Consider the following 115,343-nt stretch of genomic DNA (forward strand, 5'->3'; position numbering starts at 1 on the left):
AGTCCGCAAGGCGGGGTGATAAGCCCCCTCATAGCGAACATCTATCTGGATGCGTTCGATGAGGAAATGAAACAACGTGGGCACCGCATAGTGCGCTATGCTGATGACATCCTTATCTTGTGTTGCAGTCGAGCAGCGGCAGAGAATGCCAAAGCGCAAGCTACACAAATCTTAGAAGAAAAGCTAAAGCTAAGCGTAAATACGGAGAAAACACACATCACACACAGTGATGATGGTGTGAAGTTCCTCGGCGTTGAAATCGGGACGAAATATACCCGTATACAGCCCAAGAAACTCACCGCGTTTAAGGCGAAGCTCAAGCAGATGACGAAACGCAATGGCGGAATACCGCTGCAATCGGTCATCAAGGCATTAAACCCACTGTTAAGAGGGTTTAGTCACTACTTCAAGATAGCCAATGCGAGCAGGGTATTTAAGCAAATAGCGAGCTGGCTAAGACGTCGCTTACGCAGTATCCAACTTAAGTTATGGAAGAAGGCGAGCCGCCTCCATCGCTGGCTACGCCAGCATGGCTATAAAGGTCAGTTCGCTCACATCAACATGACGAGTTGGTGCAGTGCACGCAGCCCCTTAGCAAGCTATGCGATGCCAAACAGTTGGTTCGATGAACTCGGGCTAATGAACGTGGAGAATGTTGCAACGGGATATGTGTTTAGCAACTACGCTAAATGATTATGTGCATGAGCCGTATACGAGGCCCGTATGTACGGTTCTGTGAGAGGGATGAGGCGGTGACGCCTCACCCTACTCGATATTTGCGGCTTTTATCACATTCTTTATTGTTTCTTTTTTGAAACGAGGAAATGTTAAATGAAGACAATTGAGGTGCATTTGGTCAATGCGTTTACCGCTTTTGATGAGGGCGGAAACCCTGCGGGGGTGGTGTTAAATGCAGATAGCTTGTGTATTGAAGAAAAACTTAAGGTAGCTCAGGCCGTGGGCTATTCTGAAACTGCCTTTGTATCTAAAGACGAATACGCCGACGTAGCACTGTCATTTTTCACCGTTACTGGCGAAGTTGATTTTTGCGGCCATGCCACTCTCGCCGCATTTTCACTGATGTTTAAAAAAGGAATATTACCAGCAGGGGACTATACACAGCGCACGAAGGCAGGAATGCTGGGGGTGAGCATCACGGGCGAAGGTAATGTGGTTATGGGGCAAAAGTCGCCAGAATTCACCCAACGCCTTACTTATGAAGAGGTATCTGAACTCATTGGAATTGCACCTGATATTTTGGCATCTACTCATCTTCCCATTGAAGTTGTGTCTACCGGGCTGCCGGATATTATTGTGGCGTTGCCAACAGGTTATTTAAGTAAAATTAGCCTAAACAAAGATAAAACCACTGAGTTTTGCCGACAGCATAATGCAGTAGGGATACACGCCTTCGAGCTAAGTGAATCCTCGTCTAACCTCACCGCGAGTTGTCGAAACTTCGCCCCTCTGCTTGGGATCGCAGAAGAGTCGGCTACGGGAAGTGCCAGTGGTGCCTTGGCCTGCTATTTAGCTAAGTATTGTATTGGAGATATTGGTATCAAGAAGAATGGTTCTACAGCAAGCAGCAGTGAAAATTGCAGCAAACACCGGCGTACGCTCACTAAGAAGAATTCAACTTTCAACTTCGTCTTTGAGCAGGGGCGGGCAATGGGATGTGTTTCACGTATTTTGGCTACTGTTGCCATTAAAGACAGCAAAAACACGCAATGGGAAGTATCAGTGGCAGGCTTAGCCAGCACTATTGGCAAAAAAGCTATCGTGCTCAGATCCCCGAGTATCTAAAGCTCTCTTGCTCTTGTTCCGCTTAAGGTAAAAGCGTAGAGGGGTGTAGGAAGCAGAACGTGTTCAGATACTCAATGTGCCCAGGTGATATCGTAGAGGCGTGTGTATTAAAAGCCCTAGTCTTGGGCTAGTTTTACCCGTATTTTATTATTTGCCAACGTAGTGTGATGAAGACTTTTCAGGGCATTGTTAGCCTCGTCAGCATCAGCCATTTCAACAAAGGCAAAACCTTTTGATTGGCCGGTCTCTTTGTCAAGTACAAGGCTGCAGTCATTTACAGTGCCGTGGGCTGAAAAAAGAGTAAGAATTTCTTGTTCTGTGGTCGTTCTCGCAAGATTGCGAACTAGAAGTTTCATAGGATCGTCGCTTTAAAAAATGAATCTTTATTGTCTCAGGTATAAACAAGCAAACCAAGCAAAGAATACATTTATTCATCACGCCCTAGTTGTTGTGAAATCCTTTGCTCGGTGACATTCATTTAACAATGAATGTCAGGTCTGAGTTTTTACATCTAAAATTCAACCCTCAATACGTAATAAAAGGAAAAGAAGAATGATTACGCACAAACGATATATACCGTTGGTATTGATTGCACTAGTGAGCGGGGGGCTCTATAAAAATGCCTTTGGCCAAACCAACAGCGACGAAAAGCTGTTATCTGAAAAGGTCTATGCAACGGAGCCGAATGCTATCAATATGATCCCCTCTTCTGAGGAAGTAGAAGGATACATTGCGTATTTCAATTCGCCATCTCCATGGCTTAAAATACGAAGAAAGCGCATTAGCACGCTATTGCCCGGCGCAATGGCTGCAGCAGACTTGAACCACTGGTTAATTATATGTCGTGAGAATAACAACGACCCCCTAGCTAAACATGTAGGTTGTGAAAATGCAGGTGGCACGGCGGTGGTTCTCTTTAGTAAAGATAATGAATCCGACGAAGTGACTTCACGAATATTTTCTCCATTGAGTGAGTCAACGGCGCTAAAAGAATTAGGTACGTTTGACTTTGTAATCGACGTAGATAAATCACAAAGCGCGATAGAGGCGGCATCATCGTTTCTCACTCAGCAGAATACGAAAGGCCAAATTGGGATCAATAGTTTTACCGTTAATCCACTTGCTGATGGACTAAGCCATTCACAATATATTGCCCTAACCGACGCTTTTACAGGTACTGATATATCATTTAAAAGCGCTGAAGACGCCATTTACTATTGGCTTGCCAGAAAGTTACCGGAAGAAGTAGAGATAATGGCGAAAGCCGCCGCTATCACCTCAAGATGGGAATATGAAGCTTATCAAACTGTCATTCCGGGAAAGACCACTGACTTAGACATTGCGCAATTCTTAAAGCGTAAAATGTCGTACGCGGGAGTAGGCGATGGTTGGGCTCCTAGCCAGAATCCAGCGGTTAATTCCGGTCCAGACAGAGGGCATTCGCACCCTACTGACCGAGTGATTCAGCGAGGGGATGTCATTCAAATAGATTTCGGTATACGCGTTTTTAAGCAGTGGGTGACTGACATTCAACGTTTTGCCTATGTGTTGCAAGAGGGTGAAGCACAACCACCGGAGCAACTTCAGTATGCTTGGATAAGTGCAGTCCATGGTCGCAATGCAGCATTTAACGCCATGATCCCAGGCGCTACGGGCAATGCCGTTCACAAAGCGCAGCAAAACGTTATGCAGCAATCAGGCTCTCTACCTGTTATGTGGAGCACAGGTCACCCAGTGGGTTATGTGGCGCACGATGTCGGACCCAATTTGGGAGTGAGACCCGCATCCGATAAACTACTGGACAGACAAATGACCTTTGCTTTTGATGGTTTTTTTAGTTGGTATTATTCTGAACATAATGACGATTCATCAACCGTTTTACATGAGGGAAAAAGACAGACAACTAAGACTATTTCAGTAGAAGATATGGTGGTTATAAAAGAGGGTGGTGCTAGATTTCTAACACAACCGCAAACTTCTCTTATTCTAATAAATTAGGTGTATCTAGAGCGCGTGTTATCCATCAGATAGCACGCTATTACTCTGGCTGCTTAGATATTGTTTACAGGTAGGTATCGGGATGAATCTTATTAATCTTCCAGTCACCGTCTTCTTTAATAAGGTCTAAGCTGCGTAATTTCTCGATTTTATCATCGCCATACATACCGCTTAAAAAGACGGTAATGGTAGATTTCTCCGCAAACTCGGTTCTGCCTAAGCTGCCAGATGTTTGAGGTGTTACGGTTACTGTGTCGTATTTTAAATTGAGAAGATGTCGCTGAACGTTTCTATTGGTGTGGTAACGTTTAAGTATGCGAGTCATCTTTTCACTAGATAATGAAATGGCTTTATCTAGATTGTCATCTTCATACACGCTATTCAAAAAGGCAACGGCTGTGTATTCAGGTGTACTTTCATCAAGCATGCCATAGCGCCCAATTCCCTTTTCTTTCTCACCACATGCACTAAGCACTAGCAAAGCGGTTAGCCAGAACACGATATACAACTTATGAGCGTTCATTCTTTCATACTCCTGGGCGTTTTTCTTAACGGGCAGAGCGCGCTATTTTGCGCGTGTTTTAATCTTCCCACTATCTCTGTCTGCAAGAATACCAAAAATGTTGCTGCTAAACGAAATGCAAAGACAAAAAAAAGCGAGAAACTGGAATAAGTTTCTCGCTCTTGTTTTCAATGATAGAGACTGCTCTATCTTTCTTCATGCCGCATGTTTTTTATACTCAAACATGTTAATCGCTAAAATCCGTTGGCCTTAGCGATACTCTGCGTTGTTAAGTAGCAGAAGCTTTGTCTTTTATTGCACTTCTTCTTGCTCGTCGAAGGCACCGGCAAACATTGGGCTACTTAAGTAACGCTCAGTTGCGCTGGCTAAAAGCACAACAACAATCTTGTCTTTATTTTCTGGGCGTTCAGCAAAACGCTTTGCTGCTACCACCGCAGCACCAGAAGAAATACCCGCTAATATGCCTTCGTCGGTCATTAGCTTGCGCGCCATTTCCATACATTCTTCGTTAGAGACTTGCTCTACTTCGTCGATAAGATCTAGGTCAAGGTTGCCCGGGATGAATCCTGCACCAATACCCTGAATTTTATGTGGGCCTGGCGTTAACTCTTCACCCGCAAGTGCTTGGGTGATAACAGGAGAGTCAGTTGGTTCAACCGCAACGGATGTAATGGCTTTGCCTTTAGTGTTTTTAAGGTAACGACTTACACCAGTGATTGTACCGCCTGTACCTACGCCAGCGACGAAAGCATCAACTTTACCATCGGTGTCTTCCCAAATTTCAGGCCCGGTGGTTTTTTCATGGATAGCTGGGTTTGCCGGGTTGTCGAACTGCTGCAATAACACGTATTTGTCAGGATCTGAGTTAACAATTTCTTGTGCAGCGGCAACAGCCCCTTTCATACCTTTTGGCGCTTCGGTAAGCACTAGGTTTGCGCCTAATGCTTTAAGCAACTTGCGTCGCTCTAAACTCATGCTGCTTGGCATGGTTAGCGTTATCTTATAGCCTCGTGAAGCCGCAACAAACGCTAGGGCAATACCTGTATTACCACTTGTAGGCTCTACGATCTCTTTTCCTTTGGTCAGTACACCGCGTTCTTCCGCATCCCAAACCATGTTTGCACCAATACGGCACTTAACGCTGAAGCTTGGGTTACGAGACTCTATTTTTGCGTACACGTTACCAGAGGTAACGCGATTTAATTTCACTAATGGCGTACGGCCAATCGCAAGAGAATTGTCGTCAAATACGTTCATTTCTAATCCTTAACTCGTTCTTGATTCGCAAGCAAATCCCAACAGTCGTGATCGGTACGACCTTTTTAATAGTTAATAATTCATAGCCTGAATTTGGGGATTTCTTTATACCCCTATATCATTGGTCCCAAACGTAAAAATGCAAAGTGTTTTTTAGCTATATGTTATTGTTAAATTACATGAAGACGAAGAATTAAACGGAGTATAAGAAGAATGGCTTTTAGTGGCACGTCTAATTACATCGCAACCAAAGACTTACAGCTCGCGGTAAACGCAGCTATTACTCTAGAGCGCCCCTTATTAATCAAGGGCGAGCCAGGTACCGGTAAAACGATGCTTGCTGAAGAGCTCGCTGAAAGTTTAGGCACTGAGCTTATCCAATGGCATATCAAATCGACGACTAAAGCTCAGCAAGGACTGTACGAATACGATGCGGTTTCCCGTCTTCGTGATTCACAGCTTGGCGACGATCGTGTTCACGATATTAAAAACTATATTGTTAAAGGAAAGCTTTGGGAAGCGTTTACCGCTGAAAAACGCCCAGTATTGCTCATTGATGAGATAGACAAAGCCGATATCGAGTTTCCAAACGACTTATTGCTCGAACTCGATAAAATGGAATTCTATGTGTACGAGACCCAAGAGCGCGTTGTCGCCGCTCAGCGTCCCATCGTTATTATTACGTCCAATAATGAGAAAGAATTACCCGACGCTTTCTTGCGTCGCTGTTTCTTCCACTATATTCAATTTCCAACACCTGAAGATATGGAAGAGATTGTTAATGTTCACTTCCCTGATCTTAAGAAGAATTTGCTGAGCGAGGCATTAGGTGCATTTTTCAATTTACGCGATGTGCCAGGGCTTAAGAAAAAGCCATCCACCTCTGAGTTAATTGACTGGCTTAAATTGCTGGTAGCTGAGGATATTCCACCAGAGGCCCTGCACAACAAAGATGGGAAAGCATCTATCCCACCACTTTATGGTGCACTGCTGAAAAATGAGCAAGATATCCACCTGTTTGAAAAACTGGCCTTTATGGCGAGACGCTAATGCTTATTCAGTTTTTTTTCACGCTACGAAAATATCAGGTTAAAACAACCCTTCGCGAGTTGCTTGATTTACTCAGAGCAATGGAAAAGCACGTGGTGTATGCCGATATTGAAGCGTTTTACAGTTTGTCGCGCACCATCATGGTAAAAGATGAAACTCAGTACGATAAGTTCGACCGAGCTTTTGCTAATTATTTTGAAGGTGTCGAGTCAATTGACTTATTCGGTAAAGAGATCCCTGAGGAATGGTTACGCAAAGAGCTTGAAAAGAACCTAAGTGCTGAAGAGCGCGAGGCCCTCAGGCAAGCTGGTGGTCTTGATGAGCTCATGGAAACCCTTAAAAAACGTTTAGAAGAGCAAGAGAAGCGTCACCAAGGTGGCAACAAATGGGTAGGCACGGGCGGTACGTCACCCTTTGGCGCGTATGGCGATAACCCTGAGGGTGTTCGCATTGGTCAAAAGGGCAATCGCAAGTTCTCTGCAGCTAAGGTATGGGACAAACGGGAATTCAAAAATCTGTCGTCCGATGTAGAGCTCGGCACGCGAAACATTAAGGTTGCCCTTCGAAAGCTGCGCAAATTTGCCCGCACGGGTGCGAGTGAAGAACTTGATGTAAGAACGACCATTGGTGAAACCGCGAGAAAGGGTGGCATGCTGGATATTCATATGGCACCTGAGAGACACAATGCAGTTAAAGTGTTGATGTTTTTCGATGTGGGAGGCTCTATGGACCCTCATGTGAAAACCACTCAAGAGCTGTTTTCAGCGGTGCAGTCTGAATTTAAGTACTTGGAATACTTTTATTTTCATAACTGTGTGTATGAAGAAGTGTGGAAGGATAATTTGCGCCGTAATAAAGAACGGATCTCAATATGGGATATTATTCATCGATACGGCAAAGACTATAAAGTGATATTTGTAGGGGATGCCACTATGGGGCCTTATGAAATCACCTATCCTGGCGGCAGTGTAGAGCACTGGAATGAAGAGCCAGGCAGTGCATGGATGCAAAGGCTGTTAAATCACTTCAGTAACGCGGTGTGGCTAAATCCTCAGGCTGAAAATTATTGGCCTTATTACTCGTCTATCAAAATTATGCGTGAAATTATGGAAGACAAAATGTATGGGTTGACGCTAGAAGGTCTGACTGACGCCATAAAAGGACTGAGTCGTGCTCGATAATCAGCAGATAGTTAATTTCGTGTTGGCTCGCGCATAGAAAGCGGTGGGAAAAACAGGAATGAGCCCTTTTACTGTTAAAAGTGAAAGGGCTCATTGCTAGCTGATTGGTTAAATTTTCTGAACCTTTGCTATGAATTTGTCTGCTATTGAAGCGTTAATCGCTTGTCCGCTGTTTACGCTTTAAGCACGTTAGTTGAACGCTGAATATAAAGTAGCCTAGCTCCCAGTAATACTGCGGCGGCACTTAATCCAACAATAAACCCAATCCAAAACCCAGCCGCTGCCATTGGCTCGTTAGTCAGCCATGAGGTTCTTCCCAAAATAATGCCGGTAGGAAGACCGATAAGCCAATATGACACAAAGGTGATGATAAACATTGCCGTGGTGTCTTTATATCCTCGCAGCGCATTGGCCGATATTACCTGTACAGCGTCTGAGAGCTGGAAAAGCGCTGCATAGATAAGTAGGGCATTGGCAATGGCGTAAACCTCGCCGTCGCTTGTGTATAAGCTGATAATGAAACCTTTAGCCACGAGGGTGAAGGTGGCGGTACATGCAGAAGTAATAAATCCAATTAAAATGGCACTTCGCGCTGCTATTTTTGCCTGTCGAGGGTTCTTTTGTCCAATACGATAGCCAATGCGAATGGCCACGGCCATACCTATACTCATTGGAAACATAAACATCAGTGCAGAAAAATTAAGCGCGACTTGATGTGCTGCCACTACGGTAGCGCCAAACGGCGCAAGAAGTAGGGCAACGGCAGAGAACAGTGTCACTTCAAACAGGATTGTCATTGCAATAGGAAGGCCTAAAGCAAAGGTTCTTCTAATGGACGTTATGTTTGGACGATACCATTGATTAAACAGATCGTATTTTCTAAGAGCAGGTGAAAAACGTACGTAGATAAAGGTGGCAATTAGCATGGTGTAAATAACCAGCGAAGTAGCAACCCCGCAGCCAGCACCACCCATGGCAGGTAATGGGCCAACACCATAAATGAATAAATAATTGCCTACAATGTTTGCCATCAAGCCAATGACGGTAATGATCATGGTGGGCTTTGTTTTACCTAGTCCTTCGCAATAATTTCTCAGCCATTGATAGATAGCAAAGCCAGGCATGGCAAGAAATACATAGATAACGTAGTCTACGGTTATGCTGTGAAGCTCTGGTGCCATAGGAAAGAGTGACACGATACTCTCGGTAAAGGGAATAAACGCGGCGATCATTAAGCCAACAAATAACACCAAATAACCAGCTTGCTGACTGGCATCAGCAATACCCGCAATGTTTTTGTTGCCGTGTAGTCTTGATATTATAGGCGGTAAGGCAAGCGCAATACCCTGAATAAAGCAAAGAAGGGGGATGGTAATACTAAAGCCTAAAGCCACAGCAGCCATGTCAGTCGCGCTATAGCGTCCTGCCATTATAGTATCACTGACACCCATCAGCATTTGCGTAATTTGGGCAATGAGCAACGGCCACGCTAACTTTAGTACGTCTCTAGCTTCGATAATAAAGCGTTTTCTATTCACAGATGTTTATTCTCACGGTAAAAAATTCAGACTAAAATGTTTTTTAAAAGATCATGTCTAAACAGTATTGTTTGAAAGATGAAAAGCAATAGGCATAGCTCAATAGGCATAGCGCAACAGGCAAGGCTTTAGCGCATTAGGTAAATGGCATCACCGGCACCGTATCGCCAATAGCTAACGTGCTTATATCTTCATGGATGATCATAAAGCAATTAGCGGATGTGATCGATGTCATCACACCTGAGCTTTGTGTTTTAAACGGCGTGACCACTAAGCTCCCATTGTCGTCGTAACTCATAGTGGCTCGCTGGTAATCTCGACGCCCAGCACGACGCTTAATGTCTTTTGTAAGCACAGCCGTTACAGTGAGCGCAGTGTGACCGTCTTGACGCCCCTGCATTTTACTGATAATGGGAAGTACAAGCAGCTTCGCGGTCACAAAAGAGGAGACGGGATTGCCCGGCAGTCCACAAAATACAGTATTGTTAAGTTTACCAAGAGCAAAAGGCTTTCCTGGCTTAACAGCAATTTTCCAAAACTCGATGTGGCCCATGGCCTCTATGACATCTTTTACATAATCAGCATCGCCAACGGATACACCGCCACTGCTCACCATAATATCCACATGGTTGCCTATCGCCTTGCTAGTAGGGTCTGCGGCTTGATTAAATAAACAGGTCAGTGATGCTTTATCATCTTCAACGATGCCGAAATCAATCACTTCTACATTTTCGTCACTTAAGATGGCGCTGATACCAACACGATTCGACTCATAAATTTGCGTATTGCTGCGCAACTCGCCAGGGGCCGCTAGTTCATTGCCAGTGGCAACAACACCAACCCGTAGTTTTCGATAAACCACCACCTCGTTAAGACCTTGAGAGGAAAGTAACATAAGATGCTCTGCCCGTAGCTGAGTTCCTTTTTTAATAAGTACTTGCCCTTTGGTGATATCGTTGGCTTGAGGGCGGATATTTTGACCCGGTGTAGGGTCCTCATTAATGATCACGTTGCCGTTCGCATCACTGCCACAGTTCTCAATCATTATCACTGCATTTGCGCCATCTGGAATAGGCGCGCCAGTCATAATTTTGTAAGCATGACCAACGGCTAGGGGGGTAGAGGCCTTTTCTCCAGCTGTAATAATACCTTGAACGATAAGGGTTTGGCCTTGATTGTATGAGCCTGCGTTAATAGCAAACCCATCCATTGCAGAGTTATCCCAGGGCGGTACATCTAGCGTAGCGACAACATCTTGTGCTACTACACGACGATGTGCACTGAATAGGCTCACTATTTCAACGTCAGAAACCGCGTGCGTAGCTGCTAGCGCTTTTGCGAGCGCCTCTTCCAATGAAAGCCAGCTAGATGACATTTTGATAACTCCCTGAGTGATTAAACCGTGGTATGAAATTGATTACGTTTAGCTTAATGAAAAAAAGACCATCACCGAAAATGGATGAAGACACCATTAACGATGATAAAAATAAACGAGGAATACTACAGAAAAATACGCTATCCACCAAAGGTTAATGCGTTAGTATTCAACCTTTATGGATAGTTTTAGCTGATGGTATACCGGCAGACGTGCTAGTTAGAAACATGGTATAGGCTAATTACTCTAAAGGGCGGCCATATAAGATTACGGGTACAAAGCTGGGGATATAGGTGATGGGCGTAACGTTAGGCGTCTAGTGCTACGAAATAATAGAAGCAATGCCACTGAAGTCATCAAATACCCAATTGGGATTGTGCGCACGAATATCTTCGCCATAGTTATATCCGTAGGTAAGCCCAACACTTCGTATGCTTGCAGCATGTGCCGCTAAAATATCGTTTTTCGAATCGCCTACCATAACGCATTCATTCGCTTTGACGTTCAGGGTTTTACAAACATGGTTCAAAGGCAAGGGTGAAGGTTTCTTTTCCTTTAAAGAATCACCACCAATAAAGAGAGAGAAAAAAGATTCAACCTTGAACGCTTCCACAATGGGGGCGATAAACTTTTTGGGCTTATTAGTTACTAGCGCTAGCGTATAGCCTTTACGTGAAAGGGAACTGAGTGTGTCATACACATGAGGGTAGAGAGTAGAAGCGCGACACACGTTTAAATCGTAATGATATAAAAAACGCTGAAAGGTATGGTCGATTAACTCGTTGCTTATAGACTTAGACTGCTGCGTGTTAGCATCGGTATTGCCAGATAGTCCTCGCTCAACCAGCACTTTTGCACCATTACCTACCCAATTTCTAATTGTGGATTCACCGAACGTTGCCATACCCACATCGTTAAGTGCATTGTTTAATGCGCTCGCAAGATCGGGGACTGAATCAACAAGTGTACCGTCTAAATCAAATATAAAAGTGGTTATAGGCTGCATAAAATACGGGTCGTTACTGGTGGTTAATGTAAATTTTGAGGCTGTGACTTAATTTATTGCGGCGATTTGAATGTGCTGAAACCAACGCTCAGCACATCATGTATCACCTCTTGCCACACACTATTCAAAGTCTTGGTTACTGATCCACAGTGTCTGGTAGGGCTTTAATTGAATAAAGCCGCTTGAAAGACAAATTTCATCACGTGTTACCAAGTCTATCCAGTTGTCAGTGCCGATTAGATTGATATCTGATAGCAAAATGGTTTTTTCTTCATCGCAAATATTATTCACGCAGAAAATACTTTGCTTTCTATCAAGACTTTGCCGCCAATACCCAAATACTTCCTTACCCAACTGCAGTGTGAACTGAGTTGCATTGGGGTGAAATGCTGGTTGCGCCTTTCTTATACGGATAAGCTGAGACACCCGGGTTAACACTTTGTGGTGTTGAGAGAAGGGCGAATCAAGCAGAACCTCTAATTCATCGATATTCCAGCGGCGACGGTTAATACTTCTATTTTGTCCTGTGTTTGCCACTTTCTCATAGTCGTTGGATGTGCCCAGTAAGCTGTGAATATACAGCCCGGGAATACCTTCCATTCCTAGCATAATCGAGTGAGCACAGATAAAGCGGTCTACTTGGAATCGGTCTGGCCCTTTGGTGGTGCCTTGTAATGCGTCAAACAGGGTAATATTAATTTCATAAGGTTTTTGTTTACCGTGTTCAGACGCTCGCCAAGAAATCTTACCGCCAAAGTTCTGCATGGTATGAACCAGATCTGATATTTCTTCATCGTCGAGCAGCCCTTCAGCTGGACGTAATCCAATACCATCATGTGACGCAATGAAATTAAAATAGGCCGTACCGTTTTGCGCCGGAGGCATGCTCATCATCCAGCTCTTTAAATAGGTACAATCGCCAGTGACAAGGGTGTTAACCAGAAGCGGTGGTAGAGAGAAGTTATAAATGGCATGCGCTTCGTTTGCATTGCCAAAATACGTTAGGTTTTCTCTATTTGGAATGTTGGTTTCTGTGATAATAATGATAGAAGGATCGACATGCTCAATCAGTGTTCTCAATAAACGCACAACTTCGTGAGTTTGAAACAGATTAATGCTATTTGAGCCGACTATTTTCCACAAAAATGCCACCGCATCTAGCCGGAAAAGCTTGGTGCCTTTATCAATATACAGTTTGATAATGTCCACAAAGGCCAGCAGCACCTTTGGATTTCTAAAATCAAAATCGACCTGATCATGACTGAAGGTACACCACACGTGCTTAGTCCCTTCGGCGGTTTCAGTTTCTCTCAGCAATGGAGAGACACGAGGCCTGGTTACCATAGAAAGATCGTCTTGTGGGTCAGCGGTAAAGAAAAAATCTGAGCCTGGTCCTTCACTTTTTATAAAGTTATCAAACCAAACGCTTCTCGCCGAGCAATGATTTATAACCAAATCTGTCATCAGCCCATAGTCTTTCGCTATGGCCTCTATGTCTTCCCACGAGCCTAACGACTCATTAACGGTTGAATAGTCAATGACTGAAAAGCCATCGTCGGAACTATAGGGGAAGAATGGCAATATATGCACATTGTTGATCGTGTTTTTGCAATATTGATGTAAGAAGTTATTCAAGGTTACCAATGGTTTTTCATTCTCACGGATAACGCTATCACCATAGGTGATCATAATAATATCTTCTTCATCCCAATAGTTATGGTGAGATTGAGGCGAAGCAATGTCTTCGCTCGATGCTATGCCGATAGCGGCTAGCAGCTGCTCCGTTAGCGTTTCATAGGACACGTCTAACGAAACATCGGCATAGATAGTCTCTAAATGGTGCTTTACTTTGTCATAGAGAGGTTCCCATGCCATATTATTTCTCCATATATTCGGCGGTGTCTGCTTCAACCGCTTCAAGTAGGCGTTCTAAAATGTCAGGTACCGCACTAGTTACTCGGTTCCAACTTGGAATAAACGGCGTTTCCATCGGGTTTTCTAAGAAGTTTTGACCCGCTTTCATGATATTACTGGCAAACATTTCTACCGCTTTTTCTTCGCTGTGAATGTCTAGAGTTAATCCGTTCATTACCGCGTCGTTGTGGTAGGTTTCGATAAAGTCGAGTGCAATCCTAAAATACGTCGCCTTAATTGAGCGGAACATCTCATTGCTAAATGTATAGCCCTGAGTCGCTAACTTTCTGAAAATGGCTTTAGTGATGTCGATAGACATCTTTGATAAGCCGCCTTCATCATTATTTAACGATAAGTCTTGATGCTTATGATCATAAATATCGCAGATGTCTGCCTGGCATAGACGGTTATGAGAATAGTTGCGATGCATTTCAGACAATACACCAATTTCTAGTCCCCAGTCGCTCGGAATGCGAATGTCGTTTAACACATCACGTCTGAATGAAAACTCTCCCGCTAGTGGATAACGAAAGCTATCCATAAACTCAAGGTATTCATTGTCACCCATAATGCGTTTGAGCGCTCTCAGTAAGGGCGTTACCAGCAGACGAGACACTCTGCCGTTAATTTTACCGTTGGCAACTCGGGCGTAAAACCCTTTACAGAACTCGTAGTTAAAGTTGGGATTCGCAACAGGGTAAATTAGCTTGGCAAGTAAGTCTTTTTCATAGGTCACAATATCGCAGTCGTGAAGCGCCACAGATTCAGCGCGGTTTGAAGCCAGTATGTAACCCATGCAGTACCATACGTTTCTACCTTTACCCATTTCTTTTGGGGCTAAACCCTGCGCTTGTAACTCTTCGTCTAAGGCCTTTAGGCGCGGCCCATCGTTCCATAACACCCGGTGGTGCTGTGGTAATTTACCGAAAAATTTAAGGGCGTGTTTATATTGATCTTCGTTGGCTCTGTCTAATCCAATAACAACTTCGGCCAAATAGGGAACCGATGTGAGCTCACCAATAATATGAGGTAATGCATCACCTTCAAGCTCTGAAAATAAAGAGGGTAAAATCAACGCCATGGGGCGTTTTTTAGAAAATTGAAGAAGTTCAGCCTCTAAGTCTTCTGTGGGTCTGCGCGATAAATTATGTAATGTAGTAATAACACCGTTTTGATAAAAATCAGCCATATGTGCTCCTAATTATAGCGATAGCAATTGAGTAAGCATTTCGGCCCAACCTTCTGGACCGTAAAGGGTGCTGGTATATACCTCTTCTTTTTTTACTGTTGGCGGAGGATTTACCGGTGATAAAATTCGTATTGAGATATCTGCCGCTTCTAGCATGGCAATATCGTTATTTCCGTCCCCAAGGGCAACGGTTTGTACAGCAACACCATTTTGTCTTTGGTATTCTTTTGCCAGCCACGTTAGCGCTTGGCCTTTATCGCAGTTGCCGGAAACGTGGATAAACCGCCCACCTTCTAGAGGATACGCGCCTCTGTGTGATACTGCTTTGAGAAATTTTTGTTTATCGTCATCGCTGCCTTGCCACAAAATGGGCTCGCCAAACTGACGCTTAGCGGCAAGGGAGGCGGAGTATTCATCTAATCCTGTACTGTCTTGGATTTCTTCAATGGACATTTTGGAAAATTGTTTGTAGCTGCCTTCAAAGTCACCACTTATTTTTTCCAACAGCTTAATCCAGTGGTTTTTGCTCGATATAAACGCCTTACACCAATATCCGTCCACCCATACTGTGCCGGCTGGCTTTTGTTTAAAAAAACCGTGTGGAATAAAAATAGCAGCGCCATTTTCAATGATGAAAGGGCCCGTTAAATCTATTTTCTCTCTAAGAGGCTGGAGCTCTGCATAGGTCTTGCTGGTGGTTGGAATAACGGGGATCTGCTTTTTGTCCAATGCGGTTAAAGCCGGTTTCGCCGCCTCAAAAGAGTAAGTATGATGGTCTAACAACGTGCCATCCATATCGGTGAAAACAAGCGTTTTTGTCATTACTTCAAATCCTGTTGAGTGATATTTCTGTGTTCGTCTAAATAGAATACGGTATCGCATTGCTGAGGAAGCGTACTGAGTGCATGCTCAGTAAGGCGCTGATAGTGTTGAATAAAACGAGCAACCTCATCATCGTTCATTACGCCAGTCTTTTCGCCTGTAGACGTTTTAGCAAGCTTGTGCTCTTGTTCTAAACGCCAATGTAAGACGCTGTCGAAGGAGGGGGCCGCTAGCATCACACTATAATCTATCTTGTTAAAAAGTGTTTGATATTCATTAGCGAGTTCACTGTTTACAAAAGAGCGCCAGGTACACAGTGAATCCTCTTCGCTTTCTAGCTCATTAACAGGGAGTGTTAACGCTGAGGATTCTTGTGGCGAGACGCCCACGCACCAGCCCTCTAAAATGATGACATCAGGGACAGCGTCCATTACTGGCCACTGAGATGTTGGGAAGGGGTTATCCGTGGATTTGTCAAACCGTGGAAGCTGCGTTCGTTCGCCCTTTTCAAGCATAGAAAACGTGTTGAGAGCCAATGGTATGTTGTGGGTTCCCGGTACGCCGCGCGTCTTTAATAGCGGGTGTACCTTTATGGCAAGAGCGTTTCGATGGGCTTTATCCAGATAAAAATCATCAATGGAAAGTGAGACCACACGCATTGCGTAATCAGATGTTAAATAGGACTCTATAAAACTGGTGAGTGTAGATTTTCCAGAGCCTTGGCAACCATTAATACCCACAATGAATGGTTGCTTTGCACTTTTTTGGTGCTTTAGTAACTGTTCACAGAGTGGGATGAACCACATTTGTGCAGTGTCTGCGTAGCTACTTGGCAGATGGTGGGCTGTTAAAAAGCCATGTATATCCATGTTGTCACCCTAATCAATACAGAATTAGCACTCCAATACTGCTTAGGGTTACAACATTTATGCCAACAAAGCGATTAATTTCAAGATGAGCTCAATTACTTCTTGTTAGCGACGATAACGGCTCTTTGTGGTGCAGGGTAGCCTTCAATGGTGCGCGTAATATCTTCTGGGTTGAGAAAATCTTTCAACGACTGGGTCTCCATCCATTCTGTTGCACGCTGCTCATCAAGGGTAGTGTGGTTAATATCAACCACGCGTATATTTTCAAATCCGAGACGCTCTAACCACACCATCAGCGCCTTTGCGCTGGGAAGAAACCAAACATTACGCATTTGTGCGTAACGCTCGCCAGCCATTAGCACAGTGGTTTCATCACCATCAACAACAAGGGTTTCAAGCACCAATTCGCCACCCTTGCGCAACTGGTCTTTCAACTGGGTAAGAAACTGCATAGGATCTTTGCGATGATAGAGCACTCCCATTGAGAACACGGTGTCGAATGCCTTAAGCGGCTGCATGTCTTCAATGCCAAGGGGTAAAAAATGAATATTTCGTTGTCCAATAAAGTGCTTAATGGCTTGAAACTGAATTAAAAACAGCTGTGTGGGGTCGATACCATAGACACCGGAGGCGTCTTCGCCCAGCATTCTCCACATGTGATAGCCACTGCCACAGCCTACGTCTAGCACTTGTCTGTTTTTAAGCGGCGCAATATGAGGCACTACGCGATCCCATTTCCAATCTGAGCGCCACTCTGTATCGATATGAATGTCGTGCAGATAGAAAGGGCCTTTACGCCATGGCATAAATTGCTTCATTAACCCGCTAATTTGTTTTTGAGTATATTCGTTTATGTCAGCAGCAGCGCCTACGGTTACGCTGGTGCTTAATTCAATAGTGCTAGGCGCTGTTTGCGGCAACTTGGCGAGAAGTCGACACCATTTATCGAACTCACCATGCTTATTGTGTTGCTGCCATGTGTTGAGCTGTGAAGGAAGTGTTTGAAGCCACGCTGAAAGAGGGCTATCTAACAGAGATTTATAGCAGTCGTTAAACCAAGTCTGCGCTAATTTGCTCATTGTGTTCTCGTTGTGCTCTTAGTATATAAAGCGTCAATAACGCCATGTGTAGCTAAAAGAAATGATGGGTGCCGATAAAGTGATAAAAGTAACTCGAGGTGCTAAACCTATCGCTTAAGGGCAACAATAGAGGTGAAGTTGTAGCACTTAAACCACATCACTACCTCATCAAAGCCAGCATTGCTTAGCCTTTGCTCATGCTCTGCATACGTATCGGTCAACATGACCTTTTCTAGCGAGGCACGTTTTTGGCTGACTTCTAACTCGCTGTAGCCATTATTGCGCTTGAATTGATGATGTAAGTCGATTAAAAGTTCATTTCCAGCCACTGAAGGGTGGCGAATTTTTTCAGATAAAACCAGTATGCCCCCAGGGTTCAAGCCGTCAAAAATTCGTTTAAGCAGACTCCCCCTATCCGCAGGGGGAATAAATTGCAAAGTGAAATTCATTATCACCATAGAAGCGTTTTCTATTTGGATATCCTGCGCCATTCCTTGTTCAACCCTAATAGGGTTTGGCAGTGAAAAGGTTTGTACAATCCGCTTGCAGCGGTCAACCATTGCCTCAGAGCTATCAATACCGATAATCTCACACACTTTATTTTCTGTTGCTCTCGCCACCGATAAACTAGCAGCGCCAAGAGAGCAGCCCAAGTCATAAACACGGCTACCATTGGTCACCTTCATTGCAGCAAGTTCACCGATAGCGTGAATTATAGATTCATAGCCGGGCACCGAGCGTTGGATCATATCTGGAAACACATCAACCACTGACTCATCAAATTTAAAGTCGGTGACTTTGTTCAGCGGGGCGGCAAAAATGTTGTCGTGTTTCTTCACGTATTTCTCTTGGTTACGAATCTGGACATACAATTTTACCGTTTGAAACGGAAATGCCAAACCAAAACGTAAAATATATACTGAATTTACAGGTTTTTTACGGATTAGGGGTTTTAGTCACTAGTCTAAAGTATTAATCTATACTCATATTATAAAAAGGACGTAGTACGTTAATGACTAGAATCTTAATTGCAGACGATCATCCGTTGTTTCGAGAAGCATTGAGTGGTGCGCTTACCCCTTATTTCGAAAATGCTCAAATCGTCGAAGCGGAAAGTCTTGAGACTGCTCAAGACAGACTTAGCGAGTATGATGATATTGAGCTGGTACTGCTCGATTTGAATATGCCAGGTGGCGAGTATTTCAATGGCTTAATTACCTTGAGAGAGCAATACCCGAATATCCCGGTAGGTGTTATCTCTGGTAGCGACGGCGTCGAAGTTGTTGCTCAGGTAATGAGTCTGGGAGCCCAGGGGTTCATCCCTAAGGTATCTGCAACTCGAGAAATCGCTCAAGCTATTGTCGATATGATTGCGGGTAAAAAATGGCTTCCTAGTGGTATCGCAGAGCAGCTTGAGAAAGTGGATGATGAACTTAAAGTATTGCTACAAAGATTTAGAGAATTAACCCCAAAGCAAATCCAAGTACTCTCATACTTGCGTGCAGGTCTTATGAACAAGCAAATCGCGCATGAGATGAACGTAACAGAAGCTACTATTAAAGCGCACATCAGTGCAATACTTCGCAAGCTAGAAATTAATACACGCACCCAAGCAGTACTGTTAATGGATAAGCTTCAGCTTAGCTAATATAAGCGCTAACAAACGAGCTGAAAAGCGCGCGGCTAGTGTGTAAATTAAAATGAAAACAAAGCTAACTTAGCGTCAGCCCACTAGCGAAGCAATTTAAAAAAAACCGAACTTTACGTTCGGTTTTTTTATGCCTTTCACGTTTTGCCTAAAACTTTTTGTCTTAAGTAAGGACAGGCATTAAATCAAAGACACAAAAAGGCCGCTGTAGTAGCGGCCTTGTTCTTTCAACGAAATAGTTAAAGCAATAGACTATGCAGCCTTGCCACCTCGTTTCTTCGCGGCACTTGTCGAATTTATCTTAGCCACAAGTTCCTCGTGGTCAAAGTCGTCAACATTGATAGTGCGCAGCCTTCCTGCTTCCGTTTTGTGCAGTAACTCGGCCTCAGCTTTATCGATAATACCTTCAGCTAACGCTTCATCTGCTAAAACGTCTAAACGAGTAAATGGAAGTTTTGCTTTCTTGTGCTTACAAATGCGGTCAAACACTGGCTCGCTCAGCAATACATCATCAAGCGTTTGCTCAAGGTCGCCGAAAAGGCTACCGTCTTCACGGCTTAGATATTGACCATAACCTAGACGGCTACGTGCCGATGACGGCGTCTGAAGCATTTTAGCAATCGCATGTTCAGTTTTATCTGATGGCTTGCCAACACGACGTCCCACAGGAAGCACCATCACGCGTAACGCTACCGCAATAGCTCTGTTAGGGAAGTTAGCAAGGAAGTCTTCGATAGCCGTTTCTATATCGTGCAATGTGTTTTGCATTGCCCAATGTAGAAGAGGAAGGTCTTCTTTTAAACGACCGTCTTCATCGAAGCGCTTCAACGTTGTGCTACCCATGTAGATACCGCTTAGAATGTCGCCCAATCGAGCAGACAAACGTTCGCGACGTTTAAGATCGCCACCAAGTACACCCATCGACACATCGGTTAGTAGTGCTAAGTTTGCACTGTAACCTTGCATTAGCTTGTAATAGCGTGCTGTTTCGTCGGTAAACGGCGCACTGCTGAATGCTCCATTCGTTAGCGAGAACCAAATACTGCGAACAGTATTTGCTACCGCAAAACCAATGTGACCAAATACGGCTTTGTCGAAAGCAACAAGTGCGTCTTTCTTATCTTCAATTGCAGCAGCTTGTAGTTCTTTCAACACAAATGGATGACAGCGCATTGCGCCTTGGCCGAATATCATCATGTTGCGGGTAAGAATATTTGCGCCCTCAACCGTGATTGAAATGGGCACACCTTGGTACCCACGACCTAGGTAGTTATTGGGCCCAAGCATAACGCCTTTACCACCATGAACGTCCATGGAATCGTCCATGACTTGACGCATTTTTTCCGTCAAATGGTATTTACATATCGCTGAGATAACAGAAGGCTTCTCGCCAAGGTCTACACCTACCGTAGAAAAGCGGGTTACGCCGTCCATCAGGTAAGCATTACCGCCAATGCGAGCTAGCATCTCTTCAACACCTTCCATATGACCAACTGGCATACGGAACTGGCGACGAATTCGCGCATAGGCACCGGTAGCAAGAGACACTGACTTAGCACCACCTGCAGCAGAAGACGGTAGGGTAATACAACGACCAACGGACAAGCATTCCATTAGCATACGCCATCCGCGACCAGCCATTGAAGGCCCACCGATGATGTAGTCAATTGGTACGAAAATATCGTTGCCCTTTACAGGACCATTTTGAAATGGCGTATTAAGTGGGAAGTGACGACGACCAATTTCTAACCCCTTCGTATCGCGAGGAATAAGCGCACATGTAATGCCTGGATCGGCATTATCGCCAAGCAAACCGTCTGGATCTTTCAGTTTAAATGCAAGGCCGATGACCGTAGCAACTGGTGCAAGGGTGATATAACGCTTGCTGAACGTAAGGCGCATACCTAACACTTCTTCACCATTAAACTCGCCCTTACACACTATACCAACATCTGGGATAGCGCCTGCATCTGAGCCCGCCTCTGGACCCGTTAGCGCGAAACATGGAATTTCCTCACCCGCTGCAAGTCTCGGTAAATAGTGGTCTTGTTGCTCCTTAGTGCCATAGTGCTGTAGCAACTCACCTGGACCTAATGAATTGGGCACACCTACCGTACTTGAAAGGACAGCACTAACACCTGCCAGTTTCTGTAAAACGCGAGACTGAGCAAATGCTGAAAAATCTAAGCCGCCATATTCTTTCTTGATGATCATAGCGAAGAATTTATGATCTTTAAGGAACTGCCAAATTTCAGGAGGAAGATCGGCATCTTTATGGTTGATTTGCCATTCGTCCACCATTGAGCATACTTCTTCGCAGGGGCCATCTAAGAACGCCTGTTCTTCTGCGGTTAAACGGCCTTTAGGGATACGGTGTAGTTTTTCCCAATCTGGCTTGCCACTGAAAATATCGCCATCCCACCAGACCGTTCCGGCGTCAATGGCTTCTTGTTCAGTACTCGACATTTCAGGCATTACCTTGCGGTAGAACGCCAATAATTTTTTCGAAATGTGCTGTTGTCTAATATTCGACAGCGTGAAAGGGAGTGTGAGTGCTAAATACACTACCCAGCCTAGAAGACCTATGTCACCAAAAAAGGTGCCTAAAAGCATAACGCCTGCACCCATGGCAACTGCTGTTACCAAGCTGGTGCGCTGATAGCTAGCGACTGCTAGTGTTACAACGACCAGTAAAAACCATATAAAATCTGCCATACATCACTCCTGAAAGGCCTTGAACAATATGCTTGTCTGAAATTTTTAACGATGACGCTTAGCTTACTTGTGAACAGTTGACTAAACCTACGTTCTTTTAACCACTTTTTGAGGTCAGACCAGCATGCCCTAAACCTATTATTTAATAGCCGAAAGATCAAGATTTTTACATGAATAATCTTTCAATCACCGCGTAAATAATAGGAGGCTATGTTAAGTATAGCGGTTGCGAGAAAAATCAGATCAAAAGCCAGAGTGACATTAAAGTAATGATAGAGGGAATCTGTAGAAAAAGGCCGTAAGTAACGGCCTTATAAATAGGAAAGGGGGGCGTTAGAATGCCATTTACAAAGCCTAGTCGCTGTTAATGCGCACAACTATAGTGTTTCAAATGCCTTCAATTTGATATCGCCTTGTTCTTCGCCTTCTTTAAATTGTTGTAACCTAACTAGTGCATAATTTAAAGATGGGGCAAACCAAGCAAAGGTTTCACGTTTCTTAGAATCGCGAATAAGTTTTACTTTTACTGTTTTCAAATCCCCATAGGGTAAGCTCAACATTTCTTCATCTAAAACCTCAACACCGTATTGCCTATGTTGTCCACGATAATTAATGAAGTCGTAAGTCAATGACGTTTCGCCTTTAGCCAGTTGTTTAGCTAAATCTAGACGGTAAATTTGATTATCAAACTCGCCGTCCCACTCAAAGACATCGCCATTATCAACAGTAATCTTGCCGTTTCCCTGCTGGCTAAACACTACTTCTAAAGACTTATCTGGCCCAGTACCCGAGCGACTGTAGTAGTACTCTGAAGGCACGATATTATCATCTTGAATTAAAAATATAGAATGTTCGCTACGTTTATCTGAAAGGAAAAACTTTGACACTTTGGAAGTATAAATAAGCGAATATTTTTCTTCGCCTAATTGGGAGAGTTCAATGGAAGCTTGACCTACATCATCTCCCCACTTATATGCTGTGTAGGTAGCTTTGTAAGGCTCGATAGGCAGCGATGTATCAGCGAAGGTGTTCGCTGATACTGCACTCAATGAGATTGATAACGTTGCTAATACGTTTTTCGCCAGCGTATTACTCGCTCGCATAACCTGTTTCTGGAAGCTCTTGCTCATCTAAGATAGCCTTATTGTCTCGCATCGATAACCTGCCTGCACTAAACCAGTTCAAAACAAGAGGGTAAATGCGCCTTTCTTGCTCCTGAACACGCTCAGCTAAGTCGCTTGCAACATCATCTTCAAACACTGGCACTCTGCTTTGTATAATAACAGGACCACCGTCGAGCTCAGGTGTTACAAAGTGAACACTAACGCCATGTTCTGCGTCACCGTTATCGATAGCACGCTGATGTGTGTGTAAACCTTTGTACTTAGGCAACAACGATGGATGAATGTTCACTAATTTTCCAGCGAACGCATGAACAAATTCTGGCGTAAGTATTCGCATAAAACCTGCAAGTACCACACAGTCTGCACCGAAGGCCTCAATCTGCGCTCTTAATGCATTATCGTACGAGGCTCTGTCATCAAATTCGGTATGGTCAAGACAAATGGCATCAATACCAGCATCTGTTGCCCGCTCTAACCCATAGGCATTTGGGCGGTTACTGATAACGCCGCTCACCACGGCATTAAGTCGGCCGGCAGCAATTGCATCGATAATCGCCTGCAAGTTACTACCATTACCTGAAATGAGTACGCAGAGTTTTGTCACAGTGCTGCTCACCCGTTTATCTCTACTTGTTCACCGTCGCTATCTTTTGCTTCGATAGTACCAATAAGCCATGCATTCTCACCCTGACTGTTTAGTATTTCTAGTGAGCTCTCAACATCGCCTTCGTCAACAACAATCACTAAACCAACGCCGCAGTTAAAGGTGCGATACATTTCATGGCGGGTGACATTACCTTGAGTTTGTAACCAAGAAAAAATCTCTGGCCATTCCCAAGTGCTTTCGTCAATAACCACTTTTGCATCGTCAGGAAGGACGCGAGGAATATTTTCCCAAAAGCCGCCACCGGTAATATGGGAGATTGCACTCACTTTAATTTGCTCTAACAGGGTAAGCACAGACTTAACATAGATGCGTGTGGGCTCAAGAAGGTGATCGATAATAGGCTTGCCGTTTAACTCGGCATCAACGTCGGCTTCACTCACTTCTATAATTTTACGCACTAACGAGTACCCGTTAGAGTGGGGGCCTGATGAGCCCAAGGCTATCAACTTTTGCCCTGGCTTAACGGTTGTTCCGTCAATGACGTTTTCTGCTTCAACAACACCCACACAGAATCCAGCAATATCGTAGTCGCCGCCGTGATACATTCCAGGCATTTCGGCGGTTTCACCACCAATAAGTGCACAGCCTGCTAGTTCACAGCCTGCGCCAATACCAGTCACTACCGACGCTGCAACATCTATATCTAATTTGCCTGTCGCGTAATAATCAAGGAAGAACAGCGGCTCTGCGCCTTGAACAATGAGGTCGTTAACACACATGGCTACTAGGTCGATACCTACGCCATCATGGCGATTCGCGTCCATAGCCACGCGAAGCTTTGTACCTACGCCATCGGTTCCAGAAACAAGCAGTGGTTTTTTGTATTTAGTAGGTAACTCACATAACGCGCCAAAACCACCTAAATTACCTTTTACTTCAGGTCGGTGGGTTTTTTTAGTGACTGATTTGATGCGCTCTACAAGTTGATTTCCCGCGTCAATGTCTACGCCTGCGTCTTTGTAGCTTAAAGAGGTTTTATTTTCGCTCACGGTTGGGCCCTGGAACTAAGAGGTAGAAAACCGCGGATTCTACCAGTTAGTTGACACAAGTCCAATTTGTAGCGGTGATTTTATCGCCTTTTTTCAGATTATCCTCTTCACGCTCTAGCAGGCGATTAAAATATTTGTTGGTTTAAGGATGAAATAAAACCCAATATAAAAGAGAATGGACGTACCGCTGGCATGTTATCGCTATTTTTTTATGGATATTGGCATGTATTCAGTCATTAGTATCAACGCTTGTTTATAACACAACGTGTTAATACACACTTGAACATCAGGGCGTTGGCAGCAACGTTTTTTGAAAACGGAATTGTGAGCAGGGAATTGTGAGCAATAATTTGATAGCAAGCTGCTGATAGCAAACTGTTAAGACAAAAATACAGCAAAGATGGAGCATTAACATTGATAATGAGTAGGGCATTCTCACTCGCCGGAACAAATAATTTGATGAAACCGTACCATTCTTTATTACTAATGTGTGCAGTCGCTTTTACTCTCGTCTGCGCTTCGTTCGTTGCAAGCGCTACCCAGCGAATAGTGGTGAATGAAGCGAAGATCCTTGTCGAAGATCAAAGCTCTCGCGCTCAACAAAAAGCAGCCAAACAGGCATTGCGAGAGGTGTTTTTAAAGATGTCTGGGTCTACTGAATCCCTCAGCAACCCAGGCGTAAAAGCCGCACTATCTTCACCTCAGTCTTTGCTTCGGTCTTATCGCTATTCCTATGAAGGTAGCAAAACCTATTATGTTGCTGAATTTGATAGCACTAAAGTAGGTGAGATTCTACAGCGGGAAATGCTGCCACTGTGGGGAGATAGAAGACCTGAAACGTTAATATGGCTAGCGGTGCAAGATGAAAAAGAGAATAAGGTCATTATTGACGAGTCTGTAGATTTTCCAATCGCAGAGGCACTTAGAACCACGGCTCAAGAAAGAGGTCTACCGTTGAGCCTTCCTCTCATGGATTTAACTGATAATGTCAATATTACCACTTACGATGTGTGGGCTCGCTTCGTTGAGCCAGTTCGTGAGGCTTCTCGAAGATATAGCGTAGATAACATTATTGCCGCGCGTTTATACAAAAACGATTCCACATTTGTTCCAGATTTACCTAATGCTGAGTCTAAGAAGGATCCCAATGCCAGCGTTAGTGCAAACAGTCATGCCGACAGCATTTCCGGTAGCCATTTGGACAGTAGCGCTAGCTCACTGGAGAATAGTGGCGATATAAGTAATAGTCAGAGTGAGCAGGTTGATGAAATTCAAAACGGCGCTGCTCAGGGTGTCAATGTAACTAGTGAGGGAGAATTTAAACCAACGATTAAGCCCTTCTCGATGGACGAGTTTGAAGCACACGCCAAACGTTCAGAAGAAGGAGACTTCGGGCTTGATTGGGTTTTCATCAGCAAAGACAGCGTGAGCTACGGCAGTATCTATGCAGATTCTCCAACGTTACTTGGAAGCGCATTGATGGAGGCTTACGCGGACTACTTATCGTCGCAGTACGCCGTCGTTGGTATTGATAAAGCTAACCGTGAGGTGCTTGAAATATCGGTGGCAAATGTTGGAACCATTGAAAGTTATGCTGATGTATCTCGCTATCTTACTACACTGAGTGTGATTGAAAGTGCATCTCTTAAGGCTCAGCGAGGTACAGTCGCAACGTTTTCCATTACGCTTATTGGTACGACAGAAGACCTTATGAATACGGTTGGCCTCGAAGCAAAACTCAGACCTGTAACTGATGCCTACGGCCAGCCTGTAGAAGGTTTCAGTTTCTATTGGAATAATTAATTATTTATGCAATTACCTTTGCCCGTGACGCTACCCATTGATAAGAACTTCGATAGTTTCGTGGGTGATGGTAATGAAGAAATAGTCACCCTGTTAACTGATATTGTCGATGCTTTGCCTAGCTGGCGCACCTCATCGTCATTGGGGCAGTTAGTCTCTCTTAAACTTCCCCTTGTTACCTTATTGGGCGCGAGCAGTACCGGTAAGAGCCATTTGCTATTTGCGGCATGCCACCAGCTGGCAAATAAACAAGTGAGTCATTTGTACCTAAACCTGAATGATTATCGCGCTTGGTCTCGTGATATTTTTGATGGGCTTGAAGGCCTATCTCTCATTGCACTAGACAATGTTCATGCGATTGCGGGCGATGCTGAATGGGAAGAAGCGTTATTTGATCTACTCAACAGAGTTGTTGAAACACAAGACACACTCGTACTGTGTACCAGTCATTTAGGCCCCTCAAACCCGTCCTACTTATTGCCTGATTTACGCTCCCGTTTAGCGTGGGGCGTTATCTATCATATCAACTCGCTTGATGATGGCGGACGAGAGCAAGCGGTTCGCTTGAGAGCGATAGAAAGAGGTTTAAAGTTATCCGACCAAGCTTTGAGCTTTCTTCTTCATCACAGCCAGCGTGATTTAAACAGCTTGATGACGCTACTTGGACGTCTTGATACACGTTCACTGCAGGAACAAAAGCGACTATCTGTCGCTATGGTTAAGCGAGAACTAGGAATTCAATAGCAATCGTTAACACTTATTGTGATGTGTCAGTCGCGCAGTAGGGCCCGTGATGGTGCGGCGCCCCCATTAATAAGTAGGCAAGTAAAGTATGCTACTTCTGTTGCTCGAAATACTCTTTTTCTTCCTGCATTTCTTCTTTTAGTTTCTTTATACCTAATCCTAGTTCGCGACCTCGTTTTCTTGCAAATGCTGCACAGCCAATAAACATTGTGGTGCACAGCACCAATTCAACGACGCCGTACCAACGCTCTGCCGGCACAGCATAAACTACTGTACAGGCGTGAATAAGATAAAAAAGCACAACGAAGTTAGCCCACGCATGGGTATAAGGTTTGCCCTTCAATACCCCGCGATACGGCAGTAGCAAAGGAAGTAGGTAAACTAGTACAATAAATGTAGGTGAGTATGTATGTACCTTGGTAAATGTGAACTGCCACAATGTGAGCCACACAATGAGTAAGGTGTGGCTAACGAGCGCTAAATAGCGAAAAAATCGCGTATCAGAGGCCATTATTATTCTCCGATTCTGTTGATGAGTTTAGTTTTTGGGCGAATGAAGCTAGGCGTTTTCCCTGCGCTATACACAACGACTTTTCATCATCGCTCAATTGATTTGAATCTTTTAGGTTGGAATGCGCCACGTGCGTAACGCCGTAAGGACTGCCACCGGTTGTGGTGGTATGAAGCTCAGGCTCACTGTAGGGCAAACCACATAGCACCATGCCATGGTGTAAAAGCGGGATCATCATGGAAAGCAGCGTAGACTCCTGACCACCATGCATGGAAGAGGATGAGGTAAATACACAGGCCGGTTTGTCAATGAGCGAGCCTTTGAGCCACAAATTACTGGTTGTGTCTAAAAAGTGTTTCATCGGCGCTGCCATATTGCCAAAACGGGTAGGGCTTCCCAGTGCAAGGGCGCTGCAATTTTCTAACTCTTTTAATGACACCATAGGCACATCCAGTTCAGATTCACCGGTCGCAATTACAGCGCTACCCTCCTCGACTTGCTCCTCAACTTTTAGGCCAGGCACAGTACGGACAATAACGGGAACATCGGTGGAGGTTATGCCTTGTGCAATGGCGTCAGCCAGGCGCTTAGTGCTTCCATGGCGACTGTAATAAAGAACAAGAACGGGTTTCACTATACTATTTCCAATACATTTTCAGGAGGGCGGCCAATGCGAGCACGCTCGCCATTTATCACAATAGGACGCTCAATTAACTTAGGTGTTGTGACCATGGCCTGCAGTAAGGTGTGGTCATCGTCAGCGTTGATTAAGTTTGCATCTTTGTATTCCGGCTCTTTTATACGCATCATCTGGCGAACCGATTCAACGTTAAGTTTTTTAAATACTGACGTTATTTCTTCTATGCTCATCGGTGTTTTTAAATATTCAATCACAGTGGGCGTAATGCCATTTTCTTCTAGCAATGCCAATGTTTGTCTGCTTTTAGAGCAACGCGGATTATGAATAATAGTGACTTGAGTCATGGATAGAACCTCACTTTAATATTTTGCGCAGACTATTGCGCTTTTGATTTTTGTTTTCAAGCAATATTCAGTGAGAAGGCGAAAAATGTTGAACGCCATTCAGGTTTCGTACTACTTTAACCATAATACGGTGCCTATAGAATGAATACAAAGCGCATCAAGGAATGTTGAACAGACCTTTTTAACTGAACAATATAACTCGCTATAAACCTGAAGAAGAATTTATGCAAAATAATGTTAAGCCAATTCATACAATAAAAACCGATAAGGCAAAGGCATATGCGCTAAAAAAATTAGGCTTGATCGTGATAACGATACTCGCGCTAGGCGCTGGTATATTCACCTATCAGTCGCAGCAGTTTGACTTTGAAACAGTCAATGGCGAAAGCTATCGGTGGGATGAATTAAAAGGGCAGTGGACCATAATTAACTATTTTGCGCCCTGGTGTGCACCCTGTTTACGGGAAATGCCAGAGTTAAATGCATTTAGTCAAAACTTACCTGAGGATACCTTACTTTTTGCCATAAACTACGACAGACAAACAAGCACTCAAATTACTGAGATGGCGGATAAATACACCATTGAAGTGCCTATAATTTTTGCATCTGAAAACACTGCACTTCCCATGGAAAAACCTCCCTATTTACCAGCTACATTTATCGTAGGCCCAAAAGGAACGGTGGTAGATACGATTATGGGTGAAGTATCAGAGCAAGAATTGAAAGAGCGGATCCACGCGCTAAAATTAGTGGCTAAGAAAAATATTTAAAGCCGCTCTAATCTGTCTTCCTGATCTCTAAACTGCTTTATGCGAGCGCGGATACGCTGCTTTTGCAAATGGTCATCGGCCGCAAAATTATAGGCATATTGCAGTTCGTCTACCGCTCTGTTGTATGCCCCGTAAAGCGCATAAACTTCCGCCTTACTTTGATGCATCTGAGAGAAGCGTTTGGCTTTTTGATATGCCTCACTCATCATTTGATAGGCCACTTGATAATCTTTCTTCACTAGCAAAAAATCTTTTAACAGTATAATAGCGTCATCGTATTGCTGAGCGCTGATGAGGGCATTCGCCTGATTAAGGGCCAACACTTGATTTCGTGGGTTATGCGTAACGTGTGGCTTGAGCATTTCTACAGCCTTTAGCGGCTCGCCAAGAGCAATATGTATATCTGTTGCCGCGTCTAGGTAGAAAAGGTTGGTAGGGTCTTTCTCTAACAGCTCGTCAACTATCTTTTTAGCTTTCACGTTTTCTTCATTCCGCATATAGGCAAGGGTAAGCCCATATAAAGAGGCTTCTCTGCTGCGCTGGGCTTGTTGGTCCACCGCTGCCTGATAATATTCAATTGCGTAATCTTTATCGAAAGAATAACGGGACTTTATTCGCGCCTTTGCTAATTCAAACTGCTTATTAATAGGTAAATAACGTCTTGGATAATCATTGGCGCGGCTTCGAGCGTCAGCAATACGGGTTTCAGTTAAGGGGTGAGTTAATAACCTAGCTGGAGGTCGTGAAACCATTCTGTATTCTTCTGCCATGGTCGAGAAGAAGCTGGCGGCCCCTTTAGGGTCAAAGCCAGCTCTAGCGAGCATTGCGATACCAATTCGGTCGGCTTCTTGCTCGTTAGACCTTGTGTAATCTATTTGCAACTGAGCTGACGCTGCCGAGCCTGCCTGCATTGCAGCCATACCAGCTTGAGGGTTGGCTATGGCAATAAGTACACCACCTATTAATGAGGCAAGGGCCAACGGTGAGGCTCGTTTTTGTGCCTGCATTCTGCGCGCGATGTGGCGTTGTGTAACGTGGGAAATTTCATGAGCAAGTACCGAGGCAAGTTCACTCTCGTTGTCGGCTCGACGCATTAAACCTGCATGAACTCCGATATGACCACCAAAGAATGCAAACGCATTGATGGCATCGTTGTTAACCCAGAAAAATTGAAAGGGGAATTTGGCATTATCCGCATGTACAACAAGGCGATTACCCAAATCTTGTAAATATTCATCTAATACCGGATCGGCTATAATTGGACTTTGGCCGCGCATTTGACGCATTACCGCGTCACCAATGATCATCTCTTTATCAAGGGAAATGGCGTCTGACGCAACCACTCCTATCTCGGGTAACGTATTTTTATTGCTGTATTTCATATCTTGGGCAACAGCAGATAAGCTGAGGATAAGAGCGCAAGAAAGAATAATAAACGGCGCAGATAATTTTTTTCTCATGAACCTACAAGTGTACCAATGTTGTTTTCTGTCCAGTTAGAACCACAAGTGTTTAAACAGTTTCATTTTTCTTCGAATATTTCACTAATAGTTGCCACTGTCATTGTGCACCATGTGCTACGTTATTGCCACATATGCACATGGTGCATAATTAGGTATGTGTAGTAGTTCGCCATCCCCTTTGACTGGAAAAGCACTGCTGAATAGAACTTGCACCAGGGGTGCGAGCGTCAAAGGGCCTGCGTCAAAGAAATTTTCAGCAATAACGGTGTCATTCACAACGAACTGCGGAATAAGTATTCGACTAAAACATTTTTTTCGGCGCAAAGTAGTAACATCCACCTTTCATACGTGAGAAATGTCATACCAGTTTGATTTAAAAAGATTCTTATCTACTACTTATTGCTAATTTGCTATCCGATAAACTATGATGCGTGTCCTATTCTATGTATTTTCTGGATATTGATATGATTAGCGTGTTTGGTCGATGGTACCGACGCAAATTTTCCGATCCTGATGCAGCAATGCTGCTCATTTTAATTTTACTTAGCACTGCGGTTCTTTTGCTGTGGGGCGAATTGATAATGCCTGTTTTGGTAGCGGCGGTTATAGCATATCTTCTCGACTGGCCTGTTACTCGATTAATAAAGTTGGGAGTAGGAAGGGGGATTGCGTGCGGCGTTGTTCTTCTGGGGTTTATTACTATCACTATTCTTACGCTTATTGGTCTTGTACCTATTATTTCCAAGCAAAGCGTTAATCTGATTCAAGAGACACCACTCATTTGGCAAAAAGCGCAGGAGTGGATCCTTACCTTGCCTGATAAATATCCAGATTATGTGCAGGTTTACCAAATTCACCAAATGATGGAAGGGCTCAACGACAAGCTCGTAGAAGTTGGAGAAACGCTGATTTCCGTATCGTTTAGTAATATCGCCAATGTAGCTGCACTTTTGGTATATATGGTACTTGTACCCTTAATGATATTTTTCATGTTAAAAGACAAGATGTTTTTTTTAGACAGTATTTCTAGGCTGCTTCCTAAGGAGAGACGACTAATTACCCAAGTGGGTCACGAAATGAATTCACAAATCGCTAATTATATTCGTGGCAAGGTCATTGAAATTGTCATTGTAGGTGTTATTAGTTGCGTCACGTTTGTTTTAATGGACTTGCGCTATGCCATCTTGTTGGGTGTGCTTGTTGGGCTTTCTGTGTTAATTCCTTACATCGGTGCTGCTGTCGTTACTATACCCGTAGCTATTGTTGCTATGTTTCAGTGGGGTATTAGTCCTGAGTTTTGGTATCTTATGCTTGCCTACGGAGTAATACAGGGACTAGATGGAAACCTGTTGGTACCGCTTTTATTCTCCGAAGCGGTAAGTCTTCACCCTCTCTATATTATCATTGCCGTTTTAGTATTTGGCGGACTGTGGGGGTTCTGGGGCGTGTTTTTTGCAATTCCACTTGCAACGCTTGTGAAGGCAGTTATTACGGCGTGGTCTAGCAACCCAGTGAAAGAAATGCCAGAAACTGCATAACCGTCATAATAGATCAGCATTGATACGAAAAAGCCCCGTTGTGTCCAGGGCTTTTTCAATTGGCGCTTTTTTACTGTCGTACAGCGTTGTTAGGCATTTAGCACTGTCTTTATGAGCAACTAGCCATTATTTAAATGCTCTAGCACGACAATATGATGCTCTTTTGTTTTGAATTTATTGAAGACGTGTTCAATTGTGCCTTCTTCATTAATTAAAAATGTTAGCCTGTGTATGCCGTCATATTCTTTTCCCATAAACTTCTTTAAACCCCAAACACCGAAATCGTCTGCCACAGCGTGATCCTCGTCTGATAATAAGGTGAAGTTCAGACTCTCTTTCTCAATAAACTTCGGCAAGCGTTTTACTGCATCAGGGCTAATACCTAATACCACAACGTTTTTCGCTTCAAGTTCATTTTGAATATCACGAAGGCCTTGAGCTTGTACCGTGCAGCCAGGCGTCATCGCTTTAGGGTAAAAATAAACTAGCACTTTTTTACCCGCAAAATCGGTTAAAGAAACCGTCTTGCCATGTTGATCTAAGAGAGAGAACTGGGGTGCTTTATCACCAGCTTGTAGTGTTTTCATTAGGATCCTTTTTCTGTTTGTCTACTACTTTGCCTGTAACATTTAACGAGGCGAATAGGGTCATTAGATCAGACTCTAATTGTTCAACGCTTTCAGATGTGGGAATAGATACCACGAATTTACACTGCATAACGTTATGGTCTAATTCTTTGAATGTACGTTGTCGAAAAGCACTTATTATCGCGTCTCGCGCGGCAAAAAAGCCGGTGACTGACTGAATTAATCCCGCTGCATCTTGGCCACTAAATTCAACATTGAGCAAATTTGCGAGATTTTGTTTTTCATGGTGACTTGTTCGCTTCATCATTGATAGCAAACCTAAACGCTGTATAACCGCAGGCAATGTACATTCTGCTTTTGTAATCGCGCTTTGGCTTCCCTCAATAATCATGGTGAGAGAAAACTCTCTTCCATAGACTGCTTGTCGACTATCGAGAATATTGCACTGGGCCTGCGAAACTGCGGTGGCTATTTCGCTTAGAATGCCGCTCTTATCTGTACCTAAAAGTGTAACGATTAGTTGGTGTTTAGACATCAAATTCACTTTAAACCTAGCAATGGCGGGATGTTAGCATAGAGTTTTTTGTTAAGTTAGTGCCTTTTTGGCGTCATTGCATAAGTTATTGTCAAATTCTTGTCTATTTACCCGCGCAACCGCTTGTGTTTGCGCACTGAGATAATTAACATGTGCGCTCACATTTTGCGGAGAGATTATGTTTACTGGTAGTTACGTCGCACTCGTCACACCCATGTTCGAAAATGGCGATATAGATTATAAGTCTTTAGAGAAACTGATTAAGTTTCATATAGAACAAGGAACCCACGGGATTGTTTCAGTAGGAACAACCGGTGAATCAGCGACACTTCCCTTTGACGAACACGTAAATGTGGTTAAAGAAACGGTAGCAATGGCGTCTGGTGCCATTCCTATTATCGCCGGTAGTGGAGCAAACTCCACAGCAGAGGCGATTTTCCTAACAGAACAGCTTGGCGCAGTCGGTGTAGACGGTTTTTTAAGTGTCGTCCCGTATTACAACAAGCCCCAGCAACGGGGTATGGTGGCGCACTTCAATGCGATTGCCGATGCCAGCGAACAGCCTGTTATTTTATACAATGTGCCAGGCAGAACCGTTGCCGATATGTTGCCTGAGACGGTTGCAGAGCTTGCCGTACACAAAAATATCGTTGGATTAAAAGATGCCACAGGTGATATATCTCGCTTAAAAGAAACTCTGCCGTTAGTACCTTCAGATTTTGTCATTTTAAGTGGTGATGATGGCACGAGCAGTCAATTTATGTGTGAAGGTGGGCACGGGGTCATTTCAGTAACCGCCAACATTACGCCCAAGGCTATTTCACAAATGTGTGAGGCGGCGCTTAATAAAGATTTCGATAAATGCCGTGACATTGATAAAACGATAGAACTGCTTCACAGCGAACTTTTTATTGAGCCAAACCCTGTAATGCCAAAGTGGGCATTATATAAAATGGGCATGATGGAAAGCGCTGTTATGCGCTTACCAATGGTATTACCGGAACTATCAAGCCAAAAACGTATCGAAGAACTATTACAAAAATACGCATTGATTTCTGGTTAATTAAGGAACACAGATGAATAAAACGCTGGCTATAGCAAGTTCAGTAGCAATTGTTGCACTTGCCGGTTGTACAAGCCAAATAGATAGAAAGACTGCGTCAGGCAGTTATAAATATCTAAAAACAGAAAAACAAGAAGAGCTCAAAATACCATCCGATTTAGACAAACCGGCTTTTTCTCGTGAGTTTGCACTTCCCGAACTTGGTGATGGGGTGAACGAAGAGCTGGTAGGGAAAACACTACCAGTACAATCACCTGCGTTGGTTTTACCTTTAGTCTCGGGCTCTCATATTGAAGAGGGAACGAACACAGCAACGATTTGGTTTGACCAAGTTGATGACAGTCAGCCTCTTAGCGAAGCGATTTGGAACTCGTTGCTTAGTTACCTTGATGAAAACGGTATCGGCGTTGATTCCTTCGACCCTGAAGCGCGCGTACTTATTACCGATTGGATGGTAGTGAAGCAAGATATAGATGGCCCATGGTATAGTATCCTTGACGAAGAAAGTGAAATCGGCCGACGATTCGAATTCAACCTAAACGTTAAGCCACACGGGCGAAGCGCTGCGCTTAGTGTAGACTTAAAAGACTATATGAAGTCTATCGGTAATGACGTTACTGCACAGGTGACTGAGTTAGATGAACGCCGTGAAGAAGTGAGTGTTCTAAACCAAGTTGTTGGGCATTACGAATATCAAATTCGCTTAGAGCAGACCCGTCGCATAGCGCGCATTCGTAAGGGTATTCAAACTGAGATGGGCTTTAACGCCGATGGCGAGCCGGCTTATGTGGTTGAATCTCAGTACGACATTGTGTGGCCTCGCATGTTACTAGTGCTGCGCAAACTTGGCTTCAACGTAAAAGATTTGGATAAATCTAACGGTTTATTATTTGTTACCTATAGCGGTCCACAAGGCGACTGGTGGAATGATTTATTTTCAAGCGATGAGAAGTTACTCGATAAGGGCGACTATCGTTTGAAAGTGGCAAAAGCAGGTGACTCGAGAACGTCTGTAACCTTTATGGATAATGAGAGCACCCCGTTTGAAGCCAATCAGGTTTCCGACCTTTACGAAGCATTTGCTGAGGTCATGTCAGAAGATAATCTTGATATATAACTGAGACTGAGAATGGAAAAACGCGAAGAGCTTTACCGTGGTAAAGCAAAAACGGTTTACTACACCGATGACAGCGAAAAGCTGATATTGCACTTTCGAAACGATACATCAGCGTTTGACGGTGAAAAAATTGAGCAGCTCGACCGCAAAGGCGAGGTGAATAACAAGTTTAATCATTTTATTATGAACAAGCTTGAAGATGCCGGAATTGCTACGCAAGTAGAGGCCCTTGTATCTGACACTGAATCGCTGGTGAAAAAGCTTGATATGATCCCGGTTGAATGCGTCGTGAGAAACCTCTCAGCGGGCTCTCTTGTGCGCCGACTTGGTGTTGAAGAAGGCCAAACGCTCAATCCACCGATTTTTGAGTTTTTCCTTAAAAATGATGCGCTCCACGATCCTATGGTGAATGATTTTCATATCATCTCATTTGGTTGGGCGACAGAGTCTCAGATTAGTGAAATGAAAGCGTTAACGTTTAAAGTAAACAATGTGCTTAAGGCATTGTTCGACGACGCTGGCATGTTGTTGGTTGATTACAAACTCGAGTTTGGTGTGGACAGCGACGGTAATATTGTTCTCGGTGATGAGTTCACTCCTGATGGTTGCCGTTTGTGGGACAAAGAGACTCGCAAGAAAATGGATAAAGACAGGTTTCGACAAGGGCTAGGCTCGGTAGTCGAAACCTACATCGAAGTAGCTGAACGCTTGGGTTTATCATTGTAGTAACTCATCGTTAAACGTTTTAGCAAAGAGGACCTGGCATGGTCCTCTTTTTGTTTTAAATGGCGAAAAGCTTAGTGTTTGTGGCGCTAGTAATGAATAGGCATTCACTGAGACTGCCTTAACGGAGAGTGTATTTTGTTTAAATCGGTGCTGCTCGTTATTACCGCGATGGTAGCTTTTGCTGCAAATTCATTGCTTTGCCGTATGGCGTTAGTTAATACCAATATCGACCCCAGCTCTTTTACCATTATCCGGCTGTTAAGTGGCGCTGTTAGTCTTCTTGTTCTTTCAATAGTGTTCTACGTTTCTCAATCAAGGTCACAAGCACCCAAAGGGCTCATTGCTTCGATAAAGCAAAACGCTAGTGTTGGTGGAGGCATTGCGTTATTCGCCTATGCACTGTGCTTTTCATTTGCCTATATTTCAATGGCAACAGGCACTGGTGCACTGCTCCTTTTTGGCACAGTGCAAGTAACCATGATCGCAGTGGGCCTTATAAAAGGGGAGAGGTTTACACCGTCACAGTGGCTTGGCTTCTCCTTTGCAATAATCGGGTTATTCATATTACTGCTACCAAGCAGCAGCGCGCCCTCAATGCTTTCCGCTATCTTAATGATACTAGCGGGCTTTGCATGGGGAGCCTATTCTTTGATTGGAAAAAGGGCAACGTCGCCCCTGTTTGCGAGTGCTGGGAATTTTGTTATTGCCTCTGCGCTCTGTGTACCACTTGCGGCAACTGTACTTCTAACAAATACGAATACTAATATAGACTCAACAGGCAGCATATATGCGCTTGCATCAGGCATGCTCGCATCTGGCGCCGGTTATGCTATTTGGTATGCGGCCTTACCCTTAATAAAGTCTACTACCGCCGCTACTGTTCAATTAAGTGTTCCTATCATTGCAACATTTATGGGGTGGGCCATTTTAAAAGAATCATTAAACATAACGATTATCGTTGCCTCATGTGCCACATTAGGCGGTATTCTATTGGTGATTAGACAGAGAAATTAACAATTTAAAGTCGGATCTCACTGTGCTTTCTGCAGTGAAAGCTTGTTAGTAACAAACAACAAGACCTGAGTTTTTGAGTGAAAAAACGATAAAATTTGAATAAACGAGAAACTTTCTCACCAATTTTCGTTTCTCTGTGTTACGTTCATATGCGAGTTCAGCTATATTTTCATTAGACGTTGTACAAGCTGAGGGGTAGATTGGCCTTTTTCAACCATGTTTCACAAACGGACGTTGGCCTATCAAGGCATCATCTTAGATACACAAAGTCGTACTATCTATTAGCGTTAGGAGAGATTTTGACCAGCTCAGTATTGCCGCCAAACGAACAAGCGCGAATAGAGGCCCTACGTAGCTTAGAGATATTGGACACCTCTCCAGAAGAACGGTTTGATAGAATTACGCGTCTGGCCGCGCAGTTATTTTCCTGTGAATTTGCATCCATTTCTCTAATAGACTCAACACGACAATGGTTTAAATCGAAAGTTAACTTTGATGTTGATGAAACATCACGGGATATCGCCTTTTGTGCCCATGCTATTTTAGAAACCGATGCGTTAGTTGTACAAGATACGCATGAAGACAAACGCTTCTCCTCAAACCCCTTTGTGGTGGAAGACCCTCACATACGCTTCTATGCGGGGATAAAACTTATGGTTGAGGGGCAGGCCGTTGGAACCGTTTGTGTTTTTGATACTACTCCGAGAACTTTTTCTTCGCAGCAGCTCAAGTTCCTTAAAGATTTAGGTAAATTGGTTGAACTAGAGCTAAAGCGAACCGATCTTTCCTTACTCTCTCAAGAGCTCGATATAAAGCAACAAGAGCTTATTGAATCGCAAAAACTATTGCGGGTGCGCAGTACAATCCTCGAAAAAGTGGTTAATACAGAGCCGCTCACTTTTATGCTTGAAAATATCGTCGCTGCCGTTGAAAAAGAATATATAGGGCAGATTTGTAGCATTCTTTTATTAAAGGGTAACCAATTAAGATTAGGCGCGGCGCCTTCATTGCCACAGTTTTATAACGATTTAATAGATGGTGTTGAAATTGGCCTTGGGCAGGGCGCCTGCGGCACAGCGGCTTTCATTAATGAAAGAGTCATTACAGAGGATTTACGTACCCACAGTTACTGGACATCTTGGCGTGACGCGGCTAAGCAGGCTGAATTAGGTGCTTGTTGGTCACAACCAATTTGTGGTTCAGATGGAAAGGTCCTAGGTACCTTTGCTATCTACCACAAAGAAGCGGGCGCCCCATCAGATGAGGACATTACGCGCATAGAGTATTTTGCCCATGTAGCGAGCATTGCTATAGAGCGAGATAGGGCCGATGAAATTATTTGGCGTCAGGCTAACTACGATAGTTTAACTGGGTTACCAAACCGTCATTTTATGGAAGACAACCTGTTACACGCTTTACGTTCGGCTGAACGCCTTTCTTCGAAGGTTGCAGTGATGTTTCTCGATTTAGATCATTTTAAAGACATTAACGACACCATGGGACATGGTGTTGGTGACGAGTTACTGGTTCATTGTGCTCGACGCATTGAGGGTTGTTTAAGGCAAAATGACAGTGTTGCTCGGTTAGGCGGCGATGAATTCGTCATCATCATCAACAATTTTGACGATGTTAAACATGTTGAGCGAGTGACCCAAGATTTACTGTCGTCACTGTCTAAACCACTGACTATCGAGAACGAGATTATTCACACCAGCGCCAGTATTGGTATAACACTCTATCCCGATGATGCGCAAGACGTAAGTAGTCTGCTTAAAAATGCCGACCAAGCCATGTTTCGCGTAAAGGCAAGTGGTAGAAATAGCTATGAGTTTTACACGGACAGTATGCGCGAGGCAGCTGTTAAAAGGTTGGGGCTGCTAAATGATTTGCGCTATGCCACGCAAAACGATGAGTTTTTTATTGAATATCAACCTATTGTGGCATTAGACAGTGGCGACATTCACAAAGGGGAAGCGCTAATTAGGTGGAATCATCCCAAACGAGGACTGATAAGGCCTGATGATTTTATTCCGCTAGCTGAAGAGTCAGGTTTAATTATTGAAATAAGCAACTGGGTTTTTTCTCAAGTATGCGACGACATAAATCGTTGGAGAAAGTCTTATTGCAGAGACTTACAGTTAAGCATTAATACATCAGCGAGCCATTATTTTAGTTCAGAGCCCAATATTATGGAGTGGATGACTGCACTATTGCAGACCAACACACCATCAAGTGCTTTGTTAATTGAAATTACCGAAAGCTTGTTAATGGACGCTGATGAAAGAGTCTCACAAAAGCTATTTCAGTTCCGCCAGGCTGGAGTAAGCATTGCGCTAGATGACTTTGGTACTGGGTACTCCTCCATTTCCTATCTTAAGAAATTTCCCACCGATTATATAAAAATAGACAGAAGCTTTGTTAATTCGATGACAGAAGTTAGCAACGACAAAATTCTTTGCGAGGCCATTATTGTTATGGCGAAAAAACTCGGTATTCAGGTGGTTGCAGAGGGCATTGAAACAAGTGAACAGCTCAACATATTAAAGGGTATGGGGTGTGAATACGGTCAAGGCTATTACTTTTCAAAACCAGTCAGTAAGTCGCAATTCGAATCTATACTCATGGATCAAAAGGAAGAACAAAAGTAAAAAAAGTCTCAGTGCTTAGCTAATCATAAAAGGGACAGGCTTTGAATTGACCTCGTTTAATTGTCATAGCTCATATTATACTGACAGCCTCGTTGAATAAATTCTGGCTTCAACTGAAGTGAACTATGATTTGTTCCTATGTCGCCTAGGCGATAGTCGTCATTTGACCTTGAGTTCAATCAAAGAGCAGAGCTTTGCGTTTTTAGTTAGACAATAGAAAGAACAAGAGCCGCAATTTTGCGGCTCTTGTCACTTAGTATTGAAACTAAATCCCCTCCGGAAAAAGTGATTCTTTTGTTACAACCTGTATACTTTCGATAACGTAGCGAACGTCGTCATCTAGTTTTTCATTTTTAAGGGCCAACGCTCGGTTACGCTCAAATAGTTCAGTGTGGCTTTTCAGCCGTTTACCCATTTTTCTCCATGCCTGAACTCTGGCTTCGTACGGCCATGCTTCAAGTTCAATGGGGTGAGAGTCTAACTGAGTTAAGAGCATTGTCGCAGCTGTAGCCATCGACATCCCACCTGGCCAATTTGGATTTTGGTTTTCCGGATCAAAGGATACAAAGGCCGTCATCATAGGGCCATACGTTTTAAGCCAGTCGTAGTATTTGTTGAAGGCTTTTTCATCGTATTCTTCAACATCAAAGTTGTAAGACTTGCGATCAGAAACCGTGACTCTAGACGGCGTGTTATCCACATAAACAGCTGTGGTTGTCGTTGAGGTAGTTATCGCAGGGGCATCGGTGGCGACTGGCATAGTATCATCTACCCCTCCTACAGTTAATCTTCCGCCTTTGCCTAGTCCTCCCTCTACTTCTTGGGCCTTGATTATTCCTCTTCACGATCAATTCCTCTGATAAAGATAAGATATAACCGAGACAGGCAGTTTTTGATGATTTAATACAACACCTGAATTCGGTGCTGAACAAAAGATTACGGAGATTGAAGACTCACCTTTGATGAGACTGGTAGGTCGAAATTACCTTTTGACTACTCAACAGTGTAAAAGTAGCACCTCGGAGGATAGGGAACAAGTAAATTGATCAAGTGATGATCAATTTGCATCTCTTAAAAAAGCTGAAATGAAGAGCGATTTTTAAAACGTTCGATCTCTACAGTATTGGCAGCTAAACTCGCTAGACAATCTAAGACGGACGTTCGCTACATTCAATTAATCGCGTATCGAACGAGTAGAGATTAATAGCGTTACTGCCAAGGCAGGCACTACCATTAAACTCACTCGGTCTTTTTGATTACGCTTTCGCTATCTAAATTAGATAGAAACATCGACTTTCTTTATGATAACGAGCCAAGCGATTTCCCTGAATACTGTTCTAACTCGTCTGTGCGACCTTCTTTAATTTTGTTCGCCCAACTTGGGTCTTGGAGCAAGGCTCTACCTACCGCCACTAAGTCAAATTCACCAGCGCCTAAGCGCTCTAATAGATCATCTACAGAGCGAGTGTTTGAGTCCTCCCCTTTAAACGCACCAAAAAAGTCATCGTTCAAACCCACAGAGCCTACGGTGATTGTGGATTTTCCGGTGATTTTTTTTGTCCATCCGGCCAAGTTTAATTCGCTGCCGTCAAACTCACTTTCCCAATAACGGCGCTGAGAGCAATGGAAAATATCAACGCCAGCTTCGCTTAAAGGATGTAAAAACTGCTCTAGTTCTTGAGGTGTCTGAGCAAGTCGAGCAGTGTAGTCTTGTTGTTTCCATTGAGAGTATCGAAGTACAATGGGAAAGTCTGGTGATGTTGCTGCTCGGATAGCTTTTATAATCTCAACGGCAAACCGACCGCGATTTTCCATATTGCCACCCCAACTATCCGTGCGTTGGTTAGTACCCTCCCAGAAAAACTGGTCAACTAAATATCCATGGGCACCATGGATTTCAACGCCGTCCATACCAATACGTTTTGCATCAGCCGCGGCTTTGGCAAACGCTTCAATCACAGACTCGATATGCGCTACGGTCATGGGCTCTGCACCTTGCTTACCAGGCTTAAACAAACCAGAAGGGCCAGCGCTGGGCAGCTCAGGGAAGGGAGCATTTTCAGCAACACGAGCCATACCAACATGCCATAATTGTGGCATTATTTTCCCGTCAGCATTGTGAACTTCGTCTACTACCTGTTGCCAACCAACCAGTGCATCGTCTCCGTGAAACCGTGGGATAGTAGCGCCCATTGTCGCCACTTTATCATTTACGGTTGTACCCTCGGTAATGATAAGTCCAGTGCCGCCCTCTGCACGTCGTCGATAATATCCAGCTACATCACTAGTTGGCACACCATTAGGTGAAAACTGTCTCGTCATTGGTGCCATTACAATACGGTTAGTGAGTGATAAACCTTTATTCTTAAAAGGAGTAAAAAGTGTGTTATTTGACATTAGGCTTTTCTTAAATTGGGTAATTAATATTGAAAAAAATAGTAACCTGAGAGGTGGCGAAGTCAATTTTCTATTGGTGATAGTAATTTATAAATCATCGCGGTGTATACCAATGTAAACTTTCAGCCTCATTTTTAAGTATTGAGTTACATGCATTTTATTAGTACCGCAAAAAATAATCACAGAGAGGAAGTTATGACACGAAAAAGGACAACGGCTTTAGTCGGGCTTTTATGTAGCAATGTATTTTTTAATGTAGCAACGGCGCAGGCGGTGAAAGTAGCAGAGCTAGAAGGAACACAGATTACGGGTGTGACAGTGAGTAGCAAAGGTCGCCTGTTCGTCAATGCCCCGAATTGGCGTGATGGTGTGGATTTTAGCGTTGCTGAAATTTCGATGAAGGGAGAAGTTAGTAAGTATCCGAATAGCTCAGCAAATCGCTGTACTAGCGATAGTCTTGTAAAAGATGACTGCTTTCTTGCTGTGCAGTCGGTAGTTGCGTATAAAAATAAACTGTATGTGCTTGATACTAGAAACCCAAAATTTAAAGGTGTAGTCGATGCCCCGCGCGTGTTTGTTGTTAATTTGGATACTGACGAAATAGAGCGAATATTGACGCTGTCAAAAAATGCTTACCATCCAGATTCTTATATTAATGATCTTCGCGTAGATGATAAAACGCATCGAATTTATATGACTGACTCGGGACATGCAGGGCTGGTTGTATACAATTTAAATGACGACTCGAGTTATAGAGTACTTGATAACCATCCATTTACCAAAGCAGAAGTGGAGACCTTATCGATAAAAGGGAAGCCGTTTAATATGCAGGTGCAATCAGATGGTATCGCCCTTGATAGGTTGAATGACACACTTTATTTTCACGCGTTATCGGGCTATTCACTGTATGCAATAGATACAGCGGATATCAGCAATGACGCTAGCGCTAATGTCGCTAGGAACGTGCGCACTGTAGCGCAAACCGGTGCGCCCGACGGTATGCTTTATCATAATGGCAATTTATATTTAGCTGATTTAGAGAGGCAACAAGTTCAGTATTTAACACCTAGCCAGTCGCTAGAGACATTGGTGGAAGGGAGCGCTGTTAATTGGGCTGATACTTTTAGTGTTTATGAAAACACGCTTTATTACACTAATAGCAAAATTCAAGACGCCGGTGATGATGTGAGTAATATGTCGTTTGAAGTTTACAAGGTACCTTTACCAGCACAATAACCAGTGTATAAATAGCAATTGCCGTCGCAACGGAAGGTTGCGATGGCGTTCTGGTTCAAAGATTTTAGATACAAGTAGAACAATGAGATTTACAGTTTTAAATTAACGTGGCGAATCTGAAGAGTGCTTAGAACAAACACATTCTTATTATAGAGGTACTTTTATTTTCAACGGTTGCTTTGCCACGCAGCAGCACGGCAGAATTTCATCATCATCAATAAAAGCAAGCGGGTCGGTGGTATATTCCACTTCACCTTCAAGGAGCTTGGTTCTGCACGCGCCACAAAAACCCTCTCTACAGTGGTAGTGAATATTGATACCAGCAGCTTCAATAGCGCTTAATAGGGTTTTATCGGCAGGGGCGTTGATCTGCCCCACATCGACAATGTCGATGCGGAGCATCTCGTTACTACTATTCATTAAACTGCGTAATTACAGTTCAAAGTCAGCGAAGTCTTCTTCACTTACCGCTGAGTCAATTTGACCAACAAGATAAGAACTAATCTCAGACTCTTGAGGAGCTACCTGTACGTTGTCTGAATTGAGGTAGTTATTCATCCAAGGCAGAGGATTGCTGCTAACATCAAACGGAGCATCGAAACCGATGGCTGTCATGCGCTGATTAGCAATGTACTCTACGTAAGAGCATAAGATTTCTTTATTCAGGCCAATCATTGAGCCGTTTTGGAATAAGTAATCCGCCCATTCTTTTTCTTGCTCAACGGCGTTCATAAAAATAGCACGAGCTTCGTCTTTACATTCTTCCGCAATCTGCGCCATTTCAGGGTCGTCTTTACCCTTTGCCCACAAATTCAACACGTGTTGAGTTGAAGACAAGTGAAGGTTTTCGTCGCGAGCGATAAGGCGAATAATTTTAGAATTACCCTCCATCAGCTTGCGTTCTGCAAATGCGAACGTACATGCAAAAGACACATAAAAACGAATGGCTTCTAGCGCATTCACTGAATTCATGCACAGGTATAGCTTTTTCTTAAGCTCGTACATACTGATAGTGTGGGCAATACCGTCAACCGTATGTACGCCTTCGCCTTGGGTTTGCCAAAGCTGGGTCGCAAAAATCAAATCGTCATAGTATTTAGAGATATCAGCAGCGCGACGCTTTATTTCATCGTTTACCACGATGTCGTCAAAGATCTCACTTGGATCAGAAAACAAATTACGCAATATGTGCGTGTAAGAGCGAGAGTGAATTGTCTCGTAAAAAGACCATGTCTCAACCCAGGTTTCTAATTCAGGCAGTGAAATGATAGGCAAGAACGCAATGTTAGGGCTTCTGCCTTGTACCGAATCAAGTAAGGTTTGGTACTTAAGGTTAGAAATGAAAATGTGCTTCTCTGGCTCGGTTAATTTCTGAAAATCAACACGATCCCGAGTGACATCAACTTCCTCAGGGCGCCAAAAGAAGCTTATTTGTTTTTCAATAAGCTTTTCGAAAATGGCATGCTTCTGCTGGTCGTAGCGTGCAACGTTCACGGGGTTGCCGAAAAACATTGGCTCTAACAACGGGTTTGTACTTTGTTGATTAAACGTAGTGTATTTCATGATGACCTAACTAAAAACTTAATGATAAACGCGTATTTTTATTTGTGTTCTTGCTGCTATCTAGTACCTTGCGGCGCACCGCAAAGGCGCATGCAGTATCTAAAAAGTTAGATTTTGCACGCACCGCCGGCACAATCATCATCTTCTTCTATCACAACTTCTTCTTGACGAGGAAGTGGCTCACTAGCTTTTGCATCTAGTGCTGAAGTGTCTGACGCGCCGTCGCGAGTATTATGGTAATACAATGTTTTCACACCAAGCTTGTAGGTGGTTAACAGGTCTTTGAGCAATAGCTTCATCGGAACCTTATTACCATCGAAACGACTTGGATCGTAGTTTGTATTCGCTGAAATTGTCTGGTCGATAAACTTCTGCATAATACCAACTAGTTGTAGATAGCCATCGTTAGATGGAATATCCCATAATAACTCGTATTGATTTCTTAAAGTCTCATACTCTGGAACAACTTGTTTTAAAACACCATCTTTACTGGATTTGATACTGATAAATCCACGAGGCGGCTCAATACCATTGGTGGCATTTGAGATTTGTGACGATGTTTCTGACGGCATCAACGCTGACAGTGTTGAGTTACGCAAACCATGGGTTTTTACCTCTTCACGCAGTGTGTCCCAATCGTAGTGCAGAGGCTCGTTACACACCTTATCCAAGTCTCGCTTGTAACTATCGATAGGCATTATACCTTGCGAATAGGTCGTTTCGTTGAACTTTGGACAAGCGCCTTTTTCTTTGGCTAGATTGTTTGATGCTTTAAGCAGGTAGTACTGCATTGCTTCGAACGTGCGATGCACAAGACCGTTCGCACTGCCATCAGAGTACTTAACGTTATTTTTCGCTAGATAATAAGCAAAGTTAATTACACCAACACCCAAGGTTCTGCGACCCATAGTGGCGTTAAACGCTGCTGGTACTGGATAATCTTGATAATCTAGCAAATTGTCGAGAGCTCGAACCGCTAAGTCTGCTAGCTCTTCAAATTCGTCTAATGACTTAATAGCACCTAAATTAAATGCAGACAGTGTACAAAGGGCAATTTCACCTTCTTCGTCATTAACATGCTGAAGTGGCTTAGTTGGAAGCGCGATTTCAAGACAAAGGTTACTTTGACGTACCGGTGCGACTTCAGGATTGAACGGACTGTGAGTATTGCAGTGGTCCACATTTTGAAGATAAATACGGCCAGTACTTGCTCGCTCTTGCATAAACAAGCTGAACAATTCCATTGCCTTTATTTGTTTCTTACGAATGCTATCGTCATTTTCATATTTAACGTAAAGCTCTTCAAACTTGTCTTGGTCGGCGAAGAATGCATCGTATAGGCCAGGTACATCAGAAGGGCTAAATAATGAAATGTAGCCGTCCTTCATCATGCGCTGATACATGAGCTTGTTAAACTGAACACCGTAGTCGAGGTGGCGAACGCGGTTTTCTTCAACACCACGGTTGTTTTTAAGTACTAAAAGAGACTCAACTTCCATGTGCCAAAGTGGGTAGAACAACGTCGCTGCACCACCGCGAACACCGCCTTGTGAACAGCTTTTAACTGCCGTTTGGAAGTACTTGTAGAAAGGGATACATCCAGTGTGAAATGCTTCACCACCGCGAATGGGGCTACCTAGAGCACGAATACGCCCAGCATTCACACCAATACCGGCACGTTGACTTACGTACTTAACAATAGCGCTAGCGGTTGCATTGATTGAATCTAAGCTATCACCCGCTTCAATAAGAACGCATGAGCTGAACTGACGGGTAGGGGTTCTAACGCCAGACATAATTGGCGTTGGTAATGAAAGTTTAAACGTAGATGCAGCATCGTAAAAGCGTCGGATGTAATCCATGCGAGTTGCTTTGTCATAATTGGCAAATAAACAGGCGGCAACTAAGATATAAAGAAACTGTGCGCTTTCATAGATTTCACCAGTAACACGGTTTTGAACGAGGTATTTCCCTTCGAGCTGTTTAACCGCGGCGTAGCTAAAGTTCATGTCGCGCCAATGGTCGATATACGTTTCCATTTCGGCGAACTCTTCTGCGGAATAGTCTTCAATCAAATGACTATCGTATTTGCCCATTTCAACCATTTGCTTAACGTGGTCGATAAGCGCTGGCGGTTCAAATTGTCCGTATGCTTTTTTGCGAAGATGGAAGATAGCTAGGCGTGCAGCAAGATACTGGTAATCTGGCGCGTCGGTAGAAATAAGATCCGCCGCCGATTTAATTAATGTTTCATGGATCTCACTAGTATTGATCCCATCAAAGAACTGTATTTGCGCTTTAATCTCAACCTGCGAAACAGAAACGTTGCTAAGTCCTTTTGCCGCCCACGTTACTACCTTATGGATTTTTTCTAAATCAATAGACTCTTTTTCACCATTTCGTTTGGTGACAAATAAATTATTATTCATGTTTCTTGGCCGTTTTCTGTTAGCGCATAAAGCGTGGGTTTAACACCCATTTTAGTTTTAATTCGTGTTGTGTTTCTAAGGTGTCTCGTTGTCATTTTTAGCGTGTCTACACACAGCGTTAACCGCTGCTAGTGTGATGCTGTTTTTGCACTTATGCTCACATCATTAAACACACTAAAGCCGTCTAAACTGAAATACACGAGTAGAGACTGCTTAAAATTTTCTGCTTTTGTTGTGTCCAGTGAAAGCGTCGCGTAGAACTTGTTACGTGACGTCTGAGCTTTGATCCTGAAAAATTACTGCCGGATCGCGCTGAGGACAGGACACAAGATAGTGAGGTTTTCGCTGTAATGCAACCCAATATCTGGTGGTATTTCCATCACTCAATCTGGCACAGATTTTACGTTAGTGGAGACTAACTTTTTAGCGTTCTACAAGCGTTAATCAAACCAAATGCAAGCACTTTTGAGAAAAATGATCGAACGCTAAATTAATTTAATATTAAAAACGTTTTTTTATAAAAACACGATATATGGTGTATGAATTATCATCATGCCCCTACATATAGTGTTAACTTAATCTGGTGCTACTGTATATAGTAGGTAATTAACATCCACATTATCAGCAGAAAGATAAAAGCCTTGTGTGATCGGATCCATATGAAGGCCTGTCATGTCTCGGGGAAGTAAACCCGCATTGTCAGTCATCGACATAAGCTCAGAAGGCTTCAAAAATTTACTGTGATCGTGAGTACCTTTAGGAACTAATCTGAGCACATATTCAGCTCCAACGATCCCCATCAAATACGATTTGATATTTCGATTAAGCGTAGAAAAGAACACATGTCCTCTTGGCTTAGCAAGTGCAGCACAAGCAGAGACAACTGATGCTGGATCGGGCACATGTTCAAGCATTTCCATGCAGGTGACGACATCAAACTTGCCAGCGTTATCAGCAGCAAAGTCCTCAGCAGTTGAGCAAACGTAGTCAACTTTGGCTCCTGATTCCAGGCCGTGAAGCTTTGCCACTTCTAGGGAAGCTTGGGCCATGTCCAATCCAGTTACCTCTGCACCGGCCTTGGCCATTGATTCGGCAAGGATACCTCCACCACAGCCGATGTCGATAACTGACTTACCGAATAGGCCTTGTGCATTTTGATTAATAAAGTCCAGACGAAGAGGGTTTATAAGATGAAGCGGCTTAAATTCTCCCTCTGGATCCCACCACCGAGAGGCGAGTTGGGAGAATTTATCAATTTCGTGTGGGTCGACATTTGTTACAGCTTTATTTGTCATAGACGAGTGAATCCTTCAATAGCATATAAATAACATAACGCAAAAAGGAGAGTAGGAGTTACAATTTTCCATACTATTTATTGATTATACAGGGTCAAAAACTGCTGCCTGCACGAAAAATAAACGCTTACCTTATATTGCTCTAATAAGCGTAATTAAGCGCTACATAAATCTGTCATCAAGTGGTACACTCGTGAGACGATTATGAACCCACATAATAACAATAGTGCGCACCATGACATTGTTTTTTGATTTCTAAAAAGCAGGTCAAAACGGATAACGCAGAACAAATTAAGAAAAAGGGATTAAGCAGTTTATGTCTGATAACGCTAAAGAAATTCTCCCCGTTAATATTGAGGAAGAGTTAAAAAACTCCTACCTCGATTACGCGATGAGCGTTATTGTCGGGCGAGCATTGCCTGATGTAAGAGATGGCTTGAAGCCAGTTCACCGCCGAGTATTGTTCGCGATGAACGAACTCAAAAACGACTTCAATAAGCCATATAAAAAATCTGCCCGTGTGGTAGGCGATGTCATTGGTAAATATCATCCCCACGGTGATTCTGCTGTGTACGACACTATTGTTCGTATGGCGCAGCCATTTTCATTGCGATATATGCTGGTTGACGGGCAGGGTAACTTTGGCTCTGTAGATGGCGATTCGGCAGCTGCAATGCGTTACACCGAAGTTCGCATGGCAAAAATTGCTCATGAGCTATTGGCCGACCTAGATAAAGAAACCGTCAATTTTGTTCCAAACTACGACGGTACCGAATTTATTCCTGAAGTGCTGCCGACTAAGGTACCTAACCTGCTAGTAAACGGCTCGTCAGGTATCGCCGTTGGTATGGCGACTAATATTCCGCCGCATAACCTAACTGAAGTGATTAACGGGTGTGTCGCGCTTATTGAAAACCCTGATTTGTCTATCGACGAATTGATGACTCATATCCCAGGTCCTGATTTCCCAACAGCTGCAACTATCAGCGGCCGTAAAGGAATCGAAGACGCTTACCGTACTGGCCGTGGTAAAATCTACCTGCGAGCAAAGGCTGACATTGAAACTGACAGCAACGGTAAAGAAACCATCATCGTTAACGAAATACCGTATCAAGTTAATAAAGCTCGCCTTATCGAAAAAATGGCCGAGTTAGTTAAAGAAAAGCGTATTGAAGGTATTTCAGCATTACGTGATGAGTCTGATAAAGACGGTATGCGTATTGTTATCGAGGTTAAACGCAACGAATCAGCCGAAGTATTGTTAAACCACCTATATGCTAATACGCAGTTACAAACTGTATTTGGTATAAATATGGTAGCGTTGGACAATACTCAGCCTAAGATATTTAACCTTAAAGAAACGCTAGAAGCATTTATTCTTCACCGCAGAGAAGTGGTTACACGTCGTACGGTGTTCGAATTACGCAAAGCACGAGATCGTGCGCATATTCTTGAAGGCTTGGCAATTGCGCTTGCTAATATCGACCCAATTATTGAGTTAATTAAAGCGTCAAATAGCCCAGCTGATGCGAAAAAAGCATTAGTTGCACAAGGTTGGCAGCTAGGCGACGTGTCGCAAATGCTAGAACGTGCCGGCGACGACGCTGCGCGCCCAGATTGGCTAATGCCGGAGTTTGGTATTCGCGAAGGAAAGTATTTCCTGACCGAGCAACAGGCTCAAGCTATTCTTGACCTTCGCTTACACAAGCTGACAGGCCTTGAACACGAAAAGATTTTAGAAGAATACAAGCAACTACTAGAGATCATTGCTGAATTGCTTCACATATTAAACAGCCCAGAGCGTTTGATGGAAGTGATTCAAGAAGAACTCGAAAAAATACGTGAAGAATACGGTGATGAACGCCGTACGGAAATCACAGCGGCAAGCCACGACATTGATATAGAAGATCTGATCGAGAGAGAAGAAGTGGTTGTTACGCTTTCTCGCGAAGGCTACGTGAAATACCAGAAGCTGACAGACTACGAGGCGCAACGACGTGGCGGCCGTGGTAAATCAGCAACGAAGATGAAAGACGAAGACATTATTGAAAAACTGCTTGTGGCAAATACCCACGACCATATTCTTTGTTTCTCAACTCGTGGAAGACTGTATTGGTTGAAGGTGTATCAACTGCCGTTTGCCAGTCGTAATGCCCGTGGTCGTCCAATTGTGAATATTTTACCGTTGGAAGAAAACGAACGTATTACTGCAATATTACCTATCAAAGAGTTTGTCGAAGGCAAATATGTCCTTATGGCGACAGCGAATGGTACGGTGAAGAAGACTGACTTAAGCCTTTATTCTCGTCCTCGTGCGAACGGTATTATTGCCGTTAATCTGAACGAAGGCGACGAATTGATTGGTGTTGATATTACTCACGGTGATGACGATATCATGTTGTTCTCTGACGCTGGAAAAGTGGTTCGCTTTAACGAAAAGCTACGCGATAGCGAAACCGGCGAAGTGAAACGCGACCCTGAGACTGGAGAAGAGCTTCTTGCACTTCGTCCAATGGGTAGAACCGCAACGGGTGTTCGCGGCATTCGACTACAAGATGATCAGAAAGTGGTCTCACTTATCGTGCCTAAAGGCGACGGTCCGATACTAACGGCCACCGTAAACGGTTTCGGTAAGCGTACACCGCTGGAAGATTACCCTGCGAAGAGTCGAGCAACACAGGGTGTTGTTTCAATCAAAGTTTCAGAGCGTAACGGAAAAGTTGTTGGCGCCGTGCAAGTGGACGAAACCAACGAAATGATGTTGATCAGCGACCAAGGTACACTTGTTCGTACGCGAGTAAGCGAAGTCTCAGTAGTGGGACGCAACACCCAAGGTGTTCGCTTGATGCGAACGGTAGAAGGTGAACACGTGGTTGGCTTACAACGTATTGAAGAAGTTGCAGAGTTACCTGAGCTTGATGAAGAAGGTAACCCTATTATTTCTGAGGCGTTACCTGAGCAAGAAGAAAACGTCGCACAAGACGACGACAGCTCAACGACAGAAGACTAGGGGTAGTGCAAGTTACTTGAATAGTAACTATTTATTGGCAGCAGGCGATGTAAGCTGTTGGTAAGCATTATCATTGTTCTTATAAACAAGCGGCCTATGCCGCTTGTTTGCCAATTGGCGATTTAATTGGCTTCTCAATTGGCAACTAGTATACAGGTGTTGAATAACGCGATGAATGAGGTATTTAACTTTAGCGCTGGCCCAGCAATGCTTCCAAAAGAAGTGATGCAAAAAGCCCAAGGCGAATTCACAAATTGGCGTGACTTACATTGCTCTGTCATGGAAGTAAGTCATCGAGGTAAAGACTTTATTGAGATAGCCGCAAAGGCCGAGCAGGATCTGCGCGACCTTTTATCTATTCCCTCAAATTATCACGTCCTGTTCACCCATGGCGGTGGTCGTGGTCAGTTTGCTGCGGTCCCTCTTAATATTTCTAAGCATGACGATACAAGTCTTCACCTTGTCAGTGGCTCATGGTCTGAAGGCGCAGTTGCAGAAGCAAATAAATATAACAATGCAGTGGTTGTTGGCGAGGTAACGGAGAAAGACGGAATGCACTTTGTTCCTCAGCCTTCACTGGCCAATATAGACCAATCGGCTGCGTACTATCATTTTTGTCCTAACGAAACTGTTGATGGAATTGCTTTTGATTGGCTCCCTGAGTCAGGCGATGTGCCTTTAGTGTCTGATATGTCTTCAACGATATTGTCACAGCCTTTGGATGTAGCTAAACACGGCATTATTTATGCCGGTGCGCAAAAAAATATAGGTCCAAGTGGTTTGTCAGTAGTGATTGTTCGTGAAGATTTAGTAGGCTACGCTAGAAAGGAAACACCTTCTATCTTTGACTATGACCTAGCTGCTAAAGCGGATTCTATGTACAACACACCGCCAACCTTTTCATGGTATTTAGCCGGTCTCGTTTTTGAGTGGCTGAAAGACATGGGTGGCGTAAGTGCAATGGCAAAACGTAACGCGGAAAAAGCGTCGCTGTTATACTCGGCCATTGATAGTTCTGATTTCTATTCAAGTAAAGTACATTCACACAATCGCTCAAAAATGAATGTGCCGTTTCACCTTGCAAATACTGACTTAGACGGGTTGTTTTTAAAACAGTCTCAAGAAGCAGGGTTGCTTGCGCTTAAAGGCCATCGGTCTGTAGGCGGTATGCGTGCAAGTATTTACAATGCCATGCCAGTAGAAGGCGTATTGGCGCTTGTAGAGTTTATGCGTGAGTTCGAACGAGTGAATGGATAAGAAAGGAATAGACAACAAGATGGAACAGTTAACATTAGAACCGATTGCAAAAGTATCGGGTGAGGTCAATGTACCTGGTTCAAAAAGTCTGTCAAATAGAGCGCTTCTGCTAGCCGCTCTGGCAGAAGGTGATACCGAACTGACGAACCTACTTGATAGTGATGATATTTCTCACATGCTTAATGCGTTAACCCAACTCGGCGTGAGTTACACGTTAAGTGAAGATAAAACCCAATGTGTAGTAACGGGTAATGGCGGTGCTTTTGATGTTGCAGCGTCCCAAGAGTTATTTTTAGGCAATGCAGGAACGGCAATGCGCCCTTTGTGTGCAGCATTAGCCGTAAGTAACGTAGATGCAATCCTTACCGGTGAGCCTCGTATGGAAGAGCGACCTATCGCTGACTTAGTCGATGGGTTACGAGAAGCCGGTGCCGATATTACTTATCTAAAGAACGACGGCTTTCCGCCGCTTCATATCAAGGGTAAAACATTAGCCGGCGGTGAAATGTCGGTTGATGGAAGTGTGTCTAGTCAATTTCTTACTGCTTTGCTGATGGCTGCTCCCTTGTTTACCGGTGATGTCACTATTCGAATTAAAGGTGAGTTGGTTTCTAAGCCCTACATTGATATTACCCTGAACACCATGGCTAAATTTGGTGTTCAAGTTAATAACGATAACTATCAAACATTCACCATTTCTGGTGAGGAGAAATACGTGTCTCCAGGTAAGTTTATGGTTGAAGGCGATGCGTCATCAGCTTCCTACTTTCTTGCAGCCGGCGCGATTAAAGGTGGTACGGTACGCGTAACCGGTATAGGCCAAAATAGTATTCAAGGTGATATCCGCTTTGCAGATGTTCTTGAAGCTATGGGGGCTAACATTGAGTGGCACGATGAATACGTAGAAGTCACAGGGGCACCGCTTAAAGGTATATCGATGGATATGAATCATATTCCTGATGCCGCCATGACGATTGCGACCACGGCACTTTTTGCCGATGGACCAACGACCATGACAAATATTTACAACTGGCGTGTTAAAGAAACTGACAGGCTACATGCAATGGCAACTGAGTTAATGAAAGTAGGTGCTAAGGTCGAAGAAGGTCACGATTATATCAAAGTATGGCCTACCGATAGTCTGAAACATGCAGAGATAGACACCTACAACGACCACAGAATTGCCATGTGCTTTTCCCTTGTGGCGTTAAGTGATACGTCTGTGACCATCAACGATCCTGGCTGTACTCGAAAAACGTTTCCTGATTACTTTACTCGGTTGAAAACACTTTTTTCAGAAAACGCTTAAAACAGTAACTTCTTAGAGCGCTTTAATAACTCCGAGAACCTGATGCACATCATTGCTAGCGATTTCCAGCCTAGCATGGATGTGCTGACGGCATTGCTAATCTCGTACTAACGAGTATAATTGCGCGCGATTTTTAGCAATTTTAAAAATATGGAGCAGGTATGCATTCCACACCCGTAGTCACGGTCGACGGCCCAAGTGGTGCTGGTAAAGGTACACTTAGTAGCTTATTAGCCAAAAAGTTAGAATGGCATTTTCTAGATAGCGGTGCAATTTATAGGGTTCTAGCAGTTGCTGCTCTTCACCACGACCTTCCGTGTGATGATGAAGAATGTATTGTTCCTCTTGCGACAGGACTTGACGTTAGTTTCGAGACTAACGAGGACACGACCCGCATTATTCTAGAGGGCGAAGATGTCACCGATGATATTCGCACTGAAGAAGTGGGAGCCGTGGCGTCAAAAATTGCTGCATTGCCGAGAGTACGCGAAGCGTTGCTTCGTCGACAACGCGCTTTCCAGCAATCCCCAGGCCTCGTTGCTGACGGTCGTGATATGGGCACAGTGGTGTTCCCTGATGCCATGGTAAAGATATTTCTTACCGCAAGCGCTGAAGCGCGTGCAGAGCGACGCTATAGCCAGTTGAAAGCAAAGGGCATGGATGTTAACATTGCGCGCCTTTTGACCGATATCAAGGCGAGAGACGAGCGCGATACACAGCGCACGGTTGCACCTCTGGTACCGGCAGAAGACGCTGTAATTATAGATTCGACAGACTTGGATATAGACCAAGTCTTTGAAAAAGCGATGGATATTATTTCCTCACGGCGTTAATTTCGCGGTGGTAAAATACGTTCAAAGCAGAGCTGCTACAGGAAGTGGCGGCGATTTTTTAATAACCCCGCGTTATCCGGATTAGAAGCGTGGATATCAACTTAAAAGTTATCTGAGACTTATGACTGAAAATTTTGCACAACTTTTTGAAGAAAGCTTACAAGAACTAGAAACACGTCCAGGTTCAATTGTAAAAGGTACTGTTGTTTCTATCGACAAAGACATTGTTCTTGTTGATGCGGGCTTGAAATCAGAAAGTGCTATCCCAGTAGACCAATTTAAAAATGCTGAAGGCGAATTAGAAATCGCTATCGGTGACGAAGTAGATGTTGCACTAGATGCAGTAGAAGATGGTTTCGGTGAAACTATTCTTTCTCGCGAAAAAGCGAAGCGTCACGAAGCATGGGTTGAGCTGGAAAAAGCTTACGATGATAAGGTTACTATTAAGGGCGTTATCAACGGTAAAGTTAAAGGCGGTTTCACTGTTGAAGTAAACAGTGTACGCGCGTTCCTTCCAGGTTCATTGGTTGATGTACGTCCAGTACGTGACACAACTCACCTTGAAGGCAAAGAGCTTGAATTTAAAGTTATCAAGCTTGATGCAAAACGCAACAACGTTGTTGTTTCTCGTCGTGCAGTTATCGAAGCGGAAAGCAGCCAAGAGCGCGAGTCACTTCTTGCGAACCTTGAAGAAGGTCACGAAATCAAAGGTATCGTTAAGAACCTTACTGATTACGGTGCGTTCGTAGATCTTGGTGGCGTAGACGGTCTTCTTCACATTACAGATATGGCTTGGAAGCGTGTTAAGCACCCAAGTGAAATCGTTAATGTTGGCGATGAAATCAACGTTAAAGTTCTTAAGTTCGACAAAGAGAAGCAACGTGTTTCTCTTGGTATGAAGCAAATGGGCAACGATCCATGGCAAGAAATTGCTTCACGTTACCCTGAAGGAACTAAGATCAACGGTCAGGTTACTAACCTAACTGACTACGGCTGCTTCGTAGAAATCGAAGACGGCGTTGAAGGTCTTGTTCACGTTTCTGAAATGGATTGGACTAACAAAAATATCCACCCATCTAAGGTTGTTAACCTTGGTGATACGGTAGATGTGATGGTTCTTGAAATAGACGAAGAGCGTCGTCGTATTTCTCTAGGTCTTAAGCAATGTATTGCTAATCCTTGGGAAACATTTGCTGAGTCGCACGAAAAAGGCGACAAAGTATCTGGTAAGATCAAGTCAATTACTGACTTCGGTATCTTCATCGGTCTTGACGGCGGCATCGACGGTCTAGTTCACCTTTCTGATATTAGCTGGAACAAGTCTGGTGAAGACGCAGTTCGTGACTATAAGAAAGGCGACGAAATCTCTGCTGTTGTTCTTCAAGTTGACCCAGAGCGTGAGCGTATCTCTCTAGGCGTTAAGCAAATTGAAGAAGACCCATTCAACAAGTATCTGACAGATAACAAGAAAGGTGCTATCGTTGTTGGTACAGTAACTGAAGTTGAAGCGAAAGGCGTTACTGTAAACCTAGCTGAAGAAGTTGACGGTTATATCCGCGTTGCAGATATTGCTGTTGAGCGTGTAGAAGACGCGACTGAAGTAGCGAAAGTTGGTGATAGCATTGAAGCGAAATTTATGGGCGTTGACCGTAAGAACCGCACAGTTAACCTATCTGTAAGAGCGAAAGATCAGGCTGACGAAAAAGAAGCTATCGAGAAAGTTAATCAGCAAGATGATGCTGGTTTTGCTAGCGCGATGGCAGAAGCATTCAAAGCGGCTAAAGGCGAGTAATGCTTTTGTGGGTGTGCTTAGGCGCACCCAATTCGCGATAGCTGTTTAAACAATAATAGTGACAATGAGGTTAAGTATGACCAAGTCTGAATTAATTGAACGGCTCGCGGATCAAGCGCGTCAGGTTCCAGCGAAAGAACTAGAACTGGCTATCAAAGAGCTTCTTGAACAAATGGCACAAACCCTTCAAAAGGGCGAGCGCATAGAAATTCGAGGTTTCGGCAGTTTTTCACTGCACTATCGTGCGCCACGCGTCGGTAGAAACCCTAAAACGGGTGAAACAGTTAAGCTAGACGGTAAGTATGTACCGCACTTCAAGCCAGGAAAAGAACTCCGCGAACGAGTTGATGCCTCAATAGCATGATTTTTAAAAGCCGCTGTTAAAGCGGCTTTTTTGTGTTCGCTTTTCCAATTCAATTCGATATTCCGCTAAAGCTACATATTTAATGCGTATATTCTGTTATACGTAGCGCTTGCTGTTAATAACTATTGACCCTCACTAAAAGACAGTTATATATTATTGCTATAAGAATAAACGGTTTTAATTGAAGTAATGTCAGCCGGCGAAGAACAAGCAATAATAAAACAATATCAGCCGCTAATTCGTGCACTCATTCCCTACGAGCAACAAAATCGCTTGTTAGAGGGGATTAATAAGTTTTCTAAACGTTTACCGAGTGGTGTTCGAAAAGTAGTCAAAGAGGAAGTCGTGAGGCTTACCTCCCTAACAGACGCGCCTGCTGATAACTCCGCCTTTGCACATTTTCCTGTTATGAAGTTTAAACACTTCGGCATTCAGATGCGTCTAGATAAGGTGGGCGCTAAGATCCTAAAAAGTGAAACCTCACTTTATCAAGACAGATATACCGTCGGTGTCTTTGAATCGGTGATGAACTCTGATTTCTATCAGAACCAAATAAAAAAAGACCAGTTTAAAAAAATCGTAGATGCGTTCAATATTGAAGGTCAGTCTTTTACTGACATCGATTTTGGCGATGATATCGCAATAAGACCCAATTTTACCGTAAGCTCTCCAGAATTTGAAAAGGGAAGGCATTGCAGTGTAAGTGCTTTTTCTCATCTTGGTATGGTGGTAGAAACAAAGCGACCACCTAATGTAACCACCGGCGATACCATAATTTTTACGTTGCCCGAAGTTGCAGGGTTAACCAAAGAATCCACGGAAATAGCATTTAACCTTCAAGCGGTTAAATACAATAAGCACCTTGGAAAGTACGAGTCTTTTTTTGTATTTCCCGATGACATCGAGCCAGGTTTTCTAGCTAATCTAAAACGCTACGTTGAAATCACCGCTTATCGACAGCCGCTACAACGAGATTTAGAGATAGAGCGCGCGATGCAGGAATTAGAGCGCGATAGAATTTTAGAGAATAGCCCTTGGTTACCCGTTTATTTATCAGCCAATAAAAAATCTCTCAAGCCGACAATAGCGCTTTTTACTAAAGCGAACGTTGAGCACAATAAGACTCAACGTTTACTAAATAGTCTACAAGATAAGCCTTTTTTTGAAGCGTTAGCTAAAGAGCTTTTGAAATACAATGAAGCGTTTGTCTTTCACGGAACCATCAAAACCAAAAATGCGACGGTGAAAATTACGGCTACGCATAGACAGTTGGTGGAAATGGGCCAATTAAACGCGTTAGTTTATTTACTGGCCAAAAACGATGATTTTATCTGTAGTCATTGTCGTCTCGATACTGTATCGAAAATCGACAAACAGAAAGCGTTTGCCATTCACGATATTGCTAGCAAAGAGTTTGAACAGCTATCTGCTATCTCCCACGTACTTTATTGTAAAGATATCTCGAGCTATATAGGTAATTTAACCTTAAGTGCAAAATGTAGTTTTAAACCGTTATCCAGCGATCTCAAAGCTAGCGGTGATAATTGGCATATCGACTATGTTATGGAAGAGGATTTAGACAGACGTAATGAAACACGCTACGTCATAGATAAAATAGCATCAATTAAAATTGGGCTGTTATCTTCACTGGAGGCGCGTGTTTCAGATTTGTCTGCCAGCGGTATGAAACTCATTGTTGCTCCAAACAGTGAATTACAAAAAGAAATTCGAGTTTCTGTACCAGACCTTAAAATCAAAAATGAGAAATACAAGGTTGTACACTTTGAACCTCATTCGGGTGTTGTCAGGCTGTGTTTATCTGAAGTTAGTCGAAAAACTAAAGTTAGCGCCAATGTAGACACTATTGTTGAGGAAAATACGGCTTATTTTAAGGTGAGAGATATCGCTCGTATTCAGCGTTTAACCCATCGATTCATTTGGGAATTAGCGGTCAGACACATGCCGTCTCTTGCAGTACTGTGTGTAATGAATCGATTTACGCTAGATAGGCTTAAAACCGTTTATCAAAGTGACAACTCGGATGATTTATTTCCGTTTTCACGTACTCAAAATATTATTCCTCTGCACGGCTTTTTTGCTGATAAAGGGCAAGCCAAACCTAAATCTCTCATTCTTGAAGCGATGTTTAAAGAGTCCATACAGCAACATTTAGTCGTGCATTGTGTTCGTAAAAGCGACAATCGGCTTGTTTTCATTAGAGAGCGAGATTTTTTATATTCCAAGCTCCGTACACAAATTAAAGAGCAGTTGGACGAAGGAAAAATTCAGCTAAGTGCTACAGACGTAACGGCAATACGCTGTCACGGTGCTATTACGCCCTTAACTAAAAAACGATTGGCACAATTATCAAAGCTCGATAAAGCGATGTACGATAAATTAGAAACGATGCAGGCAGGGTATACTCACTGTATTTTCATTACTAATATGTCTGCGTTGCATCACGATCTCGTCACTGAGAATTTAATAGCAAAACGAGAGCCGAAAGAGCCAGAATCTGAGCCAGCCTAATAGATTTTCTGCATTATTTATCGAATAGCTAACAACATTGAGTATTGCTTTTTTGTGTTATCTTTTTTCCCATTTTGCTATTCTTACCAACAAATCAAATTAAAGGGTTTTATGTGAAAGGGATCGTATCATTTTTGATCATTCTTGCGCTGCTAATTGTAGCGTTCGTTATTGGTTCGCAAAACGAGGGAGTGGTTACGGTAAACTATCTAATTGCCCAAGCAAATATTAGATTATCGACATTAATCGCGATTTCGCTTTCTATAGGCGTCGTTGTTGGTATCTTGATCATGCTAGCGAGTTGGATGCGTTTAAAGGTTCAGCTTATGTCGGCGCAATCTAAGGTACAGCACTTGGAAAAAGACCACTAATGCTAGAGCTGCTGTTTTTACTTTTACCTGTCGCGGCAGGTTATGGCTGGATAATGGGGCGCAATAGCGTTCGCCAGGCACAAAGAAAGCAGTCGAGCATACTGTCTAAGCATTATTACAAAGGTCTTAATTTCCTGCTTTCAGACCAACCTGACAAAGCCGTTGATACGCTAATTAAAATGATTAACGTTAATAGCGATACGGTTGAAACGCATATTGCCATGGGCAGTTTTTTTCGCCATCGAGGCGAGATAGACCGCGCAATTAAGGTGCATCAAAACTTAGTGAGTCGTGATGAACTTCAGCCTGCGCAACGGGAAAACGCGTTGCGAGAATTAGGGCAAGATTACACTCAAGCAGGATTTTTAGAGCGCGCTGAAAACGCGTTTCTCCAGTTACTCAACAGTGAAAAACACTATCTCATAGCCCAACAGCAGCTTTTCAGTATTTATCAAACAACCAAAGAGTGGCAGCGAGCTATTGAGCTAGCTGAGCGCATGGTGGAATGCCACGGTGATAACGATGATGTGTGTGAGCGACTTGCACATTTTTATTGTGAACAGGCAACGGTTGAGCTTAAGAACGACAGCCAAGGCGCTGCGCTTACTTTACTTCAAAAAGCGGTAAATGCAGATTCACACGCGGTTCGGCCATGGCTTATGCTAGGCGAATTGGCGCTTAATCAAAAACGATATACCGATGCTACTGCGTATTTTGTGCAGGTAGCTGAGCGAGATATTAACTGGTTTAGTGAAGCGGTGCCAAATTTAGAAAAAATTGCTGAAGAAACTGGTGAGTGGGATAGTTTCGAAAAGAACTTAGAAGCACACTGGCAAGAATGCGCTACGTCATACCTAGCCATGGTTGATGTTTTGCTGAAAAAAGGTGAGATATCGCAAGCCAGTGAATACTTAATTGAGCAGCTTAGAAAGCGCCCAACCATGCGTGGTTTTAAAACCCTGATGGGTCTTTATATCGATCAACTGAGCGATAAGAATACTGCCGATAGTTTACGATTATTAAAAGAGTTAGTTGGAAAACAAATGCTTCAGCGCCCAAAGTATCGCTGTAATAGCTGTGGTTTTTCCGGGAGAAAATTGTATTGGCTATGTCCATCGTGTAAGAAATGGGGCGTAGTTAAACCCATAAAAGGGTTAGATGGAGAGTAATGATTTATGTCCAAAGCTATTCCTAATGAAGCTGCTCAAGAACCCCGCGTCATTGTAGCGCTTGATTACGACGATAAAGACACCGCATTAGCGTTTGTCGATAAGCTAAGTCCCAGTTTGTGTAAGCTCAAAGTAGGCAAAGAAATGTTTACTTTATTCGGGCCCGAGTTTGTAAAGTATTTGGTCGTTAAAGGGTTTGACGTTTTCTTAGATCTAAAATTTCACGATATCCCCAATACTGTGGCAAAGGCCTGTAAAGCCGCTGCTGAACTTGGTGTGTGGATGGTAAACGTTCATGCCTCTGGCGGTTTGCCAATGATGCAGGCCGCAAAGCTTGCTATTGAAAATAGCAATAACCCTAAAACTAAACTGATTGCTGTTACTGTGCTAACCAGCATGGATCAAGAACAGCTTTCAGGTGTTATTGATAATGTAACGCCTGAAGAGCAGGTATTGCGACTGGCAGCGTTGACTGAAAAAGCAGGCTTAGACGGTATCGTTTGCTCAGCGCAAGAAGCAGCTGCACTACGCAAACGTCATAGTGATGATTTTTTACTGGTAACACCTGGCATAAGGCCTAGTGGAAGCCAAGCTGGTGATCAGAAGCGAGTAATGACGCCGCCTGATGCTATTAAAGATGGGGTAAGCTATTTAGTGATGGGACGACCCATTACACAGGCTTCAGATCCCGTGGCAGTGTTAGCAGAGGTAAATGATTCTATTCGTTGAAAGTGGGTTATTTTGAAGTGTTTGGGTTTTTCTAGACCTTCTACAGAGTTTTTATCGAGCGGTTCTTGATCATTTATTGAACTCTTATCAATAACCGCCACATGCCTTGACAGTGAATTCGTTTTCGGTTCATCAATCGAATGCATATAAAAAAGCTCGACGTCTTATTACAGACATCGAGCTTTTTTATTAAGTGGACTAACCCAAAGCAGTAGCTGCTAAATTATAGACCGTTAAGCGCTACTTCTGCTGGCGTATAAGTTAGGCCAAGTTCTTCACCCAACGCATCGACAACCGCCTTATACGTAACTTTTCCTTCGTGGGTGTTCAAACCCGCAAGTAAATGCTTGTCATCTAGCATTGCTTGAACAGGACCTTTGTTTGCCAAAGCAAGGCCAAACGGCAGAGTTGCATTGTTTAGTGCCATCGTTGAAGTGCGTGCAACACCACCTGGCATGTTAGCAACACAATAGTGCACAACATCATCAATGATATAAACAGGGTCTTGGTGTGTCGTTGCTTTTGAAGTTTCAAAACAACCACCTTGGTCAATGGCAACGTCCACTAATACCGAGCCAGGCTTCATTGCTGCAATCTGTTCACGGTTAAGTAACTTAGGCGCTGCTGCACCAGGAATTAATACCGCGCCTACCACTAAGTCAGCTTTCGACGAATAGTGCTCAATTGCGTCAACAGTAGAATATACGGTCTTTACTTGGCCATTAAAAATATCGTCAATCTGACGCAAGCGTGGAAGTGAGCGGTCAAGGATCACGACTTCAGCGCCTAAACCCAAGGCCATTTTCGCTGCATTAGTTCCCACAACGCCACCACCAATAATCAGTACTTTACCTGGTGCTACACCTGGTACACCGCCAAGTAGGGTTCCGCTACCACCGTGGGCTTTTTCCAAGTAATGGGCACCGGCTTGCACAGACATACGGCCTGCAACTTCACTCATAGGCGCCAGAAGAGGGAGGCCGCCGCGGTCGTCAGTCACCGTTTCATACGCAATACATGTTGCGCCAGATTCAACAAGAAGTTTAGTCTGCGTTGGGTCTGGTGCAAGATGAAGGTAGGTATATAAAGTCTGACCTTTTCGCAGCATTTTACATTCGTTAGGCTGAGGCTCTTTTACCTTTACAATCATCTCAGCTTCTGCAAACACTTGCTCAGCGGTTGACGCAATAGTAGCCCCTGCAGCCTCGTACATCTCATCAGTAAAGCCAATGGCGTCGCCTGCTAATGTTTGAACTAGCACAGAGTGACCGTTGCTTGTAAATTCTTTTACTGCAGCTGGCGTAAGGCCAACACGATACTCGTGGTTTTTTATTTCTTTTGGTACACCAACTAACATACTAGGTCCTCTTATTACTGATGAGCTCTGAGTGGCTCGGCTTTAAAAATAACTATGTGTTTATTTTGGCGAGTATACGTTAATAAAAAGCGAACTATGTGCTGAAAAATAGAATTTACTAGCATATAGTATGGCTATGATTGGCTTTTGAAAAATATTATATGTTAGTAAAAACCCCAAAACACCTTGACCGAATAGACAGGAATATTCTGGTTCAGTTACAAAAAAACGGACGGGTTTCTAATGTGGAACTGGCTAAGGAAGTGGGCCTGAGCCCCAGCCCTTGCCTCGAGCGGGTTAAGCGATTGGAAAGCCAAGGCTATATAAAAGGCTACCATGCCATTGTGGATCCAGAAAAACTTGGCGCCGCAATGTTAGTGTTTGTGGAGATAACATTAAGCAAAACTTCGGTGGATATCTTTGCAGAATTTTCTGCTGCCGTAAAATTGCACGATGATATACAAGAATGTCACTTAGTCTCAGGCGACTTTGATTTTTTGTTGAAGGCAAGAGTGGCAGATATGTCTAGCTATCGAAAGCTATTAGGGGACACATTACTGCGCTTGCCGGGCGTCAGTGAGTCTAGAACTTATGTCGTTATGGAAGAAGTCAAAAGTACGTCTTCTTTGCGCATTAATTTGAAATGATGAAAGCATGGCTCAAAATGTTGCTTTTATGGTAGGCTGTGCAAAAATACAGTGCTTTAATACTCGCGCGCTTTCAATACCTTACAGAACCAGTACCTATCGGTTGCAGAAGGTTTAAAGCGGTTACAAAGAATGGAATGTAGGAAACAAAACGGGTTTCCTGTACTTACAGCGCATTACATAAGCAGTAGTGGCAGATAAATTAAAGGTTTTATAAACGTTATGGCGCGATTAACAGGGGTTCAGCGAGTGTGGGAAGCAGGCATGATAGTCGCTTGTGTTTTCGCCTTTTTCTTATTGCTGGCACTAGCATCTTTTCATCCTGGCGATCCTGGATGGAGTCAAGCCGGGCTTCAGCTCGATGTACACAATTGGGTGGGGGCGACCGGCGCGTGGGTTGCCGATTTATTGCTATTTTCTTTCGGCTTCCTCGCCTATTTATTGCCTTTTGGTGCTGCGTTCTTAGGCTGGTTTCTTTTTCAGCACATTAAAGAGCTTGATGAATTTGACTACCTTACAATAGGTCTTCGCATTATCGGCGGTTTGCTTATGGCACTCGGTGCCACGGGGATCGCGAGTATCAACTTTGACGACATTTACAACTTTTCGGCTGGGGGCTTTGTTGGAGATGTTATAAGTTCTGCGCTCGTTCCCTATTTTAATACCGCAGGTACCATTCTCCTTTTGCTCTGTTTCTTTTGCACAGGGTTTACATTGCTAACCGGCGTAAGTTGGCTTTCCATTATTGACAAAATCGGTGAGGGCGCCTTGTGGCTTACGAAAAAAACGATTGCTGCACCCCAGCGGTTACTGTCTTTTGAGATGCCGCGCTTAGGGATAACCAGTAGTGTTAAGGATAATACCGCTTCATCAGGTGAGCTTGATATTACGACCATGCGTGCTGAGCCTGCCTATGAATCTGGTTCTGGCTCTGGTTTTGATCATGAGCAGGGGCAGAAGCAGGAGAGGGGAGCGCAATCTGCTGCGCCTTCACACAATGCTCACAATTCACATGATAATAGCGCGGCGAATCAGCGTCATTCGCCCTCTGAGAGACAGGAACCACGGTTTACGGTAGACATTACTCACGATACCAGCCAGTCAGATGAAGAGAGCGAACCGCCATTTTATTCTCACATCGACGATTCAGACGAGCCATCAGCGTCTTCCAAGGATATCGAAAAAGAGCCGAAAAAATCGCCATTTTCTTTATCAGGCATGCGCGCGGCAGTTAAGGATAAAGTGAGGTTGGGTGATTCTGGAAATTCAGCTGAATCAAGCGTTGATAGTAGAGCGGATGAAGATGCTAACGAAATGACTCCTAACGCAACAAACTCTGCCGCTTTCAGTGAAAGCACAAGAAAAGCTGAGCCAACCATCGGTGACTTTGACGAGTTTGACGAATTTAACGCAGACATGCCTTACGCAAGCGACGAAGAAGACTCAGCGAACTCGCATAGTCAATCTCCCGTAGAACCTGCTATGGCTCAAAAAACGGTAGATACTTCTGTACAACAACCATTTTCGCCAGCGGCAGTGGGTGCTAAGCCTATTAAGCCAAGACAGGAAATTGATGAAAACATGGCACCCATGCCATCGTTTGATTTGCTAGAGCGAGCCGATAAACACGAAAACCCCCTTACCCAAGAAGAGATTGAGGGTATATCTCGCCTGGTTGAGGAAAAGTTAGCCGATTTTAATATTGAAGCCACGGTAGTGGGTGTTTATCCAGGGCCTGTTATTACGCGCTTTGAGCTTGATTTAGCGCCGGGGGTTAAGGTAAGTAAAATCACTGGTTTGTCGAAAGATTTGGCGCGAGCGATGTCTGCCATGTCGGTGCGCGTGGTTGAGGTTATCCCAGGTAAATCGGTTATCGGTTTAGAGCTGCCAAACAAGCAACGAGAAATGGTTCGTTTAAGCGAAGTTATCAGCTGCGATGCATTTCAATCGAATAAATCGGCGCTTACCATGGTACTTGGCGCTGATATATCCGGTAAGCCAGTTATTGTAGATTTAGCAAAAATGCCCCATGTACTCGTTGCTGGCACAACAGGCTCGGGTAAATCGGTAGGTGTGAACGTTATGATTTTGAGCCTGCTGTATAAAAGCACGCCTGAAGACGTTCGTATGATCATGATAGATCCTAAAATGCTCGAACTATCGGTATATGAAGGTATTCCTCACTTACTGTCTGAAGTAGTTACCGATATGAAAGAGGCGGCAAATGCCCTTCGCTGGTGTGTAGGCGAAATGGAGCGCCGATATCGATTAATGAGTGCACTTGGTGTGAGAAACCTCAAAGGCTACAACGTGAAAGTTGAAGAGGCTAAGGCAAATGGAACGCCGATTAAAGATCCGCTCTGGAAAAATGAAGAGAGCATGGAAACCGAAGCGCCAGATTTAGATAAATTACCTGCCATTGTGGTTGTGGTAGACGAATTTGCCGACATGATGATGATTGTTGGTAAGAAAGTAGAGGAATTGATTGCCCGAATTGCACAAAAAGCGCGAGCTGCAGGCATACACCTTATTTTGGCCACGCAAAGGCCGTCTGTAGATGTCATTACCGGATTAATAAAAGCAAACATACCCACTCGTATCGCTTTTCAGGTATCAAGCAAAATAGATTCACGCACCATATTAGACCAGCAGGGTGCTGAAACACTGCTTGGTATGGGTGACATGCTTTACCTACCGCCCGGAAGTCCGGTGCCTACACGAGTACATGGCGCGTTTGTAGACGATCATGAAGTGCATGCCGTGGTTGCCGATTGGCAGAAACGTGGCGAACCCGAGTACATTGATGAAATTCTAAACGGTGAAGCGTCTGCTGAAGTACTTCTGCCTGGTGAGCAACCTGAAGGTGAAGAGCAAGAGTTTGACGCATTTTACGATGATGCCGTCGCATTTGTTACTGAAACACGCCGTGCAAGTGTGTCTAGCGTGCAGCGTAAATTCAGAATTGGTTACAATCGGGCAGCGCGTTTAGTTGAACAAATGGAGGCGAGTGGGGTCGTAAGTGCACAGGGGCACAACGGAAATCGCGAAGTCATAGCGCCGCCCCCAATAAAGGAATAACAATATGAAGAACAAAGCAATGTACCTTGTACGCAGTGTGCTTTTAGTGGCTGCTGGCGCAACAAGTTTTGTGTTAAATGCTCAAACACAGGCCTCAGTCGAAGCTGCTCCTGAATCCATGGCTGCTTCTGAATCCATGGCCGCACCTGAAACAATGAGCGATATTGATACTAACGACACATCGTCATTAAAAACACTGCTCAGTGATATGCGTCAGTTTCGGGCTAACTTTGCTCAAACCGTTGTGGATGCCCAACAAAATGTAGTACATGAAGCACAGGGCGTGCTTGTGATGACACGTCCTGACAAGCTGCGTTGGGAAACAACTTTTCCAGACGAGACGCTACTGATAGCCGACGGCGAGGCCGTATGGAATGTAGACACATTTGTAGAGCAGGTTACTGTGCTATCTCAGGCAAATGCCATTAAAGACAACCCTGTCATGCTATTAACGTCTAATGACGACAGCATTTGGTCGATGTTTTCTATTAGCCAGCTTGATAATGCGCTATCGCAGCTGTTAGAGCAAAAAAACAGGTCAGGACAAGAAAACACGTCAGGTTTGCGCAGCTTTCAAATAACACCTAAGCAGCAGGGCGGACAAATATTAACGCTTACCCTTACGTTCAATAGCGACAACGAGCTTGCTGCGTTAACCATGTTAGATGCTCAGCAACAGATAAGCACGCTGACATTCAGTGATATAGAAACAACCTTCCCACTTGCCGCTGATACCTTTGAGGTTGAAGTGCCAGACAGTTTTATAATTGATGACCAACGTTAATCAGGCATTCGCCCCACTGGCCGCGCGTATGCGGCCTACCACCATTGAAGAATACAGCGGCCAATCTCACCTTTTAGGCCCTGATAAGCCTCTTCGTAAAATGCTAGAAGCGGGTCACTGTCATTCGATGATTTTGTGGGGGCCCCCTGGAACAGGAAAGACAACCTTAGCAGAGCTCATCGGAGAATATACTAACGCTACAGTGCTTCGTATTTCAGCGGTGACGTCTGGGGTAAAAGACATTCGTGCGGCCATGGACAGCGCTCAAGATAACGCACGCTACAATCAGCGTACGCTGTTATTCGTTGATGAAGTGCATCGTTTTAATAAAAGTCAGCAGGACGCGTTTTTACCTTTCGTTGAATCCGGTGTCGTGACGTTTATCGGTGCAACCACGGAAAACCCGTCTTTTGAGCTAAATAATGCGTTGTTATCTAGGGTAAGAGTTTACGTACTTAAGCCACTTGAAAATGATGCTTTGGCCGAGCTAGTAGAACGGGCTTTAGCCAATGTGCAAAAAGGGCTGGGCGAACGACATTTAAAAATTTCAGAACCTGCAAAACAAGCCCTTATCGACTTAAGCAGTGGTGATGCCAGACGCCTTCTCACTTATTTAGAGCTATCAGCCGACTTTACCAATAATGATGAAATTGCTATTGGCGACATTGAGCAAGCCGTTGGCCAAAAAGTGGCGAGCTACGATAATAAGGGCGATACGTTTTACGATCTCATTTCAGCCTTTCACAAATCGGTGAGAGGTTCAGATCCCGATGCGGCTTTGTACTGGTACGCGCGTATTTTAGACGGTGGTGGCGATGCCCTTTACGTTGGTAGGCGTTTGCTGGCCATCGCTTCAGAGGATATTGGCAATGCTGATCCGCGGGCCATGCAGCTTTGCATTAATGCGTGGGATACATTTCATCGCGTAGGTCCAGCTGAAGGCGAACGAGCTATCGCGCAGGCTGCTGTATACTGTGCATTAGCCGCAAAGAGCAATGCGGTTTATATGGCGTTTAGTGCTGCAAAGGCATTAGCGAGAAAAACGTCAGATGCGCCAGTGCCTATGCATTTACGTAACGCTCCCACGTCGTTAATGAAAGATCTCGGCCATGGCGATAGTTATCGCTACGCACATAATGAGCCAAATGCTTTTGCGGCAGGCGAGACTTATTTGCCTGAAAATATTGTTGGAACGCGATTCTATGAGCCAAGTGAGAGGGGCTTAGAAAAGGCACTTAAAGCGAAACGGGATTTCTTAGACAGCTTAAATTCACAGAGCAACAACAAACGGTAAAGGGGTATTAGCGTGTCATTTGGCGTATCACACAGCGTAACATTGTACTGTTTTATCGCCGCTGGCGGCGCGACAGGTGCATGTTTACGCTATTTTGTTACCACAACGGTAGATTCTTGGTTTGGAAAAAACATGCCGTTTGGTACACTAACAGTAAATGTCATTGGCTCATTCGCGCTGGCGCTTCTTTATGGCTTGATAGAACGTCACGATTTGAGCGATTCGCCATACCGCGCACTACTAGGTGTGGGGTTATTAGGCGCATTTACAACATTCTCAACGTTTTCCATTGAAACGCTAACGTTGTTAGAAAATGGGCTGTGGCTAAAGGCCATAGCAAACGTATTTCTTAATGTCGGCGCTTGCTTAATAGCAGGGTGGCTGGCAATTGAATTGATGAAAGGATAAGTAGGAACGCATGTTAGATCCAAAGTGTTTGCGAAGCGATATAGAACAAACTGCCGAACGTTTGGCTGCCCGTGGTTTTAAGCTTGATGTGGCAGCATTTAGTTCGCTTGAAGAAAAAAGAAAAACACTTCAATCCAGAACTCAGGATCTGCAGAACGAGCGTAACGTGCGCAGTAAGTCCATTGGTAAAGCGAAGGCACAGGGCGAAGACATTGCGCCTTTGTTAGCTGAAGTTGGTAAACTTGGTGATGAGCTTGATTCAGCAAAGGCTGAATTAACTACATTGTTAGATGAAATTACAGTGATGACCCAAGGTATACCTAACTTGCCTGACGAGTCTGTGCCAGAGGGTGAGAACGAAGATCACAATGTAGAGATATCGCGCTGGGGCCAACCTAGAACGTTTGATTTTGAAGTGAGTGACCATGTAGACGTGGGCGAGCGCTTAAACAATGGCCTCGACTTTTCTACGGCAAGTAAAATTACTGGCAGCCGCTTTGTTGTTATGCGTGGCGATGTTGCACGTTTAAATCGGGCGATTGCGCAGTTTATGTTAGATGTGCATACCGGTGAGCACGGATATCAAGAGATGTATGTGCCTTACTTAGTAAACGCTGACAGCCTATACGGCACAGGTCAACTTCCTAAGTTTGGTGAAGATTTGTTTCACACTCAGCCAGCAACTGAAGAAGGACAGGGGCTATCCCTTATTCCCACTGCAGAAGTGCCACTCACTAACATCGTGCGCGACGAAATAGTAGACGCTAAATCGCTGCCAGTGAAAATGACTGCCCATACACCGTGTTTTCGTTCTGAGGCAGGCTCATACGGTCGCGATACGCGAGGCCTTATTCGTCAGCATCAATTCGATAAAGTGGAATTAGTGCAGCTAGTAAAGCCTGAAGATAGCTTTGAAGCACTTGAAGCGCTTACTAGTCACGCTGAAGCAATCCTGCAAAAGCTTGAATTACCTTACCGTAAAATGTTGCTGTGCACTGGTGATATGGGCTTTGGTGCGTGTAAAACCTACGATTTGGAAGTGTGGTTACCAGCCCAAAACACCTACAGAGAAATCTCTTCGTGTTCTAACATGTTAGATTTCCAAGCCCGTCGTATGCAGGCTCGCTTCCGTAACCCTGAAACCAATAAGCCTGAGTTGCTTCACACATTGAATGGTTCAGGTTTAGCAGTAGGGCGCACATTGGTTGCTATTTTAGAGAATAATCAGCAAGCCGACGGCAGCGTAACGGTACCTAAAGCACTAGTCCCTTACATGGGCGGTGTTGAAGTACTTAAGGTTCAGTAAACTGAGAGGCTTTGCAATACTTGTTGAACACTGTAGGCAGCTACTCGCACTTGTTCATATCTAAAGTATTGTATTAAAAGGTTTTTAATTAGACGTACAATAAAGGCCTGATGGTTTCTACCTCAGGCTTTTTTTGTATTTGCTGGTGTAATCGGTTATGCGTAACGCGAATTTTGGTTAACCATCATTGTATTTGCTAGAAAATTGCAATTCTTATTAGAAGTCTAATAAGTGTAAAAACAGGGAGGCTATGTGTGCGGTTTTATTCAACGAGAGACAAACGCCCCCGCGGTTTTAGAACTGCTTGAGGAAGTGGGATTAGGTGAAACCATTCCGCTTTTTAACGATGAGGCACAGCATAGCGATACACTCAATTTTTATCCAGCATTTGGCAAAGCGGTAGATAAACGTATCTCTAACCTTATTGTAGATAGTAAGCGCACTATAAATGCAACGTGGTGGTTTGACGCGAGCCCCGCTGGCGAGACATTAGCGCTTGGTGATCGCACCACCTTTAATGCAAGAAATTTGGATAGCCCTTACTGGCATAAAGCAATATCTAAACGGCGTGGAGTTGTTGTCGCTACTGCAGTGGGAGAGTCTAATCTTTCTGCTAAGGTTAAATCACAGTATTTAATGCGTCCTACCAGCGGCGCCATGCTGCTGGGTGTGGTCTATCGAATGTTTAGTAACGGGTGCTTTTCATGTGCAGTGGTAACGCGGCCGCCAAGACCTGATTTTAGCCAGTATCACGAAAAATCCATTCCTTGTTTCTTACCCCACGATAAAGAAGTTATCAACGCTTGGCTTGGGAATGAGGACCACGAAGCTGTCGATGAACTATTGTCTAACCCAAAAATTTACTGCGACCTGGAAGTCACTAAAGTGAAAACCTTTAAAAGCGGCGAACCTTTAGCACCCACAACTATACTGCCAGCTTCCAAATGATAAAGAGCCTACACAGCATCTAATGGGATAGCTGCTATGTCGGTAAAACAGCTTTTTTCTATGATGTTGTGATAATAGTCTCTAGTAAAATGCCAGTGGCACTATTTGTGCTCCACATATTAAAGAAGGGCATATTAGAGAAAGGCATATAAGGGAAGAACACTTTATTAGGAAAGTACATTTTAATAGAGGCGTTATAGGCAGCGCGCAGGTTTTGGTAGGCCAGCTAGCTTTGTTGCTTGTTTGGCTGGGCCTTTTTTGAACAACCGCTGTAAATAGCGGCTATTTCCTTTTTCGGGGCCAAACTTGTTTGCCATGGCTTTAACCAGCGCTCTAATAGCGGGGCTTGTTTCATACTCTTCATAAAACTCACGAACAAAACGAACGACTTCCCAGTGTGCATCGCTTAGCTCAATACTCTCTTCTTGGGCCAGTAAGGGCACCATTCCCTCATCCCACAACGTATAATCTAGCAGGTAACCCGCTTTGTCTGTTGGAATTTCATTTCCGTTGTAGGTAAAGCTAAACGTCTCTTGTGACATATTTCTCTCGTTCGTCTTTCTCTTAGATTTTTCTCTTAGGTCTATCTATTGGCTTTTTTCGTAGTGAGTTCTTGCAAGGCTATTTCGAAGCGTCTTCTAATAGGTCATTTCAGTGCCACGATTTCTCTTTACTAGGCCATATCACCTTTATAAACCTCCAAATACGCTTCACCAAAAATGCTTCACCAAATATGCTTTACTAAATACAGCCCACCCACACTTTAACGCAAACCAATCTAACCCATAAACTCAGAGCGTAACCCATTGTTGATGACGATTCGCTAGCTCTGCAAATTCTCGGTGATTGATTAGTGAAACATTTTTCACAACACACGCACCTCGAAGCTCTAAATCTGCTTTTACTGCAAAAAGCATAGTCTTGCTGGGGCTCGCTTCGGCTTCGTTCGACAACGCTTTACGCTTAGCTAATAGTGAAGCAATACCAGATTGTGCAAAAACGCCATCGCCAGAAAATATAATGATGAGCGCAGAGTCAGTGGCTTGGTCTGTTTTAACACCGGTATTAGAAGCCGACTCATTATTTGCTTCGAAAACGGCATTAATTAGTGCTGTGTTGCTATCTGAAAGCTGTGTACTGGTAATATTGATAATCATTAAAAGGTTACCACGTGATCAGCACGTTGAATTAATGCCAGTCGCTGTGAAGCGCTTAGCAGTTGTCCTTCGAGTTCTTCTATTAATCCGGTATTTAAAAGCACGCTATCGATTGCAAAAGCGTCGACGCTATCTTTACAGATAAAGCACTCTTCAATATCAAATAAAGGCATAGAGGCTAAACGTTTACTGTGGTTCTTTATCCCTTTTGTTGATGCTGTTTGAACAAGCTGGAATACCCCTTCACCTTCAAAAAGAACGTGAACCGTATGCCCATAATTTGTTGCTGCAAGCGCAAAGTCTAGCCCGTCTTGACTAAACGCGCTGCCATAAGGGCTCTGGGTAAATCGGATAAGTAAACTTGCCATTAAAATTGTACCAACCTAGTGCAATTATGTAACTCAGTAAAAAACTCGCCCAAGCCAGCCTGAATAAAAGGAGCGGTTAAATTAGCAGAAGCGATGCCGTTATTAACCGCTTCCTGTTCGCTCACAATACCGCGTTTTACCGCAGCGGTAATGCACACCAACAGTTTTACGTTATGGGCTTCAGATAGCTTTTTCCACTCACCAAAGCTAAAGCACTCACCACCAGCCTCAAGCATAAGATTGTTGGTATGATAAACCCCATCACCATAAAAAAAGACATTATCAATAGTGCTGCCACTGTCAATCACGCCCGCAATAAACTGAAGCGCACGAAGTGTACTGTCGCCATGAAAGGGCGATGAGGTAATTAAAACTGAATATTGCGCCATAAAAAGTGTTCCAAACAAAAACACCCCGATTAAGGGGTGTTTGTTTTACGTATTAAACGCTTGTTTAGTCGTCGCCGCCAAATGCACCTAGTAGGTGAAGTATCGCAGTGAACAAGTTATATATGTTCAAGTAAAGCGACACAGTAGCGCGAATGTAGTTTGTTTCACCACCGTGGATAATGCGGCTCGTGTCATACAAGATGAAACCAGACATAATAAATACGATGGCTGCACTGATTGCTAGGCTTACCGCTGGCACTGCAAAGAAGATGTTCGCAATTGCAGCAACAAGCACTACCACTAAACCTACAACCAAAAAGCCACCCATAAATGAGAAGTCTTTCTTAGTCGTCAGTACGTAGCCTGATAGGGCAAAAAACACGAGAGCCGTTGCGCCTAATGCTTCCATTATCAGACCTGGTCCCGCCACGCCTAGATAGAAATTTAATGTGTAGCCGAGGGATGCGCCCATTAAACCTGTAAACGCAAACACCCAAAAAATACCTGATGATGTGTCTGCTTTCTTTTGAACTACAAATAAAGTGATAAATGCGCCTATGGTCATGCCTAATGACATCATAGGAGAAATACCTACTGCCATGGCGACACCTGCACAAACTGCACTAAACGCTAGTGTCATCGCAAGCAGCATGTAGGTGTTGCGTAGAACCTTGTTCGTCTGCAATACCGATGGTTGAGATGCACTAGAATACATCGAACGTTGATCCATTGTTTCCTCCAATAGGACTATGATATGACCACAACTGGTACACTTGTATTAAGTCTATGTTGTATGGGTTTTAGTTCCCATTTTCAAGTAGTTTCAGATGAAAATGATGTTATATGCTTATAAAAACACCCTTGATACGCAGCATTTAATGTATTTGTCTGATTTGTAAGCACTTGAATAACTTTTTTCATTTTTCCCTTTACAGCGAAAAAAATATCATTAAGATACGCAGCACTTCTGGAGAGTTGGCAGAGCTCGGTTTAATGCACCTGACTTGAAATCAGACGTGGGGTCAAACCCACCGGGGGTTCGAATCCCTCACTCTCCGCCAGATTAGAGAAACCCGCACATTGTTGCGGGTTTTTTTATGGCAAAAGAAAATATACCTACGGATCGGCGCTGATTAGACTTTTGACTAAGACTACAGTCGCATTGTTACCCTCCTTACACCTGTTTACCCTTGTGCTTCCTTTTAGCAACCCACAGGTGTTTTGTGTCTCAAGATAGCGCTTCATATAAAGAACTGCATAAGCCAAGTCACTCTTTCGAAACCCGAGATGATTATCTCAATCACGAATTACAAATATTGTCTGTGAAACGCTGGCGTCCGAATCTTCCTTTTAAAGATTACCGCATTGAGTGGGAAGACTTCATTCCAGGCATGGCAGCTACTATAGGTAAAATTGTCATGGTTGCCGCAGTGGTAGGGGCTTTCGCCGCACCACTTGGTTTATCGCCGGAATTTGTCATAGAGAACGTTCGCTTTGAGCTACTTATCGCCGCCGTTTTGTTTGTGGTTCTGATATCCGGTTTTCTGAATCCATCGGCTAACTTGGCCGGCACCCACGGGCCTTTATTACCTCTAGTGCCTTTAATGGTTGCATCGGGTGGCCATCCCATGGCGTTAGGGTTATTAATTGGCGTACTGGGCTTTTTATTGGGGATCACCAAAGGGGGAAGCCTGCTTGCAAGGCTAACCAGTAACGGTGTGTGCGGTGGTCTTTTACTGTATCTCGGCTTTATAGGCATTACTGGGCAGGTAAAAAAACTGTTTGAATGGGCCGAAGGTTTCAATATGGGCTATTTAGCGTTTGTTGTACTCATTGCTACTATTGTGATGTTTGCATGGCTCGAGCACATTAAAAAGCGCTGGTTAGCCATTCCTCTTGGGGCCGTCATGGCCGCGGTAATCGCACTTGCGATGGGCGCGCCTTTTGAATTCACGACCTCGCCAGGTATGCCAAATTTAAACCCAGCCTATTGGTGGGGTGAGAATACCGGTTGGCAGCTAGGGCTACCCGATTGGTCTCATTTTGTTGCCGTATTACCTTTTGCTGTGTTGGCCGTGGCTATGTGGTCACCGGATTTTCTCGGTCAGCAAGTGTTCCAAAAACTGAGCTATCCTAAAAATAGTGAAAATGCCTACATGAATATAGATGACACTATGATTGCTGCGTCTAGTCGACAAGCAATAGGCTCAGCGCTTGGCGGTGGCAATATTGCCTCATCATGGGGAACCTATATTATTCCAGCGTCAATTGCCCGCAGACCCATACCCGGTGGCGCAATAATAACAGGCCTGTTGTGCGTGGTAGCGGCAATTTGGGGTTATCCCATGGACTTGGCAATTTGGCCTCCAGTGTTATGTGTCGCCCTTATTGTTGGCGTGTTTCTGCCTCTTATGGAGGCTGGCATGCAAATGACCCGAGAGGGTAAAACAACCCAATCTGCAGCGCTTGTTGTCATCAGTTCAGTGCTGGTGAACCCCGTATTTGGATGGTCGTTTACGATGCTGCTGGATAACCTGGGTATTGTAGGGTGTAAAGAGCGAGCGTTAGATCTTGGCAAGGCGGGTAGGTGGCTAATACCGGGCATCACCTTTATCGTGCTATGTACGGTAATGGCGTTGATTGGCATGTTTCCCGGTGTGCCGGCCATCATGTCGTCTTTTCGTGTTTAGCGAAAAATTCGAGTAATAAGAAAATTAAGAGCAGCGTTAGTCTATTAATAGTGATTGTGCTGTGCACTAAGCCTCTATTGTGAAATTGAAGTGAAACCGAATAGAGGCTTAGTCGTTGCAGTGCTTAGTCGTTGTAAAGATAAGTACGAATTGCTCAATTTTTGTTACTACAAATCAAAATATAATCACATTGTTCACCAATTCGCCAGTTGATTGATTTTATTGAAATAAGAGCTTTACAGGCCAGCCAAAATCATTATTATACGCAGCACTTAAGGAGAGTTGGCAGAGCTCGGTTTAATGCACCTGACTTGAAATCAGACGTGGGGTCAAACCCACCGGGGGTTCGAATCCCTCACTCTCCGCCATATTGAAAGAAGCCCGCACAATGTGCGGGTTTTTTTTTGCCTGTAACAAACACTCTTTACACTGACTCATAATACTTTCAATTCAAAATACGGCTTCTTAATTTCATTCACTGCGGTATGTCAGTGATACATCCTTATTTTCACTATTTTTAGAGAAGAACTTTTGATCTCAACCAATGCATGTGGGGTATTTAAGGTTCATCCCATCATATAGCTCCGTTGTAAAACCAATACAGAAAAGTCTGATAATGCAGCGGATTTTTGCTACAACTAGTATATAACGAAATATTAATGCTTTTTGCGTCGGCATTTGAAGCGATGCTCCATGTCTTCCTTAGGAGTAGACAGGCAAACATTAATAAAAGAATAAAAACGAGGAATATATGCAGGCAATGTCAACGCTCAAACTAAACGAAGGTTCTGTTGAGCAAAAACGTATGGAAGTGAAAACGTATTTTCTCGACTCATTCGATACCTATGAATCACTCTTTTCATGCTTAAGCAGTGATGAGGCTTTTTATCAGCGTGCTGAACGACTCCGTCATCCGCTGATTTTCTACTTTGGCCACACAGCAACATTTTTTATCAACAAACTCATTCTTTCCAAAGCGATAAATGAACGGATAAATCCTCGTTTTGAATCATTATTTGCCATCGGCGTTGATGAAATGAGCTGGGACGACCTCAATGACAATAACTACGATTGGCCAACCGTTGATGAAGTAAGAGCATACCGAGACCAAGTGCGCACGCTTATGTGCGACCTCATTGATACTATTAGTTTCTCTATGCCAATAGATTGGGAAAGCCCCATGTGGCCAATTGTGATGGGTATTGAACACGAGAGGATCCACCTTGAAACGTCTTCAGTGCTTATGCGCCAACTACCGCTTTCGTTTGTTAAGCCTCAAGATACTTGGCCTCGCTGCAGCGATTCTGTGACCAGCCTAGACAAGGTACCAGTGAACGATTTTGTTAACGTGTCGTCTGGCGATATTTCTCAAAATAAATCTTGGGATAATCAATACTATGGCTGGGATAATGAATATGGCACGCTTAACGCGCATGTGAACGATTTTAAAGCGTCCAAGTTTTTGGTGAGCAATGGCGAGTTTTTATCGTTTGTTGAAGACGGCGGCTACGATAAAGCAGAATACTGGGAAGAGGAAGGCAATAGCTGGCGGCTTTATACCAAAGCAAAGCATCCCTTATTTTGGTCTAAAACCGAGTCTGGTTTTGTGTATCGAAGCATGACTGAGGAATTTGCGCTGCCATTAGATTGGCCTGTTGACGTGAACTACCACGAAGCGAAAGCGTTCTGTAATTATAAAAGCGAAAAAAGTGGCAAAGTCATCCGCCTACCTACCGAGAATGAATGGTTGCGAATGCGTGATGAGGCCGGGCTTACCCAAGCGGTATACCGAGATGGTTTCAATATCGCCCTTCAAAAGTATGCATCAAGCGAGCCGATAAATACCAACCAAACCGGTGAATTCTATGACGTAGTGGGTAATGTATGGCAATGGACTGAAACGCCTATTTATCCTTTTGATGGTTTTAAAGTGCATCCGTTATACGACGACTTTACTACGCCAACCTTTGACAATAAGCACAACCTAATTAAAGGCGGCAGTTGGATATCAACGGGTAACGAGGCAATGAAAGACAGCCGTTATGCGTTTAGACGCCACTTCTTCCAGCACGCTGGATTTCGATATGTACAAGGTGAGAGTGTAATTCAAGTGAATGATTTAGATTATGAAAGCGATACGCAGGTATCACAGTACAGCGAATTTCATTATGGCGACGAATACCATGGTGTTGCAAACTTTGCTAAAGCAAGTGCAGAGTTTTGTATTCAGCAAATGGCCGGTAGAGCATCAGCGAAAGCGCTTGATTTAGGCTGCGCAGTAGGGCGTTCTACCTTCGAGCTAGCGACCCATTTCGAACACGTAGACGGCGTTGATTTTTCAGCACGTTTTATAAAAACCGCATTTTCCATGCAAGAGCGCGGTGAGGTACGCTACAACTTGATTGAAGAGGGTGAGTTAACGTCATTCAAATCTCGTAAGCTCAGTGCCATGGGCCTTGAAAACACCGTAGATAAGGTCTCATTTTCACAAGGCGATGCCTGTAACCTTAAACCTCAGCTAACAGGGTACGACCTTATCTTTATGGGTAACCTTATTGATAGAGTGTACAGCCCACGAAAAGTACTTGCGGATATGAGCGAACGCTTAAACCCCGGTGGTCTTCTTATTATTGCTAGCCCATTCACTTGGTTAGAAGAATACACAGAGCGTAACGAGTGGCTTGGTGGTTATAAAGATGAGAATGGCGAGACACTGAGTTCTACTGACGCACTTGAGCAAGCGTTAAGCCCCAACTTAGTTCGCGTTGGACAGCCGAAGGACATTCCATTTGTAATTCGAGAAACTAAGCGCAAACATCAGCATACGCTGTCTGAATTTAACGTTTTTGAAAAAAAGTAAAGAACAGCAATGCCTTGCAGTATGGGTAGTCTCGGTAAGGATATTAGCGGCACGGAAATTAGTGATTTGAACAATAGCGATAAGGATAGTTGTAGGAATAGCCCAGATAATGCACAGGCAGGCGCAGTGCCTGCCGAGTTTCTTGCCTATCAAGATGTATGGGAAAGGGTAAATCCACAGGAGTATGACGTATCAGCTAGGCTCAAATTTTCCGCTGTTTCCAGCAGATATCCAGATGCAACTGCTGATACCATCGCGATGTGGATTGCCGACATGGATACCAAACCATCACCAGAGATATCAGCTTATATAGCCGAACATGTACAAAATGCATATGGTTATCAAGACAGCGATATTGGTGAGGCAGTACACGGATGGTTTAAGGCGCAGCAATGCTCGGTGAGCTCGGGCTCAGTAGTCAGTGTGGCAAGCGTGATAAGCGCGGTAGACGTCGCCCTTAAAACATTCTGTATTCCTGGGGATGAGGTCATGGTGTTAACCCCGACTTACGGTCCCCTCGTTGACTGTATCAATAACAACAGTTTGAAAGTGCACGCCGTTCACACAAACCGTGATGAGAATGGCGACGACACTATTGATTTTAGTTCGCTATCAAAAAACGCCACTGCATTTGTCCTGTGCCATCCCAATAATCCAACAGGGCAGGTGCTATCGGCATCTTGTCAAAGCGAACTTATTCGGTTTTGCAACGAGCATGGCATACTTATTATCACTGATGAGATACACAGTGAATTTGGCTTTTTAAGTAACGATGAACCACTACCTATCCCGCTTTTTGGCTCCCATTGCGATGTTGTGGCACAAAAAGGCATCATTCATATTAGCGGCGTGTCGAAAGCCTTTAATTTGGCCGCCATTCCAGGCGCTTCCTATGCCATTATTGAAGACGCTGAATTAAGAGCGAAATTTAGTACTGCTATTGCCTCTAGGCACCTTGAGGCAAGCTGCCTATCGCAAGTTGCGCTTAAAGCTGCCTATAGTTTTGGTCACGACTGGTTAGATAATATTCGCAAGGCACTTGGGCTCAATCGCAAGCTAGTTCACTTCTACTTTAAACAGCAGAACGTTAGTTGTGAATATACGATGGGTAAAGCGGGTTACTTCTTATGGCTTAACTTGTCGAAAACAGCGACCTGCGCTGATAAAAAGGTAAGCTCATCAGCGTTGTCAAAAAAGGGTACTTTTAACCCTGCTTCAACCTTTGATAGTTGTGTTAGCCGCGGCGTGATAGGCAGTGATGGCAATCAATTTAATGCACCTGGTTGGATTCGACTGAACCTCGCTTGTCACCCATTACAAATAGTAAACGCGTTAGATAGATTATTTTTTCGTTAGGCCTCAACAGACTTATAGCCTAGTGATATAAGTTTGCAACAAATACTACTTTTAACATAGGTTCACGAAATGCCATCTCATGGTACTATTGCACTAAAGGTGGATATGCAAGGTGAGTGTAAGAACTCCCAATAAAATAAAGCTATGCGCAAAGCCACAAATAAAAAGCCGTGCTAGAGCAGGTGAAAACGCAAGGGCAGTCGCAAAGACAGTGAGATAAATAAGTGATCAAAATTATCCTAGTAGACGACCATGAATTGGTGAGAACCGGGATCCGCCGTATTTTGGAAGATGTTGCAGATTTTAAAATTCTCGCAGAAGCAAAAAGTGGTGAAGATGCGGTTCAGTTGTGCAGAAAGAATGCGCCAGATGTAATACTCATGGATGTGAATATGCCGGGGATAGGCGGGCTAGAGGCAACCAAGAAAATAGTTCGTATGTCTGAAAATACGCGAGTTATTTGCTTGTCTATGCATACTGAAAGCCCAATTCCTATGCAGGTGATGGAAGCTGGCGCGTTTGGTTTTTTAACCAAAGACGCCGAGCCAGAAGAAGTCATACGTGCTATTCACAAGGTAATGGCAGGGCAAAAATACGTCGATAGCGATGTGGCTAACAGTATTGCCGTAGGGAGATTGTCGCCCCGTTCAGATAATCCGTTTAACGAACTTTCGTCACGGGAATTGAGCATAGCAATGCGGTTAACCAAGGGGAAACGGGTTCCTGAAATCGCCAGCGAACTGAGTATCAACCCCAAAACCGTTAATACCTATCGCTACAGAATGTTTGAAAAGCTTGGTGTTGCCACCGATGTTGAACTTACTCACCTTGCTTTACGTCATAAGCTCATCGACTCTAATTTGTTATAGGTGTAAACGTTTCACACTATGTCTGCATTTGATTCAGCAGCGTTTCTCAAAAATCTAACGTCGCAACCTGGGGTGTACCGAATGTACAGCCAGCAGGACGACGTTATTTATGTTGGAAAGGCAAAAAATTTAAAAAAACGTGTCTCCAGTTATTTTCGAACTAATGTAGATAATGCCAAAACGCGCTCATTAGTTAGTCAGATTGCGCATATGGACGTTACCGTTGTTAACAGTGAAACCGAAGCGTTCCTGTTAGAAAACAATTTTATTAAAAAGTATAAGCCACGCTACAACGTAGTGATGCGCGATGATAAATCTTACCCGTTTATTTTTCTCTCTGAGCACGAACATCCACGTTTATCATTTCATCGCGGCCCGCAAAAGAAGAAGGGGGAATACTTTGGTCCTTACCCCAGTGCATGGTCGGTAAGGGAAAGCTTAAGATCCATGCAGAGGATCTTCCCGGTACGGCAGTGTGAAGACAGTTACTACCGAGCTCGCAGCCGCCCGTGTTTGCAATATCAAATGCAGCGGTGCAGTGCCCCCTGTGTTGAAGGCTACGTGTCTGATGAAGAGTATAAAGAACAGGTGAATTTTGCTCGTTTGTTTTTGAAGGGCAAAAATCAACAGGTAATTGGCAGCTTAGTTGATAACATGGAAAAGGCGAGTGAGTCACTTAACTTCGAGGCAGCGGCTCGCTACAGAGATCAAATTAATGCATTGCGAAAGGTGCAGGAGCGCCAGTGGGTAGCCGGTACTCAGGACGAAATGGATGTGTTTGGCTTCGCATTTAAAGGCAACATGGCCTGTATACAGGTGATGTTTATTCGTGAAGGTCAGCTGTTGGGCAGTAAAGCATTCTTCCCAAAAGTACCCACCATTGCCGATGAAAATGAAGTATTCGAGTCATTCTTCCTTCAGTTTTACCTAGCTGGCAACAAAACCATACCAAAACAGATTGTGTTGGCGAATACGTTAAGTGATGAATCAGCAATTTCTTCGGTGCTCAGTAGTGAAGCAGGGCATAAAGTCACCTTCTTTAAAGGTGCTCGCGAAGAAAAACGACAATATTTGGAGCTGGCGCAAACCAACGCAGAGTCTGCTCTTGATGCGCAATACAGCCAACAAAAATCAGTGTTTGCGCGATACCTCGATTTAGAAACGGCGATGGAAGTAGACAGCCCCATTCAGCGTATGGAATGTTTCGATATCAGTCATACTTCTGGTGAGCAAACCGTGGCGTCCTGCGTGGTGTTTAACAGAGAAGGGCCGTTAAAGAGCGATTACCGCCGCTATAACATTGAAGGCATAACACCAGGCGATGATTACGCGGCGATGGCGCAAGCTTTAAAACGCCGATACAAGTCAGTGAAAGAAGTCCAAAAAATACCTGACCTGTTGTTAATTGATGGCGGTAAAGGCCAACTAGCGCAAGCCGAGTCATTTTTTGAGGACTGGCCACACGATAAAAAGCCAATGTTATTGGGCGTTGCAAAGGGCACCACAAGAAAACCAGGATTAGAAACCCTTATATTGGCGGGCAGTCACGACGTACTGCCAATGGATAGCCATTCTCCCGCCCTTCATTTAGTGCAGCATATACGGGATGAGTCTCACAGATTTGCGATAACAGGGCATAGAAATAGACGCCAGAAAGTGAAAACCACCTCGAGCTTAGAATCTATACCAGGTATTGGTGCAAAACGCCGCCAAACGCTGTTGAAATTCATGGGCGGTTTACACGGGCTCAAAAAAGCCAGTAAGAACGAAATTGCCAATGTCCCTGGTATCAGTCAAGAATTAGCCGACACTATTTACGACCACCTGCACCAATAACATAGTGACTGGCAAGCATTAATGATTAAATTAAGGTAAGGTGTGTGGAATTATAGGCCGTAAAGGCTAGCTCTAAAAAATGCCCTCGTTGGCAAAACCTGAGATATATCTTTTATGTGGAATGTTCCAAATTGTATTACTTTATTCAGAGTAATTTTAATTCCTGTTTTCGTTGTTGTTTACTTTCTAGATTGGCGTTGGGCCCACGAGGCCGGTGCATTCGTATTTTGGCTTGCCGCCATCACGGATTGGTTTGACGGTTACCTCGCAAGAAAGCTCGAGCAGTCGACGCCATTTGGCGCCTTTCTCGACCCCGTGGCGGATAAACTTATCGTTGCCACTGCATTACTCATGATCACCCACAGTTATGCCACCTTATGGATTACGCTACCAGCAGTGGCCTTATTGGTAAGAGAAATTTATGTATCAGCACTGCGGGAGTGGATGGGTTCTAGTGGCGTTCGCGATGCAGTAAAAGTGTCTTTTATCGGTAAAGCGAAAACCACAGCGCAAATGTTGGCGTTAATCGGTTTACTTTCAGGGCTTGAAACTTTCATGGGCTTCCCAATTTATTGGGTAACTTTAGGTTATATTCTTCTTTATATCGCAGCGGTGCTGTCAATTTGGTCAATGGTTGTTTATACAAAAGCGGCTTGGCCACACCTGAAAGGTGTTGCGTCAAATTAAAATTGATCGCGCTTTAACCAAGTTGAATAAAAAAATAGCAAACGATCGTCAAAACATGCATTTATCTCAATTTAAACGTGTTTTCGTATTGACAGTTTTGAATGGGTAGGTAAAATGCACCCCACATTTCGAGAGGACATAAACCTAACGAGATGTACGATTTAAGAGTGCGGGAATAGCTCAGTTGGTAGAGCACGACCTTGCCAAGGTCGGGGTCGCGAGTTCGAATCTCGTTTCCCGCTCCAAAATCGCTGGCATTATGTAGTTGTTATTTTGAAGTATAAATTAACACTGCAGTCAGATTACTACGGCGGAATGGCAGAATGGCTATGCAGCGGATTGCAAATCCGTGGATCTCGGTTCGACTCCGGGTTCCGCCTCCATAATCTGTAACGCTACATCAGGTTCTACGCCTGACACCTCGCTGAAAAGCAACCCAATGCCCGGGTGGTGAAATTGGTAGACACAAGGGATTTAAAATCCCTCGCTGGTAACAGCGTGCCGGTTCAAGTCCGGCCCCGGGCACCATTTTATGATTGCACACCTTTTGCATGTTTCCCATACAATCAATTCTCAATCTAATACACTCTTTAGTATTAAGCATCAATACCATTAAATGTTGCTGTAAGCAGTTATATTCATAAATCATTTTTGCCCAACACTCTGTTGCTCATAACTCTATTGTCCAACGCTCTTAATTCAAACTCTTTAAATTTAGACACAGTGCATTGCAGCGAATGAAAGCATTGGCGTTGTATGTTTGCTTCGCGTGACCTTGCGCCCCTATATCTATTCTTTAGATTAGTGAACACATCATGTCACAACCCCTGAAGCAACACATTGGCGGTATTTCTATCGTTGTCGATGATTACGATGATGCCCTTGAGTTTTATATTGAAAAACTACAGTTCGTTTTAGTCAACGGCATTGCATTAGACGAAGGGAAGCGGTGAGCGTAAACTTTTGGCGAGACTATGAGCACATGAAAGGCAGTGGTGTTGTGTTTGACGAAGAGCCCAGGGTCGAAGAGTATGGCACCGTTGTCGTTTTCCAAGATCTATACGGAAACAAATGGGATCTACTGCAAAACAGTGCAGCTAGCGTATAAAATGGCTATCGACTAAAATTCTATACAGTCTCAGTAAACCACAGATGCGGTGAGTACATGACGTTGGACGCGTAATTTAATGAGTGCGGATTTATCATCTTAAGGAATTTTTTCAATAACGAAGAAATTACCCAGATAGAAACCCACGTCGACCGCATTTACGAAACCTGGACTAAAAAAAACGAGCAAGCCATATACGATTACAGGCTGGTTAACATGCACTCGTTAACAAGCCCCGAATACTTTAATGACGCCCCACATCAAAGGGAGAAGTTTTTTAGCGCAATTGCGCCGTTTAAGCTCACCTCGGTGCTTGCCAATATCTTTGGCGAAGGGCTGTATTTCCACAATAAGCAAAGTTGTACTAACAGGAGAGTTACGGCAAATGTGGTACTATTCGCAATAGTATTGATCATCCATTGGTAAGGGTAACCGTTGAACTCAGTTATGGCGCTGCGCGCCCAAGAGCTATTAAAAGCAGAGCGCCCATTTCATGCTCGAGGAAGCAAAGTGAAACGCTGTAATGCGTGCCTTCTGCCTATTCCTCAATGTATTTGTGCCTACAAACCTGAATTGGGCACGGATGTCGCCGTGTTAATTCTCATGTACAAGGGGGAGTACTTTAAGCCCACGAATACGGGTCGGTTAATTGCCGATGTGGTGAAGGAAAATTACGCATTTTTGTGGCACCGCACTGAGCCAGCAGCAGATATGCTGGCAATGATTAATAACCCCGCCTATCAGCCTGTTGTGGTGTTTCCCCACGAATATGCCAACGAAATCCACCGCATTGACAAACCGCCTGTGTCAGCTGAGAAAAAGCTTCTTTTTATTTTTCTCGATGGAACCTGGCGCGAAGCTAAAAAAATGTTCAGTAAAAGTGATTACCTTTCAAACTTGCCCGTTTTAGGGGTGAACCTTGAAGGCTCATCTGATTATTTGCTGCGTGAGTCATCGCATATATTTCAACACTGCACCGCAGAGGTTGGGGTGCATATATTGGCTATGGCTGACGAAAAAGAAGGGGCAGAAAAGCTTGCTCAGTATTTCAGTATTTTTCGGCGAGAATATGTAAAAGGAAAACCTCATTTGCGCGACAAACTAGACTTTGCCAGTGCGCAGGTGAAGTAATACGTTTACAAGCCTAAGCATTATTTGCGACACTCTGGTCGCTACATTTTTTCAACTAGCCATTCGGAGATTATTAATGTCATCAGTAACATTTCAAGGTAATGAAGTAAAAACGGTAGGCGAATTACCCAGTGTAGGCGCAAGTGCACCTGCATTTACGCTAGTTAAAGCAGATTTAAGCGAAGTTGCTTTGTCTGACTTGTCTGGAAAGCAAGTTGTATTAAACATCTTTCCATCAGTTGATACTGGAACCTGTGCCACATCGGTACGCAAGTTCAATGAACATGCCGCAACACTAGACAATACCGTCGTAATTTGTGTGTCAGCAGACTTACCGTTTGCTGCAGGCCGCTTTTGTGGTGCCGAGGGAATTGAGAATGTTATTACCGGTTCTACATTCCGCTCTTCATTTGGCGACGACTACGGTGTTGCGTTTGAATCAGCACCATTAACAGGTTTAATGTCCCGTTGTGTTGTTGTTATCGATACCAAAGGTAACGTGGTTTACACAGAGCAAGTAGCTGAAACGACTGAAGAACCAAATTATGATGCCGCAGTTGCTGCGTTGAGCTAAACTCTCTTAATTGATTGTGCAGTTTATATAATCGATTGGAAACCGCTGGCATAAATAAGCGTGTCAGCGGTACCCAATGTATTTATACATACTGCGATTTGTATTTTTAGGAGACACCTATGACATCAACGTTACTTCAAGTTGGAGAGCTTGCCAGTAAAATTCAGGAGAAACCTGTAACCCTTCTGCGAGCGTTGATGGATGATCCGCTTACCCAAACACCCGACAAGCGTGGGGCCATGGTGTTGCCGGCCTCTGTCGATTTAGACCTAGACGGTGAGGGCAGCGATCATGCCACTGGCTTTCCCCACAGTATGCCGTCTGCCGAAGATCTCGCAGTATATTTAGGTAAGCAGGGCATAACAGCAAACACCACCGTCGTCGCCTATGATACGAGAGGCATTTATAGCGCGCCTCGTGCTTGGTGGATGCTAAAAGCGCTAGGTCACAATGATGTGTATTTACTTGATGGTGGGCAGCCTGCTTGGAAAGCCGCAGGTCTTCCTGTATCGGAGCAACAGCACTTTGGCAAACTGACTTACCACCCGTCGCCTCGCAATGGATGGTTTGTCAATTCCAGTGCGGTGCTTCAGTCTCTCAATACAGATGCACAACTGGTAGATGCGAGAAGTACACCTCGTTTTAGAGGGGAAGTATCTGAACCTCGTGCAGGTGTGCGCTCAGGTCATATGCCTGGCGCATTAAACTTGCCCTTCGGTAGTCTTATTGATAACGGTCGCTATCTCCCTATAGACTCGCTCAAGCAAGCTTTTGAGCGTGCAGGTATAAATTTATCTTTGCCGATTATTTGTACCTGTGGGTCGGGAATTACAGCATGTGTTGTTGGTTTTGCCGCCCTTTTATGTGGCGCGAAAGAAGTCTCCATTTATGACGGCTCTTGGTCAGAGTGGGGTGCCGATCCTCAATATCCTGTTGTTGTTGATTAACTGTTGATTAACGCTTAGGTACAATTTAACAATAAAGACTCAACACTATAGAACCATAGAACCAACGAATCAGACATAGTCATTCCAATGGATTGAAAACCATGACTCAAATAAAAACACTGCCAAAAATCGTGGTACTGACTGGTGCAGGCATTTCTGCCGAATCAGGTTTAAAAACCTTTCGCGATAATAACGGCCTGTGGGAAAATCACAGCGTTGAAGAGGTGGCAACACCACAAGCCTTCGAAAACAACCCTGAGTTAGTATATCGGTTTTACAATGCGCGCAGAGCACAATTGCAAGACAACCAAGTGTCTGCCAATAAGGCTCACCATGCACTTGCTACATTAGAGCAGCATTGGAAAGCGCAATTGGTGTTAGTGACACAAAACGTCGATAATTTGCATGAACGCGGGGGCAGCGAGCGTGTGCTGCATATGCACGGCGAACTTCTCTCTGCTCGATGTAGTTTCTCAAACCAAACATTTGAATGGTCTGAGTCATTTGATGGTAATACGGCGTGTCCTTGCTGTAGCAATAAAACCTTAAGACCAGACATAGTCTGGTTTGGTGAAATGCCCATGTATATGGACGAAATAATGTCACATATTTCTACCGCAGACATTTTTATCGCCATTGGTACCTCTGGTAATGTGTATCCAGCAGCGGGCTTCGTGCAGCTAGCTAAAAGCGCGGGTGCCCACACAATTGAGGCGAATTTAGAGCCCGGCAGCTCAAATGCATTATTTGATGAGTCGCTTACGGGGTTGGCCTCAGAAGTTGTGCCGAAATGGGTCGACGACACTATTGCTCAATATACCAAATAGAAGACAAAGTAATGCAGTACCTTAACGAATTCCTTACCATCGCTTTAGTACATTTAGTTGCTGTGGCAAGCCCCGGCCCAGACTTTGCCATTGTGGTGAGAAATAGTGTCGCTTATGGACGTCGAATTGCTATATTCACCAGCGTAGGCATCGGTGCTGCTATTTTATTGCATGTAGCCTATTCGCTGGTAGGGCTTAGTGTGGTTATTGCCACTACGCCTTGGCTATTTACCACGTTTAGCTATTTGGCAGCGGCCTATTTACTTTACCTTGCGTTTGGGGCGCTAAGAAGCAGTCCATCTTCGGATGCTATGCCAGATGAGCAAAAAGTCGCAACCGCTATGATATCGCCGAAAAAAGCACTTTGGATGGGTTTTCTGACTAACGGGCTCAATCCTAAAGCTACCTTATTCTTTTTGTCGCTATTCACTGCCATTATCAGTATCGACACGCCTTTCAGCGTGAGGTTGGGCTATGGCATTTACCTTGCGATAGCCACCGGACTGTGGTTTTGCTTTTTATCCTATATGCTCAGTACCTCAAAAGTGGCAGAGTTCATTGGCAAGAAAGGCTATTGGTTAGACCGCGCAATGGGCGTTTTATTGGTGGGGTTAGCAGTGAAGCTGGTCGCGGGTTAACGCGACCTGCTTTGGTAAGATTAAGCAGATAGAGCGTGCTTACTCTTCAGAATCTGGAGAAAGGGTTGCCAGCATGTCAGCAATTTCTTCTTTTAACTCTTTGTCCTCAATTTTATTAGCACTCACTTTCGCTGATTCAAGGCTTTTTATGGCTGCGTACTTTTGGCCGCATTCTACCTGTAGTTGCGCCATTGAAAACGCAATGGAAGAGAGGTGGTCTTTGGAATTTATCTTTTCTGCTTTTTTAAGCGCCTTGGCATAAATAACGAGCGCATCAACCAGTTCTTCTGTGAAATCGGCCAGGGTTTCCCACTGTTCGGGATGATCTTTTGGAGTATCTTCGTGTTCAATACACAGCGCATTCAGCTCTTTGTATAATGCGTCGAAGGTTTCTCTGTCGTCTTTATTGGCAGCTTCCATAAGCTGTTCGCTAAGTTGATATACAGCTTTATATATTTTGGTATTGATCATAAAAACACATGTCCATCTCTGGTATTAAACGCGATAGCGCTATCGGCAAGCCAAGCAGCAATAAAGTACTGGTGCCATGCAAGTAATAGTCTTCAATAAGTAACTTTCAAGCAGTGATCACAAAGACGCACTCCTTAAGCAAACGGCAAGCATTCACGCTATGGCAAAATCTCGCGACAAACATCTTTCGAAGTGCCTCGCAGCATGAACGCATAATACCTTAATTATATGAAACGTGTTTTGCATTCACGAAAGTATTTCTTCAATGTGCTCACTCTTTTAATTGACGTTAATGTCGAACGCTGTCGCAACGCAATACAAACAACAGTCAATAGGCGCAGATGACTTAGCATAGACGTTGAAAAAGAACGATAGGTGAAAAAGAAAGACAGAAATACAAAGACAGAAAAGCAAACCTTGAATTTTGCCACGTTAATAACTATTAACGCACAAAGGCAACTGTTGCTATGTTACAGACAAGCATTCAACTGCGTGAATTGTTATACTCGCGCGGTTATTACGTTTTAAAATAGGAACGAAGTGAAAGACGTTAATTCTGACCGCCTAAACACAACATTGGCAAAGCAATATCAATTCGATCTGAAATCGCTCTTGAAAAAAGCTTCTGTATTAACAAAAGCTAACTTTTCGCCTCTGCTTCAAAGCAGCGTTGTCTTGTTTCTCGCCTTTGTGGTGATGGGAGTGATTGCTCAACGGTTTATCACTATCAACGATGACGGTAGTTATATTTTTGAGCATCAGTCAATTTTTGAAATTGTGGCTATATGTATTGTTTCTCCGTTAATAACCGGCCTTTACATGGCGGGCGTTAAACATGCTAGAGGAGAGAGCACCACAGTCTTTTCGGTTTTTGCCTATTTCCCTTTACTGTTTTTAGTTGCGTTAACACAGCTGGTTAACAGCATCTTAGTGCAATTAGGCTTAGTGCTACTCATCATTCCTGGCATCTACTTTTATCTCGCATCGTCGTTTGCTCTTATGCTGGTGGCAGATAGAAAATTAACGCCTATCAGCGCCATTATCCTCTCCTGTCGCGTTTTTAATGCATATTGGAGTCAAATGCTGAGCGTATATGGCGTTTTCTTTCTATTATTTGCTACTGTGCCGCTTACCTTTGGTTTATCGCTAATTTGGGTATTACCCTTTTATTTCAGCGCGATGGGATTGCTGTACGATGAATTAATAGGAGAACAAGGCGCCAGTGTTACTGCATCAGGAAATGACGTAAAAGAGTCTAATTTTAATGCATAAGCGAGAAACGTTTAAAATTGTCCTGATCACCATTGGTGTATTGGCTGTTATTGTTATTAACGCCATTATCTTCAATGAGGAAACCCAGGACATTCTCGACGTTCCAGAAACTATCAAGGCGAAAAAGCCCGTACCAGATTTTTCTGTCTACACAGAGGTAGAGGAAAAGAAGGCTGCTTTTTTTAACTATTTGAGGCCAGAGGTAGAGAAACAAAACGCGTACTTGCTTACACTTCGTCATTATGTGCAAACCCTTTATCGAAAAGCGTTAGCTGAAGAGCCTTTTAGTGAAGACGACATTACTCGTCTGGCGTGGTTAGAAAAAGAGTACCGAGTAAAGTCTTCAGATCCGCTGAACACTAAACTGCTTAATTTATTACAAAAAATTGATGTGTTGCCTGCTGAGCTCGTCTTGGTGCAGGCTGCTAACGAGTCAGCGTGGGGCACAAGTAGATTTGCCCGGGACGGCTATAACTTTTTCGGATTGTGGTGTTTTAGCAAAGGCTGCGGCTTTGTTCCAAGCAGGAGAAACGATGATGCCTCTCATGAAGTGGCAAAGTTCGACAACCTATCACGGGCTACATACACTTATATGCGAAACCTAAATCGGCACGATGCATATAAGGACTTACGAGAAATTCGTAGCCGACTAAGAGCCAATCAAATTGCTATTAACGGTGTAGCGTTAGCCGAAGGCTTAATGAAATATTCTGAGCGTGGCGCTGCCTACGTGGAAGAACTACAAAATATGATCAAATACAACGAGGAGTTTTTGGGCGAATGATACGAGTTGCTATGGTGTTGCTGTGTGGGTTTTTCACCGGTCAGTCAATTGCAGAAACAATTGATGTTGAATACAGTCGGTTTTACAGCCACGTAAAAAAGTTGGATAACGAAGATACCCAAGCTTTGCAGTTCGCATTCGGATTTCTACGTGTGGGTGAGGGGCGTTTATGCGGGGTTAACAGTGCTGAAATTGTTACTGACAAACAAACAATGAGCTTAGATGTAAGCAATGAAGGACGCTTTACGGTGCCAACTGAAAAAGCGCTTAAACTTGCAAATGCGATAATACGGATATCGTTGGTTGAGCGCGCCAATGTGTGCGACATGTCGGTACAGCTTGAGACTAAACCAGAGTATTTAAAAGCTCGCTATACCAAAGATGAGTTAACTTTTGTATATGGCCAGTACGAAGCGTTCTTCAATGAAATGGGAAGTTTTCTGTCTTTTCTCATGCCAACGGTTAAAGGCCTGATGATACATTTCGAGGACAGAGATTTAGATTATATTACGCCTGAGGGTGTGACAATTACCAATGGTGTATTGCATATTGAGCAAGAGTGGATAAGCGAAGCAAAAGGGTTATCGTTACCCCAAGCCCCGCTACGTATTACCGCAATGGCATCAAGTTAATAGCTGATAGCGTATTTGCTCTGCAAGTCGGTTGATAGTTTCTTCACCCTTCGCGCAGAGCTCTTCAGCTCGGTGAAATTCCATAATACCAACGTCAGTGAGCTGTGGCTCTATTAAGATATCTGGCGGATCGCCAGCAAGTCGGGAACGGGTTACTCTAGCTTGCAATATCTCTAACGAACTACTCATTACACTCATTATTCCCGGCGGGTTCTTCTTATTGACCTTTGCAGGAACTTCCATTATCTCTTCTTCAACCTTTTCGATGACCTCAGCACCTAACGAATCGTTATTGTTCTTGGCTTTTTCATCAAGGCCACCTTCGGAATCGCTTTGATCAGACTTATTGTCTGAAGAGAACCACTGTTTTAGTGCATTTTGGCTTTTGGTAAAGAAATCTTCGGTTTTTCTTTGATTATCTTCGTGATCTTTACGTAACTTCTCAAGTCTAAGAGGTCTAAAGTCGGCGTTAAGATTAACCGCAATGACAAAATCAGCACCTAGCTGTCGACAGAGGTTTACCGGCACAGGGTTTACCACCGCACCGTCTACCAACCACCTGTCATTGTACGCTACCGGTGAGAAAAGCGCTGGAATGGCACAAGACGCTTGGATAGACGTGCCCACCGGACCTTTGTCAAAAACAACTTCGCGCCCGGTGTACAGATCTGTAGCTACTGCGGCAAATGGCTTACTCATCGCTTCAAAGCTATCAGCGCAAAAGTCACTGGCGAGCTTATCAAACACTTTTTGACCGCTGGCTAAGCCGCCTCTGCGCAGCCCAACGCCCATGAGGGCTAATACTTGCCAATCGCTCAGAGAGCAGGCCCACTCTTTGAGACCTTCAAGTTTGCCACTTGAATAGGCAGCGCCTACGTATGCACCAATAGAACAACCTGCCACAACATCAATCTTAATGCCTAGTTTTTCAAGTGCTTGTATAATACCAATGTGGGTCCAGCCTCTCGCTGCACCCGCTCCTAAAGCGAGTCCAATTTTCATCTATTCAGATTCCATAATGTTGATGATATCGATAGTGCCTGCTGATTCGGCTAACTGTTCACTTTCTGGTATTTCAAAGGAAGGCTCGTCAAAGCCAATGTCGCCATCTTTCACCGGGCCGTCATGGGTAGTAATGGATTGAAAATCGTACAAGTTGCTGTCAACTAAATGGGATGGCGCCACATTCTGAAGGGCACTAAACATAGACTCAATTCGACCAGGAAAGCGTTTATTCCAATCCTGAAGCATGCCCTTAATATGCTGACGCTGTAAATTATCTTGAGAGCCACATAAGTTGCACGGAATGATAGGAAAGTCTGATAACGTAGAATATTCTTGTATGTCGCTTTCGGTGCAATACGCCAAGGGGCGTATAACGATATGCTCGCCGTTATCGCTAACCAGCTTAGGCGGCATAGACTTGAGCTTTCCACCGTGAAACATATTGAGGAAAAACGTTTCAAGCATATCATCTCGGTGATGCCCTAATGCTATTTTGGTCGCCCCAAGCTCTTTTGCTGTACGATACAAAATAGCTCTGCGCAGTCTAGAGCATAGGGAACATGTGGTTTTACCCTCAGGAATTTTATCTTTCACGATAGAGTAGGTGTCTTCTTCTACTATCTGATAAGCCACGCCTAAGCTGTTTAAATATTCAGGAAGAATATGTTCTGGAAAGCCGGGCTGTTTTTGGTCTAGGTTCACTGCCACAATATCAAAGTGAATAGGGGCGGCGCGCTTCAAAAACATAAGAATATCGAGCATGGTGTAACTGTCTTTACCGCCTGACAGGCATACCATCACTTTATCATTCTCTTCAATCATGCCGAAGTCGGCAATGGCTTTACCCACATTGCGACGAAGACGCTTTTGCAATTTATTGAAATTGTGTTTTTGCTTACTTTGCGCTGCAGCAGAGGACGACGATTCAGCGCCGTTTGTGCCTAAACTCATAATTAACTAACTTGGTTTGTGTGAAAGCCGCCATTATACAATAAAGCGCCTTTTGTTAACTATGCTTGTGTACGTTAAATATCTACGCTTACAGTTTCATTACGCCATGTTATACACTGCCACTATTTTTAGCGTTTTCTCAGCGTAAATAGAGGTTACCGTGAGGTCTTTGTGAGCACTACACGGCATAAGGCGAAATAAAACCATTAGGCTTTATGGCTAATACGTCGCAATTTAGCGCATCAATAACATGCTCTGCGGTATTACCAATCAGTGCTGCCGATATGCCAACCCGGCCAACAGTACCTATGATGACAAGCTCAGCATCTATTTCTTTAGCAACTTGCGGAATAACATGCTCAGGTAACCCTTCTTTCACAAAACATTTGTCAGGAGCTATGTCGTGTTTTGCTGCATGGGCATTCATTTCATCAAGGTGATGATTTTTGACTGCGCTGTGGTATTTTTCGGAATCAAACTCGGGGACTTCTATGGCAATGTTGAGCGGAGTAGCGGGGTAGCTATTAACCAAGTTAACATGGCCTTTTAGCAGCCGAGCATACTCATTGGCAATGTCGGTTATCTTGTCATTCAGGGCTTCGTGTTCTTCATCTTCGCTGCCCACGTTTACCGCCGCAATAATTTCACCATTTTCAGGCCAGTCGTGCTCTTTTACTAACAACACTGGGCGAGGGCACTTCCTCATGAGATGCCAGTCGGTTGGCGTGAATATAACAGAAGCTAGGTCGTCGTGATTTTTTGTTGCTTTAACAACTAAGTCTATTTGGTTGTTAAGCGCATAACAAATAATGGACTCGTACGCTTTATTGTTCCACTCAACCACTATGTCGATATTGGAAAAACCTTGCTCTTTGAGCTGCTGTGACAGTCGCTTAGATTGGTCTTTAGTCACAGCATCGCGCATAGTATCGCGCTCGTCAGGGCTTAGCATGGTGGTCAAATCGTAAGAAAGGTCGTACACCGCCATTAGCGCAGTGACGGTTGCGCCTGTTTTTTTTGCCACCTCTAGCGCACGGCTCAACGCAGGTTGGCTGTCGCGCTCTGCGTCGACAACCGCTAAAATGTGCTTACACTCAATCATAACTTCTCCTTCCTATGAAGTTCTTCATTAAGTGTAATAGACAATAGGCAAAACGTGGGTTGTTTTAGATCAAAATGTTAACATTTTCGTCTGTGCGTACGACAAAACTACATGCCCTAGCCATTGCACACAATGCTCGGCCCTTTAAGGGCGGTGACTTTGCCGTCGATAGCATCAAAATCGAGTATGGTGATCAGTTTGCCATCCACTTTAATTAACCCTTCTTTTTGAAAACGACTCAGTAACCGACTGATAGTCTCAATCGTCAGGCCTAAGTAATTTCCAATTTCGTTACGGGTCATGGTTAGATGAAACTCTCGGTGGGAGAAACCACGCTCTTCAAAACGCTGAGACAAGTGAGATATAAAATAAAGCAGGCGTTCTTCAGCAGTGCGTTTATTGAGCATCATGATCATATCGTGATCTTGCTTTATTTCAGCGCTCATAAAACTCATAATTTGATGGCGAAGCTTGGGAAACTGAACAGACATTTCATCAAGGGTGTCGTAGGGAAGCTCGCATACCATGGCCGTTTCTAACGCCTGGGTGTAGCTTTGATGTCTACTTTCGCGAAGCGCATCGAAACCCACAATATCACCAGGGAAATGAAAACCGGTTATTTGTTCTTCACCATCCGAATTAGTCACAAATGATTTGAACGATCCGGTTCTTACTGCAAATAATGACGTAAACGTGTCGCCGTTATTAATTAATGTGTCACCTTTGTGCAGCGGCTTTTTGCGTTCGATAATGTCATCGAGAGATTCAATTTCTGTTTTATTCAATGCCACAGGTAAACACAAGTGACTAAAGCTGCAGTTTTGGCAGTGGATAGAGAAACCGCTTCCTTTGCTCATAATTTCTATTCTCTGTAAGTTCACACCCCTAAATGGTACAACATCATTTAGGATAATGCGCTATAAATAAGATACGCTGCATATAAGGCCATGGCGATGGCGATGCATTGTCGAACAGCACTATGCTTAAACCCCTGAATAATATACTGGCTACCGGTGCTTACAGCAAGTAAGGTTGGCAGCGTACCCAGCCCAAAACACAACATGATACCAGCGCCTTGAACCGCTGAGCCCGCCGCGAGAGACCAGGTTAAGGTGGAGTAAACTAGGCCGCACGGCAACCAACCCCAAATAAACCCATAGGGTATGGCACTAAAAGGGGTTTTAAAGGGAAGAAAGCGTTTTGAAACCGGCTGGATATAGCGAAATAGATGTTTACCCACGCTCTCAAGCGCCGTAAGCCCTGTCCACCATTTTCCTAAATAGCATGCCAATAAAAACACCATAACAGCACTTAAAATGGACAACGCATAACTGGCCACGGGAACAAAGTCGGAGGCCATTTTGCCTAAGGCGCCGGTGATTGCACCTGCAAGGGTGTAACTGATAATACGACCAATGTTGTATGCAAGAGTAAAGGGAAGTGCAGGTTTATCTTTTGGCGTTACCAATCTAAGCGCCGATACAATGCCACCGCACATTCCAACGCAGTGCACTCCGCCGGCTAAGCCAATCAAAAATGCAGAAAAGTAATTAATCTGATCCATGCTTATCTTGTTCTTGCTGAAGCTTTTTGCGTTGATCGGCCAGCTTCTTCTCTTCCGGCGGTAAGTCGTCATCAAACAAAATGCTGTAACCTTGTCGGTCTAAGTCTTCAAATTGATTTGATTTAACAGCCCAAAAAAAGATAACGAGCGCAAGAGCAACAATGATAATCGCAATGGGAATTAAGACATAAATAATGCTCATGTTATTTGCTCAATAATCGTGTTGAATTTGTAACCACAATGATACTGCTTAACGACATACCTACAACAGCCATCCAGGGGGAAAGTAAACCCGAAACGGCAAAGGGTAGAATGATAATGTTATACAGCACAGACCAGCCAATGTTTTGGCGAATTTTTTTCCGGGTTTGGTGCGCTGTATCGATAAGCGCCGGTACAGACAATAACTGATCGCCCAACAAGATAACATCTGCAGCGGTTTTAGCCACGTCAGTGGCGTTGCCTACAGCCACTGCAACGTCGGCACTGGCCAATACTGGCGCGTCGTTAATGCCATCGCCCATCATCAACACTTTTTTGCCTTGTGACTGAAGCTTTTGAACTTCCGCGTATTTCTGTTCAGGAGTAAGACCGCCCAAGGCCACGGATACTGGCAGTGAGGCAGTAAGGTCGTCTACGTTTTGCTGCGTGTCTCCACTAAGCACAACCAACAGGTTCGTTATAGCCAAAGCCTCTAGGGTCGATTTGGTATCATCACGCAGCGTATCGCTTACTTCAAATGCTGCAACCAGTTTCCCTTTCGTCGCTAAATATACATTGGCGGTAATGGGAATACTTTCGTTACTTGATGAGTTAACACCGCAAAAGATAGCTGAACCCATTTCAAAGGCAACGCCGTTGACTTCGCCACTTATTCCGCCACCGGGTGTCACGGTAAATTGAGAGACCTTGTGTTTGATGTCATCAGAAAATGCGTGTGCGATAGGGTGCTCAGAGCGTGATTCTAGTGCCGAGGCAATTTCCCAGGCCCGCTGATTGTCTACTCCTTGCGCATACCAGCTATGTCGAAGGCTAAATTTGCCTTGGGTAAGCGTACCCGTTTTGTCTAAGGCGACTGTATCAATTGTGGTAATTTGCTCGAGAGCGTCGGCTCGTTTTAGCAAAATGCCTTGTTTGTTCAATTTGGCCATTGCACAGGTTAAGGCTGAAGGCGTTGCTAAACCTAATGCACACGGGCAGGTAGCAACAAGCACAGAAATTGTGATCCAAAACGCATCTGCATTGCCGATATAGGTCCAATAGCCATAAGTGAGCAATGCAATAAGTAACACCGATACCACAAAGTAGCGTGAGAACTCATCAGCAAGCTGTGCCGCCTTTGGCTTGCTTGCCATAGCACTTGCCTGCAAACGCATTATTTGATTAACCAGTGCATTCTTAAGGGTATTTGTTACGACAACGGTTAATGAGCCGTCTTTGCATATTGTGCCGCCATACACTGTGCTTTTCTCATGTTTCATCACAGGGTTAAATTCCCCGGTCAGCATGGACTCATCCACCGACGCATTGCCGTCAGTAACGTAGCCATCGATAGGAATAGTTTCCCCAGGCTTTATTAGCACCACATCGTCTTTAGACAGTTGCTTGGCTAAGCATTCGTTCACGCTTCCGTCGGCTTCTAATTTGGTTGCAGAAACGGGTATGTACTGCATCATATTTGCTGAAATCTGCGCTGCACGATGTCTGCTTCTATGTTCTAAAAACCGGCTCAGCAAAAGCAAAAAGATAAACATACAAATAGATTCGAAGTACACCTCTCCCTGTTCTAGCAGGGTTGAACGAATACCTGCTATGTAGGTACCAAAAATAGCGATGGTAACGGGCACGTCCATATTGACTGTTTTGGCGCTTATTGCCTTTAAGGCGCCCAAATAAAATGTGCTTCCGGAATACAGCACCACTGGCGTGGTGAGTGTGAGCGCAACCCAATAAAAGTATTGTCGGGTTTCTAATTCTATAGCGCCAAACCAATCAAAATATAGGCCTGTCATCAGCATCATCACCTGCATGGTCATAATACCGGCTAACCCAAGCTTTTTAATAAAGACTTTTTCTTCGCGCTTGTAACTGGCTTCGTGCTCATCAGGGTGAAAAGGGGAGCCGGAATAACCGATGCGCTTTAACGTGGATAGAATTTGGCTTAATTTAATAACCGAAGCAGACCAAGTTACTAAGGCACGGCGTTCCTGAACGTTTACCGCGACTTGCTTTATACCGTCTACTTTGGAAAGCTGCTTTTCGATTAACCAACCGCAAGCGGCACAGGTGATACCCTCAAGGGTTAACTGTATTTGTTTGTGCTTGCCTTCGTCGTAAACGAATTCATCTTGAAGCGTTGGATCATCAAACACTTTTAACCTGTCTAAGGTATCGAGAATGCTATCGTCAGACTTTTGTGCAGGTTCGGTTCTGAACTGGTAATAGTCTTCCAGGCCATTGCTTACAATGGCCTCAGCAACCGCTAAGCAGCCAGGGCAGCACATTTGTCTGGTCTGGCCTAAAATGACGGTTTCAAAACGTTTGTCGTCATCATTGGGTAAACCACAGTGATAACAGGTAGCTTCGCTCATTACGGGTTAAACTTTATTGTATTAGCGTTGGGCAATATAAGCGTATTTTGAATCTTCCAGCTTTCATCTATTGGCGTTAATGATATTTGCCATTTGCCGTCTAAATTCGTTTCGACAAACCCGCGGTAAATACCATTAGCATCTCTGCTAAGTAGGGTACTCACATCTTTCTCTTCTAAAGTGACGTGGTAAAAGTTTAGCTTTAGCGCATTACCTTCTGCTGGTATCCCTGAGTGAAACTCTAATGCGATACTGCCATCTTTAATGGTGAGATCAGAGGTCATATTTAGTTTGCGTGCCACGGCCTCTTTATCGAGTCGGGCATTAATCGCTTTACCTTCCTTGTAGTAATCGTCTACCACCAAACTATCTTCTGTTGAAATGGCAAGCTTTAGCAGCACGCCTCCCATGATTGCGGTGATCACTGGCACGGCAATAAGAAACCACGGCCAAAACTGTTTATACCAAGGTGTATTCATTAATCGTTGATCTCATCGTTGTTTCGCTAACTGCATATTCATAACTACTTATCACTGATGTTAAGAGTTCGCGAATTTGAAAAAACGCATTGAAATGGTTATGAATATACATTTATTGTTTTTGTATGAAAGCTACTGCTTAAGTATGTCAGATGGCTAAGTGATGGTATTTTCTCATAAAAAAAGCCCCGCAGTAACGGGGCCTTTTGCAATATTTAGCTTTTCAATGATTAATCATTTGAAAGGCTATATACGTAAGCTGCAACAACGTGAATCTTATCTTTACCCAACGTCTTTTCAAAAGCAGGCATTACACCGTTTCTGCCGTAGGTAAGGGTTTCTGTCACCGCTCTGTGGCTGCCGCCATAAAGCCAAATGTTGTCAGTAAGGTTCGGAGCGCCAAGCATTTGATTGCCCTTACCGTCCATACCGTGACATGCAGCACAAGCCGCGAAGCGAGTTTTACCTGCTTTAGCTAGCTGTGGGTCTACATCGCGACCGCTAAGGCTAAGCACGTAATTAACCACTTCGTTAATACCGTCTTCACCCATTGCATCAAGCCATGCAGGCATTGCTGCGCGACGACCGTTGATTAGCGTTTCCACAATCTTATCGCCCGAACCGCCGTATAACCAATCGTCATCCGTAAGGTTAGGGAATCCGCCGTTTTGACCACGCGCGTCAGAACCGTGGCATTGAGAACAGTTTTGTAAAAACAAGCGTTGACCAACTTTGTTGGCTTCCGCGTCTTTCGCTAGCTCTTCAACAGGCACTTGTGCATAAGCTTCAAAGATAGGATCAAACTTGTCTGCCGCATAGTCTAACTCACGGTCATACTCTACAAGTTTACCTTGCTCTTTGGCATCTATACGGGCCTGCATCGACTCTTCCAAGGATTGGATATTCTGGTTCGAACTTTTCCAACCTAAAAGACCCTCGTATGCACCTAGACCTGGGTATAGTGCAAGATATAAAAAGCCCCAAACGATGGTCATGTAGAACATAATTGTCCACCAGCGAGGAAGCTGATTGTTCAGCTCCTCAATTCCATCGAACTCGTGACCCATTGACTCACCTTCTGGCACACCTGTCTGGTTAGAGAGACACCAGCGCAGAAGGAAGTAGCAACCAATGATCAACCCTAGGGTTATCACTGAAATCCAAATTGTCCAAAACATACTCATGAGTTTAAGACTCCTGCTAATCTTCTTTTGATTTTTCTTTTTCTTCGTCTGCAAACGGAAGGTTTGCGGCTTCATCGAATTTTTGTTTGTTACGGCTACTGAAAGCCCACCAAACTATGCCGATAAAGCTAACAAAGACGATGATAGTAAAAATGCTGCCTATAATTCCTTGGTCCATATTATTTCAAATGTGTGCCAAGAGATTGTAGATAAGCAATAAGGGCCTGCATTTCTGATTTACCCTGTACTGCCGCTTTAGCACCCGCAATATCTTCATCAGTGTAAGGAACACCAAAGCCGCGGAATACTTCCATTTTCTCTGCCGTCAACTCGCCTTTAAGCGTGTTTTCTGCAAGCCAAGGAAAACCTGGCATATTAGATTCTGGAACAACATTGCGAGGATTAAGCAGGTGAACACGATGCCACTCGTCACTGTAACGACCACCAACACGCGCTAGATCAGGACCTGTACGCTTTGAACCCCAAAGGAACGGGTGCTCCCATACAGACTCACCAGCAACACTGTAGTGACCGTAGCGCTCAGTTTCAGCGCGGAACGGGCGAATCATTTGGCTGTGACATCCTACGCAACCCTCACGAATATAGATGTCACGACCTTCAAGCTCAAGTGCAGTGTATGGACGTAGTCCTTTAACGGGTTCCATTGTTTGCTGTTGAAACATCAACGGCGTTATCTGAACCATGGCACCAAAGCTGATAGCAACCAGAATTAGTACGGTTAAAAGACCAACGTTCTTTTCAATTAACTCATGTGGATTTTTCATTATTCGACTCCTTTACTACGCCGGCTGTGTCGCTGGGTCTACAGCGATACTGCCTTTAGGGGCACGAACGGTTTTCCATGTGTTATAAGCCATGACAAGCATGCCTGTAACCACGAAACAACCACCAATGAAACGCACTACATAGAACGGCTTCGATGCTTCTAAAGACTCAACAAAACTGTACGTCAGTGTGCCGTCTGCATTAACTGCACGCCACATAAGACCTTGTAATACGCCCGACATCCACATTGCTACGATGTAAAGTACAACGCCAATTGTGGCAAACCAGAAGTGAACATTAACAAGACGCGTGCTGTACATTGCCGGCTGGTTAAATAGTATTGGAATCAAGTGGTAAATAGAGCCAATTGACACCATAGCAACCCAACCTAGTGCACCCGAGTGAACGTGTCCGATTGTCCAGTCTGTGTAATGCGATAGTGCGTTTACTGTTTTGATTGCCATCATAGGGCCTTCAAAGGTAGACATACCATAGAAAGACAATGAAACAATAAGGAAGCGCAATACCGGGTCGGTGCGTAGCTTATGCCATGCGCCTGATAGGGTCATTATGCCGTTGATCATTCCGCCCCAAGAAGGCACGAATAAGATAATCGACATCACCATACCCAATGACTGCGTCCAATCTGGAAGGGCAGTGTAATGAAGGTGGTGAGGACCAGCCCAAATGTAAAGTGAAATCAGCGCCCAAAAGTGAACGATTGACAATCTGTATGAGTAAACCGGGCGTCCAGCTTGCTTGGGAACGAAGTAATACATCATTCCTAAGAATCCGGCGGTAAGGAAGAAGCCTACAGCGTTGTGTCCATACCACCACTGCATCATAGCGTCCACTGCACCCGCGTACAAGGAGTATGATTTAGTGAAAGACACAGGAATTGCCATGCTGTTACCAATGTGCAAAACAGCAACGGTAAGCATGAATGCGCCTAAGAACCAGTTTGCCACATAAATGTGCGAAACCTTACGAATCACCAACGTACCGAAGAAGTTGATAATGTACGCAATCCAGACTAGGGCAATTAAAATATCGATTGGCCATTCTAGCTCAGCGTATTCTTTTGAACTGCTAAGCCCCATGGGTAACGTGATAACGGCAAGTACGATGACTGCCTGCCAGCCCCAGAAAGTAAATGCAGCGAGCTTGTCACTGAACAGTCTTACCTGGCTGGTACGTTGAACGATATAGTACGACGTCGCAAATAATGCGCAGCCGCCAAAGGCAAAGATAACGGCGTTAGTGTGCAAAGGACGCAAACGCGAAAATGTTAGCCACGGTGTGTCAAAGTTGAGCATAGGTGCAAACAATTGCGCTGCAATGAATACCCCCAGTCCCATACCAATGATACCCCAGACTATGGTCATGATGGTAAATTGCCTAACTACTTTATAATTGTAATCAGGTTGTGCTTGGCTTGTCTCACTCATTTTAATGAATCTTCCACTTCAAATGAACTATGGTCTCCAACTGCCGAATAGTGCGGTTGAAACGCGTATCAGCTAATAATAACGCTTCACACCGAGCCCGGAAAGAGTAATAATTATTGTCTCCAAGCCAGTTGGTCCGCGGATAATAAGGTTTTTGATAACAAAAAGATACCACAAACTGGCCTTGCTTGATCTCTATCAATAAAGAAATACAAAAAATTTAAGAAATGAAAAAAAGCAATAACAATAAAAGATCAAAGTTTTTACAAACTCAACTGCCACTCTTCGCTATTTTAGTCGTCGCAGTATGTGTGTATGTCGCACATAGTTATCAATCGTCAGTCTCTACCGACTCTGACATTATAAGCGGTTTAAAAAGTAGCTGCACGTTTTCCAACAAAACTTGCGAATTCTTAATAGATGACGAATTAGCCGTAGCACGTTTTTCTAAACAACCAATGCCTGAAGAATCAATCACGCTGTCTCTTCGTATGCCAAACGATGAAATTATAGAGAGCGCATGGATTGAAGGGGTGAATATGTATATGGGAAAAGTGCCCGTACTGCTCGAACAATCGGTAAAGGGCGAATGGAGCGGTTGGTTTATGCTAGGCAGCTGCAGCGAGCCGGTAATGACATGGCAACTCCGATTGAACATAAAAAAACAGGCAGCACCAAGCTACCTGTATTTTACAACTGAGACTTAACGACGCTGTTACATCATAGCCTGTAGGTAATTCTGCAAACCAATGCGTTTAATAAGTCCAAGCTGTTGCTCTAACCAGCGTGCGTGGTCCATTTCAGTGTCGTCGAGCAACACAATTAGCATATCTCGGGTTACGTAATCGTTTTCTTGCTCACACAGCGCGATAACTTCACGCAGTTTTGCATCAACTTCATATTCTACACGAAGGTCGCTTTCAAGCATTTCAGGAACGTCAGTCCCCACTTTGAGACCTGTGCGAGTGACCATATCCGGCGTGCCTTCTAGAAACAGCATGCGTTCTATTAGCTTAGTAGCATGGCCGCGCTCATCGTCAAACTCGTGGTCGATGCGCTCGTACAATTTGTTGAAGCCCCAGTCTAAATACATCTGAGAATGAATAAAGTACTGATCCATCGCGGCAAGCTCATAGCCCAGTAATTCGTTAAGACCATTGATGATGTTTTGATTGCCTTTCATTAGTCGTCTCCCATTACTTGCGCTTGAAGATAGTTTTCAATGCCCATGGCATCAATTTGATATTCTTGCGTTTCAATCCAGTCTAGATGTTCTTCTTCGTATTCGAGAATGTCTTCGAGTAAATCTCTTGAAACGTAATCTTGTTTTTCCTCGCACAGTGCAATGGCTTCGCGTAGGAGAGGAAGCTGCTCTTTTTGAAAACGAGCGTCACAATTGAGCATTTCAACTGTGTCTTCACCGATATAAAGTTTTCCAAGCGCCTGAAGATTAGGCAAGCCTTCAAGGAATAAAATGCGCTCTATAATGTCATCTGCCTGCTTCATGTCTTTAATAGACTTTTTGTAGTTCTTGGTATTGAGAACTTCAAATCCCCAATTTTTGAACATACGAGCGTGCAGAAAGTATTGATTTATCGAGGTAAGCTCGCTTGTGAGAACCTCGTTCAATTTCGCTATAACTTGTCTATCGCCTTGCATTGCGAACGTCCTATATGTAAATAATGGGTGGAGTCTAGTTGAAAGTGTGGGATATGTCAAAAAATATTAGTAAAAACAATGATTTACTAATGAAAACAGTTCTCAATCAATCCTTCGTTCGCATTAGTAATACCTTACTGATGGGAGCGTACATACGTTAAGCTTTCATCGGCGAAACCAAGGCCTGCTTCAGTAAAGAAATTAAAGACTTTGTCTATGCCATTTTCAAGTAAGTAAGACACTTCATCTTCATAGCGGGCTATAGCAGCAACACGACCCTGGTAACCCGCGTTCTTGAGCTGAGTAGTAATATTTATCGCGTCTTGGATAGAGGGTAATGCTAGCAGTACCAGCTGCGTACTGTTTAAATCTAGATTTTCCCAAAGGTCTACATCTTCGCCATCGCCGCAAATTACCTTATGGCCTTCGTTTGCCATTTTCTTAATTTTAATTCTATCTGCGTCCATACCACATACATTGACATCGGACAGCTTCGACAGGGCGTTAAATGCGCCTCGGCCTACGCGACCCATACCAATCACTAAAAATTCTGCCTGTGACAAAGTAGGGTAAACATCTTCTTTTAATCGTTCTTCTTTTTCAAACCGCTTAATTTTGTCTTTAAAACGGTTATATTGAGAATGAGAACCTTTATATAAAATACTTGTAAAGACAAATGAGATAGATACCGCGAGGGCAATAATGACAAGCCATGATTCTGCCAAAAGTCCCATGGAAACCGCGACGGCACCAACAATAAGACCAAATTCACTGTAGTTTCCCAAAACTAGACTGCTGAGGTAAGCGGTTCTTCCACGCAGGCGCAACGAGGTGAAAAGACCAAAAAACAATATGGCTTTGAAAGGTAGAAAAAGACAGAATACTAAGGCCATCCCAACCATACTCAGGGTAGGCAACGCAGTAAGACCAATTGTTAAGAAGAAACCAATTAAAAACAGATCTTTAAAGCTTAAAAGTGATTTTGATAGCTCAGTGGCTTTTTCATGTTGAGCCAACATGATGCCAAAAATGAGCGCACCCAAATCACCCTTTATGTTCACTAATTCAAATAATTGATAACCGCCAAGTGCTAATATAAAACCAGTAAGAGGGAGAAGTTCACCGTGTCCAGATTTGCTTATTATTTTATTAATAAGCGGCATAGCAGGGAATAATGCGAGTAACCCAAGCGCATATACTGAGGGAAGTTTACCTGTAGCTGCCACGAGGAACACTACCGCAAAAACGTCTTGCATCACTAAAATACCAATGGCCAAGCGTCCGTGGCGCGTTTTACTTTCACCACTTTCTTCAAGCACTTTTACAACGCAAACGGTACTGCTAAAACTGAGCGCAAAAGCAATGAGTACAGCACTTTGCCAAGAAACGGCATCAGAGGCTTGAGCGACTAACGCCGCAGCACCGTACATGACGCAGGTGATAACACCAATCCAGATTAGTGTGTGAGAAACACTGCCGGCCCATACTTCTCTTCGACTTAAATCTTTAAGATTAAGTTTAAGCCCAATAGTGAATAGCATAATGGTTATACCCAAATTCGCTATTTGGGTAAGATCATCAGTTAACGAATAACCAGCGAAGTTGAGAAGAAAACCTGCGATGAGATAACCGACAAGTGGTGGTACACCTATCAATTTAACCGTTAGTCCACATACGAAAGCAAAGAGAAGAAACGCATACTCCATGGATACTTTAACCCTATAAGTTTAAAAAAAACGTGAGCTGCTAAGTTCACGTGTCTTAATAATAAATAAGACTTTATGTACAGTAGACCTCAGTGATATAAACTTTATCACGTAAAACTACAAATTCGCATAACATTTACGCCCTTTGAGTTATGCGTAACCATAATCACATTGATCCTTATCAATAAAATAACATAAAAACATATAGATAATGAAACTGATACAAGTAGCGGTGAGAGCCTAGTTTTAAGACTTCGCGCTTTGTGACTTCGATAAACTAGGAAAATTAGTAATGCCAGTAAAGGAAATACAATGCGAAAAACTATTTTAATAACACTAACAGCATTGGTTGTGTTTAATGTTGCCCTAAGTATTGTCGAGCCCGCCCTATGGTGGTTTCTCATTGTATCGGGTCCATTACTCATCATTGGTTTGTATGACGCTTATCAACCACAGCATGCCATACTGAGAAACTTCCCGTTGATTGGCCGAGCAAGATGGGGAATTGAAGGGCTTCGGCCTTATATTCAACAGTACATTATCGAAACGGATACGGGAGGTGCCCCGATTTCTCGTATGTTTCGCAACATAGTGTATCAAAGAGCTAAAGATAGCAGAGAAACTGTACCTTTTGGTACACAACTGGATACCTATGAAGAAGGCTATGAATGGATGGGCCACTCTTTGGCTGCAAGGGAAGTTGATGACGTAGAGCAAAATCCTCGAGTGAATATTGGCGGTCCCCATTGCAAACAACCTTATAGAGCGAGTGTACTCAATATAAGTGCAATGAGTTTTGGCAGCCTTTCCAAAAACGCGATTTTGGCATTGAATAAAGGTGCGGCTAAGGGCGGTTTTTATCACAACACGGGGGAAGGCGGCCTTACCCCTTATCATCTTGAAAACAAAGGCGATATTGTATGGCAAATTGGTACAGGTTACTTTGGTTGCAGAACCGAAGACGGACAATTTGATGCCAAGTTATTTAAAGAAAAAGCGACGTTAGACAACGTTAAAATGATTGAAATTAAGTTAAGTCAGGGAGCGAAACCTGGCCATGGCGGTATTTTACCTGCTTATAAAAATACTCCTGAAATAGCTAAAATTAGAGGGGTAACTGCCGGTACTCAGGTTGACTCTCCACCTCGGCATAGTGCGTTTTCATCGCCCCTCGAAATGGTCGAATTTATTCAACAGTTACGTGATTTAAGTGATGGAAAACCCGTCGGTCTTAAACTCGCGCTTGGCAGAAAAAGTGAATTTATCGCTATGTGTAAAGCCATGGTAAGCAAAGGAATAACGCCGGATTTTATTACCGTAGATGGAGGCGAGGGCGGCACTGGTGCAGCGCCGCTAGAATATACTAACTCTATTGGCTTTCCATTACGTGACGCGTTAGCTTTTATTGATGACTGTTTAATGGGGTTTGGTTTACGTGAAAATATAAAGATTATTGCGTCAGGTAAAATAATTACTGCATTTCAATTGGCCAAGAATCTAAGCTTAGGCGCAGATTTGTGTAACAGCGCGAGGGGAATGATGCTGGCGCTTGGCTGCGTACAGTCACTGTCATGTAATACCAATAAATGTCCAACAGGTGTAGCAACTCAAGATCCTAAACTAGCAAGAGGCTTGGATGTTGAAGATAAATTTGAACGTGTTTATCGCTTTCATCAAAAGACGGTTCACGCCCTTATTGACTTGCTATCTTCAACCGGTCATAAAAATACCAATGAGTTGAACAGAACCCATATTTTTAAGCGTATCGACCAATGTAACGTTGCACGTTATGACGAAATGTACCCTTTGATTAAGAAAGGCGCTTTTTTAACCGACGAAATTCCTGAACGCTACAAATTACATTATGAGGAAGCTAATTCAGATAGCTTTATGCCATCGAGTCTGCTTGCCGAAATCGATAAAGAAACAAAGGCAGTGTCCTAGACATCTGCCTTTACCTTAAATCTACAAGAGGCGTTGAATACCACTTTCAAACCTAATTAACGTAAGCCATTCAGTCGTTGTTTTCGGCCGCTTTTTCAGGGATCCTCAACTGATACAAACGGTAGTCGGTGGTGCGATAAGGCATCACTTTGTACTTAGGCTGCAAATAAGACACTAGGTCTATGAGTTCACTCACCGTTAATTCATCATTGATAATACGCATAAATGAAACGCCGTCTTCACTGGTAAAACTTGCTGGACGACGTGGTGTAAGTTTGTGAGAAGGGTTAATAATACTGGTAACTAATTCACCGTAGGTTTTAATTCTGCCACTGCTTCCGCCAAGGGGAATAGGGTGGCTAACTAAAAAGCTTCCGCTGCTATCTGCTTTTTCACCAGCAACCGTATGACAGTCGTTACATCCATACTTTTGAAATACCATCTCACCTTGTTCAATATTACCCTCGGGTAAGCTAAACCCTCTGGGGGAATTAGCACCTTGATCGCATGCACTTAAGAATATGCATGCCAGTAGCATTATTGTAATACGCATCGTTTTCTCCTTAACCAACCCTTGTGGTTCATTAACAAGTATTGACTAAATATAACTGACACTATTTGATTTAGCTCAATCCAAAGCTATAAAACATGCACTATTATTAACATTTCAACAAAGGTATAAGGACAACACTATGCAGAGCTACGAAACTATTCTAGTACCCATTGATGTGTATTCTGATTACGAGTTGGTAGTCGAAAAGGCACTTGCAATAGCGAGTGGCAGTCAACAATTACATCTATTGTATGTGGCTTACCCGCAGACTAATGTAGAGCCTTATGGATTTTTTCTAGAGAAAGATTTTTCACAGGAAGTACGTGAACACGCATTAAGCGTATTGAAAGATGTGGCAGATAAATACGGAATACCACAAACAAATATTAATGTAGAGATTGGTTCGCCTTCAGATGAGATACATCATTTAGCTGAAAAAATTAGCGCAGATTTAATCGTGGTAGGCACTCATGGCCAAAGCGGTTTAAAGCTATTATTAGGCTCTACTGCGAATGCCGTATTACACGGTGTTAAAACCGATGTATTAGCAGTGAAAGTGTAAAAAGTCTCGCAGTAACTATCCAAGATTCTTCCAGTAGCAAAATCACTAAAACCAGTGGAGCTTTTATAAAGCTCCACTGGCACTAGCACATCAATATGCTACTAGAAATAATAAATTAAATTTACTACTTAACTTCTACGTCTAAGACTTTATAACGCTTTGATTGATAAATCGCAGCTGTCTGTCACAAGGGTGCGAATAGTGCTTTCAAGATTTTTAAGGTGAGAGTAGTGAAGGGCAGTTTCCCCACCAAACTTAGTACTGTTAATAGTAAACACAACATCAGCGTTACGTGATGAAACACAAAGGCGAATGGTGTCATCACTTTCATTTACAGGCACATGCATGTAAAGCGGTTCGTTATGAGAATCTAAATAGCTAAGCGCTTCAGAATCACTTTTAAACGGCGTTTGTTTTTCAGGTTGCAACTTCCAGCATGACGAGGGAACCACAATTTCTGCCAATAATTTTCCATGTTTAGAATCAATTCTATTACTCATAGTATCTCCTTGTATTTATACCTATTCAGTATTACTTAATGGATACGCAATAAAGTCAAAGTAAGTTCTAATTTACCCAGACAGAAATGTCCTAATGAACCAATTTGGTTACGCGTAACAAAAATGTGATTATAACGCATTGTTTTATAAATACTTTAATAATTCATTTTTCAATACTGAAAGCACTAGCGCTTATGCTTTGAAGACAATTTTGCCATGCCGCCACGTTTAACACTGGCTTGTTTGGTATAGTGGCCTGGCATTTCCGGTGACTGCCAGCCGCCCGCTAACTGCAATTCGGGCAACGATGCGCCGTCTTCCGCTAACGAAACTGCTCCACCAACTCGTCCACTGTGTGGCGTGATATTTTCTTGAATACCTGCTCGGACTGCAATTCGCTGCCACAACCTATAAATACTAGAGTAATTCAACACGGCGTCTTGGTTTGCGCTATGACTTTCTTGATAAGGATGAAGCGCCGTTTTGTGATTGTTAACCCGCCTAAACAATACACCTTTACTAATTGAACGAGGGTCATTCTGATCTCTAGGAAGTGATGTAGAAGGGTTATTATTTGCCTCGTTGATGTATTCGTTAATCATAGAAAGTGTACTCGATGACACATATCTATATTGGCCATCGCCACTTTGATCGCTCTTGGAAGATACAACGAGTACCGTGTTATTTCGATGAGAAATGTGTTCAATGCACACCCTGACTAATTCGTCTGCACGAAGAAGGGCATCGAACATAAGATTAATAATGGCTAGGTCTCGAAGTTCGAGCAAGGAATCGGGGATGATTTTATTATTGATCTGCTCAACCATTTCAATAGTGAGTGGAACCGCTTGTTTATGAGACATACGAAACTTTTTGTTTTCTATAAGCGACAACCGAATAAAATCTCTTAGATAGACCGAACGAATAATCGGGTTAGGTAGCTTTGCCATGCCTAAGAACTTACTCAATGCTGAAAGCCGTCGCTTGATGGTTCTGTAGGCGAGGGGAGTTTGGCATAGCAGGGCAACGTATTCTTTTATGCATTCTTCATTGCTAGTAAAGCTATTGTTCAAACCTTGAAAATTATTCTGCTTACAGAAAATCGAAAATTCGTTGTAGTCACTAATATAAGCTCGCTGTGTGTTGTAAGGCAGTTTAGAAAATATATCTGTGAAATATTTCTGAAAGCTTTGGTCGGCAGATGAATAGGCATGATTTTCTGAAGTTTCTGAAGTAACACCGTATGCATCATCTGAAACTTCTGCTGTATTTGCCAGCGGTACTGGGAATATTTGATGGGAACGATGCTTAATAATCTTATTTGTCATAAAGCCAAAGCCTCAACGGATTTCTTATCAAATGTGGGTAGCCTTGGTCGAAAAGGGCTCTTACTCACTGAGTTCAAAAGTATTTAATGAATCACGTTAACGAATCAAGTAACGTGTATGTTGACGTTTTTTTCTAAAAAAGCTTACGGCGAAACTTATGGAATATCCTTTTGAGACGAAAAGGACTAAATAAACTATAAACCAATCAGCGTTATTAATATTAGGGGGCACAAAGCGAGCGCATACTCATTAAATCCACAGTCAACACAAAGAAATGAAGAGCCAAAGTTATTTCTAACTATTTGAAAATGTTTACTTTTTTAAGTATTCACGCATGATAACTGTAATTATCATGCGTGAACATTCAGCATGATAATATAGGTAATATAAGCTCTATTCAGATACCATAATAACCCCTTCAACCTTATGCAAAATAACACATAACTGTGCATTTATACAGTTAGTGGCGGTATTTTAGTGAAATTTAGACTACAGCCGATGCAATGTGGCTCAAAAAACAGGCGCTCCTACGTAAAATCTGAGGCGTTTTCCAGCCCTCTGCCTTGCAGAATTCACGAGAATGAACCTTTTCTATATACCGGTACCTTTCAATAAACAGGAACTATGAGAAGTGAGATCTTCTTCATTGTATTAGGCAGAATCCTTCATCACTATGAAGATGTACAGCGGTGCTGCTCAAACTATAAAACAAATTTTAATATGAATTAAAACCCGCGAATTCAAATCTCAATTCAAGACCCGTTTAAAACTGGCCCTGGCTGCTACGTGTAAAAAGCATAGAAAGCGTAAAGCACTTATAAACAATCCGTCGGTAATTGACACACCTATGTTTTTTCTTTGAAGAATTTGAAGTAGGAGACAGAAAGTAAAGTGGTTTAATCCAATCTAGTAAAACAAAGTAAATCAAAAGAACCAGTCTTGTATTCTTCTTTAAGCAATGTCCAAACTCTTACGGTATTTAATCCTAGATGAGAAATATTGAGAAAATTTGCCCTCTATATAGTCATTGCTATTAAATTAAATGTCGATAAATAATCTCAAAAACTTAAGCAGAAATAGAAAGCGAATAAGCCTATTAATCGCTAAATATTAAAAACTATAACAAGTATTTTAACTACGCCGCTAAACACATCTGTGGCTTTCTATGCATCGCTTTTAATCGCTGATTTATTTTCATAAGAACACTTTCATAAGAACACTTTCGTAAGAATTAAATCATAAATAAATGATCAACTGAAAATGCCTCTGTAGTTGAAAAGTATTTAATTCAAAAGAATTAAAATTCTTATTTTTGATTTAGCCATAGAGTACTTGTACTAGATATCAGACTGCCATACTAATCTTTAATATCTAGGCCGCTATTAACTCCGGACTGTAACAAGAGGTCTTTACTTGAAGCGTCATTGAATTAAATCAGAAGCACACATGTCTTTTATTATTAGTCGATGCTTTGCTTCTCACTGATTGCGATTTTAAAAGCCAGTATAAGAACTTCGCTTTTAATTAAAGAGCTCTAAAAACTTTTACGCATAAAATAAGAACCAATAAAAGATGGATAGGCGATACACTTTCTTAATTGACGATGCCTTTTTGAATACTTTAATAGTCTATTTAACATAATATACATTATGCGCAATCATGTATTTTGATGTTTTAGAGGCGTATCCTTTGCTGCTTGGTTGGTTTGCTGTGCGTGAAGACTTACCGACTTTTACTACATCTGCTGTGCTTTACGCTCAGTTATGTTGTTTACTAAATTGTGAGTAGTCCTAAATGAGTGTTTCACTGTGCTTGTGATTGGCTTTTTGCAGGTTTTCTTTTGGATTTGTTTTTGTGAAAAATTGAATTGAAACATATTTGATAATGACTGCCTTATTAGCAGCTCTTTCTATGGTATGTGTATTAATTTAAATCGTCTTCTACGTAAAATCTGACGTACTACACCTCACATTCTTCTTTTTAATTCACGTAGCGTCATCTTATAATCTTGGTTGCATCCTTAGGCTTAAGCAAAGACTTTAGTGCTACTTTGTGTTTTACGCCTGTTACAAATTGTAATTCGACTGGCTCGTTTTATGTCTTTCAATTTTAGGTTTATTATTTAGTTCAAAGCCGATTAGTTATGTAATTAGTATCAATATAAGTCCTTCCGCAACCAGCAGTTTTCAATCAGACCCTGATGAAAGTCTAGAAAACTTTTTCTAATATGCTCCTATATTTTGATGACTGAAATATACTGCTGGGCATTTAAGTGTCTTCCGTCGAGTTCTAAGCAAATGTTTTTTGAAAGACTTGAGTATCAGCTAGAGGTTTTGGTACCGGTGTCAAAAATGAAATCGACTAAGAGTTTTTAAAAGTTACCGATGCTGCGTATGATTTTCTTTGTGAGAGTTTCGGTTATTTTGCATTAATCAAAATAGATAAAAGTAGATAAAGCTGACTTGATAATGACTAACGATTTTTGCGTTTGGAAACTTGGTTTCCAGTAAGTTAACGCATCACGCTGACTCTCTTGAATAGTTAGGTTTCGAGGGTGTCTTTTAAATACCTATATAGAAAGTTCATGAGCTTTTTTTCAATAACGCAAGTTACCTATTACAACAACAATAAAACAGTGCTGACAGCCCTACTTTCTTCGTTACTAGATTAAGGCTTTTTAAGCAGCCCGAATCCGAATGCCGCCATCGTTACTGCCACAATACCGTTTAAGTAATTGAAAAAGGCGTAAGGTGCATAAGATAAAACGTCAACTTCAAGGGTTGCGGCATAAAATGCACCTGCCGTTGTCCAAGGTATAAGGCCAGTTGTCATTGTGGACCCTTCTTCTACTGAGCGTGAAAGTACGGCGCTGTCTAATTGCTGTTGTTCGTATTTTGGCTTAAAAAGTTGGCAGCTCAGAATAATTGAGATGTAGGCTTCTCCCATCGCCACATTACCTGCAAAGCCAGCCACGATAGTGGTAGCAACCAGAGATGCCGTTCGTTTTACTCTGGCAATACTGCCAGCAAG

Annotated in this window: 104 protein-coding genes, 5 tRNA genes and 1 pseudogene (1 of these 110 running past the window's edge); 56 read left to right on the plus strand and 54 right to left on the minus strand. The window is 43.5% G+C overall.

Annotated features, from left to right (window positions below):
* Together O9X84_RS10255 and O9X84_RS10260 are read left to right on the plus strand one after the other, a co-directional pair.
* Nucleotides 1-693 (plus strand): group II intron maturase-specific domain-containing protein (locus tag O9X84_RS10255; protein ID WP_269519658.1); only part of this gene is annotated, 693 nt, incomplete at its 5' end.
* Nucleotides 694-831: 138 nt separating this feature from the next.
* Nucleotides 832-1,803 carry a PhzF family phenazine biosynthesis protein gene (locus O9X84_RS10260; RefSeq protein ID WP_269519659.1) on the plus strand — a complete coding sequence of 324 codons (972 nt, stop codon included), beginning with the start codon at nt 832-834 and terminating at the stop codon, nt 1,801-1,803.
* A gap of 116 nt (nt 1,804-1,919) precedes the next feature.
* Here O9X84_RS10260 and O9X84_RS10265 read toward each other — a convergent pair whose 3' ends face one another.
* The gene (locus tag O9X84_RS10265) at nt 1,920-2,159 is read right to left on the minus strand and encodes an RNA recognition motif domain-containing protein (RefSeq protein WP_269519661.1); all 240 of its coding nucleotides are present in this window, start codon (nt 2,157-2,159) and stop codon (nt 1,920-1,922) included.
* A gap of 196 nt (nt 2,160-2,355) precedes the next feature.
* Here O9X84_RS10265 and O9X84_RS10270 point away from each other — a divergent pair, with 196 nt between their 5' ends.
* Nucleotides 2,356-3,801 carry a M24 family metallopeptidase gene (locus O9X84_RS10270; protein WP_269519662.1) on the plus strand — a complete coding sequence of 482 codons (1,446 nt, stop codon included), beginning with the start codon at nt 2,356-2,358 and terminating at the stop codon, nt 3,799-3,801.
* A gap of 64 nt (nt 3,802-3,865) precedes the next feature.
* On the opposite strand, the gene O9X84_RS10275 is transcribed toward O9X84_RS10270, so the two are convergent.
* Together O9X84_RS10275 and cysK are read right to left on the minus strand one after the other, a co-directional pair.
* On the minus strand, nt 3,866-4,324 hold the full coding sequence (locus O9X84_RS10275) for a hypothetical protein (protein ID WP_269519663.1): 459 nt from the start codon (nt 4,322-4,324) through the stop codon (nt 3,866-3,868).
* Nucleotides 4,325-4,615: 291 nt separating this feature from the next.
* A complete protein-coding gene (gene cysK, locus O9X84_RS10280) occupies nt 4,616-5,581 on the minus strand; it encodes a cysteine synthase A (RefSeq protein ID WP_269519664.1) in 966 nt (321 codons plus the stop codon).
* Nucleotides 5,582-5,794: 213 nt separating this feature from the next.
* Here cysK and O9X84_RS10285 point away from each other — a divergent pair, with 213 nt between their 5' ends.
* Together O9X84_RS10285 and O9X84_RS10290 are read left to right on the plus strand one after the other, a co-directional pair.
* Entirely contained in the window at nt 5,795-6,631 is an 837-nt protein-coding gene (locus O9X84_RS10285) for an AAA family ATPase (protein ID WP_032096473.1), read from the plus strand.
* On the plus strand, nt 6,631-7,812 hold the full coding sequence (locus O9X84_RS10290; protein WP_269519665.1) for a vWA domain-containing protein: 1,182 nt from the start codon (nt 6,631-6,633) through the stop codon (nt 7,810-7,812). The genes O9X84_RS10285 and O9X84_RS10290 overlap by 1 nt, the downstream gene beginning before the upstream one ends.
* Nucleotides 7,813-7,985: 173 nt before the next feature.
* Here the strand turns inward: O9X84_RS10290 and O9X84_RS10295 are convergent, their stop codons facing one another.
* From O9X84_RS10295 to cmoA, 9 genes are all read right to left on the minus strand, one after another.
* The gene (locus tag O9X84_RS10295) at nt 7,986-9,350 is read right to left on the minus strand and encodes an MATE family efflux transporter (protein ID WP_269519666.1); all 1,365 of its coding nucleotides are present in this window, start codon (nt 9,348-9,350) and stop codon (nt 7,986-7,988) included.
* A 136-nt stretch (nt 9,351-9,486) separates the two neighbouring features.
* Nucleotides 9,487-10,725, minus strand: coding sequence for a molybdopterin molybdotransferase MoeA (gene moeA, locus O9X84_RS10300; RefSeq protein ID WP_269519667.1), 1,239 nt, complete (start codon nt 10,723-10,725; stop codon nt 9,487-9,489).
* Between the two features lie 322 nt (nt 10,726-11,047).
* Entirely contained in the window at nt 11,048-11,731 is a 684-nt protein-coding gene (locus O9X84_RS10305; RefSeq protein WP_269519668.1) for a phosphoglycolate phosphatase, read from the minus strand.
* Between the two features lie 120 nt (nt 11,732-11,851).
* Nucleotides 11,852-13,606 (minus strand): sugar phosphorylase, encoded by a 1,755-nt coding sequence (locus tag O9X84_RS10310; RefSeq protein ID WP_269519669.1) that lies wholly within the window; start codon nt 13,604-13,606, stop codon nt 11,852-11,854.
* A gap of 1 nt (nt 13,607) precedes the next feature.
* The gene (locus O9X84_RS10315; protein ID WP_269519670.1) at nt 13,608-14,834 is read right to left on the minus strand and encodes a glycosyl transferase; all 1,227 of its coding nucleotides are present in this window, start codon (nt 14,832-14,834) and stop codon (nt 13,608-13,610) included.
* A 12-nt stretch (nt 14,835-14,846) separates the two neighbouring features.
* Complete coding sequence (locus tag O9X84_RS10320; RefSeq protein ID WP_269519671.1) at nt 14,847-15,656, minus strand: HAD-IIB family hydrolase; 810 nt, start codon at nt 15,654-15,656, stop codon at nt 14,847-14,849.
* The gene (locus O9X84_RS10325) at nt 15,656-16,525 is read right to left on the minus strand and encodes a kinase (protein ID WP_269519672.1); all 870 of its coding nucleotides are present in this window, start codon (nt 16,523-16,525) and stop codon (nt 15,656-15,658) included. The genes O9X84_RS10320 and O9X84_RS10325 overlap by 1 nt, the downstream gene beginning before the upstream one ends.
* 95 nt (nt 16,526-16,620) lie before the next feature.
* The gene (gene cmoB, locus O9X84_RS10330; protein ID WP_269519673.1) at nt 16,621-17,604 is read right to left on the minus strand and encodes a tRNA 5-methoxyuridine(34)/uridine 5-oxyacetic acid(34) synthase CmoB; all 984 of its coding nucleotides are present in this window, start codon (nt 17,602-17,604) and stop codon (nt 16,621-16,623) included.
* A gap of 107 nt (nt 17,605-17,711) precedes the next feature.
* On the minus strand, nt 17,712-18,443 hold the full coding sequence (gene cmoA, locus O9X84_RS10335) for a carboxy-S-adenosyl-L-methionine synthase CmoA (protein WP_269519674.1): 732 nt from the start codon (nt 18,441-18,443) through the stop codon (nt 17,712-17,714).
* Between the two features lie 173 nt (nt 18,444-18,616).
* Between cmoA and O9X84_RS10340 the strand changes: the two genes are divergently transcribed.
* A complete protein-coding gene (locus O9X84_RS10340; protein WP_269519675.1) occupies nt 18,617-19,252 on the plus strand; it encodes a response regulator transcription factor in 636 nt (211 codons plus the stop codon).
* 252 nt (nt 19,253-19,504) lie between these two features.
* Here O9X84_RS10340 and fadE read toward each other — a convergent pair whose 3' ends face one another.
* The 4 genes from fadE to purM form a co-directional block, all read right to left on the minus strand.
* Nucleotides 19,505-21,967 carry an acyl-CoA dehydrogenase FadE gene (fadE, locus tag O9X84_RS10345; protein WP_269519676.1) on the minus strand — a complete coding sequence of 821 codons (2,463 nt, stop codon included), beginning with the start codon at nt 21,965-21,967 and terminating at the stop codon, nt 19,505-19,507.
* A 377-nt stretch (nt 21,968-22,344) separates the two neighbouring features.
* Nucleotides 22,345-23,097 (minus strand): DUF3108 domain-containing protein, encoded by a 753-nt coding sequence (locus tag O9X84_RS10350; protein WP_269519677.1) that lies wholly within the window; start codon nt 23,095-23,097, stop codon nt 22,345-22,347.
* Nucleotides 23,057-23,707 (minus strand): phosphoribosylglycinamide formyltransferase, encoded by a 651-nt coding sequence (purN, locus tag O9X84_RS10355; RefSeq protein ID WP_269519678.1) that lies wholly within the window; start codon nt 23,705-23,707, stop codon nt 23,057-23,059. Before purN ends, O9X84_RS10350 begins: the two co-directional genes overlap by 41 nt.
* On the minus strand, nt 23,704-24,747 hold the full coding sequence (purM, locus tag O9X84_RS10360; RefSeq protein ID WP_032096458.1) for a phosphoribosylformylglycinamidine cyclo-ligase: 1,044 nt from the start codon (nt 24,745-24,747) through the stop codon (nt 23,704-23,706). The genes purN and purM overlap by 4 nt, the downstream gene beginning before the upstream one ends.
* Nucleotides 24,748-25,206: 459 nt before the next feature.
* Here purM and O9X84_RS10365 point away from each other — a divergent pair, with 459 nt between their 5' ends.
* Nucleotides 25,207-26,550 carry a DUF2066 domain-containing protein gene (locus O9X84_RS10365; RefSeq protein ID WP_269519679.1) on the plus strand — a complete coding sequence of 448 codons (1,344 nt, stop codon included), beginning with the start codon at nt 25,207-25,209 and terminating at the stop codon, nt 26,548-26,550.
* Nucleotides 26,551-26,556: 6 nt separating this feature from the next.
* Nucleotides 26,557-27,294: a DnaA regulatory inactivator Hda gene (gene hda, locus O9X84_RS10370; protein ID WP_269519680.1), complete on the plus strand. Its 738-nt coding sequence runs from the start codon at nt 26,557-26,559 to the stop codon at nt 27,292-27,294.
* Nucleotides 27,295-27,385: 91 nt separating this feature from the next.
* Here the strand turns inward: hda and O9X84_RS10375 are convergent, their stop codons facing one another.
* Genes O9X84_RS10375 through arsC form a run of 3 tightly spaced genes read right to left on the minus strand, consistent with a single transcriptional unit; the run spans nt 27,386 to nt 28,789 of the window.
* Nucleotides 27,386-27,805, minus strand: a complete 420-nt coding sequence (locus O9X84_RS10375; RefSeq protein ID WP_269519681.1) for a DUF2069 domain-containing protein — start codon at nt 27,803-27,805, stop codon at nt 27,386-27,388.
* Complete coding sequence (wrbA, locus tag O9X84_RS10380; protein WP_269519682.1) at nt 27,795-28,439, minus strand: NAD(P)H:quinone oxidoreductase; 645 nt, start codon at nt 28,437-28,439, stop codon at nt 27,795-27,797. The genes O9X84_RS10375 and wrbA overlap by 11 nt, the downstream gene beginning before the upstream one ends.
* Nucleotides 28,439-28,789, minus strand: a complete 351-nt coding sequence (arsC, locus tag O9X84_RS10385) for an arsenate reductase (glutaredoxin) (RefSeq protein ID WP_269519683.1) — start codon at nt 28,787-28,789, stop codon at nt 28,439-28,441. The genes wrbA and arsC overlap by 1 nt, the downstream gene beginning before the upstream one ends.
* Before the next feature lie 224 nt (nt 28,790-29,013).
* Between arsC and O9X84_RS10390 the strand changes: the two genes are divergently transcribed.
* Nucleotides 29,014-29,559, plus strand: a complete 546-nt coding sequence (locus tag O9X84_RS10390) for a TlpA family protein disulfide reductase (RefSeq protein WP_269519684.1) — start codon at nt 29,014-29,016, stop codon at nt 29,557-29,559.
* On the opposite strand, the gene O9X84_RS10395 is transcribed toward O9X84_RS10390, so the two are convergent.
* Complete coding sequence (locus tag O9X84_RS10395) at nt 29,556-31,019, minus strand: M48 family metalloprotease (RefSeq protein ID WP_269519685.1); 1,464 nt, start codon at nt 31,017-31,019, stop codon at nt 29,556-29,558. The genes O9X84_RS10390 and O9X84_RS10395 overlap by 4 nt on opposite strands.
* 467 nt (nt 31,020-31,486) lie before the next feature.
* On the opposite strand from O9X84_RS10395, the gene O9X84_RS10400 reads away from it, so the two are divergent.
* Entirely contained in the window at nt 31,487-32,560 is a 1,074-nt protein-coding gene (locus tag O9X84_RS10400; RefSeq protein ID WP_269519686.1) for an AI-2E family transporter, read from the plus strand.
* A gap of 119 nt (nt 32,561-32,679) precedes the next feature.
* Here the strand turns inward: O9X84_RS10400 and bcp are convergent, their stop codons facing one another.
* Complete coding sequence (gene bcp / locus O9X84_RS10405; RefSeq protein ID WP_269519687.1) at nt 32,680-33,147, minus strand: thioredoxin-dependent thiol peroxidase; 468 nt, start codon at nt 33,145-33,147, stop codon at nt 32,680-32,682.
* Entirely contained in the window at nt 33,125-33,682 is a 558-nt protein-coding gene (locus O9X84_RS10410) for a glycine cleavage system protein R (protein ID WP_269519688.1), read from the minus strand. The genes bcp and O9X84_RS10410 overlap by 23 nt, the downstream gene beginning before the upstream one ends.
* A gap of 178 nt (nt 33,683-33,860) precedes the next feature.
* On the opposite strand from O9X84_RS10410, the gene dapA reads away from it, so the two are divergent.
* The 5 genes from dapA to O9X84_RS10435 all read left to right on the plus strand — a co-directional run bounded on the left by dapA (nt 33,861) and on the right by O9X84_RS10435 (nt 40,250).
* On the plus strand, nt 33,861-34,745 hold the full coding sequence (gene dapA / locus O9X84_RS10415; RefSeq protein WP_269519689.1) for a 4-hydroxy-tetrahydrodipicolinate synthase: 885 nt from the start codon (nt 33,861-33,863) through the stop codon (nt 34,743-34,745).
* A gap of 13 nt (nt 34,746-34,758) precedes the next feature.
* Nucleotides 34,759-35,862 (plus strand): outer membrane protein assembly factor BamC, encoded by a 1,104-nt coding sequence (bamC, locus tag O9X84_RS10420; protein ID WP_269519690.1) that lies wholly within the window; start codon nt 34,759-34,761, stop codon nt 35,860-35,862.
* 12 nt (nt 35,863-35,874) lie between these two features.
* The gene (purC, locus tag O9X84_RS10425) at nt 35,875-36,588 is read left to right on the plus strand and encodes a phosphoribosylaminoimidazolesuccinocarboxamide synthase (protein WP_269519691.1); all 714 of its coding nucleotides are present in this window, start codon (nt 35,875-35,877) and stop codon (nt 36,586-36,588) included.
* A 135-nt stretch (nt 36,589-36,723) separates the two neighbouring features.
* A complete protein-coding gene (locus O9X84_RS10430; RefSeq protein ID WP_269519693.1) occupies nt 36,724-37,602 on the plus strand; it encodes a DMT family transporter in 879 nt (292 codons plus the stop codon).
* A gap of 299 nt (nt 37,603-37,901) precedes the next feature.
* Nucleotides 37,902-40,250, plus strand: coding sequence for a sensor domain-containing phosphodiesterase (locus O9X84_RS10435; protein ID WP_269519694.1), 2,349 nt, complete (start codon nt 37,902-37,904; stop codon nt 40,248-40,250).
* A gap of 265 nt (nt 40,251-40,515) precedes the next feature.
* Here O9X84_RS10435 and O9X84_RS10440 read toward each other — a convergent pair whose 3' ends face one another.
* On the minus strand, nt 40,516-41,010 hold the full coding sequence (locus tag O9X84_RS10440; RefSeq protein ID WP_269519696.1) for a hypothetical protein: 495 nt from the start codon (nt 41,008-41,010) through the stop codon (nt 40,516-40,518).
* A gap of 539 nt (nt 41,011-41,549) precedes the next feature.
* On the minus strand, nt 41,550-42,647 hold the full coding sequence (locus tag O9X84_RS10445; protein WP_269519698.1) for an NADH:flavin oxidoreductase: 1,098 nt from the start codon (nt 42,645-42,647) through the stop codon (nt 41,550-41,552).
* 195 nt (nt 42,648-42,842) lie between these two features.
* Here O9X84_RS10445 and O9X84_RS10450 point away from each other — a divergent pair, with 195 nt between their 5' ends.
* Nucleotides 42,843-43,883 (plus strand): L-dopachrome tautomerase-related protein, encoded by a 1,041-nt coding sequence (locus O9X84_RS10450; protein ID WP_269519700.1) that lies wholly within the window; start codon nt 42,843-42,845, stop codon nt 43,881-43,883.
* A gap of 147 nt (nt 43,884-44,030) precedes the next feature.
* Here the strand turns inward: O9X84_RS10450 and yfaE are convergent, their stop codons facing one another.
* From yfaE to ubiG, 4 genes are all read right to left on the minus strand, one after another.
* Entirely contained in the window at nt 44,031-44,303 is a 273-nt protein-coding gene (yfaE, locus tag O9X84_RS10455; protein ID WP_269519701.1) for a class I ribonucleotide reductase maintenance protein YfaE, read from the minus strand.
* 12 nt (nt 44,304-44,315) lie between these two features.
* Entirely contained in the window at nt 44,316-45,446 is a 1,131-nt protein-coding gene (gene nrdB / locus O9X84_RS10460; RefSeq protein ID WP_269519702.1) for a class Ia ribonucleoside-diphosphate reductase subunit beta, read from the minus strand.
* Nucleotides 45,447-45,553: 107 nt separating this feature from the next.
* Nucleotides 45,554-47,875, minus strand: coding sequence for a class 1a ribonucleoside-diphosphate reductase subunit alpha (nrdA, locus tag O9X84_RS10465; protein ID WP_269519703.1), 2,322 nt, complete (start codon nt 47,873-47,875; stop codon nt 45,554-45,556).
* Between the two features lie 575 nt (nt 47,876-48,450).
* On the minus strand, nt 48,451-49,170 hold the full coding sequence (ubiG, locus tag O9X84_RS10470) for a bifunctional 2-polyprenyl-6-hydroxyphenol methylase/3-demethylubiquinol 3-O-methyltransferase UbiG (protein WP_269519705.1): 720 nt from the start codon (nt 49,168-49,170) through the stop codon (nt 48,451-48,453).
* Nucleotides 49,171-49,486: 316 nt separating this feature from the next.
* Between ubiG and gyrA the strand changes: the two genes are divergently transcribed.
* The 10 genes from gyrA to pyrF all read left to right on the plus strand — a co-directional run bounded on the left by gyrA (nt 49,487) and on the right by pyrF (nt 62,533).
* On the plus strand, nt 49,487-52,180 hold the full coding sequence (gyrA, locus tag O9X84_RS10475; RefSeq protein WP_269519706.1) for a DNA topoisomerase (ATP-hydrolyzing) subunit A: 2,694 nt from the start codon (nt 49,487-49,489) through the stop codon (nt 52,178-52,180).
* Between the two features lie 171 nt (nt 52,181-52,351).
* A complete protein-coding gene (gene serC / locus O9X84_RS10480; RefSeq protein WP_269519707.1) occupies nt 52,352-53,437 on the plus strand; it encodes a 3-phosphoserine/phosphohydroxythreonine transaminase in 1,086 nt (361 codons plus the stop codon).
* Between the two features lie 19 nt (nt 53,438-53,456).
* Nucleotides 53,457-54,746 (plus strand): 3-phosphoshikimate 1-carboxyvinyltransferase, encoded by a 1,290-nt coding sequence (gene aroA / locus O9X84_RS10485; RefSeq protein WP_269519708.1) that lies wholly within the window; start codon nt 53,457-53,459, stop codon nt 54,744-54,746.
* Nucleotides 54,747-54,907: 161 nt separating this feature from the next.
* Nucleotides 54,908-55,579, plus strand: a complete 672-nt coding sequence (gene cmk, locus O9X84_RS10490; RefSeq protein WP_269519709.1) for a (d)CMP kinase — start codon at nt 54,908-54,910, stop codon at nt 55,577-55,579.
* A 121-nt stretch (nt 55,580-55,700) separates the two neighbouring features.
* A complete protein-coding gene (gene rpsA / locus O9X84_RS10495) occupies nt 55,701-57,371 on the plus strand; it encodes a 30S ribosomal protein S1 (protein WP_269519710.1) in 1,671 nt (556 codons plus the stop codon).
* Between the two features lie 76 nt (nt 57,372-57,447).
* The gene (gene ihfB, locus O9X84_RS10500) at nt 57,448-57,735 is read left to right on the plus strand and encodes an integration host factor subunit beta (RefSeq protein ID WP_032096429.1); all 288 of its coding nucleotides are present in this window, start codon (nt 57,448-57,450) and stop codon (nt 57,733-57,735) included.
* A 189-nt stretch (nt 57,736-57,924) separates the two neighbouring features.
* Nucleotides 57,925-60,264: a PilZ domain-containing protein gene (locus O9X84_RS10505; protein WP_269519711.1), complete on the plus strand. Its 2,340-nt coding sequence runs from the start codon at nt 57,925-57,927 to the stop codon at nt 60,262-60,264.
* A gap of 113 nt (nt 60,265-60,377) precedes the next feature.
* Entirely contained in the window at nt 60,378-60,635 is a 258-nt protein-coding gene (locus tag O9X84_RS10510) for a LapA family protein (RefSeq protein WP_269519712.1), read from the plus strand.
* A complete protein-coding gene (gene lapB / locus O9X84_RS10515) occupies nt 60,635-61,804 on the plus strand; it encodes a lipopolysaccharide assembly protein LapB (RefSeq protein WP_269519713.1) in 1,170 nt (389 codons plus the stop codon). Before O9X84_RS10510 ends, lapB begins: the two co-directional genes overlap by 1 nt.
* Nucleotides 61,805-61,810: 6 nt before the next feature.
* On the plus strand, nt 61,811-62,533 hold the full coding sequence (gene pyrF, locus O9X84_RS10520; RefSeq protein ID WP_269519714.1) for an orotidine-5'-phosphate decarboxylase: 723 nt from the start codon (nt 61,811-61,813) through the stop codon (nt 62,531-62,533).
* A 223-nt stretch (nt 62,534-62,756) separates the two neighbouring features.
* On the opposite strand, the gene ald is transcribed toward pyrF, so the two are convergent.
* Nucleotides 62,757-63,890: an alanine dehydrogenase gene (gene ald / locus O9X84_RS10525; RefSeq protein WP_269519715.1), complete on the minus strand. Its 1,134-nt coding sequence runs from the start codon at nt 63,888-63,890 to the stop codon at nt 62,757-62,759.
* 161 nt (nt 63,891-64,051) lie between these two features.
* Here ald and lrp point away from each other — a divergent pair, with 161 nt between their 5' ends.
* The 7 genes from lrp (at nt 64,052) to O9X84_RS10560 (ending at nt 72,355) form a co-directional block, all read left to right on the plus strand.
* On the plus strand, nt 64,052-64,537 hold the full coding sequence (lrp, locus tag O9X84_RS10530) for a leucine-responsive transcriptional regulator Lrp (protein ID WP_269519716.1): 486 nt from the start codon (nt 64,052-64,054) through the stop codon (nt 64,535-64,537).
* A 222-nt stretch (nt 64,538-64,759) separates the two neighbouring features.
* Entirely contained in the window at nt 64,760-67,615 is a 2,856-nt protein-coding gene (locus O9X84_RS10535; RefSeq protein WP_269519717.1) for a DNA translocase FtsK, read from the plus strand.
* Between the two features lie 4 nt (nt 67,616-67,619).
* Nucleotides 67,620-68,399, plus strand: a complete 780-nt coding sequence (gene lolA, locus O9X84_RS10540; protein WP_269519718.1) for an outer membrane lipoprotein chaperone LolA — start codon at nt 67,620-67,622, stop codon at nt 68,397-68,399.
* Nucleotides 68,386-69,693 carry a replication-associated recombination protein A gene (locus O9X84_RS10545; RefSeq protein WP_269519720.1) on the plus strand — a complete coding sequence of 436 codons (1,308 nt, stop codon included), beginning with the start codon at nt 68,386-68,388 and terminating at the stop codon, nt 69,691-69,693. Before lolA ends, O9X84_RS10545 begins: the two co-directional genes overlap by 14 nt.
* A 12-nt stretch (nt 69,694-69,705) precedes the next feature.
* Entirely contained in the window at nt 69,706-70,101 is a 396-nt protein-coding gene (gene crcB, locus O9X84_RS10550) for a fluoride efflux transporter CrcB (RefSeq protein ID WP_269519721.1), read from the plus strand.
* A 10-nt stretch (nt 70,102-70,111) separates the two neighbouring features.
* A complete protein-coding gene (serS, locus tag O9X84_RS10555; RefSeq protein WP_269519722.1) occupies nt 70,112-71,407 on the plus strand; it encodes a serine--tRNA ligase in 1,296 nt (431 codons plus the stop codon).
* A 252-nt stretch (nt 71,408-71,659) separates the two neighbouring features.
* Nucleotides 71,660-72,355: an SOS response-associated peptidase family protein gene (locus O9X84_RS10560; protein ID WP_269519723.1), complete on the plus strand. Its 696-nt coding sequence runs from the start codon at nt 71,660-71,662 to the stop codon at nt 72,353-72,355.
* A 194-nt stretch (nt 72,356-72,549) separates the two neighbouring features.
* Here O9X84_RS10560 and O9X84_RS10565 read toward each other — a convergent pair whose 3' ends face one another.
* The 5 genes from O9X84_RS10565 to O9X84_RS10585 form a co-directional block, all read right to left on the minus strand.
* Complete coding sequence (locus O9X84_RS10565) at nt 72,550-72,897, minus strand: TusE/DsrC/DsvC family sulfur relay protein (RefSeq protein WP_269519724.1); 348 nt, start codon at nt 72,895-72,897, stop codon at nt 72,550-72,552.
* A 249-nt stretch (nt 72,898-73,146) separates the two neighbouring features.
* Nucleotides 73,147-73,512 carry a DsrH/TusB family sulfur metabolism protein gene (locus O9X84_RS10570; RefSeq protein ID WP_269519725.1) on the minus strand — a complete coding sequence of 122 codons (366 nt, stop codon included), beginning with the start codon at nt 73,510-73,512 and terminating at the stop codon, nt 73,147-73,149.
* Nucleotides 73,512-73,880 (minus strand): DsrE family protein, encoded by a 369-nt coding sequence (locus tag O9X84_RS10575; RefSeq protein WP_269519727.1) that lies wholly within the window; start codon nt 73,878-73,880, stop codon nt 73,512-73,514. The genes O9X84_RS10570 and O9X84_RS10575 overlap by 1 nt, the downstream gene beginning before the upstream one ends.
* Nucleotides 73,880-74,269 carry a sulfurtransferase complex subunit TusD gene (tusD, locus tag O9X84_RS10580; protein WP_269519729.1) on the minus strand — a complete coding sequence of 130 codons (390 nt, stop codon included), beginning with the start codon at nt 74,267-74,269 and terminating at the stop codon, nt 73,880-73,882. The genes O9X84_RS10575 and tusD overlap by 1 nt, the downstream gene beginning before the upstream one ends.
* 64 nt (nt 74,270-74,333) lie before the next feature.
* Nucleotides 74,334-74,999, minus strand: a complete 666-nt coding sequence (locus tag O9X84_RS10585) for a Bax inhibitor-1/YccA family protein (protein ID WP_269519731.1) — start codon at nt 74,997-74,999, stop codon at nt 74,334-74,336.
* 239 nt (nt 75,000-75,238) lie between these two features.
* Between O9X84_RS10585 and O9X84_RS10590 the strand changes: the two genes are divergently transcribed.
* The 17 genes and pseudogenes from O9X84_RS10590 to O9X84_RS10670 all read left to right on the plus strand — a co-directional run bounded on the left by O9X84_RS10590 (nt 75,239) and on the right by O9X84_RS10670 (nt 89,792).
* Nucleotides 75,239-75,330, plus strand: a tRNA-Ser gene (locus O9X84_RS10590).
* Nucleotides 75,331-75,492: 162 nt separating this feature from the next.
* Nucleotides 75,493-76,959 carry a DUF3360 family protein gene (locus O9X84_RS10595; RefSeq protein WP_269519732.1) on the plus strand — a complete coding sequence of 489 codons (1,467 nt, stop codon included), beginning with the start codon at nt 75,493-75,495 and terminating at the stop codon, nt 76,957-76,959.
* A gap of 276 nt (nt 76,960-77,235) precedes the next feature.
* Nucleotides 77,236-77,327 (plus strand) — tRNA-Ser (locus tag O9X84_RS10600).
* A gap of 383 nt (nt 77,328-77,710) precedes the next feature.
* Nucleotides 77,711-79,819: a 5-histidylcysteine sulfoxide synthase gene (gene ovoA / locus O9X84_RS10605; RefSeq protein WP_269519733.1), complete on the plus strand. Its 2,109-nt coding sequence runs from the start codon at nt 77,711-77,713 to the stop codon at nt 79,817-79,819.
* A 9-nt stretch (nt 79,820-79,828) separates the two neighbouring features.
* Nucleotides 79,829-81,175 carry an aminotransferase class I/II-fold pyridoxal phosphate-dependent enzyme gene (locus O9X84_RS10610; protein ID WP_269519734.1) on the plus strand — a complete coding sequence of 449 codons (1,347 nt, stop codon included), beginning with the start codon at nt 79,829-79,831 and terminating at the stop codon, nt 81,173-81,175.
* Between the two features lie 224 nt (nt 81,176-81,399).
* Complete coding sequence (gene uvrY, locus O9X84_RS10615; RefSeq protein WP_269519736.1) at nt 81,400-82,044, plus strand: UvrY/SirA/GacA family response regulator transcription factor; 645 nt, start codon at nt 81,400-81,402, stop codon at nt 82,042-82,044.
* 18 nt (nt 82,045-82,062) lie between these two features.
* On the plus strand, nt 82,063-83,880 hold the full coding sequence (uvrC, locus tag O9X84_RS10620) for an excinuclease ABC subunit UvrC (RefSeq protein WP_269519737.1): 1,818 nt from the start codon (nt 82,063-82,065) through the stop codon (nt 83,878-83,880).
* 114 nt (nt 83,881-83,994) lie between these two features.
* Complete coding sequence (pgsA, locus tag O9X84_RS10625) at nt 83,995-84,567, plus strand: CDP-diacylglycerol--glycerol-3-phosphate 3-phosphatidyltransferase (RefSeq protein ID WP_032096271.1); 573 nt, start codon at nt 83,995-83,997, stop codon at nt 84,565-84,567.
* A gap of 169 nt (nt 84,568-84,736) precedes the next feature.
* Nucleotides 84,737-84,812: transfer RNA gene (locus O9X84_RS10630), tRNA-Gly, on the plus strand.
* 64 nt (nt 84,813-84,876) lie between these two features.
* Nucleotides 84,877-84,950, plus strand: a tRNA-Cys gene (locus O9X84_RS10635).
* Nucleotides 84,951-85,008: 58 nt separating this feature from the next.
* Nucleotides 85,009-85,095: transfer RNA gene (locus O9X84_RS10640), tRNA-Leu, on the plus strand.
* A gap of 287 nt (nt 85,096-85,382) precedes the next feature.
* A pseudogene (locus O9X84_RS10645) lies at nt 85,383-85,675 on the plus strand (hypothetical protein).
* A 447-nt stretch (nt 85,676-86,122) separates the two neighbouring features.
* Nucleotides 86,123-86,806, plus strand: a complete 684-nt coding sequence (locus O9X84_RS10650) for a tRNA-uridine aminocarboxypropyltransferase (RefSeq protein WP_269519842.1) — start codon at nt 86,123-86,125, stop codon at nt 86,804-86,806.
* 76 nt (nt 86,807-86,882) lie between these two features.
* Nucleotides 86,883-87,380 (plus strand): thiol peroxidase, encoded by a 498-nt coding sequence (gene tpx / locus O9X84_RS10655; RefSeq protein ID WP_269519738.1) that lies wholly within the window; start codon nt 86,883-86,885, stop codon nt 87,378-87,380.
* Between the two features lie 119 nt (nt 87,381-87,499).
* Nucleotides 87,500-88,327 (plus strand): sulfurtransferase, encoded by an 828-nt coding sequence (locus O9X84_RS10660; protein ID WP_269519739.1) that lies wholly within the window; start codon nt 87,500-87,502, stop codon nt 88,325-88,327.
* Between the two features lie 101 nt (nt 88,328-88,428).
* The gene (gene cobB / locus O9X84_RS10665) at nt 88,429-89,154 is read left to right on the plus strand and encodes a Sir2 family NAD+-dependent deacetylase (RefSeq protein WP_269519740.1); all 726 of its coding nucleotides are present in this window, start codon (nt 88,429-88,431) and stop codon (nt 89,152-89,154) included.
* 11 nt (nt 89,155-89,165) lie between these two features.
* Nucleotides 89,166-89,792, plus strand: coding sequence for a LysE family translocator (locus O9X84_RS10670; RefSeq protein ID WP_269519741.1), 627 nt, complete (start codon nt 89,166-89,168; stop codon nt 89,790-89,792).
* 39 nt (nt 89,793-89,831) lie between these two features.
* Here the strand turns inward: O9X84_RS10670 and O9X84_RS10675 are convergent, their stop codons facing one another.
* On the minus strand, nt 89,832-90,263 hold the full coding sequence (locus O9X84_RS10675; RefSeq protein WP_032096254.1) for a hypothetical protein: 432 nt from the start codon (nt 90,261-90,263) through the stop codon (nt 89,832-89,834).
* 540 nt (nt 90,264-90,803) lie between these two features.
* Between O9X84_RS10675 and O9X84_RS10680 the strand changes: the two genes are divergently transcribed.
* The 3 genes from O9X84_RS10680 to O9X84_RS10690 are packed head-to-tail and all read left to right on the plus strand — an operon-like array spanning nt 90,804 to nt 92,951.
* Nucleotides 90,804-91,535 carry a stress protein gene (locus tag O9X84_RS10680; protein WP_032096253.1) on the plus strand — a complete coding sequence of 244 codons (732 nt, stop codon included), beginning with the start codon at nt 90,804-90,806 and terminating at the stop codon, nt 91,533-91,535.
* Entirely contained in the window at nt 91,528-92,319 is a 792-nt protein-coding gene (locus tag O9X84_RS10685) for a glucosaminidase domain-containing protein (RefSeq protein WP_269519742.1), read from the plus strand. The genes O9X84_RS10680 and O9X84_RS10685 overlap by 8 nt, the downstream gene beginning before the upstream one ends.
* Complete coding sequence (locus tag O9X84_RS10690; RefSeq protein WP_269519743.1) at nt 92,316-92,951, plus strand: DUF2987 domain-containing protein; 636 nt, start codon at nt 92,316-92,318, stop codon at nt 92,949-92,951. The genes O9X84_RS10685 and O9X84_RS10690 overlap by 4 nt, the downstream gene beginning before the upstream one ends.
* Here O9X84_RS10690 and O9X84_RS10695 read toward each other — a convergent pair.
* From O9X84_RS10695 to ccoN, 12 genes are all read right to left on the minus strand, one after another.
* Nucleotides 92,943-93,953: a patatin-like phospholipase family protein gene (locus O9X84_RS10695; RefSeq protein ID WP_269519744.1), complete on the minus strand. Its 1,011-nt coding sequence runs from the start codon at nt 93,951-93,953 to the stop codon at nt 92,943-92,945. The two genes, O9X84_RS10690 and O9X84_RS10695, sit on opposite strands and share 9 nt — an antisense overlap.
* Nucleotides 93,954-94,907 carry a tRNA 2-thiocytidine(32) synthetase TtcA gene (gene ttcA / locus O9X84_RS10700; RefSeq protein ID WP_269519746.1) on the minus strand — a complete coding sequence of 318 codons (954 nt, stop codon included), beginning with the start codon at nt 94,905-94,907 and terminating at the stop codon, nt 93,954-93,956.
* A gap of 178 nt (nt 94,908-95,085) precedes the next feature.
* A complete protein-coding gene (gene uspE, locus O9X84_RS10705) occupies nt 95,086-96,009 on the minus strand; it encodes a universal stress protein UspE (RefSeq protein WP_269519747.1) in 924 nt (307 codons plus the stop codon).
* Nucleotides 96,010-96,125: 116 nt separating this feature from the next.
* Nucleotides 96,126-96,866 (minus strand): fumarate/nitrate reduction transcriptional regulator Fnr, encoded by a 741-nt coding sequence (gene fnr, locus O9X84_RS10710; protein WP_032096247.1) that lies wholly within the window; start codon nt 96,864-96,866, stop codon nt 96,126-96,128.
* Nucleotides 96,867-96,913: 47 nt separating this feature from the next.
* The gene (locus O9X84_RS10715) at nt 96,914-97,573 is read right to left on the minus strand and encodes a sulfite exporter TauE/SafE family protein (RefSeq protein ID WP_269519748.1); all 660 of its coding nucleotides are present in this window, start codon (nt 97,571-97,573) and stop codon (nt 96,914-96,916) included.
* Nucleotides 97,560-97,775, minus strand: a complete 216-nt coding sequence (ccoS, locus tag O9X84_RS10720; protein ID WP_269519749.1) for a cbb3-type cytochrome oxidase assembly protein CcoS — start codon at nt 97,773-97,775, stop codon at nt 97,560-97,562. Before ccoS ends, O9X84_RS10715 begins: the two co-directional genes overlap by 14 nt.
* Before the next feature lies 1 nt (nt 97,776).
* On the minus strand, nt 97,777-100,164 hold the full coding sequence (locus O9X84_RS10725) for a heavy metal translocating P-type ATPase (RefSeq protein ID WP_269519750.1): 2,388 nt from the start codon (nt 100,162-100,164) through the stop codon (nt 97,777-97,779).
* On the minus strand, nt 100,164-100,643 hold the full coding sequence (locus tag O9X84_RS10730) for a FixH family protein (RefSeq protein ID WP_269519751.1): 480 nt from the start codon (nt 100,641-100,643) through the stop codon (nt 100,164-100,166). Before O9X84_RS10730 ends, O9X84_RS10725 begins: the two co-directional genes overlap by 1 nt.
* A gap of 230 nt (nt 100,644-100,873) precedes the next feature.
* Nucleotides 100,874-101,827 carry a cytochrome-c oxidase, cbb3-type subunit III gene (ccoP, locus tag O9X84_RS10735; RefSeq protein ID WP_269519753.1) on the minus strand — a complete coding sequence of 318 codons (954 nt, stop codon included), beginning with the start codon at nt 101,825-101,827 and terminating at the stop codon, nt 100,874-100,876.
* Nucleotides 101,828-101,843: 16 nt separating this feature from the next.
* A complete protein-coding gene (locus O9X84_RS10740) occupies nt 101,844-102,005 on the minus strand; it encodes a cbb3-type cytochrome oxidase subunit 3 (protein ID WP_032096241.1) in 162 nt (53 codons plus the stop codon).
* 1 nt (nt 102,006) lies between these two features.
* Nucleotides 102,007-102,612 (minus strand): cytochrome-c oxidase, cbb3-type subunit II, encoded by a 606-nt coding sequence (ccoO, locus tag O9X84_RS10745; protein WP_269519755.1) that lies wholly within the window; start codon nt 102,610-102,612, stop codon nt 102,007-102,009.
* Nucleotides 102,613-102,627: 15 nt separating this feature from the next.
* Nucleotides 102,628-104,061, minus strand: coding sequence for a cytochrome-c oxidase, cbb3-type subunit I (gene ccoN, locus O9X84_RS10750; RefSeq protein WP_032096239.1), 1,434 nt, complete (start codon nt 104,059-104,061; stop codon nt 102,628-102,630).
* 227 nt (nt 104,062-104,288) lie between these two features.
* On the opposite strand from ccoN, the gene O9X84_RS10755 reads away from it, so the two are divergent.
* Nucleotides 104,289-104,768 (plus strand): hypothetical protein, encoded by a 480-nt coding sequence (locus O9X84_RS10755; RefSeq protein WP_269519756.1) that lies wholly within the window; start codon nt 104,289-104,291, stop codon nt 104,766-104,768.
* An 8-nt stretch (nt 104,769-104,776) separates the two neighbouring features.
* Here O9X84_RS10755 and bfr (O9X84_RS10760) read toward each other — a convergent pair whose 3' ends face one another.
* From bfr (O9X84_RS10760) to O9X84_RS10770, 3 genes are all read right to left on the minus strand, one after another.
* Nucleotides 104,777-105,244: a bacterioferritin gene (gene bfr / locus O9X84_RS10760; RefSeq protein WP_032096237.1), complete on the minus strand. Its 468-nt coding sequence runs from the start codon at nt 105,242-105,244 to the stop codon at nt 104,777-104,779.
* Nucleotides 105,244-105,720, minus strand: coding sequence for a bacterioferritin (bfr, locus tag O9X84_RS10765; RefSeq protein ID WP_269519757.1), 477 nt, complete (start codon nt 105,718-105,720; stop codon nt 105,244-105,246). Before bfr (O9X84_RS10765) ends, bfr (O9X84_RS10760) begins: the two co-directional genes overlap by 1 nt.
* Before the next feature lie 134 nt (nt 105,721-105,854).
* Nucleotides 105,855-107,426, minus strand: a complete 1,572-nt coding sequence (locus O9X84_RS10770; protein WP_269519758.1) for a cation:proton antiporter family protein — start codon at nt 107,424-107,426, stop codon at nt 105,855-105,857.
* Between the two features lie 312 nt (nt 107,427-107,738).
* Here O9X84_RS10770 and O9X84_RS10775 point away from each other — a divergent pair, with 312 nt between their 5' ends.
* Complete coding sequence (locus O9X84_RS10775; RefSeq protein WP_269519759.1) at nt 107,739-109,370, plus strand: FMN-binding glutamate synthase family protein; 1,632 nt, start codon at nt 107,739-107,741, stop codon at nt 109,368-109,370.
* Between the two features lie 70 nt (nt 109,371-109,440).
* On the opposite strand, the gene O9X84_RS10780 is transcribed toward O9X84_RS10775, so the two are convergent.
* On the minus strand, nt 109,441-109,923 hold the full coding sequence (locus O9X84_RS10780; RefSeq protein WP_269519760.1) for a c-type cytochrome: 483 nt from the start codon (nt 109,921-109,923) through the stop codon (nt 109,441-109,443).
* Nucleotides 109,924-110,062: 139 nt separating this feature from the next.
* Here O9X84_RS10780 and O9X84_RS10785 point away from each other — a divergent pair, with 139 nt between their 5' ends.
* Nucleotides 110,063-110,485, plus strand: coding sequence for a universal stress protein (locus O9X84_RS10785; RefSeq protein ID WP_269519761.1), 423 nt, complete (start codon nt 110,063-110,065; stop codon nt 110,483-110,485).
* 149 nt (nt 110,486-110,634) lie between these two features.
* Here O9X84_RS10785 and O9X84_RS10790 read toward each other — a convergent pair whose 3' ends face one another.
* The 3 genes from O9X84_RS10790 to nhaC form a co-directional block, all read right to left on the minus strand.
* The gene (locus O9X84_RS10790; protein WP_269519762.1) at nt 110,635-110,985 is read right to left on the minus strand and encodes a hypothetical protein; all 351 of its coding nucleotides are present in this window, start codon (nt 110,983-110,985) and stop codon (nt 110,635-110,637) included.
* Nucleotides 110,986-111,170: 185 nt separating this feature from the next.
* The gene (locus O9X84_RS10795; protein WP_269519764.1) at nt 111,171-112,313 is read right to left on the minus strand and encodes a tyrosine-type recombinase/integrase; all 1,143 of its coding nucleotides are present in this window, start codon (nt 112,311-112,313) and stop codon (nt 111,171-111,173) included.
* 2,667 nt (nt 112,314-114,980) lie between these two features.
* Nucleotides 114,981-115,343, minus strand: partial view of a Na+/H+ antiporter NhaC gene (nhaC, locus tag O9X84_RS10800; RefSeq protein ID WP_269519765.1) — the 3' portion only. 1,032 nt of this gene lie beyond the right edge of the window; the window shows 363 of its 1,395 coding nt (coding positions 1,033-1,395); its start codon lies beyond the right edge, outside the window — the gene reads right to left on this strand; its stop codon occupies nt 114,981-114,983.

Origin of the sequence: Alteromonas sp. BMJM2 (assembly GCF_027257845.1) — a bacterium.
Lineage (GTDB): Bacteria > Pseudomonadota > Gammaproteobacteria > Enterobacterales > Alteromonadaceae > Alteromonas.

What these genes read in the sequence shown, in the direction of transcription:
- O9X84_RS10660 (WP_269519739.1), top strand. Translation starts at nt 87,500, where the DNA reads ATGACATCAACGTTACTTCAAGTTGGAGAGCTTGCCAGTAAAATTCAG.
- O9X84_RS10535 (WP_269519717.1), top strand. Translation starts at nt 64,760, where the DNA reads ATGGCGCGATTAACAGGGGTTCAGCGAGTGTGGGAAGCAGGCATGATA.
- gyrA (WP_269519706.1), top strand. Translation starts at nt 49,487, where the DNA reads ATGTCTGATAACGCTAAAGAAATTCTCCCCGTTAATATTGAGGAAGAG.
- ccoO (WP_269519755.1), bottom strand. Translation starts at nt 102,612, where the DNA reads ATGAAAAATCCACATGAGTTAATTGAAAAGAACGTTGGTCTTTTAACC.
- lolA (WP_269519718.1), top strand. Translation starts at nt 67,620, where the DNA reads ATGAAGAACAAAGCAATGTACCTTGTACGCAGTGTGCTTTTAGTGGCT.
- nrdB (WP_269519702.1), bottom strand. Translation starts at nt 45,446, where the DNA reads ATGAAATACACTACGTTTAATCAACAAAGTACAAACCCGTTGTTAGAG.
- uspE (WP_269519747.1), bottom strand. Translation starts at nt 96,009, where the DNA reads ATGATTGAGTGTAAGCACATTTTAGCGGTTGTCGACGCAGAGCGCGAC.
- O9X84_RS10340 (WP_269519675.1), top strand. Translation starts at nt 18,617, where the DNA reads ATGACTAGAATCTTAATTGCAGACGATCATCCGTTGTTTCGAGAAGCA.
- lapB (WP_269519713.1), top strand. Translation starts at nt 60,635, where the DNA reads ATGCTAGAGCTGCTGTTTTTACTTTTACCTGTCGCGGCAGGTTATGGC.
- O9X84_RS10610 (WP_269519734.1), top strand. Translation starts at nt 79,829, where the DNA reads ATGCCTTGCAGTATGGGTAGTCTCGGTAAGGATATTAGCGGCACGGAA.
- O9X84_RS10315 (WP_269519670.1), bottom strand. Translation starts at nt 14,834, where the DNA reads ATGGCTGATTTTTATCAAAACGGTGTTATTACTACATTACATAATTTA.
- pyrF (WP_269519714.1), top strand. Translation starts at nt 61,811, where the DNA reads ATGTCCAAAGCTATTCCTAATGAAGCTGCTCAAGAACCCCGCGTCATT.
- O9X84_RS10265 (WP_269519661.1), bottom strand. Translation starts at nt 2,159, where the DNA reads ATGAAACTTCTAGTTCGCAATCTTGCGAGAACGACCACAGAACAAGAA.
- O9X84_RS10275 (WP_269519663.1), bottom strand. Translation starts at nt 4,324, where the DNA reads ATGAACGCTCATAAGTTGTATATCGTGTTCTGGCTAACCGCTTTGCTA.
- O9X84_RS10545 (WP_269519720.1), top strand. Translation starts at nt 68,386, where the DNA reads ATGACCAACGTTAATCAGGCATTCGCCCCACTGGCCGCGCGTATGCGG.
- rpsA (WP_269519710.1), top strand. Translation starts at nt 55,701, where the DNA reads ATGACTGAAAATTTTGCACAACTTTTTGAAGAAAGCTTACAAGAACTA.
- arsC (WP_269519683.1), bottom strand. Translation starts at nt 28,789, where the DNA reads ATGACTCAAGTCACTATTATTCATAATCCGCGTTGCTCTAAAAGCAGA.
- O9X84_RS10780 (WP_269519760.1), bottom strand. Translation starts at nt 109,923, where the DNA reads ATGCGTATTACAATAATGCTACTGGCATGCATATTCTTAAGTGCATGC.
- ccoN (WP_032096239.1), bottom strand. Translation starts at nt 104,061, where the DNA reads ATGAGTGAGACAAGCCAAGCACAACCTGATTACAATTATAAAGTAGTT.
- uvrC (WP_269519737.1), top strand. Translation starts at nt 82,063, where the DNA reads ATGTCTGCATTTGATTCAGCAGCGTTTCTCAAAAATCTAACGTCGCAA.
- O9X84_RS10795 (WP_269519764.1), bottom strand. Translation starts at nt 112,313, where the DNA reads ATGACAAATAAGATTATTAAGCATCGTTCCCATCAAATATTCCCAGTA.
- tusD (WP_269519729.1), bottom strand. Translation starts at nt 74,269, where the DNA reads ATGGCGCAATATTCAGTTTTAATTACCTCATCGCCCTTTCATGGCGAC.
- O9X84_RS10410 (WP_269519688.1), bottom strand. Translation starts at nt 33,682, where the DNA reads ATGTCTAAACACCAACTAATCGTTACACTTTTAGGTACAGATAAGAGC.
- tpx (WP_269519738.1), top strand. Translation starts at nt 86,883, where the DNA reads ATGTCATCAGTAACATTTCAAGGTAATGAAGTAAAAACGGTAGGCGAA.
- ccoS (WP_269519749.1), bottom strand. Translation starts at nt 97,775, where the DNA reads ATGAGCATTATTTATGTCTTAATTCCCATTGCGATTATCATTGTTGCT.
- O9X84_RS10400 (WP_269519686.1), top strand. Translation starts at nt 31,487, where the DNA reads ATGATTAGCGTGTTTGGTCGATGGTACCGACGCAAATTTTCCGATCCT.
- O9X84_RS10395 (WP_269519685.1), bottom strand. Translation starts at nt 31,019, where the DNA reads ATGAGAAAAAAATTATCTGCGCCGTTTATTATTCTTTCTTGCGCTCTT.
- ovoA (WP_269519733.1), top strand. Translation starts at nt 77,711, where the DNA reads ATGCAGGCAATGTCAACGCTCAAACTAAACGAAGGTTCTGTTGAGCAA.
- O9X84_RS10755 (WP_269519756.1), top strand. Translation starts at nt 104,289, where the DNA reads ATGAAAAAAAGCAATAACAATAAAAGATCAAAGTTTTTACAAACTCAA.
- O9X84_RS10690 (WP_269519743.1), top strand. Translation starts at nt 92,316, where the DNA reads ATGATACGAGTTGCTATGGTGTTGCTGTGTGGGTTTTTCACCGGTCAG.
- serS (WP_269519722.1), top strand. Translation starts at nt 70,112, where the DNA reads ATGTTAGATCCAAAGTGTTTGCGAAGCGATATAGAACAAACTGCCGAA.
- purC (WP_269519691.1), top strand. Translation starts at nt 35,875, where the DNA reads ATGGAAAAACGCGAAGAGCTTTACCGTGGTAAAGCAAAAACGGTTTAC.
- O9X84_RS10650 (WP_269519842.1), top strand. Translation starts at nt 86,123, where the DNA reads ATGGCGCTGCGCGCCCAAGAGCTATTAAAAGCAGAGCGCCCATTTCAT.
- lrp (WP_269519716.1), top strand. Translation starts at nt 64,052, where the DNA reads ATGTTAGTAAAAACCCCAAAACACCTTGACCGAATAGACAGGAATATT.
- O9X84_RS10450 (WP_269519700.1), top strand. Translation starts at nt 42,843, where the DNA reads ATGACACGAAAAAGGACAACGGCTTTAGTCGGGCTTTTATGTAGCAAT.
- ccoP (WP_269519753.1), bottom strand. Translation starts at nt 101,827, where the DNA reads ATGAGTATGTTTTGGACAATTTGGATTTCAGTGATAACCCTAGGGTTG.
- O9X84_RS10695 (WP_269519744.1), bottom strand. Translation starts at nt 93,953, where the DNA reads ATGAAAATTGGACTCGCTTTAGGAGCGGGTGCAGCGAGAGGCTGGACC.
- fnr (WP_032096247.1), bottom strand. Translation starts at nt 96,866, where the DNA reads ATGAGCAAAGGAAGCGGTTTCTCTATCCACTGCCAAAACTGCAGCTTT.
- O9X84_RS10585 (WP_269519731.1), bottom strand. Translation starts at nt 74,999, where the DNA reads ATGGATCAACGTTCGATGTATTCTAGTGCATCTCAACCATCGGTATTG.
- O9X84_RS10775 (WP_269519759.1), top strand. Translation starts at nt 107,739, where the DNA reads ATGCGAAAAACTATTTTAATAACACTAACAGCATTGGTTGTGTTTAAT.
- ald (WP_269519715.1), bottom strand. Translation starts at nt 63,890, where the DNA reads ATGTTAGTTGGTGTACCAAAAGAAATAAAAAACCACGAGTATCGTGTT.
- O9X84_RS10305 (WP_269519668.1), bottom strand. Translation starts at nt 11,731, where the DNA reads ATGCAGCCTATAACCACTTTTATATTTGATTTAGACGGTACACTTGTT.
- O9X84_RS10685 (WP_269519742.1), top strand. Translation starts at nt 91,528, where the DNA reads ATGCATAAGCGAGAAACGTTTAAAATTGTCCTGATCACCATTGGTGTA.
- cysK (WP_269519664.1), bottom strand. Translation starts at nt 5,581, where the DNA reads ATGAACGTATTTGACGACAATTCTCTTGCGATTGGCCGTACGCCATTA.
- cmoB (WP_269519673.1), bottom strand. Translation starts at nt 17,604, where the DNA reads ATGAGCAAATTAGCGCAGACTTGGTTTAACGACTGCTATAAATCTCTG.
- ihfB (WP_032096429.1), top strand. Translation starts at nt 57,448, where the DNA reads ATGACCAAGTCTGAATTAATTGAACGGCTCGCGGATCAAGCGCGTCAG.
- O9X84_RS10770 (WP_269519758.1), bottom strand. Translation starts at nt 107,426, where the DNA reads ATGGAGTATGCGTTTCTTCTCTTTGCTTTCGTATGTGGACTAACGGTT.
- O9X84_RS10325 (WP_269519672.1), bottom strand. Translation starts at nt 16,525, where the DNA reads ATGGATATACATGGCTTTTTAACAGCCCACCATCTGCCAAGTAGCTAC.
- O9X84_RS10570 (WP_269519725.1), bottom strand. Translation starts at nt 73,512, where the DNA reads ATGATTATCAATATTACCAGTACACAGCTTTCAGATAGCAACACAGCA.
- O9X84_RS10285 (WP_032096473.1), top strand. Translation starts at nt 5,795, where the DNA reads ATGGCTTTTAGTGGCACGTCTAATTACATCGCAACCAAAGACTTACAG.
- bamC (WP_269519690.1), top strand. Translation starts at nt 34,759, where the DNA reads ATGAATAAAACGCTGGCTATAGCAAGTTCAGTAGCAATTGTTGCACTT.
- O9X84_RS10725 (WP_269519750.1), bottom strand. Translation starts at nt 100,164, where the DNA reads ATGAGCGAAGCTACCTGTTATCACTGTGGTTTACCCAATGATGACGAC.
- dapA (WP_269519689.1), top strand. Translation starts at nt 33,861, where the DNA reads ATGTTTACTGGTAGTTACGTCGCACTCGTCACACCCATGTTCGAAAAT.
- bfr (WP_032096237.1), bottom strand. Translation starts at nt 105,244, where the DNA reads ATGAAAGGCAATCAAAACATCATCAATGGTCTTAACGAATTACTGGGC.
- pgsA (WP_032096271.1), top strand. Translation starts at nt 83,995, where the DNA reads ATGTGGAATGTTCCAAATTGTATTACTTTATTCAGAGTAATTTTAATT.
- O9X84_RS10565 (WP_269519724.1), bottom strand. Translation starts at nt 72,897, where the DNA reads ATGTCACAAGAGACGTTTAGCTTTACCTACAACGGAAATGAAATTCCA.
- O9X84_RS10675 (WP_032096254.1), bottom strand. Translation starts at nt 90,263, where the DNA reads ATGATCAATACCAAAATATATAAAGCTGTATATCAACTTAGCGAACAG.
- O9X84_RS10270 (WP_269519662.1), top strand. Translation starts at nt 2,356, where the DNA reads ATGATTACGCACAAACGATATATACCGTTGGTATTGATTGCACTAGTG.
- O9X84_RS10290 (WP_269519665.1), top strand. Translation starts at nt 6,631, where the DNA reads ATGCTTATTCAGTTTTTTTTCACGCTACGAAAATATCAGGTTAAAACA.
- ttcA (WP_269519746.1), bottom strand. Translation starts at nt 94,907, where the DNA reads ATGAGTTTAGGCACAAACGGCGCTGAATCGTCGTCCTCTGCTGCAGCG.
- O9X84_RS10740 (WP_032096241.1), bottom strand. Translation starts at nt 102,005, where the DNA reads ATGGACCAAGGAATTATAGGCAGCATTTTTACTATCATCGTCTTTGTT.
- ubiG (WP_269519705.1), bottom strand. Translation starts at nt 49,170, where the DNA reads ATGACAAATAAAGCTGTAACAAATGTCGACCCACACGAAATTGATAAA.
- O9X84_RS10575 (WP_269519727.1), bottom strand. Translation starts at nt 73,880, where the DNA reads ATGGCAAGTTTACTTATCCGATTTACCCAGAGCCCTTATGGCAGCGCG.
- O9X84_RS10790 (WP_269519762.1), bottom strand. Translation starts at nt 110,985, where the DNA reads ATGAGTAATAGAATTGATTCTAAACATGGAAAATTATTGGCAGAAATT.
- O9X84_RS10320 (WP_269519671.1), bottom strand. Translation starts at nt 15,656, where the DNA reads ATGACAAAAACGCTTGTTTTCACCGATATGGATGGCACGTTGTTAGAC.
- O9X84_RS10440 (WP_269519696.1), bottom strand. Translation starts at nt 41,010, where the DNA reads ATGCCAGTCGCCACCGATGCCCCTGCGATAACTACCTCAACGACAACC.
- moeA (WP_269519667.1), bottom strand. Translation starts at nt 10,725, where the DNA reads ATGTCATCTAGCTGGCTTTCATTGGAAGAGGCGCTCGCAAAAGCGCTA.
- nrdA (WP_269519703.1), bottom strand. Translation starts at nt 47,875, where the DNA reads ATGAATAATAATTTATTTGTCACCAAACGAAATGGTGAAAAAGAGTCT.
- serC (WP_269519707.1), top strand. Translation starts at nt 52,352, where the DNA reads ATGAATGAGGTATTTAACTTTAGCGCTGGCCCAGCAATGCTTCCAAAA.
- bcp (WP_269519687.1), bottom strand. Translation starts at nt 33,147, where the DNA reads ATGAAAACACTACAAGCTGGTGATAAAGCACCCCAGTTCTCTCTCTTA.
- fadE (WP_269519676.1), bottom strand. Translation starts at nt 21,967, where the DNA reads ATGGCAGATTTTATATGGTTTTTACTGGTCGTTGTAACACTAGCAGTC.
- O9X84_RS10390 (WP_269519684.1), top strand. Translation starts at nt 29,014, where the DNA reads ATGCAAAATAATGTTAAGCCAATTCATACAATAAAAACCGATAAGGCA.
- O9X84_RS10505 (WP_269519711.1), top strand. Translation starts at nt 57,925, where the DNA reads ATGTCAGCCGGCGAAGAACAAGCAATAATAAAACAATATCAGCCGCTA.
- O9X84_RS10260 (WP_269519659.1), top strand. Translation starts at nt 832, where the DNA reads ATGAAGACAATTGAGGTGCATTTGGTCAATGCGTTTACCGCTTTTGAT.
- O9X84_RS10365 (WP_269519679.1), top strand. Translation starts at nt 25,207, where the DNA reads ATGAAACCGTACCATTCTTTATTACTAATGTGTGCAGTCGCTTTTACT.
- O9X84_RS10670 (WP_269519741.1), top strand. Translation starts at nt 89,166, where the DNA reads ATGCAGTACCTTAACGAATTCCTTACCATCGCTTTAGTACATTTAGTT.
- aroA (WP_269519708.1), top strand. Translation starts at nt 53,457, where the DNA reads ATGGAACAGTTAACATTAGAACCGATTGCAAAAGTATCGGGTGAGGTC.
- yfaE (WP_269519701.1), bottom strand. Translation starts at nt 44,303, where the DNA reads ATGAATAGTAGTAACGAGATGCTCCGCATCGACATTGTCGATGTGGGG.
- O9X84_RS10715 (WP_269519748.1), bottom strand. Translation starts at nt 97,573, where the DNA reads ATGGATCAGATTAATTACTTTTCTGCATTTTTGATTGGCTTAGCCGGC.
- cobB (WP_269519740.1), top strand. Translation starts at nt 88,429, where the DNA reads ATGACTCAAATAAAAACACTGCCAAAAATCGTGGTACTGACTGGTGCA.
- hda (WP_269519680.1), top strand. Translation starts at nt 26,557, where the DNA reads ATGCAATTACCTTTGCCCGTGACGCTACCCATTGATAAGAACTTCGAT.
- O9X84_RS10445 (WP_269519698.1), bottom strand. Translation starts at nt 42,647, where the DNA reads ATGTCAAATAACACACTTTTTACTCCTTTTAAGAATAAAGGTTTATCA.
- cmk (WP_269519709.1), top strand. Translation starts at nt 54,908, where the DNA reads ATGCATTCCACACCCGTAGTCACGGTCGACGGCCCAAGTGGTGCTGGT.
- bfr (WP_269519757.1), bottom strand. Translation starts at nt 105,720, where the DNA reads ATGCAAGGCGATAGACAAGTTATAGCGAAATTGAACGAGGTTCTCACA.
- O9X84_RS10310 (WP_269519669.1), bottom strand. Translation starts at nt 13,606, where the DNA reads ATGGCATGGGAACCTCTCTATGACAAAGTAAAGCACCATTTAGAGACT.
- O9X84_RS10350 (WP_269519677.1), bottom strand. Translation starts at nt 23,097, where the DNA reads ATGAGCAAGAGCTTCCAGAAACAGGTTATGCGAGCGAGTAATACGCTG.
- O9X84_RS10785 (WP_269519761.1), top strand. Translation starts at nt 110,063, where the DNA reads ATGCAGAGCTACGAAACTATTCTAGTACCCATTGATGTGTATTCTGAT.
- O9X84_RS10375 (WP_269519681.1), bottom strand. Translation starts at nt 27,805, where the DNA reads ATGGCCTCTGATACGCGATTTTTTCGCTATTTAGCGCTCGTTAGCCAC.
- O9X84_RS10730 (WP_269519751.1), bottom strand. Translation starts at nt 100,643, where the DNA reads ATGAATACACCTTGGTATAAACAGTTTTGGCCGTGGTTTCTTATTGCC.